The organism is Cellulomonas sp. P5_E12, assembly GCF_054049315.1.
The window spans coordinates 1-112,247 of sequence record NZ_JBFUMP010000012.1 but is presented as its reverse complement, the minus strand read 5'-3'; the positions used below and the strand labels follow the sequence as shown (position 1 = coordinate 112,247).

109 protein-coding genes, 2 tRNA genes, 4 pseudogenes and 1 riboswitch (1 of these 116 running past the window's edge) are annotated in these 112,247 nt (G+C 71.6%); of the genes and pseudogenes, 66 read left to right on the top strand and 49 right to left on the bottom strand.

Annotated elements, in window-relative coordinates:
* From ACXJKA_RS11935 to pstB, 8 genes and pseudogenes are all read left to right on the top strand, one after another.
* A protein-coding gene (locus ACXJKA_RS11935) for a DUF7144 family membrane protein (RefSeq protein WP_456825415.1) crosses the window boundary here: on the top strand, positions 1-197 show its final stretch. 205 nt of this gene lie to the left of the window's left edge; only the last 197 of its 402 coding nucleotides appear in the window; its start codon lies beyond the left edge, outside the window; the stop codon is at positions 195-197.
* Positions 198-228: 31 nt separating this feature from the next.
* Positions 229-711 carry a DUF1269 domain-containing protein gene (locus ACXJKA_RS11930; RefSeq protein ID WP_456825414.1) on the top strand — a complete coding sequence of 161 codons (483 nt, stop codon included), beginning with the start codon at positions 229-231 and terminating at the stop codon, positions 709-711.
* 121 nt (positions 712-832) lie between these two features.
* Positions 833-2,044, top strand: coding sequence for a sensor histidine kinase (locus ACXJKA_RS11925; protein WP_456825413.1), 1,212 nt, complete (start codon positions 833-835; stop codon positions 2,042-2,044).
* Positions 2,041-2,763 carry a response regulator gene (locus tag ACXJKA_RS11920; RefSeq protein WP_456825412.1) on the top strand — a complete coding sequence of 241 codons (723 nt, stop codon included), beginning with the start codon at positions 2,041-2,043 and terminating at the stop codon, positions 2,761-2,763. Before ACXJKA_RS11925 ends, ACXJKA_RS11920 begins: the two co-directional genes overlap by 4 nt.
* Positions 2,764-2,929: 166 nt before the next feature.
* A pseudogene (locus ACXJKA_RS11915) lies at positions 2,930-3,946 on the top strand (phosphate ABC transporter substrate-binding protein PstS); the annotation flags it as partial.
* 78 nt (positions 3,947-4,024) lie between these two features.
* Positions 4,025-5,011, top strand: a complete 987-nt coding sequence (pstC, locus tag ACXJKA_RS11910; RefSeq protein ID WP_456825447.1) for a phosphate ABC transporter permease subunit PstC — start codon at positions 4,025-4,027, stop codon at positions 5,009-5,011.
* A 2-nt stretch (positions 5,012-5,013) separates the two neighbouring features.
* Entirely contained in the window at positions 5,014-5,967 is a 954-nt protein-coding gene (gene pstA, locus ACXJKA_RS11905) for a phosphate ABC transporter permease PstA (protein ID WP_456825411.1), read from the top strand.
* A gap of 20 nt (positions 5,968-5,987) precedes the next feature.
* Positions 5,988-6,767 carry a phosphate ABC transporter ATP-binding protein PstB gene (gene pstB, locus ACXJKA_RS11900; RefSeq protein WP_456825410.1) on the top strand — a complete coding sequence of 260 codons (780 nt, stop codon included), beginning with the start codon at positions 5,988-5,990 and terminating at the stop codon, positions 6,765-6,767.
* Between the two features lie 55 nt (positions 6,768-6,822).
* On the opposite strand, the gene ACXJKA_RS11895 is transcribed toward pstB, so the two are convergent.
* Positions 6,823-7,326 carry a hypothetical protein gene (locus ACXJKA_RS11895; protein WP_456825409.1) on the bottom strand — a complete coding sequence of 168 codons (504 nt, stop codon included), beginning with the start codon at positions 7,324-7,326 and terminating at the stop codon, positions 6,823-6,825.
* A gap of 239 nt (positions 7,327-7,565) precedes the next feature.
* Between ACXJKA_RS11895 and ACXJKA_RS11890 the strand changes: the two genes are divergently transcribed.
* The 3 genes and pseudogenes from ACXJKA_RS11890 to ACXJKA_RS11880 all read left to right on the top strand — a co-directional run.
* Complete coding sequence (locus tag ACXJKA_RS11890; RefSeq protein WP_055916922.1) at positions 7,566-8,048, top strand: CarD family transcriptional regulator; 483 nt, start codon at positions 7,566-7,568, stop codon at positions 8,046-8,048.
* 13 nt (positions 8,049-8,061) lie between these two features.
* On the top strand, positions 8,062-8,817 hold the full coding sequence (gene ispD / locus ACXJKA_RS11885) for a 2-C-methyl-D-erythritol 4-phosphate cytidylyltransferase (protein ID WP_456825408.1): 756 nt from the start codon (positions 8,062-8,064) through the stop codon (positions 8,815-8,817).
* Positions 8,814-9,233: pseudogene (locus tag ACXJKA_RS11880) on the top strand (2-C-methyl-D-erythritol 2,4-cyclodiphosphate synthase); the annotation flags it as partial. The gene ispD and the pseudogene ACXJKA_RS11880, both read left to right, overlap by 4 nt.
* On the opposite strand, the gene ACXJKA_RS11875 reads toward ACXJKA_RS11880, so the two are convergent.
* Complete coding sequence (locus tag ACXJKA_RS11875) at positions 9,155-10,195, bottom strand: EamA family transporter (RefSeq protein ID WP_456825407.1); 1,041 nt, start codon at positions 10,193-10,195, stop codon at positions 9,155-9,157. The pseudogene ACXJKA_RS11880 and the gene ACXJKA_RS11875 overlap by 79 nt on opposite strands.
* Before the next feature lie 72 nt (positions 10,196-10,267).
* Here ACXJKA_RS11875 and ACXJKA_RS11870 point away from each other — a divergent pair, with 72 nt between their 5' ends.
* The gene (locus ACXJKA_RS11870) at positions 10,268-11,161 is read left to right on the top strand and encodes a LysR family transcriptional regulator (protein WP_456825406.1); all 894 of its coding nucleotides are present in this window, start codon (positions 10,268-10,270) and stop codon (positions 11,159-11,161) included.
* Between the two features lie 96 nt (positions 11,162-11,257).
* A complete protein-coding gene (locus ACXJKA_RS11865) occupies positions 11,258-11,473 on the top strand; it encodes a hypothetical protein (protein WP_456825405.1) in 216 nt (71 codons plus the stop codon).
* A gap of 4 nt (positions 11,474-11,477) precedes the next feature.
* Here the strand turns inward: ACXJKA_RS11865 and ACXJKA_RS11860 are convergent, their stop codons facing one another.
* The 5 genes from ACXJKA_RS11860 to ACXJKA_RS11840 form a co-directional block, all read right to left on the bottom strand.
* Positions 11,478-12,428, bottom strand: coding sequence for an NADP-dependent oxidoreductase (locus ACXJKA_RS11860; protein ID WP_456825404.1), 951 nt, complete (start codon positions 12,426-12,428; stop codon positions 11,478-11,480).
* A gap of 63 nt (positions 12,429-12,491) precedes the next feature.
* Positions 12,492-14,402, bottom strand: a complete 1,911-nt coding sequence (locus ACXJKA_RS11855; RefSeq protein ID WP_456825403.1) for a glycoside hydrolase family 127 protein — start codon at positions 14,400-14,402, stop codon at positions 12,492-12,494.
* Positions 14,399-15,298: a carbohydrate ABC transporter permease gene (locus tag ACXJKA_RS11850; protein WP_456825402.1), complete on the bottom strand. Its 900-nt coding sequence runs from the start codon at positions 15,296-15,298 to the stop codon at positions 14,399-14,401. Before ACXJKA_RS11850 ends, ACXJKA_RS11855 begins: the two co-directional genes overlap by 4 nt.
* A gap of 10 nt (positions 15,299-15,308) precedes the next feature.
* Entirely contained in the window at positions 15,309-16,226 is a 918-nt protein-coding gene (locus ACXJKA_RS11845) for a carbohydrate ABC transporter permease (protein WP_456825401.1), read from the bottom strand.
* Between the two features lie 96 nt (positions 16,227-16,322).
* The gene (locus tag ACXJKA_RS11840) at positions 16,323-17,639 is read right to left on the bottom strand and encodes an ABC transporter substrate-binding protein (protein WP_456825400.1); all 1,317 of its coding nucleotides are present in this window, start codon (positions 17,637-17,639) and stop codon (positions 16,323-16,325) included.
* A 313-nt stretch (positions 17,640-17,952) separates the two neighbouring features.
* Between ACXJKA_RS11840 and ACXJKA_RS11835 the strand changes: the two genes are divergently transcribed.
* Positions 17,953-18,975, top strand: a complete 1,023-nt coding sequence (locus ACXJKA_RS11835; RefSeq protein WP_456825399.1) for a LacI family DNA-binding transcriptional regulator — start codon at positions 17,953-17,955, stop codon at positions 18,973-18,975.
* 124 nt (positions 18,976-19,099) lie between these two features.
* On the opposite strand, the gene ACXJKA_RS11830 is transcribed toward ACXJKA_RS11835, so the two are convergent.
* Positions 19,100-20,452 carry a D-arabinono-1,4-lactone oxidase gene (locus tag ACXJKA_RS11830; protein WP_456825398.1) on the bottom strand — a complete coding sequence of 451 codons (1,353 nt, stop codon included), beginning with the start codon at positions 20,450-20,452 and terminating at the stop codon, positions 19,100-19,102.
* 161 nt (positions 20,453-20,613) lie between these two features.
* Here ACXJKA_RS11830 and ACXJKA_RS11825 point away from each other — a divergent pair, with 161 nt between their 5' ends.
* The 5 genes from ACXJKA_RS11825 to rlmB all read left to right on the top strand — a co-directional run bounded on the left by ACXJKA_RS11825 (position 20,614) and on the right by rlmB (position 26,464).
* On the top strand, positions 20,614-21,261 hold the full coding sequence (locus ACXJKA_RS11825) for a TetR/AcrR family transcriptional regulator (protein WP_456825397.1): 648 nt from the start codon (positions 20,614-20,616) through the stop codon (positions 21,259-21,261).
* Positions 21,258-22,508 carry an MFS transporter gene (locus tag ACXJKA_RS11820; protein ID WP_456825396.1) on the top strand — a complete coding sequence of 417 codons (1,251 nt, stop codon included), beginning with the start codon at positions 21,258-21,260 and terminating at the stop codon, positions 22,506-22,508. The genes ACXJKA_RS11825 and ACXJKA_RS11820 overlap by 4 nt, the downstream gene beginning before the upstream one ends.
* Positions 22,505-23,689: an alanine racemase gene (locus ACXJKA_RS11815; protein ID WP_456825395.1), complete on the top strand. Its 1,185-nt coding sequence runs from the start codon at positions 22,505-22,507 to the stop codon at positions 23,687-23,689. The genes ACXJKA_RS11820 and ACXJKA_RS11815 overlap by 4 nt, the downstream gene beginning before the upstream one ends.
* Positions 23,690-23,962: 273 nt before the next feature.
* Positions 23,963-25,408: a cysteine--tRNA ligase gene (gene cysS / locus ACXJKA_RS11810; RefSeq protein ID WP_456825394.1), complete on the top strand. Its 1,446-nt coding sequence runs from the start codon at positions 23,963-23,965 to the stop codon at positions 25,406-25,408.
* A gap of 48 nt (positions 25,409-25,456) precedes the next feature.
* Entirely contained in the window at positions 25,457-26,464 is a 1,008-nt protein-coding gene (gene rlmB, locus ACXJKA_RS11805) for a 23S rRNA (guanosine(2251)-2'-O)-methyltransferase RlmB (protein WP_456825393.1), read from the top strand.
* 3 nt (positions 26,465-26,467) lie between these two features.
* Here the strand turns inward: rlmB and ACXJKA_RS11800 are convergent, their stop codons facing one another.
* The 6 genes from ACXJKA_RS11800 to ACXJKA_RS11775 form a co-directional block, all read right to left on the bottom strand.
* Positions 26,468-27,754, bottom strand: a complete 1,287-nt coding sequence (locus ACXJKA_RS11800; protein WP_456825392.1) for a DUF4032 domain-containing protein — start codon at positions 27,752-27,754, stop codon at positions 26,468-26,470.
* A gap of 111 nt (positions 27,755-27,865) precedes the next feature.
* Positions 27,866-28,993, bottom strand: coding sequence for an ABC transporter ATP-binding protein (locus ACXJKA_RS11795; protein WP_456825391.1), 1,128 nt, complete (start codon positions 28,991-28,993; stop codon positions 27,866-27,868).
* 208 nt (positions 28,994-29,201) lie between these two features.
* Positions 29,202-30,668 carry an outer membrane protein assembly factor BamB family protein gene (locus ACXJKA_RS11790; protein ID WP_456825390.1) on the bottom strand — a complete coding sequence of 489 codons (1,467 nt, stop codon included), beginning with the start codon at positions 30,666-30,668 and terminating at the stop codon, positions 29,202-29,204.
* 12 nt (positions 30,669-30,680) lie between these two features.
* Positions 30,681-32,300 (bottom strand): outer membrane protein assembly factor BamB family protein, encoded by a 1,620-nt coding sequence (locus ACXJKA_RS11785; RefSeq protein WP_456825389.1) that lies wholly within the window; start codon positions 32,298-32,300, stop codon positions 30,681-30,683.
* 45 nt (positions 32,301-32,345) lie between these two features.
* The gene (gene otsB / locus ACXJKA_RS11780) at positions 32,346-33,119 is read right to left on the bottom strand and encodes a trehalose-phosphatase (protein WP_456825388.1); all 774 of its coding nucleotides are present in this window, start codon (positions 33,117-33,119) and stop codon (positions 32,346-32,348) included.
* Positions 33,112-34,551, bottom strand: coding sequence for an alpha,alpha-trehalose-phosphate synthase (UDP-forming) (locus tag ACXJKA_RS11775; RefSeq protein WP_456825387.1), 1,440 nt, complete (start codon positions 34,549-34,551; stop codon positions 33,112-33,114). The genes otsB and ACXJKA_RS11775 overlap by 8 nt, the downstream gene beginning before the upstream one ends.
* 106 nt (positions 34,552-34,657) lie before the next feature.
* Here ACXJKA_RS11775 and ACXJKA_RS11770 point away from each other — a divergent pair, with 106 nt between their 5' ends.
* The 6 genes from ACXJKA_RS11770 to ACXJKA_RS11745 all read left to right on the top strand — a co-directional run bounded on the left by ACXJKA_RS11770 (position 34,658) and on the right by ACXJKA_RS11745 (position 38,642).
* Positions 34,658-36,355, top strand: a complete 1,698-nt coding sequence (locus ACXJKA_RS11770) for a serine/threonine-protein kinase (RefSeq protein ID WP_456825386.1) — start codon at positions 34,658-34,660, stop codon at positions 36,353-36,355.
* 100 nt (positions 36,356-36,455) lie between these two features.
* Positions 36,456-36,602, top strand: coding sequence for a hypothetical protein (locus ACXJKA_RS11765; RefSeq protein WP_456825385.1), 147 nt, complete (start codon positions 36,456-36,458; stop codon positions 36,600-36,602).
* Positions 36,599-37,015: a hypothetical protein gene (locus ACXJKA_RS11760; RefSeq protein WP_456825384.1), complete on the top strand. Its 417-nt coding sequence runs from the start codon at positions 36,599-36,601 to the stop codon at positions 37,013-37,015. The genes ACXJKA_RS11765 and ACXJKA_RS11760 overlap by 4 nt, the downstream gene beginning before the upstream one ends.
* 41 nt (positions 37,016-37,056) lie before the next feature.
* Positions 37,057-37,551: a hypothetical protein gene (locus tag ACXJKA_RS11755; protein ID WP_456825383.1), complete on the top strand. Its 495-nt coding sequence runs from the start codon at positions 37,057-37,059 to the stop codon at positions 37,549-37,551.
* A 40-nt stretch (positions 37,552-37,591) separates the two neighbouring features.
* Positions 37,592-38,512, top strand: a complete 921-nt coding sequence (locus tag ACXJKA_RS11750; RefSeq protein ID WP_456825382.1) for a DsbA family protein — start codon at positions 37,592-37,594, stop codon at positions 38,510-38,512.
* Positions 38,513-38,565: 53 nt separating this feature from the next.
* Positions 38,566-38,642, top strand: a tRNA-Thr gene (locus ACXJKA_RS11745).
* A gap of 42 nt (positions 38,643-38,684) precedes the next feature.
* Here ACXJKA_RS11745 and ACXJKA_RS11740 read toward each other — a convergent pair.
* Positions 38,685-39,305, bottom strand: coding sequence for a pentapeptide repeat-containing protein (locus ACXJKA_RS11740; RefSeq protein ID WP_456825381.1), 621 nt, complete (start codon positions 39,303-39,305; stop codon positions 38,685-38,687).
* A gap of 44 nt (positions 39,306-39,349) precedes the next feature.
* The gene (locus ACXJKA_RS11735) at positions 39,350-40,021 is read right to left on the bottom strand and encodes a response regulator (RefSeq protein WP_456825380.1); all 672 of its coding nucleotides are present in this window, start codon (positions 40,019-40,021) and stop codon (positions 39,350-39,352) included.
* 89 nt (positions 40,022-40,110) lie between these two features.
* Here ACXJKA_RS11735 and ACXJKA_RS11730 point away from each other — a divergent pair, with 89 nt between their 5' ends.
* From ACXJKA_RS11730 to ACXJKA_RS11710, 5 genes are all read left to right on the top strand, one after another.
* Positions 40,111-41,286 (top strand): sensor histidine kinase, encoded by a 1,176-nt coding sequence (locus ACXJKA_RS11730; RefSeq protein WP_456825379.1) that lies wholly within the window; start codon positions 40,111-40,113, stop codon positions 41,284-41,286.
* A gap of 208 nt (positions 41,287-41,494) precedes the next feature.
* A complete protein-coding gene (locus tag ACXJKA_RS11725) occupies positions 41,495-42,034 on the top strand; it encodes a hypothetical protein (RefSeq protein WP_456825378.1) in 540 nt (179 codons plus the stop codon).
* A gap of 71 nt (positions 42,035-42,105) precedes the next feature.
* On the top strand, positions 42,106-42,657 hold the full coding sequence (locus ACXJKA_RS11720; RefSeq protein WP_456825377.1) for a signal peptidase I: 552 nt from the start codon (positions 42,106-42,108) through the stop codon (positions 42,655-42,657).
* Between the two features lie 23 nt (positions 42,658-42,680).
* Positions 42,681-43,217 carry a hypothetical protein gene (locus ACXJKA_RS11715; RefSeq protein ID WP_456825376.1) on the top strand — a complete coding sequence of 179 codons (537 nt, stop codon included), beginning with the start codon at positions 42,681-42,683 and terminating at the stop codon, positions 43,215-43,217.
* Positions 43,211-43,768 (top strand): hypothetical protein, encoded by a 558-nt coding sequence (locus ACXJKA_RS11710; protein WP_456825375.1) that lies wholly within the window; start codon positions 43,211-43,213, stop codon positions 43,766-43,768. Before ACXJKA_RS11715 ends, ACXJKA_RS11710 begins: the two co-directional genes overlap by 7 nt.
* Positions 43,769-43,775: 7 nt before the next feature.
* On the opposite strand, the gene ACXJKA_RS11705 is transcribed toward ACXJKA_RS11710, so the two are convergent.
* A complete protein-coding gene (locus ACXJKA_RS11705) occupies positions 43,776-44,573 on the bottom strand; it encodes an SGNH/GDSL hydrolase family protein (RefSeq protein ID WP_456825374.1) in 798 nt (265 codons plus the stop codon).
* Positions 44,574-44,587: 14 nt separating this feature from the next.
* Positions 44,588-45,265 (bottom strand): uracil-DNA glycosylase, encoded by a 678-nt coding sequence (locus tag ACXJKA_RS11700; RefSeq protein WP_456825373.1) that lies wholly within the window; start codon positions 45,263-45,265, stop codon positions 44,588-44,590.
* 130 nt (positions 45,266-45,395) lie between these two features.
* Between ACXJKA_RS11700 and ACXJKA_RS11695 the strand changes: the two genes are divergently transcribed.
* The 3 genes from ACXJKA_RS11695 to ACXJKA_RS11685 all read left to right on the top strand — a co-directional run bounded on the left by ACXJKA_RS11695 (position 45,396) and on the right by ACXJKA_RS11685 (position 46,725).
* A complete protein-coding gene (locus ACXJKA_RS11695) occupies positions 45,396-45,704 on the top strand; it encodes a DUF3263 domain-containing protein (protein WP_456825372.1) in 309 nt (102 codons plus the stop codon).
* Positions 45,705-45,787: 83 nt separating this feature from the next.
* Positions 45,788-46,405: a LytR C-terminal domain-containing protein gene (locus ACXJKA_RS11690; RefSeq protein WP_456825371.1), complete on the top strand. Its 618-nt coding sequence runs from the start codon at positions 45,788-45,790 to the stop codon at positions 46,403-46,405.
* A 116-nt stretch (positions 46,406-46,521) separates the two neighbouring features.
* Positions 46,522-46,725, top strand: coding sequence for a cold-shock protein (locus ACXJKA_RS11685; RefSeq protein ID WP_456825370.1), 204 nt, complete (start codon positions 46,522-46,524; stop codon positions 46,723-46,725).
* A gap of 55 nt (positions 46,726-46,780) precedes the next feature.
* Here the strand turns inward: ACXJKA_RS11685 and ACXJKA_RS11680 are convergent, their stop codons facing one another.
* Positions 46,781-48,301 carry a glycoside hydrolase family 15 gene (locus tag ACXJKA_RS11680; RefSeq protein ID WP_456825369.1) on the bottom strand — a complete coding sequence of 507 codons (1,521 nt, stop codon included), beginning with the start codon at positions 48,299-48,301 and terminating at the stop codon, positions 46,781-46,783.
* A gap of 253 nt (positions 48,302-48,554) precedes the next feature.
* Here ACXJKA_RS11680 and groL point away from each other — a divergent pair, with 253 nt between their 5' ends.
* A complete protein-coding gene (gene groL / locus ACXJKA_RS11675) occupies positions 48,555-50,180 on the top strand; it encodes a chaperonin GroEL (RefSeq protein ID WP_456825368.1) in 1,626 nt (541 codons plus the stop codon).
* A gap of 147 nt (positions 50,181-50,327) precedes the next feature.
* Here groL and ACXJKA_RS11670 read toward each other — a convergent pair whose 3' ends face one another.
* From ACXJKA_RS11670 to ACXJKA_RS11645, 6 genes are all read right to left on the bottom strand, one after another.
* Complete coding sequence (locus tag ACXJKA_RS11670; protein ID WP_456825367.1) at positions 50,328-51,554, bottom strand: pyridoxal phosphate-dependent aminotransferase; 1,227 nt, start codon at positions 51,552-51,554, stop codon at positions 50,328-50,330.
* Between the two features lie 126 nt (positions 51,555-51,680).
* Complete coding sequence (locus ACXJKA_RS11665; protein WP_456825366.1) at positions 51,681-51,956, bottom strand: DUF4031 domain-containing protein; 276 nt, start codon at positions 51,954-51,956, stop codon at positions 51,681-51,683.
* A 30-nt stretch (positions 51,957-51,986) separates the two neighbouring features.
* A complete protein-coding gene (locus ACXJKA_RS11660; RefSeq protein ID WP_456825365.1) occupies positions 51,987-52,277 on the bottom strand; it encodes a WXG100 family type VII secretion target in 291 nt (96 codons plus the stop codon).
* Between the two features lie 439 nt (positions 52,278-52,716).
* Positions 52,717-53,502 (bottom strand): HD domain-containing protein, encoded by a 786-nt coding sequence (locus ACXJKA_RS11655; protein WP_456825364.1) that lies wholly within the window; start codon positions 53,500-53,502, stop codon positions 52,717-52,719.
* A 45-nt stretch (positions 53,503-53,547) separates the two neighbouring features.
* Positions 53,548-55,077 (bottom strand): sensor histidine kinase, encoded by a 1,530-nt coding sequence (locus ACXJKA_RS11650; protein WP_456825363.1) that lies wholly within the window; start codon positions 55,075-55,077, stop codon positions 53,548-53,550.
* Positions 55,074-55,817: a response regulator transcription factor gene (locus ACXJKA_RS11645; RefSeq protein WP_456825362.1), complete on the bottom strand. Its 744-nt coding sequence runs from the start codon at positions 55,815-55,817 to the stop codon at positions 55,074-55,076. The genes ACXJKA_RS11650 and ACXJKA_RS11645 overlap by 4 nt, the downstream gene beginning before the upstream one ends.
* Before the next feature lie 201 nt (positions 55,818-56,018).
* Between ACXJKA_RS11645 and ACXJKA_RS11640 the strand changes: the two genes are divergently transcribed.
* On the top strand, positions 56,019-56,774 hold the full coding sequence (locus ACXJKA_RS11640) for a type 1 glutamine amidotransferase (protein ID WP_456825361.1): 756 nt from the start codon (positions 56,019-56,021) through the stop codon (positions 56,772-56,774).
* A gap of 99 nt (positions 56,775-56,873) precedes the next feature.
* Here the strand turns inward: ACXJKA_RS11640 and ACXJKA_RS11635 are convergent, their stop codons facing one another.
* Both ACXJKA_RS11635 and ACXJKA_RS11630 read right to left on the bottom strand, forming a co-directional pair.
* Positions 56,874-58,532 carry a DNA repair helicase XPB gene (locus ACXJKA_RS11635; RefSeq protein ID WP_456825360.1) on the bottom strand — a complete coding sequence of 553 codons (1,659 nt, stop codon included), beginning with the start codon at positions 58,530-58,532 and terminating at the stop codon, positions 56,874-56,876.
* On the bottom strand, positions 58,529-60,937 hold the full coding sequence (locus ACXJKA_RS11630) for a helicase-associated domain-containing protein (protein ID WP_456825359.1): 2,409 nt from the start codon (positions 60,935-60,937) through the stop codon (positions 58,529-58,531). The genes ACXJKA_RS11635 and ACXJKA_RS11630 overlap by 4 nt, the downstream gene beginning before the upstream one ends.
* Before the next feature lie 122 nt (positions 60,938-61,059).
* On the opposite strand from ACXJKA_RS11630, the gene ACXJKA_RS11625 reads away from it, so the two are divergent.
* Positions 61,060-62,280 carry a M20 metallopeptidase family protein gene (locus ACXJKA_RS11625; RefSeq protein WP_456825358.1) on the top strand — a complete coding sequence of 407 codons (1,221 nt, stop codon included), beginning with the start codon at positions 61,060-61,062 and terminating at the stop codon, positions 62,278-62,280.
* Between the two features lie 192 nt (positions 62,281-62,472).
* Here the strand turns inward: ACXJKA_RS11625 and ACXJKA_RS11620 are convergent, their stop codons facing one another.
* Together ACXJKA_RS11620 and ACXJKA_RS11615 are read right to left on the bottom strand one after the other, a co-directional pair.
* Complete coding sequence (locus ACXJKA_RS11620; RefSeq protein WP_456825357.1) at positions 62,473-64,110, bottom strand: DUF222 domain-containing protein; 1,638 nt, start codon at positions 64,108-64,110, stop codon at positions 62,473-62,475.
* 95 nt (positions 64,111-64,205) lie between these two features.
* Complete coding sequence (locus ACXJKA_RS11615; RefSeq protein ID WP_456825356.1) at positions 64,206-64,613, bottom strand: TraR/DksA family transcriptional regulator; 408 nt, start codon at positions 64,611-64,613, stop codon at positions 64,206-64,208.
* Between the two features lie 115 nt (positions 64,614-64,728).
* On the opposite strand from ACXJKA_RS11615, the gene ACXJKA_RS11610 reads away from it, so the two are divergent.
* From ACXJKA_RS11610 to ACXJKA_RS11595, 4 genes are all read left to right on the top strand, one after another.
* Positions 64,729-65,112, top strand: a complete 384-nt coding sequence (locus tag ACXJKA_RS11610; RefSeq protein WP_055917071.1) for a cold-shock protein — start codon at positions 64,729-64,731, stop codon at positions 65,110-65,112.
* A 2-nt stretch (positions 65,113-65,114) separates the two neighbouring features.
* Entirely contained in the window at positions 65,115-66,374 is a 1,260-nt protein-coding gene (locus ACXJKA_RS11605; RefSeq protein WP_456825355.1) for a DUF3027 domain-containing protein, read from the top strand.
* Entirely contained in the window at positions 66,371-69,370 is a 3,000-nt protein-coding gene (locus tag ACXJKA_RS11600) for a sacsin N-terminal ATP-binding-like domain-containing protein (protein WP_456825354.1), read from the top strand. Before ACXJKA_RS11605 ends, ACXJKA_RS11600 begins: the two co-directional genes overlap by 4 nt.
* Positions 69,371-69,524: 154 nt before the next feature.
* Positions 69,525-70,043 carry a CAP domain-containing protein gene (locus tag ACXJKA_RS11595; protein WP_456825353.1) on the top strand — a complete coding sequence of 173 codons (519 nt, stop codon included), beginning with the start codon at positions 69,525-69,527 and terminating at the stop codon, positions 70,041-70,043.
* A 7-nt stretch (positions 70,044-70,050) separates the two neighbouring features.
* Here ACXJKA_RS11595 and ACXJKA_RS11590 read toward each other — a convergent pair whose 3' ends face one another.
* The gene (locus tag ACXJKA_RS11590; RefSeq protein ID WP_456825352.1) at positions 70,051-70,317 is read right to left on the bottom strand and encodes a DUF2530 domain-containing protein; all 267 of its coding nucleotides are present in this window, start codon (positions 70,315-70,317) and stop codon (positions 70,051-70,053) included.
* Between the two features lie 115 nt (positions 70,318-70,432).
* Between ACXJKA_RS11590 and ACXJKA_RS11585 the strand changes: the two genes are divergently transcribed.
* Both ACXJKA_RS11585 and ACXJKA_RS11580 read left to right on the top strand, forming a co-directional pair.
* Positions 70,433-71,938 (top strand): NCS2 family permease, encoded by a 1,506-nt coding sequence (locus tag ACXJKA_RS11585; protein WP_456825351.1) that lies wholly within the window; start codon positions 70,433-70,435, stop codon positions 71,936-71,938.
* A gap of 340 nt (positions 71,939-72,278) precedes the next feature.
* Positions 72,279-73,547: a hypothetical protein gene (locus ACXJKA_RS11580; protein WP_456825350.1), complete on the top strand. Its 1,269-nt coding sequence runs from the start codon at positions 72,279-72,281 to the stop codon at positions 73,545-73,547.
* Positions 73,548-73,664: 117 nt separating this feature from the next.
* Here ACXJKA_RS11580 and ACXJKA_RS11575 read toward each other — a convergent pair whose 3' ends face one another.
* A complete protein-coding gene (locus ACXJKA_RS11575) occupies positions 73,665-74,291 on the bottom strand; it encodes an arsenate reductase/protein-tyrosine-phosphatase family protein (RefSeq protein ID WP_456825349.1) in 627 nt (208 codons plus the stop codon).
* A 181-nt stretch (positions 74,292-74,472) separates the two neighbouring features.
* On the opposite strand from ACXJKA_RS11575, the gene ACXJKA_RS11570 reads away from it, so the two are divergent.
* Positions 74,473-75,798 carry a UDP-glucose dehydrogenase family protein gene (locus ACXJKA_RS11570; protein ID WP_456825348.1) on the top strand — a complete coding sequence of 442 codons (1,326 nt, stop codon included), beginning with the start codon at positions 74,473-74,475 and terminating at the stop codon, positions 75,796-75,798.
* A gap of 74 nt (positions 75,799-75,872) precedes the next feature.
* On the opposite strand, the gene ACXJKA_RS11565 is transcribed toward ACXJKA_RS11570, so the two are convergent.
* Both ACXJKA_RS11565 and ACXJKA_RS11560 read right to left on the bottom strand, forming a co-directional pair.
* Complete coding sequence (locus ACXJKA_RS11565) at positions 75,873-76,313, bottom strand: VanZ family protein (protein WP_456825347.1); 441 nt, start codon at positions 76,311-76,313, stop codon at positions 75,873-75,875.
* On the bottom strand, positions 76,310-76,747 hold the full coding sequence (locus tag ACXJKA_RS11560) for a VanZ family protein (RefSeq protein ID WP_456825346.1): 438 nt from the start codon (positions 76,745-76,747) through the stop codon (positions 76,310-76,312). The genes ACXJKA_RS11565 and ACXJKA_RS11560 overlap by 4 nt, the downstream gene beginning before the upstream one ends.
* 79 nt (positions 76,748-76,826) lie before the next feature.
* Between ACXJKA_RS11560 and ACXJKA_RS11555 the strand changes: the two genes are divergently transcribed.
* The 4 genes from ACXJKA_RS11555 to ACXJKA_RS11540 all read left to right on the top strand — a co-directional run bounded on the left by ACXJKA_RS11555 (position 76,827) and on the right by ACXJKA_RS11540 (position 81,360).
* Positions 76,827-77,249: a MarR family winged helix-turn-helix transcriptional regulator gene (locus tag ACXJKA_RS11555; RefSeq protein ID WP_456825345.1), complete on the top strand. Its 423-nt coding sequence runs from the start codon at positions 76,827-76,829 to the stop codon at positions 77,247-77,249.
* A complete protein-coding gene (locus tag ACXJKA_RS11550; protein ID WP_456825344.1) occupies positions 77,246-78,577 on the top strand; it encodes an MFS transporter in 1,332 nt (443 codons plus the stop codon). Before ACXJKA_RS11555 ends, ACXJKA_RS11550 begins: the two co-directional genes overlap by 4 nt.
* A 78-nt stretch (positions 78,578-78,655) precedes the next feature.
* On the top strand, positions 78,656-80,467 hold the full coding sequence (locus ACXJKA_RS11545; protein ID WP_456825343.1) for a DUF4012 domain-containing protein: 1,812 nt from the start codon (positions 78,656-78,658) through the stop codon (positions 80,465-80,467).
* Positions 80,468-80,571: 104 nt separating this feature from the next.
* Complete coding sequence (locus tag ACXJKA_RS11540; protein ID WP_456825342.1) at positions 80,572-81,360, top strand: LPXTG cell wall anchor domain-containing protein; 789 nt, start codon at positions 80,572-80,574, stop codon at positions 81,358-81,360.
* Between the two features lie 60 nt (positions 81,361-81,420).
* Here ACXJKA_RS11540 and serC read toward each other — a convergent pair whose 3' ends face one another.
* Complete coding sequence (gene serC, locus ACXJKA_RS11535; RefSeq protein WP_456825341.1) at positions 81,421-82,554, bottom strand: phosphoserine transaminase; 1,134 nt, start codon at positions 82,552-82,554, stop codon at positions 81,421-81,423.
* Positions 82,555-82,690: 136 nt separating this feature from the next.
* Here serC and ACXJKA_RS11530 point away from each other — a divergent pair, with 136 nt between their 5' ends.
* The 4 genes from ACXJKA_RS11530 (at position 82,691) to ACXJKA_RS11515 (ending at position 86,481) form a co-directional block, all read left to right on the top strand.
* The gene (locus ACXJKA_RS11530) at positions 82,691-83,395 is read left to right on the top strand and encodes a metal-dependent transcriptional regulator (protein WP_456825340.1); all 705 of its coding nucleotides are present in this window, start codon (positions 82,691-82,693) and stop codon (positions 83,393-83,395) included.
* 263 nt (positions 83,396-83,658) lie between these two features.
* A riboswitch (cyclic di-AMP (ydaO/yuaA leader) is annotated at positions 83,659-83,853 on the top strand.
* Between the two features lie 2 nt (positions 83,854-83,855).
* Positions 83,856-84,647: an NlpC/P60 family protein gene (locus ACXJKA_RS11525; RefSeq protein ID WP_456825339.1), complete on the top strand. Its 792-nt coding sequence runs from the start codon at positions 83,856-83,858 to the stop codon at positions 84,645-84,647.
* Between the two features lie 181 nt (positions 84,648-84,828).
* Entirely contained in the window at positions 84,829-85,404 is a 576-nt protein-coding gene (locus ACXJKA_RS11520; protein WP_456825338.1) for an HNH endonuclease, read from the top strand.
* A gap of 138 nt (positions 85,405-85,542) precedes the next feature.
* Complete coding sequence (locus ACXJKA_RS11515) at positions 85,543-86,481, top strand: universal stress protein (RefSeq protein WP_456825337.1); 939 nt, start codon at positions 85,543-85,545, stop codon at positions 86,479-86,481.
* Here ACXJKA_RS11515 and ACXJKA_RS11510 read toward each other — a convergent pair.
* Entirely contained in the window at positions 86,478-86,951 is a 474-nt protein-coding gene (locus ACXJKA_RS11510; protein ID WP_456825336.1) for an Lrp/AsnC family transcriptional regulator, read from the bottom strand. The genes ACXJKA_RS11515 and ACXJKA_RS11510 overlap by 4 nt on opposite strands.
* A 184-nt stretch (positions 86,952-87,135) precedes the next feature.
* Between ACXJKA_RS11510 and ACXJKA_RS11505 the strand changes: the two genes are divergently transcribed.
* Positions 87,136-88,281, top strand: coding sequence for a CAP domain-containing protein (locus tag ACXJKA_RS11505; RefSeq protein WP_456825335.1), 1,146 nt, complete (start codon positions 87,136-87,138; stop codon positions 88,279-88,281).
* 248 nt (positions 88,282-88,529) lie between these two features.
* Here the strand turns inward: ACXJKA_RS11505 and rocD are convergent, their stop codons facing one another.
* From rocD to ACXJKA_RS11490, 3 genes are all read right to left on the bottom strand, one after another.
* Positions 88,530-89,735: an ornithine--oxo-acid transaminase gene (gene rocD, locus ACXJKA_RS11500; protein ID WP_456825334.1), complete on the bottom strand. Its 1,206-nt coding sequence runs from the start codon at positions 89,733-89,735 to the stop codon at positions 88,530-88,532.
* The gene (gene ddaH, locus ACXJKA_RS11495; RefSeq protein WP_456825333.1) at positions 89,732-90,577 is read right to left on the bottom strand and encodes a dimethylargininase; all 846 of its coding nucleotides are present in this window, start codon (positions 90,575-90,577) and stop codon (positions 89,732-89,734) included. Before ddaH ends, rocD begins: the two co-directional genes overlap by 4 nt.
* A gap of 104 nt (positions 90,578-90,681) precedes the next feature.
* Positions 90,682-91,149 (bottom strand): SRPBCC family protein, encoded by a 468-nt coding sequence (locus ACXJKA_RS11490; protein ID WP_456825332.1) that lies wholly within the window; start codon positions 91,147-91,149, stop codon positions 90,682-90,684.
* Positions 91,150-91,195: 46 nt separating this feature from the next.
* On the opposite strand from ACXJKA_RS11490, the gene ACXJKA_RS11485 reads away from it, so the two are divergent.
* Positions 91,196-92,182: an aldo/keto reductase gene (locus ACXJKA_RS11485; RefSeq protein WP_456825446.1), complete on the top strand. Its 987-nt coding sequence runs from the start codon at positions 91,196-91,198 to the stop codon at positions 92,180-92,182.
* Positions 92,183-92,188: 6 nt separating this feature from the next.
* On the opposite strand, the gene ACXJKA_RS11480 is transcribed toward ACXJKA_RS11485, so the two are convergent.
* Positions 92,189-92,956 carry a hypothetical protein gene (locus tag ACXJKA_RS11480; protein ID WP_456825331.1) on the bottom strand — a complete coding sequence of 256 codons (768 nt, stop codon included), beginning with the start codon at positions 92,954-92,956 and terminating at the stop codon, positions 92,189-92,191.
* 3 nt (positions 92,957-92,959) lie between these two features.
* Positions 92,960-93,418: an OsmC family protein gene (locus tag ACXJKA_RS11475; RefSeq protein ID WP_456825330.1), complete on the bottom strand. Its 459-nt coding sequence runs from the start codon at positions 93,416-93,418 to the stop codon at positions 92,960-92,962.
* A 103-nt stretch (positions 93,419-93,521) separates the two neighbouring features.
* On the opposite strand from ACXJKA_RS11475, the gene ACXJKA_RS11470 reads away from it, so the two are divergent.
* Both ACXJKA_RS11470 and ACXJKA_RS11465 read left to right on the top strand, forming a co-directional pair.
* Positions 93,522-93,701, top strand: a complete 180-nt coding sequence (locus ACXJKA_RS11470) for a hypothetical protein (RefSeq protein WP_456825329.1) — start codon at positions 93,522-93,524, stop codon at positions 93,699-93,701.
* Positions 93,702-93,999: 298 nt separating this feature from the next.
* A tRNA-Arg gene (locus tag ACXJKA_RS11465) sits at positions 94,000-94,072 on the top strand.
* Between the two features lie 26 nt (positions 94,073-94,098).
* On the opposite strand, the gene ACXJKA_RS11460 is transcribed toward ACXJKA_RS11465, so the two are convergent.
* Both ACXJKA_RS11460 and ACXJKA_RS11455 read right to left on the bottom strand, forming a co-directional pair.
* The gene (locus ACXJKA_RS11460; protein ID WP_456825328.1) at positions 94,099-95,502 is read right to left on the bottom strand and encodes a tyrosine-type recombinase/integrase; all 1,404 of its coding nucleotides are present in this window, start codon (positions 95,500-95,502) and stop codon (positions 94,099-94,101) included.
* Position 95,503: 1 nt separating this feature from the next.
* The gene (locus ACXJKA_RS11455) at positions 95,504-96,100 is read right to left on the bottom strand and encodes a hypothetical protein (RefSeq protein WP_456825327.1); all 597 of its coding nucleotides are present in this window, start codon (positions 96,098-96,100) and stop codon (positions 95,504-95,506) included.
* A 101-nt stretch (positions 96,101-96,201) separates the two neighbouring features.
* On the opposite strand from ACXJKA_RS11455, the gene ACXJKA_RS11450 reads away from it, so the two are divergent.
* The 9 genes and pseudogenes from ACXJKA_RS11450 to ACXJKA_RS11410 all read left to right on the top strand — a co-directional run bounded on the left by ACXJKA_RS11450 (position 96,202) and on the right by ACXJKA_RS11410 (position 103,438).
* On the top strand, positions 96,202-96,396 hold the full coding sequence (locus tag ACXJKA_RS11450) for a helix-turn-helix domain-containing protein (protein ID WP_456825326.1): 195 nt from the start codon (positions 96,202-96,204) through the stop codon (positions 96,394-96,396).
* Between the two features lie 260 nt (positions 96,397-96,656).
* On the top strand, positions 96,657-96,842 hold the full coding sequence (locus ACXJKA_RS11445) for a hypothetical protein (protein ID WP_456825325.1): 186 nt from the start codon (positions 96,657-96,659) through the stop codon (positions 96,840-96,842).
* A gap of 602 nt (positions 96,843-97,444) precedes the next feature.
* The gene (locus tag ACXJKA_RS11440) at positions 97,445-97,897 is read left to right on the top strand and encodes a hypothetical protein (RefSeq protein ID WP_456825324.1); all 453 of its coding nucleotides are present in this window, start codon (positions 97,445-97,447) and stop codon (positions 97,895-97,897) included.
* A gap of 198 nt (positions 97,898-98,095) precedes the next feature.
* On the top strand, positions 98,096-98,416 hold the full coding sequence (locus ACXJKA_RS11435) for a hypothetical protein (protein WP_456825323.1): 321 nt from the start codon (positions 98,096-98,098) through the stop codon (positions 98,414-98,416).
* Positions 98,417-99,224: 808 nt separating this feature from the next.
* A pseudogene (locus ACXJKA_RS11430) lies at positions 99,225-99,362 on the top strand (CpaF family protein); the annotation flags it as partial.
* A 336-nt stretch (positions 99,363-99,698) separates the two neighbouring features.
* Entirely contained in the window at positions 99,699-100,052 is a 354-nt protein-coding gene (locus ACXJKA_RS11425; RefSeq protein ID WP_456825322.1) for a hypothetical protein, read from the top strand.
* A gap of 227 nt (positions 100,053-100,279) precedes the next feature.
* Positions 100,280-101,011, top strand: a complete 732-nt coding sequence (locus ACXJKA_RS11420; protein ID WP_456825321.1) for a hypothetical protein — start codon at positions 100,280-100,282, stop codon at positions 101,009-101,011.
* 668 nt (positions 101,012-101,679) lie between these two features.
* Positions 101,680-101,859, top strand: a complete 180-nt coding sequence (locus tag ACXJKA_RS11415) for a hypothetical protein (protein ID WP_456825320.1) — start codon at positions 101,680-101,682, stop codon at positions 101,857-101,859.
* A gap of 31 nt (positions 101,860-101,890) precedes the next feature.
* On the top strand, positions 101,891-103,438 hold the full coding sequence (locus ACXJKA_RS11410) for an AlbA family DNA-binding domain-containing protein (protein WP_456825319.1): 1,548 nt from the start codon (positions 101,891-101,893) through the stop codon (positions 103,436-103,438).
* Here the strand turns inward: ACXJKA_RS11410 and ACXJKA_RS11405 are convergent.
* The 7 genes and pseudogenes from ACXJKA_RS11405 to mobF form a co-directional block, all read right to left on the bottom strand.
* Positions 103,337-104,146 (bottom strand): DUF2971 domain-containing protein, encoded by an 810-nt coding sequence (locus ACXJKA_RS11405; RefSeq protein WP_456825318.1) that lies wholly within the window; start codon positions 104,144-104,146, stop codon positions 103,337-103,339. The two genes, ACXJKA_RS11410 and ACXJKA_RS11405, sit on opposite strands and share 102 nt — an antisense overlap.
* Before the next feature lie 15 nt (positions 104,147-104,161).
* On the bottom strand, positions 104,162-104,392 hold the full coding sequence (locus tag ACXJKA_RS11400) for a tyrosine-type recombinase/integrase (RefSeq protein WP_456825445.1): 231 nt from the start codon (positions 104,390-104,392) through the stop codon (positions 104,162-104,164).
* Positions 104,335-105,264 carry a tyrosine-type recombinase/integrase gene (locus ACXJKA_RS11395; RefSeq protein ID WP_456825317.1) on the bottom strand — a complete coding sequence of 310 codons (930 nt, stop codon included), beginning with the start codon at positions 105,262-105,264 and terminating at the stop codon, positions 104,335-104,337. The genes ACXJKA_RS11400 and ACXJKA_RS11395 overlap by 58 nt, the downstream gene beginning before the upstream one ends.
* Before the next feature lie 35 nt (positions 105,265-105,299).
* Complete coding sequence (locus ACXJKA_RS11390) at positions 105,300-105,503, bottom strand: helix-turn-helix domain-containing protein (protein ID WP_456825316.1); 204 nt, start codon at positions 105,501-105,503, stop codon at positions 105,300-105,302.
* Positions 105,504-105,531: 28 nt separating this feature from the next.
* Positions 105,532-106,149, bottom strand: a complete 618-nt coding sequence (locus ACXJKA_RS11385; RefSeq protein WP_456825315.1) for a hypothetical protein — start codon at positions 106,147-106,149, stop codon at positions 105,532-105,534.
* 359 nt (positions 106,150-106,508) lie between these two features.
* Positions 106,509-107,099: pseudogene (locus ACXJKA_RS11380) on the bottom strand (AAA family ATPase); the annotation flags it as partial.
* A gap of 264 nt (positions 107,100-107,363) precedes the next feature.
* Complete coding sequence (gene mobF / locus ACXJKA_RS11375; protein ID WP_456825444.1) at positions 107,364-108,395, bottom strand: MobF family relaxase; 1,032 nt, start codon at positions 108,393-108,395, stop codon at positions 107,364-107,366.
* Between the two features lie 517 nt (positions 108,396-108,912).
* Between mobF and ACXJKA_RS11370 the strand changes: the two genes are divergently transcribed.
* Both ACXJKA_RS11370 and ACXJKA_RS11365 read left to right on the top strand, forming a co-directional pair.
* Complete coding sequence (locus ACXJKA_RS11370) at positions 108,913-109,149, top strand: DUF7669 domain-containing protein (RefSeq protein ID WP_456825314.1); 237 nt, start codon at positions 108,913-108,915, stop codon at positions 109,147-109,149.
* Between the two features lie 1,184 nt (positions 109,150-110,333).
* Positions 110,334-112,247: hypothetical protein (locus tag ACXJKA_RS11365; protein WP_456825313.1), on the top strand; the 1,914-nt coding region annotated here is incomplete at its 3' end.

Genomic DNA, 112,247 nt, shown 5'->3' with positions numbered 1-112,247 from the left:
TCGCCGGTTTCGCGCTGTTCGCGGGCAGCTGGTGGGCCCGCCTGGTGGCCGCGGTCCTGGTGATCATCAACCTGGTGGCGCAGTTCGTGTCGCTGCCCATCACACCGTGGTGGTCGCTCGTGGTGATCGCGCTCGACCTGGTGATCCTGTGGGCGTTGACCGTGCACGGCGACGAGGTCGAACGAGCTGCTCGGTAAGGCAACTGACAACAGATCGAGAGGGACGACGATGACGACTTTCACGGCATGGAAGTTCGACACGGCTGACGGGGCGGCGAAGGCGGTCACCGCGCTCAAGGGTGCGCAGAGCGACGGTCTGGTGAAGATCGTCGACCACGCGGTCATCAGCTGGCCCGAGGGTGGCGCCCGGCCGGAGATGCACCACTCGAACGAGGACAAGTGGCGCGGGACGGGCTGGGGCGCGTTCTGGGGCCTGCTGTTCGGCGGGCTGTTCTTCGTGCCGCTGCTGGGTGTCGCGGTCGGTGCCGCCGCCGGGGCGATCACCAAGGCGGTCTCCGCGGTCGGCATCACCGAGGACCAGCTGGAGCACATCCGCGCGCAGATCACCGTGGGCACGTCGCTGTTGTGCGCCGTCACGGAGAACGCGGACATGGACCGGCTCGGGGAGCGGATGCACGGCCTGCACAGCACGCTCGTGGAGACCAACCTCACGGACGCCGAGAAGTCGCTGCTGCTGGAGACCTTCGACTGAGCGGTCGGCGCCCGTCGGGCGCCCGGCGTGGATGAACGGCCGGTGAACCCTCGCCGTCGGTGGGGTCAGTGACGACCGCATCGGCGTGTCGCACCCATCGGCGCGTCCTAGGGTGAGTGCCGTGGACGGGAACAGCGGGCTCATGCTGCTCATCGCCGGCGGGCTCGGCCTGCTCGTCGGCGTGTGGGCGACGCTCGCGTTCCGCTTCAGCGAGCGCGAGCAGCGCACTCTTCCTCCGATGGTCGCGCCGGAGCTCGACGACGGGCTGGTCCGCACGCTCGCCGTGCTGCGCTCCGCGGCGGTGGTGCTCGACGACGCCGACCACGTGGTGCGGGCCAGCGCTCCGGCCCACGCGCTGGGCATCGTGCGCGACGGGCGCATCGCCCCCGCGGCGATCCGGGACCTCATCGCGCAGGTCCGGCGCGACGGCGTGATCCGCGACGAGGTGCTCGAGGTCCCGCGTGGACCCGTGGGCCCGGGCGTGCTCCTGGTCCAGGTGCGCGTCGCGCAGGTCAGCGCGGAGCACCTGGTGGTGCTGGCGGAGGACCTCACGCAGGCGCGCCGCCTCGAGGCGATCCGCCGCGACTTCGTCGTCAACGTCTCGCACGAGCTCAAGACCCCGGTCGGCGCGCTCGCGCTGCTGGCGGAGACAGTCCAGGACGCGGCCGACGACCCCGAGGCCGTGCGCCGGTTCGCCGGCCGGATGCAGACGGAGGCGACCCGGCTGTCGGCGCTGGTGCACGAGATCATCGAGCTGTCCCGGCTGCAGGTGGCGGGCGCCCTCGGGCAGCTGGGCCTGGTCGACGTGGACCTGGTGCTGACGGAGGCGGTCGATCGCGCTCGCACCACGGCGGAGTCCAAGAAGGTCCGGCTCGACATCGGCGGGGTGCGCGGCACCCGCGTGTTCGGCCAGCACGAGCTGCTGGTCACCGCGGTCCGCAACCTGCTGGACAACGCCGTGGCGTACTCGGGCGAGGCGTCGCACGTCGGCGTCGGGGTGCGCCTCGACGGTGACCTGATCGAGATCGCGGTGGTCGACGAGGGGATCGGCATCTCCGCCGCCGAGCAGGAGCGGGTGTTCGAGCGGTTCTACCGCGTGGACCCCGCCCGCTCGCGCGACACGGGCGGCACCGGCCTCGGCCTGTCCATCGTCAAGCACGTCGCGGCGGACCACGGCGGGGACGTGACCGTCTGGTCGCAGCCCGGCCGTGGGTCCACGTTCACCCTGCGCCTGCCGCGCGCGGAAGAACCCCAGCTGGGCGGCGTCAGGACCCTGTCGCCGGCCGACACCACGGAGATCGAAGGAGCGCACGTGCGCCGGAGCGCGTCATGACCCGGATCCTGCTCGTCGAGGACGAGGAGTCCTACCGGGACCCGCTGACGTACCAGCTGGAGCGCGAGGGCTTCGACGTCGTCACGGCCGCGACGGGGCCGGAGGCGCTGGAGAAGTTCGACGAGTTCGGGGCGGACCTGGTCCTGCTCGACCTCATGCTCCCCGGCCTGCCCGGCACGGAGGTCTGCCGCCGGCTGCGGCTGATCAGCGATGTCCCGGTCATCATGCTCACGGCCAAGGACGACGAGATCGACAAGGTCGTCGGGCTCGAGCTGGGCGCCGACGACTACGTCACCAAGCCGTACTCGTCGCGCGAGCTCCTGGCCCGCGTCCGGGCCGTGCTTCGTCGGCGGGCGTCCGTCGTGGTCACCTCCGGGGGCTCGGCACCGCTCGACGACGACGAGGACGACGAGCTGCTCGCGGCCGGCCCGGTCCGGATGGACGTCGAGCGGCACACCGTCCGGGTGCGCGACGAGCTGGTCGCGTTCCCGCTCAAGGAGTTCGAGCTGCTCGAGCTGCTGCTGCGCAACGCGGGCCGCGTGCTGACCCGCGGGCAGCTGATCGACCGCATCTGGGGCTCCGACTACGTGGGCGACACCAAGACCCTCGACGTCCACGTCAAGCGGGTCCGCGCCAAGATCGAGGTCGACCCGGGCAACCCGACCCTGCTGCTCACGGTGCGCGGCCTGGGCTACAAGCTCACGGACGACGACGCGTAGCCGCGCTCGCACCGACGGCCCGTACACCCGACGGTGTGCGGGGCGTCGTGCTGTCGGAGGTCGGACACGCGTCCGACTCGTCGGCCATCGTTCACCTGGGGTTCACCCGATCCCGGGCGGCCGGTCACGTGCGGTTCCTACGGTCAGCATCGCCGCGCACACATCGGTGCGCACACGATCGACAGGACGGACCACAGTGAAGCTCCCCCTCCTCGGCCGCGTCGGCGCGGTTGCCCTCGTCGGCACCCTCGCGCTCACGCTGGCGGCTTGCGGATCGGACAACGCCACCGGCGACGCGCCTGCTGCCAGCGGCTCTGCCGCTCCGGAATCGACGCTGAGCGGCACGCTGAACGGCGGCGGCTCCAGCGCGCAGGAGAAGGCCCAGCAGGCTTGGGTCGCCGGTTTCCAGACGGCGAACCCCGACGTCACCGTCAACTACACGACCACCGACTCGGGCGCGGGCCGCAAGGGCTTCCTCGACTCCTCGCTCGACTACGCCGGCTCGGACAGCGCGCTGAACGAGGAGGAGCTCGCCTCCGCCACGGACCGCTGCTTCGGCGGCGCGGGCATCGACCTGCCGGTCTACGTCAGCCCGATCGCCGTGGCGTTCAACATCGACGGTGTCGACGAGCTCAACCTCAGCGCGGACGTCGTCGCGAAGATCTTCACCGGCGCGATCACCTCGTGGGACGACGCGGCCATCACGGCGCTGAACCCGGACGCGAAGCTCTCCGGCCCGATCACGGTCGTGCACCGCTCCGACGACTCGGGCACCTCGAAGAACTTCCAGGACTACCTGTCGAAGACGGCGCCCGACGTGTGGACCTACGAGGTCTCGAACACGTGGCCCGTGGCCGTCGGCCAGGGTGCCAACGGCACGTCCGGCGTCGTCCAGACGATCCAGTCCGCCACCGGCACCATCGGCTACGCGGACGCGTCGGCCGTCGGTGACCTCGGCAAGGCCTCGCTCGGGGTCGGCACGGAGTTCGTCGCCCCGACGGCGGACGCCGCGGCCAAGACCGTGGACGTCTCCCCGCGGGACGACGCGCGCGCCGACGGTGACATCGTCATCAAGGTCGACCGCACCACGACCGAGTCCGGCGCCTACCCGGCGATCCTCGTGTCGTACCTGGTCCTGTGCAACACCTACGACAGCCAGGACAAGGTCGACCTGATCAAGGGCTACGCGACCTACCGCCCCCCGACGACGCACTTCGACTCCCTCGACAGGAGAGATCCGTTGGCCTCGCCCACGACAGCGATGACCCCGGCGCCCGCGCCGGCAGCTCCCCCACGGAGACGCCGCTCCAAGCCCACCGACCGCGGCCTCGACCGCGGGTTCCGGTACCTGGCGGTGTGGTCCGGCATCGTCATCCTCGCCGTCCTCGCAGCGGTCGCCATCTTCCTGCTCATCGAGGCCATGCCGGCGCTGACCCACGGCGACCTCGCCTCGGTGGTCCCGTGGATCCCCGAGGGTGGCAACCTCTGGACGGTCATCGGACCGCTGGTCTTCGGCACGATCCTGGCCGCCATCGTCTCGCTGGTCATCGCGGTCCCGATCGCCGTCGGCATCGCGCTGTTCATCTCGCACTACGCGCCGCGCCGGATGGCGTCGGTCCTCGGCTACGTCGTCGACCTGCTCGCCGCGATCCCGTCGGTGGTGTTCGGCCTCTGGGGCGTGCAGGTGCTCGCCCCCAAGGTCCAGCCGGTGTGGCAGTTCCTCGTGGACTACTTCGGTTGGATCCCGCTGTTCGCCGGCGACGACAACGGCAACGCCTCGAACCCGCCGCGCGTCCTCATGACGACCGCCATCGTGCTCGCCGTGATGATCCTGCCGATCATCACCGCCGTGAGCCGCGAGGTGTTCCTGCAGACGCCGCGCCTGCACGAGGAGGCCGCCCTGGCGCTCGGTGCCACGCGCTGGGAGCTCATCCGGATGGCCGTCCTGCCGTTCGGCCGCTCCGGCGTCACGTCCGCCGCGATGCTCGGCCTCGGGCGCGCGCTCGGCGAGACCATGGCCGTCCTCATGATCCTGTCGCCCGGACTGCTCTACTCGTTCAAGCTGCTCGTCGCGAGCCAGCAGCAGACGATCGCCGCGAACATCGCGGCCCGGTTCAACGACGCGAACGACATCGGGCGCTCGACGCTCATCGCGACCGGTCTGGCGCTGTTCGTCATCACGCTGCTCGTCAATCTGGCTGCCCGCGCCATCATCGCGCGGCGCAAGGAATTCTCGGGGGCGAACTGACGATGGCCATCACCGACACCCTCTCCCCGGACACCGCCGAGCTGAAGCGCCTGCTCGGGCAGGTCGACCCCCGGCGCCGCCGCACGGACCGCATCATGCGGGTGCTCATCTGGGGCGCCTTCGTCCTCGCGATGATCCCGCTGGTCTCGCTCGTGTGGAGCGTCATCGCGAACGGCATCGGCCGGTTCGACCTCTACTTCCTGACGCACTCGATGCGCAACGTGTACGGCGGCATGGACGCGGGCGGCGTCTACCACGCGCTGCTGGGCACGATCCTCATCACCGGCCTGGCGACGCTGATCTCGGTGCCGATCGGCATCCTCACCGCGGTCTACCTCGTCGAGTACGGGTCCGGGCACCTGGCGCGGTCCGTCACGTTCCTCGTCGACGTCATGACCGGCATCCCGTCGATCGTCGCCGGTCTGTTCGCGTTCGCGCTGTTCTACCTCGTCGTCGGTCCGGGCGCGACGAGCGGGGTGGTGGGCGCGGTCGCCCTCTCGGTGCTGATGATCCCCGTGGTCATCCGCTCGACCGAGGAGATGCTGCGGCTGGTGCCCAACGAGCTGCGCGAGGCGTCGTTCGCGCTGGGCGTGCCGAAGTGGCTCACGATCATCCGGATCGTGCTGCGCACCGCCGTCGCGGGCATCACGACGGGCGTCATGATCGCCATCGCCCGGGTCATCGGTGAGACGGCCCCGCTGCTCATCACGGTGGGTGCGACCGACTCGATCAACAACAACGTGTTCGAGGGCAACATGATGACGCTGCCGGTGTACGTGTACCGCCAGTACGCGGCAGGTCTTGTGCCCTGCGCGCCCGGCGACGACGCTTGCATCTCGACGATCAACTATGACCGGGCATGGAGCGCAGCCCTCGTGCTCATCCTGGTCGTCATGCTGCTCAACCTCGTGGCGCGCGGCGTGAGCCGCTGGTTCGCGCCCAAGACCCGGGCCTGAGCCCCACAAGGAGATCCACCATGGCACAGCGAATTGACGTCAAGGACCTCAACATCTTCTACGGCGACTTCAAGGCGGTCGCCGACATCGGGATGTCGGTCGAGCCGCGGTCCGTGACCGCGTTCATCGGCCCGTCGGGCTGCGGCAAGTCGACCTTCCTGCGCACGCTCAACCGGATGCACGAGGTGATCCCGGGGGCGTACGTCCAGGGCTCGGTCGCGATGGACGGCATCGACATGTACGGCTCCGACGTCGACCCGGTCGCGGTCCGTCGGCAGGTCGGCATGGTCTTCCAGCGCCCCAACCCGTTCCCCACGATGTCGATCGCGGAGAACGTGCTGGCCGGCATCAAGCTCAACAACAAGCGCATCTCCAAGTCCGACGCCGCGGAGGTCGTGGAGACGTCCCTGCGCAGCGCGAACCTGTGGAACGAGGTCAAGGACCGCCTGAACCGTCCGGGCTCGGGTCTCTCCGGCGGCCAGCAGCAGCGCCTCTGCATCGCCCGCGCGATCGCGGTCAAGCCGCAGGTGCTCCTCATGGACGAGCCGTGCTCGGCCCTGGACCCGATCTCGACGCTGGCGATCGAGGACCTCATCGCCGAGCTGAAGTCGGACTACACGATCGTCATCGTGACGCACAACATGCAGCAGGCCGCCCGTGTCTCGGACCGGACCGCCTTCTTCAACCTGGCCGCGACCGGGCAGCCTGGCCGCCTGGTCGAGATCGACGAGACGTCGACGATCTTCTCCTCGCCGCGCGAGCAGGCCACGGAGGACTACATCTCGGGCCGCTTCGGCTGAGTCGGGGGACAGGAGAGGGGGCCGTCCGGATCGGACGGCCCCCTCTCTCGTGCGTTCAGCTCGAGGGCGTCGGCACCGCCGTCGCGTACTCGGGCAGCGAGCCGTCGAGCACGGGCAGGTCGGCCGTGACGGAGCCGTCCTCGGGCGTCGAGAACGTCACCTTCAGCACCGCGCCCGGGGGGACGTCGACCGACTCGAAGATGACGCTCGCCTGCCCGTCCTCTGGGGCGTCGCCGCCGCCGAGGAGCACCGTCTCCTTGGGGCCGAGCTCGACGTCCGTCGAGTCGTCGCCCGCGGACACGGTGACCGTGCGGTCCTCCGTGCCCTCGTTCACGAGGCCCCCGAGCAGGTTGCCGGGCTCGCCCTCCGCCTCGGAGACGACCAGCAGGTTGCTGCCGCGTACGTCGCCCAGCTCCACCCGGATCCCGTCGGACGGACTGTAGGGGTCCGCCGTGGTGATCCGGTTGGTGGTGGAGCAGCCGGCGAGCGCGAGGCCGATGACGGCGACGCCGGCGGCGAGGGCGGTCGCCCGCAGGGTGCGGGGGCGGGGCGAGGTCACGATGACTCCTCGGGGCGTCGGGGCGCTGCGGGCTGGTGGGCGGGTACTCCGTCGGTGGCAAGCCTAGCCGCCGCACAGGCCCCTGCCCTTCGTGCCGGACACCCGACCGGCTCGACGGGCCGACGGGCACGATGACCGCCGCTGACCCGCCGCTGACCTGCGCCGATGGCCGCAATCACGCGGAAAACGGGCACTTTGGGCGTGATAAGATACCCCTCTGCGAAAGGGGACACCTGCAGATGACTTTCACTGTTGGGGAGACCGTTGTCTACCCGCACCACGGTGCGGCATTGATCGAAGAGATCAAGACCAGAACCATCCGCGGAGAGGACAAGCTCTACCTCAAGCTCAAGGTCGCTCAGGGAGATCTCACCATCGAGGTCCCGGCTGAGAACGTCGACCTGGTGGGCGTGCGCGACGTCGTCGGTCAGGAAGGTCTCGACAAGGTGTTCGAGGTTCTCCGTGCGCCGTACACCGAGGAGCCGACCAACTGGTCGCGTCGCTACAAGGCGAACCTCGAGAAGCTCGCGTCGGGCGACGTCATCAAGGTGGCCGAGGTCGTCCGCGACCTCTCCCGCCGCGACGCCGACCGCGGCCTGTCTGCGGGCGAGAAGCGCATGCTCGCCAAGGCCCGCCAGATCCTCGTCTCGGAGCTCGCACTCGCCGAGCACACCGAAGAGGAGAAGGCCGAAGCGATCCTCGACGAGGTTCTCGCGTCCTGACCCCACCGACCAGGTGAGCGTCGCTGCAGTCCTGACTGCCGCCGGGAGCGGCAGCAGGCTCGGTCATTCCCTCCCGAAGGCACTCGTGCCTCTGGAAGGTCAGTCGCTCGTCGCGCACGCCGCCGGCAACCTGCTGGCGGCACGCGCGGCGGGCGACGAGCGCGTCCGGGTGCTGGTGGTGACCGCGCCCGCCTTCCACCTCGAGGCGATCCACCTCGAGCTGTCGGCTCTTGCCGACGAGCATGACGCCGTCGCGCTGCTGGTCGTCGCCGGAGGTGCGACCCGGCAGGCCTCGGTCGCGGCCGGCCTGGCGGCGCTGGTCGCCGACCCCCGCGGCGCGGACGTCGACGTCGTGCTCGTGCACGACGCGGCCCGCCCGCTCGCGCCACCGTCGCTGATCGCGCGCGTGGTCGACGCCGTGCGCGACGGCCACCCCGCCGTGGTCCCCGGGGTCCCCGTGACCGACACGATCAAGCGCGTCGCCCCGCACCGGGGTGTCGCGGTCGAGCCCGTGCTCGAGACCGTCCCCCGGACCGAGCTGCGTGCCATCCAGACGCCTCAGGGGTTCGACCGTGACCTGCTGCTGCGCGCGCACGCGCAGGGCGCGGTGGACGCCCACGACGAGGCCCTGGCGGCCTCCGACGACGCCGGCCTGGTCGAGCGGCTGGGCGAGCCCGTCTGGGTGGTGGCCGGCGACGAGCGCGCCGCGAAGATCACCACCGCCCGGGACCTCGCGGTCGCCGCGCTGCCGACGGAGGTCGACGAGTGAGCCCGCTGCCACGCACCGGGATCGGCGTCGACGTGCACGCCTACGAGCCCGAGCCCGCGCCCGGCGCCGTCCTGCACCTCGCGGGCCTCGCGTGGCCGGGGGAGCGGCCGCTGGCCGGGCACTCCGACGCCGACGTCGCCGCGCACGCCGCGGCCGACGCGCTGCTGTCGGCCGCGGGGCTGGGCGACCTGGGGTCGAACTTCGGCACGTCGGAGCCGCAGTGGGCCGGTGCCGCGGGCGCCACGCTGCTGGCCGAGGCCGCCCGGCGGGTCCGCGCGGCCGGCTTCGACATCGGCAACGTGGCGGTCCAGGTGATCGGGAACCGGCCGAAGGTCGGTCAGCGGCGCGCGGAGGCCGAGGCCGCCCTCTCGGACGCCGTGGGCGCCCCCGTGAGCGTCTCGGCGACCACGACCGACGGCCTTGGGCTCACCGGCCGCGGCGAGGGCGTCGCGGCGATCGCCACGGCACTGGTCGTCACTGGCTGAGTCGGGCGCGGGCGCCCTCGCGTGCTGCCCAACAGCACCCCGGCGACCACCAGCGCACCCCAGGCGAGCTCGGCGGTCGACGTGCGCTCCCGCAGCAGCAGCCACGAGGCGCCGATGCCGACCACCGGCACGAGCATCGAGAACGGCGCCACGGTGCTGGACGGGTGCCGGCCCATGAGCGTGGTCCACAGCCCCGAGCCGACGAGGGTCGCGACGACCACCGTGAACAGCAGCCCGCCGATCGCGAGCAGCCCCTGCGCGCTGCCGAGGTCCTGGAACGACGCGGCGATGCGGTCGGGTCCCTCGACCGTCAGGGACAAGGCCAGCATCGGAACCGGCGGCACGACCGACATCCAGAGCATCAGCCTGAACGGCTCGCCCGGCTGCGCCTGGACCGCGCGGCGGTTGCCCAGGTTCCCGACCGCCCAGCCGAGCCCCCCGCACAGCGTGAGCAGGACCGGGACCAGCGTCGCGCCGCCCGCGAGACCGGCCCGGTGCGCCGCGATGCCGCCCAGTCCTGCGACCGCGAGCAGGATCCCCGCGCCCTGCCGGGCCGTGATCCGCTCGCGCAGGAACACGCCCGCCAGCACCACGGTGAACGGCGCCGACGACTGCAGGACCAGGGACGCAAGACCCGTCGGCATCCCGGACGACATCGCGAGGTAGAGGAACACGAACTGCAGCACCCCGAAGCCGAACCCGTACAGCGCGATCCAGCGCCACGGCGCGGTCGGCCGGGGGACCAGCAGGAGCGTGGGGACCGCGATGAGCGCGAACCGGAGGGCCACCAGGAAGAACGGCGGGAACTGCCCCAGCGACAGGTGGATCGCGGGGAAGTTGAGTCCCCAGCAGACGGCGACGAGTGCGGCGAGCAGGCGGTCGCGGGCGGGCATGGTGCGAGCATGCGGCCCGACATCCGTGCAGCACCAGCGAAAGAATCTGGTGTGACGATGTAGCGTCGCTGCATGGATCCTCGCGCGCTCGAGACGCTCCGCGCGGTCGGCTCGCAGGGCGGCATCACGGCCGCGGCGGCCGTGCGGCACCTGACCCCGTCGGCCGTGTCCCAGCAGGTGGCCCAGCTGCAGCGCGAGGTCGGCGTGCCGCTGACCGAGCGCGTCGGGCGAGGGCTGCGGCTCACCCCGGCGGGCGAGGCACTCGCCGCCGCCGCGGTCGACGTCGCCGTGGCGCTCGAGCGGGCGCGGGCCGCGTGCGACGAGTTCCTCGCGCGGCCCCAGGGCGTCGTGCGGGTATCCGCGTTCCAGAGCGGCGCGCAGCTGCTGCTCCCGGCACTGCTCACGCGGGTGGCGGCGATCGGCGGGATCACGCTGGAGTGCACCGACGAGGACGTCGCCCAGGACGACTTCGTCGCCCTCACCGACCGGATGGACGTGGTCGTCGCGCACCGGCCCGACGGCGGGGTCGGCTGGGCGGGTGGCGACGCCGTCCGCGTGGTGCCGCTGCTGCGCGAGCCGCTCGATGTCGCAGTCCCGCTCGACCACCCGCTGGCCGACCGGGCGGACGTGCGCCCCGAGGACCTGCGGGACCTGCCGTGGATCGCGGTCCGCGAGGGGTTCCCGGTGGCGACCGTGCTGGGTGCGGTCGCCGGCAACCCCCAGATCGTGCACCGGGTCAACGACTTCCACGTGGTCGAGGCGCTCGTCGCCGCGGGGCACGGGGTGTCCCTGCTGCCCCGCTACACGTTCGGCGGGGGCGCGCACGTGCGCCTGGTGCCGCTGGCGGGCGTGCGCGCCGGCCGGCGGATCGACGCGCTGCTGCGGCGGGACCGCGCCGAGCGCCTGGTGGTCCGGCGGGTGCTCGACGAGCTGCGCGCGCTTTCCACGGAGATCGGTACTACCTGATACCGGCGGGGCCGGCGTCCCGCGTGGCCGCAGGCCAGCGGCGTGTCCGAATTCTGGGCTGGCGTCCGGTTGCCGTGGGCAGGTACCGTCCCCGGCGTGACACAGTCGTCGGAGGCACAGACCGAGAGGCTCCCGGTCGTGAGAGCGCTCCAGCACCCCCCGCTGCCTCACCGCGACAACGGGGTCCAGGCGGCCCGGATGAGGGTCCGCGTCCCCCTGGAGGTCCTCGAGGCGACCAGCGCCGGGCTGCGCGGGCTGGACGAGCAGCACCGCCGCGAGATCACGGAGACGCCCCCGCCGCTGCCCTTCTGACGGGCTACGGGATGAGCACCAGCTTGCCTGCGGAGTGCCCCGCCTGACCGTCGCGGTGCGCCTGGGCCACCTCCGACAGGGGATAGGTCTGCGCCACCCGGACGTTCAGGGAGCCGTCCGACGCCAGCTCGGCCAGCTGCGCGCGGGCTGCCTCGCGGATCGCGGTCCCGGGGTCCGCGCCCGGCCCGCCCCCGAGCGCCTTGATCCCCAGGTCGCCTGCGCGGCGGAAACCGGCGATCGTGGCGACCCGCTGCCGGTCGGCCACCAGGGCCACCGAGGTGTCGAGCGCCTCGTCCGTGCCCACGGTGTCGATGGCGACGGTGACCGGCCCCGTCGACTGGACGGCGTCGGCGATGCGGTCGAGCAGGCCCTCGCCGTAGGCCACCGGGACCGCGCCGAGGCTGCGCAGGTCGTCGTGGTGCCAGGTGGACGCCGTCGCGATGACCCGCGCCCCCCGCAGCACGGCGAGCTGGACCACCATGCGGCCCACGCCTCCCGAGCCGCCGTGCACCAGCACGACGTCGTCGTCGTGGGTGCCCGTCGCGCTGAGGGTGTGCACCGCGGTGGTGCCGGTGAGCAGAAGGCCGGCCGCCGCGGGCCAGTCGAGGTTCGAGGGCCGGCGGACGGTCACCTGCTCCGAGACGACGATGCGGTCCGCGTAGCCGCCCGAGACCCGCCACGCAATCACCTCGTCGCCGGGGGTCAGCCACCGAACCGAGGGACCGACGGCGCTCACGACGCCCGACACCTCGTAGCCCAACCGGAGCGGCAGCCGGGCGGGGTCCGCGCCGTCACGGGCCGCGTAGCCCTTCCAGTCGGTCGGGTTGACCCCGGCCGCCCTGACGTCGATCAGCACGTTGCCCGGCCCGGGCTCGCCCGGATCGACGTCGATCAGGCGAAGGACTTCCGGTCCGCCGTACGCGCTCGCGACGACCGCCCTGCTGGTGAGTGCCACCGGCACACTCTGCACCTGTCGCCGGGCGCAAGACCAGAGCACGGCCGCCTCCGGTCGGTGCGTTCACCCCTTAGGGATCCACACCCGCATCGTCGACGGACCTCTCTGTGCCCAGTCGTGGTACGGGATCAGGGGCACCGAGGCGGTGCCCTCGACCGGTCGCTCGGCCGCCGGACCGTACGGCCAGGCGTCGTCGGCGACGCTGCCGGAGACCAGCGTCGCCAGCACCTGCCCGTCGACCTCGTGCAGCCCGGCGTCCAGGTCGAGCCGCAGGTCACCGACGTCCCGGCCGGCGTCGACGGACTCGACGCAGAGGACCTCGGGTCCGCGCTCCACGACGACGCAGCCGCGGACCGCGTCGATGCGCGGGTCGGCGCTCGACACGCGCGGCGCCACCGGCAGCCGCAGCTCGACCACGTCGCCCGCCGCGAACGCCCGGCGAACGTGCACCGTCCCGGTCGCAGCGGGCTGCTCCCCGTCGGGGGTCACCAGGGTGGCGCCCTGCGCCCAGGCGGGCACCCGCAGGCTCAGCGTCCACGGGCGGTCCTCGGTGGTCGCCACCGTCACCCGGACGACGCCGTCGCGCGGGTATTCCGTCGCGACGTCCAGCTCGATGCGGCGGCCGTCGGGCAGCGAGGTGCGGATGCGCGCCGGGGCGTACTGGTGCAGCTGCAGCCCGTCGTCGTCCGTGGTCGCGACGTAGGCGGCCAGGCTGGCCAGGGTGCGGGCGACGTTGGGCGGGCAGCACGACACGGCGAACCACGGTGCTCGCAACGACGACGAGGCCCGGGGGCTCGCGACGTCCGTCGGCGGGACCGTGCCCGGCACGCGCTGGTGCAGCGTGTTCGTGTAGTAGAACGCGGTCCCCTCGGCCGAGGGCGACGTGGCGACGACGTTGTAGAGCGTGCGCTCGACCAGGTCGGCATACCGCGGCAGGCCCTGAGCGAGCAGCAGGCGCCAGGAGAACATCACGGAGCCGATGCCCGCGCAGGTCTCCGAGTAGGCGCGGTCCGGCGGAAGCTCGTAGTCGTCGCCGAAGGACTCGCCCTCGTGGTGCGACCCCTGCCCGCCGGTGACGTAGGTGCGGCGCGCGACCGTGGTCTCCCACTGGGAGGTCAGGGCGGCAAGCAGCTCGGTGTCGTCGGTCTCCACGGCCACGTCGACGGCGCCGGCCGCGAGGTAGTTGGCCCGCACCGCGTGCCCGCGCAGCACGGTCGCCTTCCGGACCGGCACGTCGTCCTGGAAGTAGTCGCGGCCCAGGTCGATGTCGGCCAGGGTGCCGGTGCCGCGGCGCTCGACGAACAGCGCGGCCTGGTCGACGTACGCCTGCTCGCCGGTCAGGCGGCCCAGCTCGGCGAGCGCCGGCTCGATCTCCGGGTGCCCGCAGACCGAGGCGATGCCGTCGGGACCGAACGTGGCGACCACGTGGTCGGCGGCGCGCCGGGCCACGGCGAGCAGGCCGTCGTCGGCGTCGGGACGCGTGCGTGCCCGGGCCACCGCCGCCTGGAACAGGTGGCCGTAGCAGTACAGCTCGTGGCCCCACTCCAGGTCGGAGTACCGCGGGCGCTGGCCCGGCCGGCCGAAGTTCGTGTTGAGGTAGCCGTCCGGCTCCTGCGCGGCGGCGATCCGGGCGACCAGGGCGCGGAAGCGGGCCTCCAGCGTGGCGTCCCCGGCGCGGCCGATCTCCCACGCCATGGCCTCGAGCAGCTTGTAGACCTCCGAGTCGGAGAACTCGCGGCCGCTGTGCTTGTCCGGCTGCCCGGACAGTGTGCCGTCCGCGGCGGCGTCGAAGTTGCCGATCCAGCCCTCGCGCTCCATCCAGTGCTCGATGTGGGCCAGGCTCGCGTTGCCGTTGACGGCTTGCCGGTCGGCCCAGAAGCCTCCCGTGATCTGGACCTCGTGGAGGCCGAGGGGGCGCAGCGCGCCGCGCGAGGGGGCGACCGGCGTCGCTCGTGTGGTCGTCATGGTGGTCATCCCTTGAGCGCACCCGACATGAAGCCGCGCACGTAGTGTCGTTGGAGCAGGAGGAAAAGGACGATGCAGGGGACGGCGAGGACGACCACGCCGGCCTCGGTGGCGCCGTAGTCGACGACGCCCTGCACCTGGACCCGCAGGTTCGCCACCGCGAGCGGGAGGGTCAGCTTGTTCGAGTCGTTGATGAGGATCAGGGGCGCAAAGAAGTCGTTCCACGCCGCGAGGAAGGCGAACAGGCCGACGGTGATCAGCCCCGGCTTGACGGCCGGCAGCAGCACCCGCCACAGCGCCGAGAACGACGAGCAGCCGTCGACCATGGCGGCCTCGTCCAGCTCACGGGGGATCGACTCGAACGAGATCCGCATCATGAACGTCGAGAACGGCAGCTGGAACATGGTGAGCACGAGCGCGACGCCGACCAGCGAGTTCTGCAGCCCGATCGTGTTGAGCAGCACGTAGAGCGGGATCAGCAGCGTCGCGTACGGGACCATGAGGATGGCCAGCGTGAGCATGAAGAGCGCGTTGCGGCCCGGGAAGCGGAACCGCGCGAACGCGTACCCGCCCAGCGTCGAGATGGCGAGCGTGAGCACGACGCACAGCCCGGAGACGAACACCGAGTTGGCGAGGTACTGCCAGATGCCCGCCTGGTAGTGCGCGAGCGTGACGTAGTTGCCGAGGCCCCAGCCGTCGACCTGCCCGGTCCCCGGGTGCGGGGAGACCGACGAGATCGCGGTCCACACCAGCGGGAACAGGAAGATCACCGCGATGGCGCCGGAGAACACCCAGAAGGGGGTGCGCAGGGCCAGGCCACCGATCGTCGTCGGCGGTGCGGTCCTCGTGACGGGCTCGAGCGGGAGCTCGGCATCGGGGTGGTTGCGTACTCCTGCGATGGTCATCGTCGGCCTCTCAGCTCTCGTTCGAGCCGCGGAAGGCGCGCAGCTGGACGACGTTGATGACCACGAGCGCGGCCAGCACGATGACCGAGAGCGCCGCGGCGACGCCGAGGTCGTTCTGGCCCTGGAACGCCACCGAGTAGATGAGCTGCACCACGGTGATGGTGCTGTTGTCGGGGCCGCCCTTGGTGAGGATGTAGAACTGCTCGAACGCCAGCAGCGAGCCGGTGACGCACAGGATCGTGGTGAGCGCGAGGGTGGGCTTGAGCAGCGGGATCGTGATCCGGCTGAAGGTGTTCCACCGGTTGGCACCGTCCATCCGGGCGGCCTCGTAGATGTCGCTGGGGATCGCCTGCAGGCCCACCAGCATGAGCAGCATGTAGAAGCCGGCGTACCGCCACACGATGAGGAAGAGGGTCGACGCCAGCGCCGCGTTGGGCGTGCCGAGGAAGCTCCAGCCCATGCGCTCCATGAAGGGCGCCAGCGGGCCGGCCAGCGGCGAGTACAGGACGTAGAAGAGCAGCGACGCCGACGCGAGGCCCAGGGCGCTGGGCACCAGGAACGACGTGCGCAGGAACCCCTTCCAGCGCGTGGACTCCTGCACCAGCAGCGCGAGCCCCAGGCCCAGCGCGATGAGCAGGATGGTCGCCAGGACCGTGTACTTCAGGGTGAACAGCACCGAGTCGACGAAGAACCGGTTCTGCACGGCGTTGGTGTAGTTGTCGGGGAAGTTGATCCCCTGGTCGCCCGCCAGCAGCGGCCACTTCGAGGCGCTCATCCGGAAGACGAGACCGAGCGGGACCACGAACAGGACGAGGACGAACAGCGCGGTGGGCGACGCGTAGGCCCAGCCGCGCAGGCGGGCGCCGTTCCTGCGGCGCCGGGTGGGCGGGGTCGCCGCCCGGGGTGGGGTGGCCGTCTGGACGGTCATGGGGAAGGCCTCTCGTGTGGAGCCGGGGGCGTGCCGGCCCGGCCGGTGGGTGTCGTCGTGCCCTCCGACACCCACCGACCGAGCGGGTCGAGCGGACTACTGACCGAGGACCGCGGTGATCTCGTCGTTGTCCGCGTCGACCGAGCTGCCGTCGCCCAGCACCGCGTTGCGCACCAGCGTCAGCCAGGGGCTGCTCGGCGCGTTGAACGCCTGCTGGAAGTTGAGCGCGACGGGGGTGTCGCCCTTGCCGGCCACCTCGTTGATCGTGATGAGGCGCGGGTCCTGGGAGGAGTACTGGTTGTCCGCCAGGTCGCTGCGCGACACGACGTCGTTGTCCTTGGCCAGCACGCCCACCTGGGCGTCCTCGGACATCATCCACGACAGGAAGTTCCAGGCCTGCGCGGCGTTCTTGGAGTCCTTCGAGACGCCGATGCCGTCACCGCCGACGAACGTCGAGGCGCCGCCCTTGGGCCCGGGAATGCCGGCCACGCCGACGTCGAAGCCCGTGGTGGAGGAGAGCAGCGTCGCGGGGTAGAACATCTGGCCGACCTTGCCCTCGGTGAAGCCCGCGGTCCACGTGGGGCCGGCCTCGTCCTTGGACGACGGGAGCACGGCGCCCGAGTCCCACATGTCCTTCCAGTCGCCGTAGATCTCCTTGGCCGTGTCGCTGTTGAGCAGCGACTCGGTGCCGTCCTCGTTCATCACCTGCTCGCCGTCGGCCCAGACCGAGGGGAACCAGGTGAACACCAGGCAGCCGCCGCAGTTGAGGCCGGTCGCGGTGCCGTAGGTGTCCGGCTTGTTCAGCGCCTGGATCGCCTTGGCGTTGGCCACGTACTCGGTCATGTTGGCCGGGGGCGTCTCGGGGTCGAGCCCGGCCTCCTTGTAGAGGTCCTTGTTCCAGAACAGCATCGACAGGTCGAGCACGAACGGCAGCACGTGCTCCTTGCCGTCCGCGGTGCCGGCCGCGAGGTGGCCCTTGTTGATGGCGTCCTTGTACGGCAGCGCGTCGATCTGCGCGGTGAGGTCCTGGAACAGTCCCTGCTTCACCCAGTTCGGGACGTAGACGATGTCCGCCGCGAACAGGTCGGGCAGCCCGTCGGAACCGGCCGCGGCGCCGACCTTGGCGACGTAGTCGTCGTTGGGGACGACGGTCAGCTCGACCTGGTTCTTGTGCGAGTCGTTGTACGCCGCGACGAGCAGCTTGGCCTGCTTCTCCAGCGGCGCGCGGGTCCACAGGGTGAGCTTGGTGCCGTCGTCGGTGCCGTCGGTGCCGGCCGTGACGTCGGCCGTGCTGCCGTCCGTGCTGCTGTCGTCGTTCGCGCTGCTGCATGCCGCGAGGCCGACCAGCAGGCCGGCCGTCACGACCCCGGCGGCCAGGCGGGTGCCTGCCGACCGGGTGCGGGTGATCCTCATGGGGTTCTCCTCGTGCTCTTCGTCGAGCGGGTGCCGTCGTCGGCACCCCGGGGTTCATGGGGCGAAACCCTTATCGGTTGGCGAGCAGTGGTAGCGCTGAGCGGACGCGTTCTCGTCGGCCGCACAGAGCCTGGACGTGCGCATCTGTGCGGGCGCGGCGGCGCGCCGGTCGTTCCGAAACTCACCGAAAAGGTTTTCTGAAGATAGTTCGGTGACGGGTGGCGCGTCAACGGGTGCGGGCGGTTACAGTTCGATCACGAACCGCGACGCCGACGTCGCCGCACGCCCGAGTCGCACGCAGGGAGGGACGCCCGTGGCACGCACCGAGCCCGCTCGCGCTGTGACGCTCACCGACGTCGCGCGCCTCGCCGGCGTCTCCGTGGCCACGGCGTCCAAGGCCCTCAACGGGCGCGACCAGGTCAAGGACACCACCCGGCAGCGCGTGATCGAGGCCGCGGACCGCCTCTCGTTCAGCCCCAACCCGCTCGCCCGCGGCCTGCTCGCCGGCCGGACCGGCACCGTCGGCCTGCTCACCAGCGACCTCGAGGGCCGGTTCGTCATCCCCATCCTCATGGGCGCCGAGGACGCGTTCGGGGCGGGGCAGGTCAACGTGTTCCTCTGCGACGCGCGCGGCGACACGATCCGCGAGCAGTACCACCTCAGGGCCCTGCTGAGCCGACGCGTCGACGGCCTGATCGTCGTGGGTCGGCAGACCGACCCGCGCCCGTCGCTCGGGCACGACATCCCCGTGCCGGTCGTCTACGCCTACGCGCCGTCCGACGACGCCTCGGACCTGTCCATCACGCCCGACAACGTCACGGCCGGCCGGATCGCCGTCGAGCACCTGGTCGCCTGCGGTCGCACCCGCATCGCGCACATCACCGGTGAGCACGCCTACGCGGCGGCCCGTGACCGCGCGGACGGGGTCGCCGCCGGCCTCAAGGCGGCGGGCCTCGAGCTGGTCGGGGACGTCATGTACAGCGAGTGGTCCGAGCGGTGGGGTCGAGACGCCGCCGCGATGCTGCTCGCCCGGCACCCGGACGTCGACGCCGTGCTCTGCGGCTCCGACCAGATCGCCCGCGGCGCGCTGGACACGGCGCGCGACCTGAACCGCTCCGTCCCGGGCGACCTGGCGGTCATGGGGTTCGACAACTGGGAGGTGCTGACCACCAACGCCCGCCCGGAGCTGACCAGCATCGACGCCAACCTGCAGCAGCTCGGACGAACGGCCGCGCAGCGGGTGTTCGCCGCCCTGGACGGCGTCGACATCGGGTCCGGCACGGAGTACGTGGCGGGGCGGCTGGTGATCCGCGGGTCGACGGTCGCGCGGCGCTAGGAGCGACGCCGCTGGTTGAACACCCGCGCGAAGCTACGCCGCTGGTTGAGCACCCCGCGCGAAGCTACGCCGCTGGTTGAACACCCGCGCGAAGCTACGCCGCTGGTTGAACACCCGCGCGAAGCTACGCCGCGCGGCGTTCCCCGGGGCCCAGCAGCCGGTCGAGGTACGGGTTGCTGAAGACGCCCTCGGGGTCGGCCTGTGCCCGGACGCGCTGGGCGTCGGCGAAGCGCGGGTAGAGCGCTCCGAGCTGCTCGGCCTCGAGCCAGTGCATCTTGCCCCAGTGCGGTCGCCCGGCCACCTGCGCGACGATCCGCTCGACGGCGGCGAAGTACCGCGCGTACGGCAGCCGGACGTACTGGTGCACGGCGACGTAGGCGGTGTCCCGGCCGTGCGCCGTCGACAGCCAGAGGTCGTCGGCAGCCGCGAACCGGACCTCGACGGGGAACGGCACGCGCTCGCCCGTCGACTCGATCCAGGTGTCGACCTCGTGCAGCACCTCGCGCAGCCGGTCGCGCGGGACGGCGTACTCCATCTCGCGGAACTTCACCCGGCGCGGCGAGACGAAGACCTCGGCGGAGGGTGCCGTGTAGCGGCGCGAGCTCAGCGCCCGGGCGGCAAGCCCGTTGATCGAGGCGGTGGTCGAGGGCATCAGGGTGGCGACACCGTTGGTGAACGAGAAGACCGCGTTGGACAGCAGCTCGTCGTCGACCCACCCGCGGACCGGGTGCAGGGGCCGCACGACGTCGTCGCCCACCCGGTTGTTCCGCTTGGTCAGCGCCCGGCGCGTGTGCGGGAACCAGTAGAACTCGAAGTGGTCGTTGCCCTCGACGAGCCCGTCCGGGCCGTCGAGCTGCTCGAGCACGGCATCCAGGGGCCACGGCTCCTCGCGGGCCTCCAGGCGGTAGGCCGGCACCACCTCGAGCGTCACCGCGGCGAGCACACCGACGCTGCCGAGGCCCAGCCGCGCGAGCTCGAACAGCTCCGGCTGCTGCGTGGGGGAGGTCTCCACGACGTCGCCTGTCGCGGTCACCAGGCGCGCGCCGACCACCTGCGTGGCCAGCCCGCCGAGCCGAGCACCGGTGCCGTGCGTGCCGGTCGAGATCGCGCCGGCGATCGACTGCTTGTCGATGTCGCCGAGGTTGCGCATGGCCAGGCCGCGCTCGGCCAGCCCCGCGTTGAGGGCGTGGAGCTTGATCCCAGCACCGACCGTGACGTGCGTCGTGCCGTCGGTCTGGGGCGCGACACGCTCGAACGCGTCCAGCGCGTCGAGCCGCAGGTGCACCCCGTCGGTGACCGCCACCGGGGTGAAACTGTKCCCGCCGCCCACTGCGCGGACGCACAACCCGTCGGCCGCCCCTTTTCGTACAGTTGCGACCAGTTCGTCCAGGTCGCGGGGGTGCAGCACGCGCTGCGGCGTCGCGCTCGCGGTGCGTGCCCAGTTCTGCCAGGCGCCGGCTGCCGGCAGTGATCCCATACAACAGAGGGTCTTACTGGTCATCTGTCCAAGTCAAGTGCGCCAAGTCCTTGACTATCGTGACTATCGATATTGAACTGTGCTCTAGGGGGACGCGTCGGCCTCTCTCACCAGGTGTGTGCCGTACCGGTGGGGCCGTCGCACGAGGGAGGGGACCCTTCATGAACCGCTTGCCTGTGGCCGAGAGGCGCGAGCAGCTGATCGAGGCTGCGCTCGCCGTCGCGAGCCGCGACGGCATCGACGCTGCCACCGTGCGCGCCGTCGCCGCGGAGGCGGGCGTGTCGCTGGGGGTCGTGCACTACTGCTTCCAGGACAAGGACGAGCTGCTGCGCGCGATGGCCCACGCCATCACCTCGGCCAACCTCGAGCGGAGCCTGGGCGAGATCCCCCAGGACGCGGCAGACACCGAGGGCGTCATCGAGAGCGTCATCGACGCGCTCTGGGCCGGTATCAAGGAGTCGCGCGGTCCCCAGCTGCTGTCCTACGAGCTCACCACCTCCTCGCTGCGGCACCCCGAGCTGAACCAGGTCGCCATCGAGCAGTACCGCGGCCAGTGGGCCGCGGCCGAGCAGGTGCTGGACCTGGTCGAGAGGTCTGCCCACGTCGGGTGGTCGGTGCCGCGCGGCACGCTCGCCCGGTCGGTCGTCGCGGTCATCGACGGCTTCTCGCTCGCCTGGCTGGTGGACGGCGACTCCGAGACCGCCCGCACGGGTCTGCAGGGCTTCGGCAAGTTCCTCGCCACCATGGCCGTCCCGGCCGCGCTCGCGCCGGACGACGAGCTCGAGCCCGCACCGACGACGTCCGCGTGAGCGGGACCACGACCCCGGCGCCGGCGGCGCCCGTCTCGGCCGTGGCCCGGCGCGCCCGCGTCGCCGGCTCTCTCGGGTTCGCCGCCCAGGGCTTCGTCTTCGCGATGATCCTCACGAGCCTCGACTCGTTCAAGGACCGTTACGGCATCGACGACCTCGCCATCTCGGCGGTCATCCTCGGCGTCTGCGTCATGGCCGGCGTGGGCACGCTCGTCGCCGACCGGATCGCGCGCACCCCCGGGGGCAGCCGTGCGGTCCTCGGCACCGGGCTGCTGGTGGTCGCCTCCGCCGTCGTCGTCGTGGCAGTCGCGCCCGCGTTCGCCCTGCTGTGCTGCGGCTTCGCGGTGTACGGCATAGGCCTCGGCATGGTCGACGCGGGCACCAACATGCAGGCGGTGGCCGTCCAGGGCGTCTACGGCAAGTCGCTGCTCACCAGCTTCTACGCCTCGTGGTCGGTCGGCGGCATCGTCGGCACGGTCCTGATCGCCGTCTCGACCGGGCGCGTCCCCACGGAGCCCGTCGCGCTCACGCTGCTGCTCGGCACCGTCGTCGCCGCCCTGACCTCGGTCGTCGTCTGGCGCGGTTCGTGGCGCGAGAGGTTCGCCACTGCCGACGAGGTCGCCACGCCCGCCGAGCCGCGCATCGACCCCGTCAAGCCCGTCATCCCGTGGGCGCCGCTGCTGCTCCTCGGCCTCGGCGTCGTGGCGTACTACGTCAACGACCAGGCGATCTCGACGTGGAGCCCGATCTTCATGCACGAGGTGCTGGACACGGCCGGGACCATCACCAAGCTCGGGTACGCCGCCTACCTCGCCATGACCCTCGTCTCGCGCCTCGCCGGCGACCCGTGCGTCCGCCGCTGGGGCCGGGCGGCCGTGGTGCGCGTCGCGTCGCTGGTCGGTGCCGCCGGGCTGCTCCTCGTCATCACCAGCCAGGCGCCCGAGCAGGCCGTGCTCGGCTTCGCCGTCGCGGGCGCGGGCCTCGGCCTGATCGCGCCGCTGTGCTTCTCGGCCGCCGGGGAGCTGGCGCCCGGGCACGCGGACGCGGTCGTCGCCCGCCTCAACGGCTTCAACTACGTGGGTGCGGTCCTCGGCGGCGTGTTCGTCGGCGTGATCGGCAGCCAGTCCAACCTCCGCTGGGGCTTCGCGGTCCCGGCCGTCCTCGCGATCGCCGTGGCGGTCTTCGCCGGCCGCTTCGGCGTCGTGAGGCACCACGAGGCTTCCCTGACCGCTGGAGCTGATGCATGAGCCCGACCCTCGGCGATCGCCTCGACGAGGCGACGCACGGCCTTTCCGCGCCGCTCGCCGTCGTGGACCTCGACGCCCTCGACGCCAATGCCGCCGACCTCGTGCGGCGCGCCGCCGGGACCCCGATCCGCGTGGCCAGCAAGTCCGTCCGCGTGCGGCACGTGCTCGACCGGGTGCTCGCGCAGCCCGGGTTCGCCGGTGTCATGGGGTACTCGCTGCGCGAGGCGCTCTGGCTGGTCGGACAGGGTGTCGACGACATCCTGCTGGGCTACCCGACCGTCGACACCGGTGCCCTCGACGCCCTCGCGGCCGACCCCGTCGCCGCCGCGGCCGTCACGCTGATGGTCGACGACGTCGCGCAGGTCGAGCTCGCCGCCCGCGCCGCGCAGGCCCACGGCGCCACGCTGCGCCTGTGCATCGACGTCGACGCCTCTCTCAAGGTCCGGTTCGGGCCGATCGCCGCGCACCTGGGGGTGCGCCGCTCGCCCGTGCACTCCGCGTCCGACGCCGGGGCGCTCGCCGCCTTCATCGCCGCGCGGTCCGGCGTCGACGTCGTCGGCGTCATGTTCTACGAGGCCCAGGTGGCCGGCCTGCCCGACTCGTCGCCCGCCGTCCGCGCCGTGAAGCGCCTGTCGATCTCGGACCTGGCCACCCGCCGCGCCGCGGTCGTCGCCGCCGTCGAGGCCGCCGCCGGCCACCCCCTGACACTGGTGAACTCGGGCGGCTCCGGCTCCGTGGAGTCCAGCGCCGCCGATCCCGTCGTCACGGAGGTCACGGCCGGCTCGGGCCTGTTCGTGCCCACGCTCTTCGACGCCTACCGCGCGTTCACCCCCCGGCCCGCCGCGTTCTTCGGGCTCGACGTCGTCCGGATTCCCGGTCCCGGGTTCGCCACCGCGTTCGGCGGCGGGTACATCGCCTCCGGGCCCGCGAAGAAGTCCCGCCAGCCGCGCCCCGTCTGGCCCGCCGGGCTGGCGCTGACCAGCCGCGAGGGTGCCGGCGAGGTGCAGACGCCGATGCGGCTCTCGGGCGACGCCGACCTGCGCGTCGGCGACCGGGTCTGGTTCCGGCACGCCAAGTCCGGCGAGGTCATGGAGCGCTTCGAGCAGGTCCACCTGGTGCGCGGCACCACCGTCGAGAGCACGGTCCCCACGTACCGCGGCGAGCACCGCACCTTCGGCTGACCCCGGACCGCTGCCGGTCCCGCAGCGTCCGCACATTCGGTCGCCCCGACGCGCGATCCCGCGGACGTCCTGGCTTCAGCCCCCGCAGCGTCCGCACATTCGGTTGCCCCGGCGCGTGATCATGCGGACGTCCGGTATCGATCCCGGGACGTCCGCGCAGGTGGGGCGAGGGCGCGGACGTTGCGCGGGTCGATTGGTCGCGTCCCGACGCGTGGGGGTCGGGGGCTCGGCGGTGTGAAAGGCGGGAGGGCGGCGCGCCGGTAACCTTGCTGCGTGACCCTGCGCCTCTTCGACACCGCGACCCGGACGGTGCGTGACTTCGTCCCGCTCGTGCCCGGAGAGGTCGGCATCTACCTGTGCGGCGCCACCGTGCAGGCGCCCCCGCACATCGGGCACCTCCGCTCGGCCATCGCGTTCGACGTGCTCGTCCGCTGGCTGCGCCGCACGGGACACCGCGTGACGCTGGTGCGCAACGTGACGGACATCGACGACAAGATCCTGGCCAAGGCTGCCGACGCCGGCGAGCCGTGGTGGGGCTGGGCGACGACGAACGAGCGCGCGTTCACCTCCGCGTACGACGCGCTCGGCGTGCTGCCACCCAGCCACGAGCCGCGGGCCACCGGCCACGTCCCGGCGATGGTCGAGCTGATGAACCGGCTGGTCGAGACCGGCCACGCGTACACGACCGGCCCCGGCGACGTGTGGTTCGACGTCCGCAGCTACCCGGAGTACGGCGCCCTGACCAACCAGCGGGTCGACGACATGGTCCCCGCGCCGGACGGCACGGTCGACGACGACGCCAAGCGGGACCCCCGCGACTTCGCGCTCTGGAAGGCGGCCAAGCCCGGGGAGCCCAGGACGGCGGCGTGGGAGACCCCGTTCGGTCGCGGCCGGCCCGGCTGGCACCTCGAGTGCTCCGCGATGGCCCAGCGCTACCTGGGCGACACCTTCGACATCCACGGCGGCGGCCTCGACCTGCGCTTCCCGCACCACGAGAACGAGCAGGCCCAGTCGCGCGCCGCAGGCTACGGGTTCGCGCAGTACTGGCTGCACAACGGCTGGGTCACGCAGGGCGGCGCCAAGATGAGCAAGTCGCTCGGCAACGGCCTGCTGGTCACGGCGGTGCTGGCCAAGGAGCGCGCGTCCGTCCTGCGCTACGCCATGACAGCCGTGCAGTACAGCTCGATGCTCGAGTGGACCGACGACACCCTGCGCGAGGCCGAGGCCACCTGGGACCGGCTCGCCGGCTTCGTCGAGCGCGCCGCGGAGAAGGTCGGGGTCGCCGACGACGCCGAGGTGGGGGCCGTCGAGCTGCCGCCCGAGTTCGTCCTCGCGATGGACGACGACCTCAATGTCCCGGCCGCGCTCGCGGTCGTGCACGAGCACCTCCGCACGGGCAACTCCGCGCTGGCCCGCGGCGACCTCGCCGAGGCTCGCGACGCGATGGTGGTGCTGCGGGCCATGCTCGACGTCCTCGGCCTCGATCCGGGCGGTCCGCAGTGGCGGGCGCACGGCGGCGATGCCCGGTACGCCAGGGCTCTCGAGGCCGTCGTGRCCGCCGAGCTGGAGGCGCGCGCGCAGGCCCGCGCCGCGCGCGACTTCGCCACGTCCGACGCGATCCGGGACCGCCTCGCCGCGGCCGGCGTCGTCGTCGAGGACTCACCTTCCGGAGCGCGCTGGTCGTTGGCCGCGCGTACCGACACAGCAGAGGAGAGCTGAGCGCCCTCGCGGGTGGCTCCAGCTCGACCACAGACAGGAGAACTGAACATGGCCGGAAACTCAGAGCGTCGCGGGGCGGTCCGCAAGGGCAGCTCGAAGAAGACCGCCAGCGCGGGCACGGGCGGCAAGAACCGCCGGTCCCTCGAGGGCCGGGGCCCGACGCCCAAGGCCGAGGACCGCGAGTACCACCCCGCGCACAAGGCGAAGATCGCCGCGGAGCGCCGCGCCGTCGCCGGGACCCGGGGCACGTCGGGTCGGCAGCAGGCGTCGGCGAGCCGCAGCGCCGCCGGGTCCAAGGGCGGTCGCAAGAGCTCGACGCACGAGATCGTCTCCGGCCGGAACTCGGTCGTCGAGGCGCTGCGCGCGGGGATCCCGGTCTCCACGGTGTACATCGCCTCGCGGCTCGAGGCCGACGACCGCACGCGCGAGATCATCAGCGCGGCCGGGAACTCGAACTACCCGCTGCTCGAGGTCAGCCGCGCCGAGCTCGACCGGCTGACCGACGGCTCGGTGCACCAGGGCGTCGCCATCCAGGTGCCCCCGTACGCGTACGCGGACGACGAGGACCTGCTCGACGCGGCGGCGGAGTCCGACCGGCCCGCGCTGATCGTCGCGCTCGACGGCGTCACCGACCCCCGCAACCTCGGCGCGGTCCTCCGGTCGGCCGGCGCGTTCGCCGCGCACGGCGTGCTCGTTCCCGAGCGCCGCGCGGCGGGCGTGACGGCGTCCGCGTGGAAGGTGTCGGCCGGGGCCGCCGCCCGCGTGCCCGTGGCCCGCGTGACCAACCTGGTCCGGACCCTGCAGGGGCTCAAGGCGGCCGGCGTGTTCGTGGTCGGCCTGGACGGGGGCGGCGACGTCACCATCACCGACCTGCCGTACGCGACCGACCCGCTCGTGCTCGTCGTCGGCTCGGAGGGCAAGGGCCTGTCGCGCCTGGTCCGCGAGCAGTGCGACGCCATCGCGTCCATCCCGATCGCGTCGGCCGTCGAGTCGCTGAACGCCGGCGTGGCCGCGGGCATCGCCCTGTTCGAGGTGGCCCGCCAGCGCGCGGTCTGACGGTCAGCCGATGATCTGGTCCGGGTCGACCCGCGGGATCATGTCGGTGTCCGGGATCTCGCCGGCTTGCACGCCGAGGACCGCCTGCTCGTCGGGCCGGGTGGGCAGGATGTTCTTCACGTAGCTCTTGGCGGTCTTCTGCATCGGCACGTCGTGGCCGGCCTGCTCCGACAGGAACCAGCGGTGGTCCAGCAGCTCGTGGTAGATCTGCGCGGGCTCGAGCTTGCCGCGCAGGTCCCGCGGGACGCTGCGGACGGCGGGCTCGAAGATGTCGGTCAGCCAGTCGTGCGCGACGAACGACTCGTCGTCCCGCTGCCGGTCGGTGGCGGCGCGGAACTCGTCGAGGTCGTTGAGCAGGCGTCGTGCCTGGTTCTCCTGCACGTCGAGCCCGGTCAGCCGCATGAGGCGGCGGGAGTGGTGCCCGGCGTCGACGACCTTGGGCTGGATCCGGACGCTGGTGCCGTCGACGTCGGTGGTGATGTCGAGCTCGCCGACGTCGAAGCCCAGGTCGTTGAGCCGGTCGATGCGGGCCTGCACGCGCCAGCGGTCGCCGAACGTGAACGACTCCGACTCCGTGAGCGCACGCCAGAGCTCGCCGTACCGCTCGGCCAGGGCGTCCCCGATGGCGACGGCGTCGACGTCCTCCTCGAGGAACTCGCCGGCCTGGAGGTCCATGAGCTCGCCGATGATGTTCACGCGCGCGACCTCGAGGTCGTACCCGCGCTGCCCGTCGGAGAGCTTGTCGTGCAGGTCGCCCGTCTCGGCGTCGACCAGGTACGCGGCGAACGTCTCGGCGTCCCGACGGAACAGGGTGTTGGACAGCGACACGTCGCCCCAGTAGAAGCCCGCCAGGTGCAGCCGGACCAGCAGGACGGCGAGCGCGTCGATGAGGCGCGTGGCGGTGTCGGGGCGCAGCGCCTGGCTGAACAGCGCGCGGTAGGGGAGCGAGAACTGCAGGTGCTGCGTGATGAGGACGGCCTCGAGGGGTTCGCCGTCCGGGTCGCGCCGCCCGGTGATGACGCCGACCGGCTCGACCGACGGCACGTCGAGGCGGCGCAGCTGGCGCAGGAGCTCGTACTCCCGGTAGGCCACGGTCTCGCCGATCTCCTTGACCGCGATGACCCGGCCCGACATCTTGGCGAACCGCACGATGTGCCGCGAGATGCCGCGGGGGAGGGCGGCGAGCGTCTCGGCCGGCCAGTCCTCGAGCGGGATGTGCCACGGCAGGTCGAGGAGTGCGGGGTCGGGCGAGGCCGCGGTGATCTGGAGGCGCTGCGGCGTCGGGCTCATGGGGTCGATTCTCGCAGAGAACGGTGACAGGGCCGCGTCGGGAGAAGTCCGACGAAAGCCGACAGGGCGGTTCCGGCCGAGGCCGGAACCGCCCTGTCGGACGTGCTGAGGTCAGACGGCGATGCGCTCGCCCGAGCCCGCGTGGAAGAGGTGCGTCTCGCCCTCGCGGAGCTTGATGTAGATGGTCTCGCCCTTGCCAGGAACCTGGCGGGGGTCGACGCGCACGATGACCTGGGCGTCGCCGGCACCGGAGTGCACGGCGCTGGCACCGCCGAACTCGTTGGTGAGCGAGCCGTAGACGAACGCGTCGGAGCCGAGCTCCTCGACGATGTTGACGATGATCGGGACGCCGTCCGGCGTGCCCTCGGGCACGACGTCGACCGACTCGGGGCGGAAGCCGATCGTGATGTGGTTGCGGTCGTCGTCGGTGAACTGCCCGATGACCGAGCGCGGCACGGCGACGCGGGAGCGGCCCAGGTTGGCCACGCCGTCGAGCACCGGGAAGGTGCCGATGTTCATGGCCGGCGAGCCGATGAAGCCGGCGACGAAGACGTTGGCCGGGGTGTCGTACATGTCGCGCGGCGTGCCGACCTGCTGCAGGAGGCCGTCCTTGAGGACCGCGATGCGGTCACCCATGGTGAGGGCCTCGGTCTGGTCGTGCGTGACGTAGACGGTGGTGACACCGAGACGACGCTGCAGCGACGCGATCTGCGTACGGGTCTGGACGCGGAGCTTGGCGTCGAGGTTCGACAGCGGCTCGTCCATGAGGAACACCTGGGGCGAACGCACGATGGCGCGGCCCATGGCGACGCGCTGACGCTGGCCACCCGAGAGGGCCTTCGGCTTGCGGTCGAGGTACTGGGAGAGGTCGAGGATCTTGGCAGCCTCCTCGACGCGCTGGCGGATCTCCGCCTTCGGCGTGCCGGCGATCTTGAGCGCGAAGCCCATGTTGTCGGCGACCGTCATGTGCGGGTACAGCGCGTAGTTCTGGAAGACCATCGCGATGTCGCGGTCCTTCGGCTGGACGTCCGTGACGTCGCGGTCGCCGATGAGGATCCGGCCCGCGTTGACGTCCTCGAGGCCCGCGAGCATGCGGAGCGAGGTGGACTTACCACAACCGGAGGGGCCGACGAGGACGAGGAACTCGCCGTCCTCGATGTGCAGGTCGAGCGCGTCGACCGCGGGACGCTCGGTGCCCGGGTAGACCCGGGTGGCCTTGTCGAAAGTGACCGTTGCCATGGCTGATCAATCCCTTCACCGGCAGGTACGTGCCGGACGATCCGTAGTGAAGAGTGTCAAGAGTGTCCTCGATGACACGGGTTCTGGAGGAGGGAATCCCCCGTCGCCCGCGGTCATCATGCCATACCGGTGCGGACCGACCACATTCCGCAGTGACGTTGCACACGTCCGGCGCAGGGCTGCGCAGGCGCCGCCGTGTGGGCAGGGGTCAGCCGACGACCAGGCTCGTCCCGTTGCGGAACCGGATGAGCAGCCGCCCGGCGTACTCGCTGACGGCGGACACGCCGCCCGGGTCGTCGGACAGGAGCGTCGCGACGTCGGCGACGCTCGCGGGCCGTCCGTCGGCCATGCCGAGCGCGCGCAGGGTGCGGTCGGGGGTGAGGACGACGACGTGCGTGCCGTCGGTGCCGACGAAGAGCGGGACACCACCGACGTCCACCCGCCACCGCTGCTGGCCGGTCCGCGCGTCGAACGCCGCCACGTCGTTCACCCCCGGCAGGTAGACGGCGCCGTCGACGAGGAGCGGCTCTGACGTGAGGCCGTCGGTGCGCCAGAGCTCGTCGCCGGTGGTCGCGTCGCGGGCGACGAGGGTGGTGCCGGCGGTGGTGTCGGTGAGCAGCACGGTGCCCGCAGCGCTGCCGTCGTCGACGGCCAGGGTCGCCGGGCCCTCGCCGACCGCCACGCGCGTGCCGTCCCGGGTGACCAGGATCCCCGCGGGGATGGCGAAGGTCTGCCACGGCGTCCACACCAGGGTGTCGGCGCGCGCGAGCGCGGCCCAGCCGTCGGTGGCGACGGTGACGTCCCCGCGCGGTGCGCCGTCGGCACCGAACAGCCACGCGTGCCCGCTGTCGGTCAGCAGCACCCGGTCGTCGTCGCTGGTCAGCGCGGGGGTGGACCGGATCGCCACGTCCCCGACCAGGACCTCGTGGACCTGCGGCACGACCGGCGTCGTCCGCCGCCACGCGAGCTCCCCCGTGGCGAGGTCGGTCGCGGTGAGCGTCCAATGCACGCCCCCGCCGTCGTCGGGCACGGGCGTGGCGACCACCAGGTCCGGCCCGGTCGTGGACCACAGGGAGCCGGCCGCGACGGCCGGGGTCGCGAGCACCGCGCCGTCGGTCGGGTCGAGCACCACCAGCGGCGTCGCGGCACCGACCGAGCCGACCGGGGAGACCTCGGCGGCGCACACGGCGACGGGCGTCTGCGCTGCCACCGCCGAGCAGCGCACCCAGACGGACGGGAGCTCGGACCGGCCGCCGGGCGGCAGCGCGGCGTCGAGCGAGAACGGCACGGACCACAGGACGTCGCCGGTGTCGGGGTCGGTGCCCTGAAGGTCGACCCCGCCTCGGTGGTACAGGGCGCCGATGGCCCACCGGCCGGCCTGGTCGCCGGCCAGGAACGTGCCCGCGGTCGGTGCCCAGCGCCACAGGGCGTCGGGCGGGTCGTGCAGCGGGCTCAGCACGCCGGGGACGTCGGCGAGGTAGGTGAGACGCTCACGCTCGCGGGAGTCGAGCGCGGACTGGGCGCCGAGCAGGGCGAGCACGAGCAGCGCGGTCGCCCCGGCGACGGCGGGCGCGTGCCGCCGCAACCAGGCCGGCAGGAGGCCCGGTTCGGCGGTGCGGGCCGCATCCGGCTCGTCGAGCTCGACAGGTGCCAGATGACCGGGGTGCAGGCTCATGGCGCTGTCCGGTCAGCCCAGCACCGCGACGGCGCCGCTGTCCATCCACACGTAGAGCCGGGGGTCGTGCCAGCCCGACTGGAAGCCCTGCACGAAGACGGGGTCCCGGTCGCCCGCGACCGCCTGCGCCAGGTCCTTGTGCCACGCGAGGGCGCCGTCGCGCAGCTCGAACGCGTCGAGCGTGACGCCGAGCCCGGGGACGAGCAGGTAGCGACCGTCCGTCGACAGCTGCTGGGGCAGGTAGTCGAGCGGGGTGCGCCACTGGGTGCGGCCGGTCGTGGCGTCGACGGCGACGAGCGCGTTGGACATCGCCACGTACAGGATGCCGTCGAGGAGCAGCCCCGCGACGATCGACCCGGGCAGGTGCCAGAGGACCGTGCCGCTGCCTACCGACCGGGCAGTGAGACCGTCGGCGCCCGACTGGTCCGAGCCGACGGTGAAGAACGCCCCCGGCGCCGAGCCGTCGTCGACCGCGAGGTAGCCGGGCGCCTCGTCGACCGGGATCTCGGTGCCGTCCGCCAGGAGCACGGTGCCCTGGAAGAGGTCGGAGGACGACCACACGTTCTCGACGAACACCCCGGCTCKGGCCGGCCCGAGCCAGGATCCCGGGTCGAGGGGGATGTCGCGCCGCTGATGCCCGTCGGTGGTGAGGATCCACGCGTGCTCGTCGACGGTCACGACGATGTCGTCGTCGACGGTCTGCAGGGCGGCGGACAGGGTGGCGCCCGACCCGGCGGGACCGTCCTCCCGGCCGAGCACGTCGACCGACGGGCTGGTCCAGGTCCAGGCGGTCTCCCCGCTGACGGCGTCGCTCGCGGTGACCGCCCACCGGACCGACGACGCGTCCGTCGGGGCGGGCGAGCCGTCGTCGGCGACCCGCTCCGCGACGACGAGGTCGTCCTGCGTGAAGGTGAGCCCGGTCGTCCCCGGCACGATGCGGTGGGACAGCACGGTGCCGTCGGCGGGATCGAGCACCCAGACCGAGGAGCCCGGGACCCCGACGACCGCCTCGTCGCCGTACAGCTGCCCGAGGCACGCCGCGACCGGCGTGCCGCCGTGCGGGACGGCGGTGCAGGAGACCCACACCGACGGGCTCGTCCCGACGGTCGGCTGCGGCGGGTCGGGCAGGCCCACGGGCGTCTTCCACGCCTGGGCGCCGGTGTCGGGGTCGAGGCCGACGAGGGACAGCGCGCCGCTGGCGTCCTGGACTCCGCCGACGAGCGTCCCGGACACCACGGAGCCGGACCGCAGTGCGGCGCCGAGGCGCGCGTCGGCCCGCCACAGCACGTCGATCGACGCGTCGGCCGGCGGCACGACCCCCGGGATCGCGGCGAGGGCGGCCAGGCGGACGGCCTCCCGGTGGTTCATCGTGACCTGGGTGGCGACGAGCGCGACGGCGAGCCCGGCAGCGACGGGGACCAGCCAGCGGCCGTGCCGGCGCAGCCACGACCGGGCGGCGAGCACGTGGCGGTCGGTGTCGTCGCGCTCGCGGGCGTCGACGTCGTCGTCCAGCTCGACGTCGACGTGCTGCGCGGCCCGCGGTGTCCAGGTGCGGGGCCGCGAGGCCGACCGGGATCGCGCGGGCTCGTCCGCAGCCTCGACGAGCTCGACCTCGTGCATCCGGCCGGGCATGAGGCGCACGCTACGCCTGCGTCCTGCAAGCGGCCAGGAGTCCGCTCAGAGGGCGTCGGCGAGGGCGGCCAGCGCCGCGACCATCTCCTCGGGGCTGTCGACGTGGAACCGTGCCGCGGTCTCGCCCGGACCCACCTTGACGGTCACGTCGTCGGCGCGGAGCGCCGCGAACGCGTGCTCGTCGGTGACGTCGTCGCCCCCGTAGAGCACGACGGGAGCGGCGAGCTCGTCGCGCAGCGCCGTCAGCGCCTCGCCCTTGCTGGCCGTGAGGACCGAGATCTCGACGACGTCCTTTCCGTGGAGCACCCCGGAGCCGAGCTTCTCCCCGAGGGCGATCGCCTCCTGCTCGGCCGGCTGCGCGTCGGATTCCTCCGCGAGGCGCGTGTGCACGACCACGGCGGTCGGCTTGGTCTCCACCCACACGCCGTCACGCCCGCGGGCGATGCGTGCCGCCTCGGCGCCGAGCGACGCCAGCCGGTCCGCCTGCTCGTCGGTCAGCTGCACGACGTCGCGGTCGAGCCCCCACGTGGTGACGCGGGCGCGCTCGGCGCCGTGGCTGCCGATGAGGAACGTGCCCGAGGGCACCTGCGCGAGCGTGTGCAGGTCGTTCATCGACCGCCCGGACACGAGGGCCAGCGCGACGCCTGCGGTCCCCGCGAGCCGCGCGAGCACGTCGACGCCGGCCGGGAGGATCCGCGACGCGGACGGGTCGTCCTGCAGCGGGGCGAGCGTCCCGTCGAAGTCGAGCGCGACGAGCAGGGGGCGCTGCGTGTCGTCGGCGGCGAGCTTGGTGAGCGCCCCGGTGAGGTCCTCAGCCACGGCCGGCTCGCACGGGCACCGAGTTGAGGGCCGCGAGGAAGTCCTCCGACCAGGCCACGACGTCGTGCCCGAGCACGCGCCGCCGCAGCCGACGCATCCGCTTGCGGGACTCGCGGGCGTCCATGTGCACGGCGTAGGTGATGGCGTCCTTCATTCCCTCGATGTCGTGCGGGTTCACCAGGACGGCGCCCGTCAGCTCGTCGGCGGCTCCGGTGAACTCCGACAGCACCAGGGCGCCCCGGTCGTCGGACCGGGCGGCCACGTACTCCTTCGCCACCAGGTTCATGCCGTCGCGCAGGGCCGTGACCAGCATGACGTCGGCCGCGAGGTACAGCGCGGCCATCTCCTCCATCGGGAACGACTGGTGCAGGTACTGCACGGGCGCGTGGCCCACCTGGCCGTGGTCGCCGTTGATGCGGCCGACCAGCAGCTCGACCTCGTCGCGCAGCGTCTGGTACGCCCCGACGTTCTCCCGGCTCGGGCTGGCCACCTGCACCAGCGTCGTGCTCTGCGGCGACAGCCGCTCCTCCTCCAGGAGCTCCCCGTAGGCCTTGATCCGGTGCCGGATGCCCTTGGTGTAGTCGAGCCGGTCGACGCCCAGGAGCAGGTACTCGGGGTCGCCCAGCTCCCGCCGGATCTTCTGCGCGCGCTCCTGGACGGCGTCGGTGCGGGCCAGCTCGTCGAAGGCGTGGGAGTCGATGGAGATGGGGAACGCGGCCGCGCGCACGTGCCGGCCGGGCTCGCCGTGCTTGGACAGCGTGACCATCTGGCCGCGCGTGGTGAGGTCGGTGAGTCGACGCACCACGCGGACGAAGTTCGCGGCGTCCCCGGCCCGCTGGAAGCCCACGAGGTCGGCGCCGAGCAGCCCCTCGACCACCTGCACGCGCCACGGCAGCTGCGCGAACAGCTCCAGCGGCGGGAACGGGATGTGGTGGAAGTACCCGATGCGCAGGTCGGGCCGGAGCTCCCGCAGCATCTTGGGGACCAGCTGGAGCTGGTAGTCGTGCACCCAGACGGTGGCGCCCTTCGCGGCCTGCGCGGCCGTGGCCTCCGCGAACCGCTGGTTGACCCTCTGGTACGACTCCCACCACTGCCGGTGGTACGCCGGCGGCTCGATGACGTCGTGGTAGAGCGGCCACAGGGTGTCGTTGGAGAAGCCCTCGTAGAACTGCTCGAGGTCGTCCTCGGTGAGCGTCACCGGGATCAGCTCGGTGCCGTCGACGTCGAAGGGGTCGAGCTCGAGATCGGGCGACCCTCCCCAGCCCACCCACGCGCCGGACGTGCTCGCCATCACGGGCGCCAGGGCGGTGACCAGGCCTCCCGGCGAGCGGGTCCAGGTGGGCTCGCCGTCGTCGTCCAGGCTCACGTCGACGGGGAGACGGTTCGCGACGACGACGAAGTCGTAGCCGTGCGCGGGCACGTCAGAAGGCACCAGATCAACTCCTTGGGTCTGGTCCGACCCTATCTGTGCGGGAAGCGCCTGGTCCGTCCAGCGCGTTGTCGGGCGGTGCGCGCAGGCGTCCCGCTACGGTGCGGGGATGGAGCGGATCGGTCTGACACCGGGGTCGGAGATCGGCGGATACACCGTCGTCGCACCCCTCGGCTCCGGCGGCATGGGCACGGTCTACCGGGCCGTCGACGGCGGTGGCGACGCGGTCGCGCTCAAGATGCTGCACCCGCACATCGGGTCCGACGCCGTGGCGCGCGACCGGCTGCGGCGCGAGGTGCACGCGCTGCAGAAGCTGCGCCACCCGGGCGTGGCCGCGATCCTCGACGCCGAGGCCGACTCGACCGAGGCGTTCCTGGTCACCGAGCTCGTGCCCGGCGACAACCTCGAGGAGCACGTGCGCGAGCGCGGCCCGCTGGACGCCGAGCAGCTTCTCGACCTGGCCGAGGGGCTGCGCGACGCGCTCGAGGCCGTGCACGGCGCGGGCGTGGTGCACCGCGACCTCAAGCCGTCCAACGTCATCGTCGGCGACGACGGCCCGGTGCTCATCGACTTCGGCATCGCGCAGGCCGCCGACGACTCGCGCCTCACCGCCGAGGGCCTGGTCATCGGGACCCCGGGCTACCTCGCACCCGAGCTGCTGGACGGCGACGAGCCCGACGCCGGGTCCGACTTCTGGGGCTGGGCGGCGATCCTCGCGTTCGCCGCGACCGGCCGCGACCCGTTCGGCACCCGCCCGCTCGAGGCCGTGCTCGCGCGGGCCCGCTCGGGCGACGTGGACCTCGAAGGGCTCGGCCCGCTGACCACCGCCACGCTCAGCCGCGCGCTCGCGCCCGCCCCGGCGGACCGCATCGCGCCGGAGGACGTCGTCGCGGCACTCACGCTGGTCGCGGCGGAGGGCGAGTCGATCGCCRACGAGACCGCGACCGCGGCCCTCGTCGCCGACGACCTCGTCGGCACCACGGTGCTGGCGACGGGTCAGCCGACCGTGGCCACGCCGGCCGCGGTCGTCGCTCCTGTCCTGGTGGCCAACGACGGCCGGACGCGCGCGTTCGACCCGACCGTGGACGGAGGCGCCCCCGCAGAGGACGCGTGGGACGAGGACCCCGACGGGGTCGAGTGGATCAACGAGGACCTCGACGCGTCCGAGGAGCCCGAGCCCGAGGGCTCCGGGTACGAGCGACCGCGGGCCCGCCGGCGCTGGGGCACGCTGCTGGCGGCCGCCGTCCTGCTCGGCTCGGCCGGCGCGCTCTACCCGGGCGTGACGCTGGTCGTCTTCACCATTCTCGTCGTCGTCGTGCGCACCGTGGGGTCCACGGTCGAGGCGATGTACGGCAGGCGGGAGCGGGTCGGCGTCAAGCGCTCGGACCGCGCGGTCGCGCTCGCGACCGGTCCGTGGCACCTGCTGCGCTCGGTCGTGGGGCTGCTGCCGTCGCTCGTCGTCGGCGCGAGCGTCGTCGTCATCCTGCTCGGCGTGTCCTGGTGGCTCATCGGCGACGGTCACTGGGTCGTCGGCGACTCGCCGTCCGGCCAGGAGCCCCAGGGCCTGACGGCCTCGATCCTCGTCGGGTCGATCGTCCTGCTCGGCGCCGCCGTGGTCTGGTGGGGTCCGCTGTCGCTCATGACGCGGATCGGCGCCCGCCGCGTGCTCGCGGTCGTCGCGCCGGGCCGGACCGGCGCGCTCGTCGCCACCGTGGTGCTGCTGGCGGCGTCGGCGGTCTTCATCGCCCAGATCCGCTCGGGCACGCCTATCACGTGGGCGCCGCTGCCCACCCCGACGCTGCCCTGAAGACCGTCTCGCCACGCGGGACCGCTCTGGCACCCTCGTGGGTGAGGGCTCGACGATCCCGGGGGAGGGTTCAGGAATGTCGTGGGAGGCGGAGACCGATGTGGCTGTCGGGCGTCGCAGCAACGGGGACGTGGTCCGGTTCGACCGCCGCACCGGGTCGCTCGGCGTGTTCCGCGGCGACGTGATCGTCGCGTACTTCCGTCCCGACGAGGGCTACGAGTTCTTCCTGCGCGAGATCGCCAAGTGAGCGCGTTCGACGACGCGTTCACCGGCTTCGTGCGCGCCCGGGGCGTGTGGCGCGACGACACCCCGGCGGCGGTGCTCGAGCGCTGGTCGAGCTTCGTCGTGGAGTGCGAGCACGGGTACCGGGGCGACGAGTTCGCCTACGGCAACGAGGCGATGGCGCGCACGACGCTCGAGGCGGCCCTCACCGACCCGGGACTGAACGCGTTCCCGGAGCTGGCCGAGCTCCGCCGCGCGGTGGAGGTCGTCGACGACCGGTTCCGGCCCCTGCTGGTCGAGCACGCGTTCCCCGGGATCGATCCGGACGAGTGGTGGCTGCGCGGCATCGTGCGGCGGGCGGGCGGGCGGCTGGCCCGGGAGTGGAAGCGGTCGTTCGGGTTCGACATCGAGGTGGTCCGGCAGCCCCGTTCGGGGTGACGACGCCGGGATCCTCAGCCGGGACCCCTACGCTGTGCGCCATGACCGCGCGACGAGGGCCGCACGTCGCCGCCGCGCGCCTCGCGCCGGTGGTCGGGCTCGTCGTCGCCGGTCTCATGGCGGCCGTCGCGGCCCAGGGACGCGTGCTGCTGCACGACTGCGTCGCCGCCGGTGGCGTCCTCGGCCCGCTGGGGCTGCGCCTCGCGGTGCTCAGCGACGCCGCGGACTGCCCCGACGGCTCCTACGGCCTGGGGTCCATGTCCCAGGGCGCCGTGGTGCTGCTGAGCGTCGCCGTTCCCGTGGCCGCCCTCTACCTGCTGCTCACCGCGTGCGGGATCGGCCTGACCGCGCTGCTCGTGCGGGCAGCCCGCCAGGTCCGGCTGCTCCTGCGCCGGGCCGTCCCCGGTCTGCGCGCCGCGCGAGCCCTCCCGGTCGCCCGGCGGGCTCGCCTCGTCGCGTCGGGTGTCGTCGCGCCGCGGATCGAGCGGGTGCTTGCGGGCGGCGTCGGGCGGCGCGGTCCCCCGGTCGCGGCCTGACCCCCGCCACCCCATCCCGTCGTCCCACCCAGGAGCACCCATGCCCACCAACGACCCACGTCCCACCAAGGCGGTGCGCCGCGAGGAGGCCCGCCTCAAGGCCGCCCAGATGCGCAAGGAGCAGGAGCGCAAGGCCCGGCGGAACCGCATCCTCGCCATCTCCGGCCTCGTCGTCGCCATCATCGCGCTCGTCGCCGTGGCGTTCACCATCGTCAACCAGAACAAGGCCAACGAGGCCGCCAACTCCGACGTCGTCTACGGCGGCGACACGGCGAACGTCGTCGCACCCGCGCTCGCGGACGTCACGGCGCCCGCCCCCGCCAACGACAAGGGCGGCATCCCCGTCAGCGGCGACGGCGGCGACGACGTCGGCGTGGTCGGCGACGGCGACGTCACGCTGACCGTCTACTTCGACTTCATGTGCCCGATCTGCGGCCAGTTCGAGGAGATCAACGGCGACGACATCGACACCCTGCTCGCCGACGGCGGCACGACCGTCGAGTACCACCCGATCTCGTTCCTCGACAGCAAGTCGGCGGGGACCAGCTACTCGACCCGCGCAGCCAACGCCGCCGCGATCGTCGCCGACAAGGCCCCCGCGCAGTTCGCGGCGTTCGTGTCCGCGATGTTCGTGGACCAGCCGGCCGAGGGCAGCGCCGGTCGCACCGACGCGGAGATCAAGAAGATCGCCACCGACGTCGGGGTGCCGGAGGACGTGGCCGCCACGTTCACCACCACCGTGGACGGCACCTTCACGACCAAGACCGACGACGTCGAGGCCACGAACGACGGCACGTGGCGCACCATGGCCCCGTGGGTCGCCGCGGCGACCAACCAGATGAACACGGACATCGGCAAGATCTCGACGCCGACGGTGCTCATCAACGGCACGGACTTCGGCGGCTCCTGGCAGACCCCGGGCGCCCTTCTCGAGGCCGTCCAGGCCGCACAGGGTTCCTGATCCTTCGATGACCGGGCGCCCTCGCGGGGCGCCCGGTTATCCTGGGCCCGCCCGCCTCCTTAGCTCAGTCGGCCAGAGCACCTGTCTTGTAAACAGGGGGTCATCGGTTCGAATCCGATAGGGGGCTCCATCGTGTGCAGCACGTCAACGGCGCCCGCGGGGCGCTGACCGATCAGTCCAGCCGCAGTTCCAGCCCCATCGCCTCGACGAGGACCACCGCCTGCGGCAGCGTGATGATCGCGCGGTCGAGCGTCACGGTCGCGGGGTCCAGGCTGGCCAGGTCGCTGCCGCGCAGGTCGCACCCCGTGAGGTCGGCCCGCTCCCACCAGGCGCCGGCCAGGTCGCAGTCGCGCAGGGTCCCGCCGGCGGCGCGGACGCCGCTGAGGTCGGCCTCGCGCAGCCGGACCCCGGTGAACGTCGCGGAGTGCAGGTCGGCCCGGGACAGGCCGACGAACGACCAGTTGCCGCCCTCGACCTTCGCGAGGTCCCATGCGCAGTCGTCGAACCGCGAGCCGATCATCTTGCAGCGCTCGAACCGGACGTCGAAGAAGTTGGACCGCGAGAACRTGCAGTTGATGAACGCCGCGTCGGTGTGCACGGAGGCGTTGAGCTTCGCGTGCCGGAACACGCATTCCTCGAACACCGCGCCGACGCCCGAGGCCTCGGTCAGGTCCAGGTCGACGAACTCCACGTTGCGGAACTCCTGGCCGGACAGGTCTCGGGCGTACCAGTCCTCGCCGCGGACGGTGCTGGTGGTGGGGGGAGCAGCGTCCCCGCTGCGTCGCTCGGCCATTGCCCGATCATGACGTACGACGGCGGCACCGGGTGAAAGTGCCGTCAGGCGCTCGGCCCCGTCTCCTCGAGCAGCCGCAGGGCGGCGGTCACGCGCGGGTTGCGCTGCGGGTCGCTGTCGATGCCGAGCGTGGCGTACATCCCGTTGACGTGGTTCTGCACGGACTTCTCGGTGATCCCGAGCCGGTCGCCGATGCCGGCGTTGGACAGCCCGGACGCCAGCAGCCGCAGCACGTCGTACTGGCGGTCCGTGAGCCGCGCGACCGCCGATCCCGCCCGCGGCGTCATCCGGGCCAGCAAGGCCGGGTCGAGGACGGTCTCGCCGACCGCCGCAGCGCGCACGGCGTTGACCAGCACCTCCTCGCTCGTCGACGACGTCTTGGACAGGTAGCCCCACCCGGCGGCGACGTCGGCCGGAAGGTCGAGGAGGAGGTCCATGGCGTCGTGCGCCGACAGGAGCAGGATGCCGAGCCCGGGCATCCGACGCCTCAGCGTCACGCCCAGCGCGATGCCGTTGCCGTCGGGCAGGTCGATGTCGAGGACCACGCAGTCGACCAGGCCCGGGCGCAGCACGCGCGCCGCCTCGGTGACCGTGCCGACGGCCGCGACCACCTGGAGCCCCGGGGTGCCCGCGAGGGTGTGCTCCAGCATCGAGCGGAACAGGGGCTGGTCCTCGACGACGGCGACGCGGACGGGGCGGGTGGTGGGATCACTCATCGGCGCCAGTATCGTCTGCGGCTGGGTCCGGCGCGCGTCACGCGCCGAGGCGACCGTGATCATCACGATCCGGACGGGAGGGAGCACGGATGATGACGACGCCGTCGACCGACTCCGCCGCCTCCCTGGCCACCCGTCGCGAGGACCTCCGCGGGGATCGCACCTCCCTGCTGCGCGCCACCTCCATCGTGGCCCTGGGCTACGGGGTCGGCGCCGCCCTGCAGTCGACCTACGTCTACGCCACGTACATCCCGGCCTGGGAGTCGGTCCCGCTCGCCGCACGGCTCGGGGCGAACGCGGTGGCGGTCGTCATGCTGGCGGCGGTGCTGGCCGTCACTCAGGCCCATCGCGCGACCCGCCTGTGGTGGATGGCGGCCGCGGTGCTCGCCGCGTCGGTCGCAGCGGCGGTGGCGCGATTCCTCGCGCAGGTGCTGTTCGGTGTGCATGCGTCGCTGGACGACCCGGCGCGCAACGCCGAGGTGCTCAGCGGCTTCGTCCTCGGCGCGATCTCGGGCGCCATCGGCATGTGGGCGCTCATCGCGCGCCGCACCAACCGCGCACGGACACGTTCCGCGGCCCGCGACGCCGTGCTCGTGGAGGTCGCGGTCAAGGCGCTCGAGCAGGAGGAGATCCGGGTGCGGCGCGCCGTCGCCGAGGGCCTGCACGGAACCCTGCAGTCGAAGCTCGTCCTCATGGACGCGCGGCTGGGCGACGTCCTGGCGCACGCCGACGACCGGGGCACGAACGCCGAGGACGTCGAGACCCTCACGTGGGTGCGCACCGAGCTCGCGTCCGCGCGCGAGATCGACGTGCGCGCGATGAGCCGGATCCTCTACCCCGACCGTCTCGAGCTCGGCCTGGTCCCCGCGCTGCGCGCCCTGCTCGGCCGCATCCCCGCGAGCATCGCGACCCGGCTCACGGTGAGCGACGCCGTGCGGTCGCTCGACGACCCGTCGGGCTGCTCGCTCACGATCAGCGAGCGGCTGCTGGCCGTCCGCGTCGTCGAGGAGGCACTGACGAACGCCCTCAAGCACGGGCCTGCGGCATCGCTCGTGGTCTCGCTCGACGTCGCCGACCGCGTGCTGCACGTCGCCGTCGACAACGACGGCGAGCTCTACGACGCCGCGACCGCCGGCACGCCGTCGGGCACCGCCCGGCTGGCGACCCGGTTGTCCCTCGCCGGCGGCCGTCTGGCCCTCGCACCGGGCCGGGAGAAGGGTGCCCGGCTCGAGGCGTGGCTGCCGCTGGGGGCCGGCGCCGAGTAGAGCGCCTGTCCGACTTGACGGAACTGCCGTCTTTGGCCGGGGTGAAAGAAACCGGCAAGCCGGGCGGCCCGGGTGCTGCCACCCAGGGCCGAACGAGTGGTCGTGCCGATGACACCTACGTTCGCGGACGACCGCCACTCGGCGTGTCTCCGTGAGCGGGTCTCGGTGAGGTGCCGATGCCCGGCACCTTCCCGATCAGGAGATCACCATGGCTTCCACCACTGTCTCGCACGTGCCCGCCACGGATGCCGACCGCAAGAAGAAGAAGCGCGCCGCGGTCATCAAGCTCTCGCTCGCCGGCGCGGCGATCCTCGGGATCGGTGCCGCCGCGACGTCGGCCGCATGGACCGACGACGCCTGGTTCAACGCCTCGGCGTCGTCGGCCACGGTCGAGCTCCAGGGCAGCCTCGACGGGACTAACTGGTCGGAGGCCGACGCGACGCCCGGTCTGAACATCCCGACCGGCGCCTTCGGCAACCTGCTGCCTAACCAGGCGCCGCAGGTCACGGTCCACCTCAAGAACGCCGGCTCGACGACCCTGGCGGTCGCGTCGACGGTGACCCTCTCCGGGGTGGTGTTCGACGGAGCGCCGAACAACGCCAAGGTCACGGTCGCGCCAGTCGCGAACATCCCGGCGGGCAGCACGGCCGACGTCGTCGTCACGCTGACGACGCCGGCCAACTGGGCCGACACGTTCCAGGGCACGACCGGTGCGGTGACCATCCGCTTCACCGGCAGCACGCTCTGAGCTGATCTCCCGGGTCGGGGCTCGGCCGCCACGGGCCAGCCCCGGCCATCGATCGAAGGAAGGACCGCGCCATGCAGATCGTGCGACGTCTCGGGAACGTGATCCTCACGCTCCTGGCCGCCGTCGGGCTGCTCAGCGTCCTCCTCTGGGGCGCCACAGCGCTCGGCTACGTCAAGCCCCTCGTCGTCATCTCGGGCTCGATGGAGCCCGGAATCATGACGGGTGACCTGCTCATCGCCGCCCGGCACGACACGGCTGACGTGCGCGTCGGGCAGGTGACGTCGATCTACAGCGAGATCACGGGGAACATCGTCACGCACCGCGTCGTCTCGATCGACGAGGGCCCCGGTGGCCAGTGGCAGATCCGGATGAAGGGCGATGCCAACGAGGCCGAGGACGGGGCGCCCTACGTCGTGGGGGCCGACGTCCTTCAGCCGGTCCTCCAGCTGCCCGGCGTCGGCTATGCCGTGGTGTCGCTGACCAAGCCGTCGGTTGCGCTCCCGCTCGCCGTGGCACTGCTCGCGGTGCTCGGCATCGTCCTCTACCCGACGGACCAGCCTCGCGGCGCGCGCGAGGACGACGACCAGCAGGCGTCGGCACCCAGCGAATCGACCCTCGTGTGAGGCCGCGCCCTTCCCTGGCGTCGATGGCGATCGTCGTCGGCGTGACGGTGCTCGCGCTGCTGTCCGTCGTCGCAGGCGCGTCCGGAGCGAGCGCGGAGGGCGGGCGTACACGCGTCGACCTCGGCGTGACCTTCGACAACCTCCACCCGGGGCAGTTCGAGCGCCGCACGGCTCCCGTCCGGCTGGCAACCCTCTCGCGCGTGAGCACGGTGCAGCTGGCGACCCAGGGCCGTGAGGGCGCGGTCCGCTGGTTGGTGCAGCTGTGCCCCGACGCGGGCGGCGCGTGCACGGACCTGGAGGAGGCGCGCGACGGCGCGCTCCTGGGTGCAGGCTCGTACTCGCTGGTCGTCGGCGTCACCGCCGTGACGCTCGCCCCCGGTGAGGTCAGCTCGATCGTGGGCCGCGTCGTCTTCACCCGGTCAGGCACGGGCGCGCTCGCGACGACGGGGATCGACGGTGTCGCACCACTCGCCGCGCTCACGGCGGCCGCCCTCAGCGTGGGGTTCTTCCTCGTACTCGTCGCCCGCCGGCGGCGGCTCCGGACGGACCAACCGTGCTGAGCCGTGCGCGGGCCGCTCTCGCCGTCGTGGCGGCATTGGCCACCGTCCTCGTCACGGTCGCGACCGTCGACGTGACCGCCGCGGCCTGGACGGACCCGGTGAACGTGACCGCCGTGGCCGCCGCCGGCACCTGGGCTGCGCCGCCCGCGGCGTCCGGCTGCGTCGTACTCACCGGGATCGGGAATGTCGACCCATCGACGACCTGCAGCATCGCCTTCGGGGCGGACACCGACGGTCGGCCGGACTACTACAACATCAAGGCCACGGTGACCACCAACTCCAGCACCCCGGTCCGGTGGCGGGCGACGATCAACTTCTCGAACACCGCCGTGTTCGGGTTCGTCGCGCGCTTCGTCGGGGAGTACGCGGGGAACTGGACGCTCCAGTCGCTGCCGGCGAACTTCTGCACGACGGCGCCTCGCCTCGTCTCGTACGAGGGGAACGCGAGCCGCGGCACCAACAAGGTGGTGGCGGGCACGCCGTTGACGCTGGACTTCGTCGGGACGACGGTCTCGCCCGTCGGCAACTACGTCGTCTACAGCTGCCCCTGACCGCCACTCAGTCCAGCGGCGTCAGCTCAGGCCGCTTCGGCACGCGCTCGTCGCCGGACGACTTCCCGCGCAGCCGGCGGGTCGCCCACGGGTAGAGGTGCTCGCGCACCCAGGCGGCGTCCTCGCGCGCCTTCTTCATGCGCGGCGTGGGCGGCAGCGGCGTGAGCGGGTCGTCCCAGCCGGCGTCGTCGGGCTCCAGGCCGAGGCCGACGAGCGCCGCCTGCGCCACGCGGGCGTGCCCGTCGGTGGTGAGGTGGATGCGGTCCTCGGCCCACATGCGCCAGTCGCGCAGGGAGCGCATGCCCCAGAGGTCGACGACGTAGGCGCCGTGGCGGCGGGCCATGGACCAGATGAGGGCGTCGTAGATGGCGACCCGGCTGCGGGTGGCCTTGACCAGCGGGCTGTCGACGGCGTCGACGCCGGTGCCCAGCAGGACGTCGATGCCCGCCGCCCGCAGCCGGACGACCGCGGCCTCGAGGTTGCGGGCCATCCGGTCGATGTCGGCGGTGGGCCGCAGGATGTCGTTGCCGCCGCCGACCAGGCTCACCAGGTCGGGCTTCAGCTCGAGAGCCGCGGGCACCTGCTCGACCAGGATCGACTTGAGCAGCCGCCCGCGGATGGCCAGGTTCGCGTACAGCAGCGGCGACTCGCCGGCGGCCGTTCGGCGCTGCGACAGGTGGGACGCCAGCAGGTCCGCCCAGCCGCGCTGCGGCGCCTCGCGGCCGTCCGGGTCGTCCCAGAGGCCCTCCGTGAACGAGTCGCCGATGGCGACGTAGCGGGACCAGCGGGGGGTGGAAGAAGTCACGACCACATTGTTGCTCAGGCCAGCGACCAGTCCACCGGGGCGGCACCCTGCGCGACCAGCAGCTCGTTGACCCGCGAGAACGGGCGGGACCCGAAGAACCCGCGGCTCGCCGACAGCGGGCTGGGGTGCACGCTCTCGACGGTCGGCACGGAACCGAGCGCCGGCTTGAGCGACTGGGCGTCGCGTCCCCAGAGCACCGCGACCAGCGGGCCGCCGCGCTCCACGAGGGCCGCGATGGCCCGGTCGGTCACTTCCTCCCAGCCGCGCCGCCGGTGCGAGGCCGGCGCGCCCGGACGGACCGTGAGCACCCTGTTCAGCAGCATGACGCCCTGGTCGGCCCACGGGGACAGGTCGCCGTTGGTGGGGGTCGCGACCCCGACGTCCGCGACGAGCTCGGTGAAGATGTTGGTGAGCGACCGCGGGAGAGGGCGCACGTCGGGCTGCACGGAGAACGAGAGGCCCATCGGGTGCCCGGGGGTCGGGTACGGGTCCTGCCCGACGATGAGCACGCGCACCTCCGCGAGCGGCCGCCGGAACGCGCGGAGCACGGCGTCGCCCGCCGGCAGGTACTGGTGGCCGGCGGCGACCTCGTCGCGCAGGAACTGGCCCGCCGCGCGGATCTGCGGCTCGACAGGGGCGAGGGCGACGGCCCAGTCGGGCGCGACGAGCTGGTCGAGCGGCGCGGCGTTCACGACCGCGAGGCTACCGAGTGCGGCACACGGGCGACGACGCGCCGAGCGGAATGACACCCGTGTCATTACGGTCGTACGATACGGACGTCGCGCCGAGCGACGAGAACAGCCGCGAGACACAGGAGGACGCATGGACGCCGCGACGATCGTCATCGGTCAGCTCCCGCAGCCCAGCAGCGCGCCCCGTCCCGACGGTCTCTCCGAGCGCGACGAGCAGGTCCTCGCCTTCGAGCGGCAGTGGTGGAAGTACGCGGGCGCCAAGGAGTCGGCCATCCGTGAGCTGTTCGATATGTCGGCCACCCGGTACTACCAGGTGCTCAACGCGCTGATCGACGACCCGGCCGCCCTCGCGCACGACCCGATGCTCATCAAGCGCCTGCGCCGCATGCGGTCGTCGCGCCAGCGGGCGCGCTCGGCCCGTCGCCTCGGCGACGCCTGACGCCGCGTCGCCCCGCGTGACACGTCCCACGTCCGGCCACGGGTGGACCCGAGTTCATCGACCGAGCCGTTAGCCTGTCCGCCGTGAGCAAGGCGGAGTACTCCTACCCCGAGGACGAGTTCGACGTCCCCTCGAACCCTGACGTCCCCCGCGGGGTGCACCGCGCACCCCGGACGGCGTGGAGCAGGTGGTGGCCGTTCCTGCTCGTCCTGGTCGTCGCGCCGGTCCTCGCGTTCGCGGCCGTGAACTACGCGTCCCGCAACGGCGACCTCCCCTCGCTCCCGGGCACGTCCGACTCACCGTCGTCGGAGGCCGACGACGGCGCGGCGACGCCCGACGACACGGCGAGCGACGGCGCCACCGCGCCGACGGACACCGCGACCGAGGCGCCGCCGGCCGAGACCGACGCCGCCGTCGCGCCCGACCTGAGCGCGCCGGTCGTCGTCCTCAACGCCGCCAAGATCTCGGGCCTCGCGGGTGACCAGGCCGCCAAGCTGACGGCCGCCGGGTTCACGGCGGTGACGACGGGCAACTTCACCGGCACCGCCCCGGACGCCTCCGTCGTCTACTACGCGAGCGAGGACCAGAAGGCCACGGCCGAGCTGGTCGGCTCGACGGTCGGCGTCCCGACGGCGACGCTGTCGCCCACCGATGCCGGGACGGGCATCACCCTGGTGCTCGCGACCAACCCGGACGCCTGACCGCCCGACGCGTCGCCCCCGAGACGACCCTGGTCGCCCGCCGACTGCTCCCACTAGGCTCGCGCGCACCGGGCGCCGGCGGAGCGCCCGGAACCCGGACGTCGAGGAGTTACGGCATGGCCCAGGGCATCGTGAAGTGGTTCAACGCGGAGAAGGGGTACGGCTTCATCACCCCGGTCGGGGGAGGCCAGGACCTCTTCGTGCATTTCAGCGCGATCCAGTCGGACGGCTACCGCTCCCTCGAGGAGGGGCAGGACGTCGAGTTCGAGGTCGGTCAGGGCACCAAGGGGCCGCAGGCCGAGCAGGTCCGGGGACTCTGAGCCCGGTTGGTCCCGGACGGGCCGTGCACCGACAGGTGCACGGCCCGTCGGCGTGTCAGCCCGCTCGCCCGCCCGCGCCGGTACCGGCGGCGGCGCCGTCGAGCGCGTGCAGGGCCAGCAGCACGCAGGCGGCGCTCCAACCGAGGGGCGCGACCGCGGCGGGGGAGCCGTCCGCCAGCACCTTCTCGGGCAGCGACCCGGTCGGGGTGCGATGGCTGTCGAGGAACGTGAGCCAGCCGTCGGCCAGCGCGGCGTCCCCGTTCTCGGCGGCCACCCACGCGTAGAGCGAGGTCTGCGGCGTCCAGGAGACGCCGTCGTCGCGCCACCCCGCGCCCGGGGCCAGCCCGTTCGCGGGCCGCACCATCGCCACGGCCGACTCCCGCCACGCGTCCTCGACGTCGGGGACGGCCGTCGTGAGGAACGGTGGCAGCAGGAACGCCGTGGCGGCGTCCGCGTGCCCGCCGGCCGCGTAGCGCGCGAAGCCTGTCGGCCCGAAGGCGCGGATCACCGCGACCTTGGTCCGGATCGAGGCGTCGAACGCGGTCGCGGCGAGCGCGTGGTCGTCGGTGAGCGCCAGGAGGTGTGAGGCCTGCTGCAGGCCCGCGACCAGCGGGGCGACCGTGCCCAGCGTGAGCGCGTCCTCGGGGACCTCCCAGTAGTCGGGCGACGCCGGGGGCAGGCCCCCGCGGCCGACGAGGTCGAGCACGTGGTGGGTGGACCGGGCGACGAGCGGGTGGAGCTGGTCGAGCGCGGCTGCCCGCTCGGTGGGGTCGGTGATCTCGTCGACGACGAGCCCCGCCGCCCACAGCGCCCAGCCCGTGCCGTCCGTCTGCACCCCGCGGTCGTCGGGCGGGCCCGAGCCGTCGGGCAGGTAGCGCGCCTGGAACGAGCCGTCCGGCGACTGCACGCGGTCGAGGAAGCCGAGGATCTCCAGAGCGTCGGCGACGTGACCGGTGCGCGCGAGGGCGACGGCGACGAACGACGCGTCGCGCGGCCAGACGTACCGCCACTTGTCCGACCAGCCCGCCACGGCCGCACCGCCCGGGAGCGTCAGGGCGTGCAGGTCGAGCAGGGCTCCGCGGGCCATGTCGTCGTAGGGGCCGCCCGATCCTGGGACGGTTCCCGACGCCAGCCACGCGCGCTGGCGCTCGGCCACGGTCGCCGCCGCCGGAGCCGTCGCGCCGTGCCCGGTGCCCACCTGCCCGCCCATGAGGCGTGTGAGCGTGGTCGCCGCGGGATCGACCACGCGGGTGCCCGCAAAGAACGTCACGTCGGTGCCGGCGGCCAGGGGCGCCCGCAGACCGCCGGGGAGAGTGGTCACGCCCTGGAGGTAGAGGGGGATGGTGGCGTACCCGGCGGGCTTCGCGGCGACGGCGCGGGGGACGGTCGCGGTGTCCGTCGCCCGGGCGCCGGTGGGTGCGGTCGCGACGAGCGAGGTCGTGGTGGCCGCGAGCACGGCGACCGCCACCGCGGCACTGCCGCGTCGGCGGCGTGCGCGGTGCGCCCGGGGGATGCGCGGGGCCGACGCCGGGGCGCCGGTGACCGCTGCATCGACGTCGTCGTCGTGACGTTGCACACGCGCACGATAGTCCGAGGCCGCCCGGGCGACGGCCGGACGGCCCTGCGACGACCTCGCCAGGAGTGAACGCTGCTTGCACTCTCGGGGGTCGAGTGCTAACCATTGCACTTAGCACTCTCCGGTGGAGAGTGACAGAATCACCCCGGCCGTCCGGTGAGGGCCGTCGCACGCGGGACAAGACCGCGGGTGGCGTGCCCGTCCGTCGCGGGCACCCTCGGCCGACCCGAACCCAGTGAAGGATCACAGCCCCATGGCCAAGATCATTGCCTTCAACGAGGAGGCCCGCCGCGGCATCGAGCGGGGACTCAACATCCTCGCCGACACCGTCAAGGTCACCCTCGGCCCGAAGGGCCGCAACGTCGTCCTGGACAAGAAGTGGGGTGCCCCCACGATCACCAACGACGGCGTCTCCATCGCCAAGGAGATCGACCTCGAGGACCCCTTCGAGAAGATCGGTGCGGAGCTCGTCAAGGAGGTCGCCAAGAAGACGGACGACGTCGCTGGCGACGGCACCACCACCGCCACCGTGCTCGCCCAGGCGCTCGTGCGCGAGGGCCTGCGCAACGTCGCGGCCGGCGCCAACCCGATCGCGCTGAAGAAGGGCATCGAGAAGGCCGTCGAGGCCGTCACCGCTGCCCTGCTCGCGCAGGCGAAGGACGTCGAGACCAAGGAGGAGATCGCCGCCACGGCCGCCATCTCCGCCGGCGACCAGGCGATCGGCGACCTCATCGCCGAGGCGCTCGACAAGGTCGGCAAGGAAGGCGTCATCACGGTCGAGGAGTCCAGCGCGCTGGGCCTCGAGCTCGAGCTCACCGAGGGCATGCGCTTCGACAAGGGCTTCCTGTCGGCGTACTTCGTGACCGACCCCGAGCGTCAGGAGGCCGTCCTCGAGGACGCGTACGTCCTGCTCGTCGAGTCCAAGATCTCGAACGTCAAGGACCTGCTGCCCCTCCTGGAGAAGGTCATCCAGGCCGGCAAGCCGCTGTTCATCGTCGCCGAGGACGTCGAGGGCGAGGCCCTGGCCACGCTCGTCGTCAACAAGATCCGTGGCCTGTTCAAGTCGGTCGCCGTCAAGGCCCCCGGCTTCGGCGACCGCCGCAAGGCGATGCTGCAGGACATGGCCATCCTCACCGGTGGCCAGGTCGTCTCCGAGACCGTCGGTCTCAAGCTCGACACGGTGGGCCTCGAGGTCCTCGGCACGGCGCGCAAGATCGTCGTCACCAAGGACGAGACCACGATCGTCGAGGGCTCCGGCGACGCCGCCCAGATCCAGGGCCGCGTCACGCAGATCCGCGCCGAGATCGAGAACTCGGACTCGGACTACGACCGCGAGAAGCTCCAGGAGCGCCTCGCCAAGCTCGCCGGCGGCGTCGCCGTCATCAAGGCGGGCGCGGCCACCGAGGTCGAGCTCAAGGAGCGCAAGCACCGCATCGAGGACGCCGTGCGCAACGCCAAGGCGGCCGTCGAGGAGGGCATCGTCGCCGGTGGTGGCGTGGCGCTCATCCAGGCCGGCAAGACGGCGTTCGAGGGCCTCAAGCTCGAGGGCGACGAGGCGACCGGTGCGGCGATCGTGAAGCTCGCGATCGAGGCCCCCCTCAAGCAGATCGCGATCAACGCCGGTCTCGAGGGTGGCGTCGTGGCCGAGAAGGTGCGCAACCTCCCCGTGGGTCACGGCCTCAACGCCGCGACCAACACGTACGAGGACCTGCTCGCCGCGGGCGTCAACGACCCGGTGAAGGTCACGCGCTCCGCTCTGCAGAACGCGGCGTCCATCGCCGCGCTCTTCCTCACCACCGAGGCCGTCGTGGCCGACAAGCCGGAGCGCAACCCCGCGCCGGCCGGTGGCGGCGGCGAGGACTTCGGCGGCGGGTTCTGATCCGCTGACGCGAGTCGCGCGGCCTGACGGTCGCACCAGCTAGAGCACGAAGGGCCGGTCACCTGCGGGTGGCCGGCCCTTCGCGCGTCCCCGAACGCGCCGAGCGCCCCCAGGACTCCGAGCGGCTGCAGGCGAGGAACCGCGAGGCTACTGGCGGTAGCTCGACAGGAAGTTGCCCATGCGTTCGATCGCCTCCGCCAGGACACGCGCCTCAGGGAGCGTGACGATGCGCAGGTGGTCCGGGGTCGGCCAGTTGAAGCCCGTGCCCTGCACCAGCAGGATGTGCTCGCTCACCAGCAGGTCGTAGACGAGGCGGGCGTCGTCGCGGATCTCGTGCACGTCCGGGTCGAGCCGCGGGAACAGGTAGAGGGCGCCGTCGGGTCGCACGCAGTCGACGCCGGGGATCGACGTCAGGCCGCGGTACGCGACGTCGCGCTGCTCGTGCAGCCGGCCGCCGGGGGCGATGAGGGCGTCGATGCTCTGGATGCCGCCGAGGGCCGCCTGGACAGCGTGCTGCGCGGGGACGTTGGGGCACAGGCGGGTCGAGGCCAGCAGGGTGATGCCCTCGAGGAAGCCCGTGGCGTGCTGGCGGGGGCCGGTGACGACGAGCCAGCCGGACCGGTAGCCGGCCACGCGGTAGGTCTTGGACAGGCCGTTGAACGTCAGGCACAGCAGGTCCGGCGCGACGGTCGCCATGGGGATGTGCTGCGCGCCGTCGAACAGGATCCGGTCGTAGATCTCGTCGGAGAGCACGAGCAGGCTGTGCTCGCGGGCGATCGCTGCGATGCCCTCGAGCACCTCGCGCGAGTAGACGGCGCCCGTCGGGTTGTTCGGGTTGATGACGACGATCGCCTTGGTCCGGGGGCCGACCAGCGACCGGATGTGCTCGAGGTCGGGCTCCCAGCCGGCGGACTCGTCGCACCGGTAGTGCACCGGGACGCCGTCGGACAGCGACGTCATCGCGGTCCACAGCGGGTAGTCCGGCGACGGGATGAGCACCTCGTCGCCCTCGTCGAGGAGCGCCTGCATGACCATGGTGATGAGCTCGGAGACGCCGTTGCCCAGGTAGACGTCGTCGACGTCGATCTCGGGGAAACCGGGCTCGGTCTCGTAGCGGGTGACCACGGCGCGGCGGGCGGACAGGATGCCGCGCGAGTCCGTGTAGCCGTGCGCGTGGGGGATGGCGGCGATCACGTCGCGGACGATCTGGTGCGGGGCCTCGAACCCGAACGCGGCGGGGTTGCCGGTGTTCAGCCGCAGGATCGTGTGGCCCTCGGCCTCGAGGCGGACCACCTCGTCCAGGGCGGACCCGCGGATCTCGTAGAGCACGTTCTTGAGCTTCGACGACTGGTCGAGCGGGCGCAGCGGCGGCATCTGTCGAGCGTATCGCCGGTGCCTGCGACCCCGGCCGCGGGGGCACCCGCCCGCGCCGCACGCGCCGGCCGGGTGATCCCGGCCCCGGGCACCCGCCCGCGCCGCGCGTGCGCCGACCGGGCGTCGCTAGTGGTGTCGGCCGCGATCCCGCGCCGGCACGCGCAGCCCGGATGCCCGCAGACGCGTGATCAGCTCCTTCGCGCTGACCAGCTGCGCCCCGAGCGCGACGAGCTCGTCGATCCGCTGGTCGGGCACGTCGTAGTGGTCGAGGTCGAAACCCCGGGGCGGGATGCCCGCCCGGGCCGCGAACGCGTGCAGCTCCTCGAGCGACGAGTCGCTCACCAGGTGGCCCCAGAGCATGCCGTGGTTGGGCCACATCGGCGGGTCCACGAGCACGGTCACGGCCCGAGCGTAGGCGCGGGTGGGACACGGTCACACGCTGAACAGCCGGGACGCCTGCGACTCGGCCTCGGCGTAGGTCCGGGCGGCCGACTGCATCGCGGCCACGATCTGCTCGAGCGATGCGTCGAGGCGGGTCTCCGTGGCTGACCAGTCCGTCAGCACGCCGGCGAACGCGGTGGCGGCGGCGCCCCGCCACGACCCCTGCAGGTCGGCGAGCTGGCGGTGCATCGCCGCCACCTCGCTGCGGATGGTGCCCGCCCGCGCCTGCACGCTCGCCGCCGCCTGGGCGACCTGCGCGCTGTCGACCTCGTACCTGCTCATGTGACCTCCGTCGGTGACCGCCGGGGCGGTCCCGGCCGATGAGCGACGACGGTAGGAGGCGGCACTGCGCGGGAATCGGCCCGGTGCGTGATCGGTGGACGGCAGCCGCAGAGCGCGGGGTTGTGGGCGGCTCGGCCGCGATGCGCGGGTGCTGAGGCGTGTGCCACAGGGGCGCATGACTGCCGGGCACAGCGCTGCGCAGTGCAGGGTGTGCGGCCCGGGTCGAGGGCACCGCTGCACCCCGACCCGGGACCGACCATCAGCCCGTCACCACAACCACCCGCAGCCCGACCAGAGACCCGCACGGCGATGCACGCGAGAGCGCTCCCACAGGATACGCGGGCCATCGTGCAGAAACGAGCCGCCCGCGAGACGAGCAACGTCCGAGCAGATGCAGGTCAGGGCCTCCATCTGCTCGGACGTGGTGAAGAACGCGACCTCAGGTGTGCGCGGCGCTCGAGCCCTCGGACGGGGTGCCGTAGCCCGCGGCGCCGGACGCGGCCGGGGCCTCGGCGGCGGCCGTCGCGGCGGCGGCGTCGATGGCGCGCAGCTCCTTCTCCAGCCGCTGCAGCTCGCCGGAGAGGTTCTGCCGCGCGGGTTCCTCCCAGGCGGCGCCGAGCGGGCTGACGAACAGAGACGGGCGGGCCAGGAGCTTGTGCAGGATGCGGACGCGGGCCCGCAGGTAGTCCTCGACGGGCAGGTGCGCGTACTCGGTGCGGATGTCCTGCACGTACGCCTTGTACTTCTGCGGCTCGGTGGCGAGCATCGCGAGGTCGGCGTCGCAGAGCACGGCGCAGTCGAAGTCCACCGGGTTCGGGGCGTGCCGGACCAGGGCGACGACGAGGTCGTGCACGCGCTGCGCCCGCTTCTCGGGGACGCCGAGCGTGGTCAGCTCGTCGAACGCCAGGCTCGCGCTCGCGATCTCGTCCTCGCCGCCGCGGTTGGCGTACGCCTTGCGGTCGGCGGCGTCGAAGATCGCGCCGTGGTACCAGGCGGCGAGCCGCACGACGTCGGGCTGGTGGGTCTCCTCGACCAGCTCGTCGACACGGCTCAGCACGTCGACCAGGTGCTTCAGGTTGTGGAAGGCCCGGCCGGGGGAGCCCCAGCGATCGACCAGCGCCTGTCCGGCGTCGCGGATCTGCTCGGTCGGGGCGGTGGCGCCGGCTCCGACAGCACTGCGGACGTATGCGGACAACAACCACTGCGGTGCGTCATGGACGCCCATGAAGTTCAGCCTTACTCCGACGGTAGGAACCCGACATGGTAGCCCTCAGACCTGAGGCTCGTGGGACGGAACGGGGAGGGTGACCCGCACGGTCGTCCCCCCTCCGGGTGTCTGCTCCAGGCTCACCGTCCCGTCGTGGGCGTCGACGATCGCGGCGACGATCGCCATGCCGAGCCCGGCCCCGCCGGAGTCGCGTCCGCGGCTGGCGTCGACCCGGTAGAACCGCTCGAACACGCGCGCGGCGTGCTCCGGGTCGATGCCGGGGCCGTGGTCGCGGACCTCGAGGGCCGCCTGCCCGGTCGGCAGGGTCCCCACCGCGATCTCGACGGGTGTGCCGGGTGGGGTGTGCTGGACGGTGTTGCCGACGAGGTTCGCGAGCACCTGGCGCAGGCGCGACTCCTCGCCGACGACGAGGCACGGGCCGCCGGGGGCGCCGTCCACGAGCGGGACCAGTCGGGTCGGCCGCGAGGGGTCGAGGGCGTGCAGGTCGCTCACGGCGTCGGCGGCGAGCACGGTGAGGTCGACGGGGCCCATCTGCATGGGTCGGCCCTCGTCGACGCGGGCCAGCGCGAGCAGGTCCTCGACGAGCGCACCCATGCGGATCGCAGACTGCTCGACGCGGCGCATGGTGTCGTCGACCTGGTCGGTCGTGGTCAGCGCGCCCATCCGGTAGAGCTCGCCGTAGCCGCGGATGGTGGCCAGCGGGGTGCGCAGTTCGTGCGAGGCGTCGGCGACGAACCGGCGCATGCGCGCCTCGGACGCGGTCTGCGCGCCGAACGCCTGCTCGATCTGGGCGAGCATCCCGTTCAGCGCGGCGCTCAGGCGTCCGACCTCCGTGTGCTCGGACGCGGCAGGCACGCGCTGCGACAGGTCGCCGGCGGCGATGGCGGCGGCGGTGGTCTCGATCTCGCGCAGCGGCTTGAGCGACCGGCGGACGGCCCACGTGCCGGCGACGGCGCCGAGAATGACGATGCCGAGACCGCTCAGGAGCAGCACGAAGCTCATGTGCCGGACGGTGCTCTCGATGTCGCCGAGGGGAAGCGCGACGACGATCGATCCCGCGAGCGTGTCGTTCGAGTACAACGGGTACGCGACCGCGCGCCAGGTCGAGCCCGGTTGCGTCGAGCCGACGGTGTACGGGTCGCCCTCGATCTCGGCCGCCCGTTCCGAGCTCAGGTCGGGCACCTGCGGCGTCCCGTACCGCGTCACGGCCGAGGGGGAGATGTTGGTGTCCTCGTAGCCGTCGAGCTGCACGCGGACGTAGTAGTCGCTCGGCGCCATGTCGCTGCCGAACCCGCGACTGAGGCGCTGCACGGTGCTCTGCGCCAGGTCCCCGCCCTCGGTCTGGAGCTTGCTGTCCACCTGGTCGACCAGGGTGCTCTCCAGCAGCGCGGCGCTCGTGGCTCCCGCCAGCACCAGGCCGACCGCGAGCAGGACCGTGACGATGCCGACGAGGCGCGAGACCAGCGTCGTGCCGGCCCACCAGTCGCGCAGGGCGCCGAACCGGCGGCGGCCGGGAGCGGCGGGTGCGGGCGCCGTCTCGCTCGGCTGCTCGACCACGACGTCAGCCGTCACGACGACTCGCGCAGCAGGTAGCCCACCCCGCGCTTGGTGTGGATCAGCGGGGGCAGCCGCCGACCGTCGGCGTCGTCGATCTGGTCGATCTTGCGGCGCAGGTAGGAGATGTAGGACTCGACGATGTTGGCGTCGCCGCCCCAGTCGTACTGCCAGACGTGGTCGAGGATCTGCGACTTCGAGAGCACGCGGCCGGGGTTGAGCATGAGGTAGCGCAGCAGCTTGAACTCGGTGGGGGACAGGTCGACGGGGTGCCCGGCGCGGACCACCTCGTGCGAGTCCTCGTCGAGCTCGAGGTCGGCGTATCGCAGGACGCTGCTGTCGTCGTCGAGACCCGGACGCGTGCGGCGCAGCACGGCGCGGATGCGGGCGACGACCTCCTCCAGGCTGAAGGGCTTGGTGACGTAGTCGTCGCCGCCGACCGTGAGCCCCTGCACCTTGTCCGCCGTGTCGTCACGCGCCGTGAGGAAGAGGACGGGGACGTGCTGGCCCTTCTCACGCAGGCGCCGCGTGACGGTGAAGCCGTCCATGTCGGGGAGCATCACGTCGAGCACGACGAGGTCGGGCTCGACCTCGCGGGCGAGCCGCAGCGCGGACGCCCCGTCGGCGGCGGCGTGGACCTCGAACCCGGCGAAGCGCAGCGACGTCGCCAGCAGCTCGCGGATGTTCGGCTCGTCGTCGACGACGAGCAGACGCGCCTCGGGGGTGCCCGACGACGCGGTCGTGTGGGGAGTCGACATACCCCGAGTCTGGCCCTGGAGCCTGGGAGTTCGCTGGGTGAACGCCGGACGGAATGAGGCACGCCATGAGCGCTGCCTTGTGATGACGCGCACGCGTGACAGATTCATCCGGGCGGCAAACATGGACGTCTGACCAGCAATCGGACAGATGCGTGGTCCGTTCGTTGCAGATCACCGGTTGCGCGGGAGTACCGTCTCCGCGTGACTACCCCCGTGCACGGCGGCCCTCGCCCGGTCGTCACCGTGATCCAGAGCTCCCCCGACGTCTCGCTCGACCGCTTCAGCGAGTGGCTCGGCGACGTCGAGCTGCGCCTCGTCGCAGCGTTCGCCGGCGAGATCGTTCCCGTCGCGAGCGAGGTCGGCGACGGCCTCGTCGTCCTCGGCGGCCAGATGTCGGCCTACGACGACAGCACCGCGCCCTGGCTCCCCGAGCTGCGCGCGCTGCTGGCCGACGCGAGCACCCAGGGCGTCCCCACGCTCGGCATCTGCCTCGGCGCCCAGCTGCTCGCCGCCGCCCGCGGCGGTCGCGTGCAGGTGGCGACCCCTCCCGGGCGCGAGACCGGCATCGTGGACGTGCGCTGGCGGCCCGAGGCGGTCGGTGACGCCGTCGTCGGCCCCGTGGCCGCGCTCGCGGACGACCGGCACCGCACCCCTCAGCCGAGCATGCACGCGGACGCGGTCGTCGACCTGCCCCGCGGCGCGGTCTGGCTCGCCTCCTCGGCGATGTACCCGTACCAGGCCTTCCGCGTCGGCTCCGCATGGGGTGTGCAGTTCCACCCCGAGGCCCGAGCGGCGACGCTGCGCTCCTGGGCCGACGCGTACGACGACGTCGACACCGAGGCGGTGCTGTCCGCCTACGCCGCGCGCGAGGCGGAGGTGACGGCCGCGGGCCGCGCGCTCGCCGAGTCGTTCGCGTCCCACGTGCGCGCCAGCGCGCAGGAGCCAGTCACCGCCTGATCACGCACGACAGAGCGCCCGACCCCTTCAGGGATCGGGCGCTCTGTCGTGCGTCAGTCCTGTGCTTGTGGGCGGCCTGAGCCTCCGCTGCGCTGCGGCTCAGTCCTCCAGCTCGGCGGCGGTGTCCAGGTCCTCGGCGTCGACGATCGAGTACGCGTAGCCCTGCTCGGCCAGGAACCGCTGACGGTGCGCGGCGAAGTCCTGGTCGACGGTGTCGCGCGCGACGACCGTGTAGAAGTGCGCGGTCCGCCCGTCGCCCTTGGGTCGCATGATCCGTCCGAGGCGCTGGGCCTCCTCCTGGCGGGATCCGAAGGAGCCGGACACCTGGATGGCGACGGACGCCTCGGGCAGGTCGATGGAGAAGTTGGCGACCTTGCTCACGACGAGCTTGGTGATCTCGCCCGACCGGAAGGCGTCGAACAGCCGCTGGCGCTCGTGCACGGTGGTCTCACCCGTGATGAGGTCCGCGTTCAGGTGCTCCGCGAGCGTGTGCAGCTGGTCGAGGTACTGGCCGATCACCAGCGTCGGGTCGCCCTCGTGCTTGGCGACCAGCTGCTCGACCACGCGGTTCTTGCCGCGGGCGGTGGCCGCGAGGCGGTACTTCTCCTCCGGCTCGGCGATCGCGTAGGCCATGCGGTCGGCGTCGGGGAGCGTGAGGCGGACCTCGACGCAGTCGGCGGGGGCGATGTAGCCCTGCGCCTCGATATCCTTCCACGGGGCGTCGAAACGCTTGGGGCCGATGAGGCTGAACACCTCGTCCTCGCGGCCGTCCTCGCGCACCAGCGTGGCGGTCAGTCCGAGGCGGCGGCGGGCCTGCAGGTCGGCCGTCATGCGGAAGATCGGCGCCGGGAGCAGGTGGACCTCGTCGTAGACCACGAGGCCCCAGTCCCGGGCGTCGAGCAGCTCGAGGTGCGTGTATACGCCCTTCCGCTTCGTCGTCAGCACCTGGTAGGTCGCGATGGTGACCGGGCGGATCTCCTTGCGGGCGCCGGAGTACTCGCCGATCTCGTCCTCGGTCAGCGACGTGCGCTTCACCAGCTCGTCGCGCCACTGGCGGGCGCTCACGGTGTTGGTGACCAGGATCAGGGTCGTCGTCGACGACCTCGCCATGGCACCCGCGCCGACCAGCGTCTTGCCGGCGCCGCAGGGGAGCACGACCACGCCGGAGCCGCCGTGGAAGAAGTTGTCGACGGCGTGCTTCTGGTACGGCCGCAGCGCCCAGCCGTCTTCGTGCAGGTCGATCTGGTGGGCCTCGCCGTCGACGTACCCGGCGAGGTCCTCGGCCGGCCAGCCGAGCTTGAGCAGCACCTGCTTGAGGTGGCCCCGCTCCGAGGGGTGGACGATGACGTCGGTCGCGTCGAGCCGGGCGCCCAGCAGGCCTGCGGTCCGCTTCGACCGCACCACCTCGGCGAGGACGGCCGGGTCGAGCGCGTGCAGGACCAGCCCGTGCACCGGGTCCTGGACCAGCTGCAGGCGGCCGTAGCGGGACATCGTGTCGGCGACGTCGACCAGCAGGGCGTGGGGGACCGGGTAGCGCGAGTACTCGAGCAGGACGTCGACCACCTGCTCGGCGTCGTGGCCCGCGGCGCGCGCGTTCCAGAGGCCCAGCGGGGTCAGGCGGTAGGTGTGCACGTGCTCGGGTGCGCGCTCCAGCTCCGCGAACGGGGCGATCGCGCGGCGGCAGGCCTCAGCCTGGTCGTGGTCGACCTCGAGCAGGAGCGTCTTGTCGCTCTGCACGATGAGGGGGCCGTTGGTCACGAGGTCTCCTGACGATCGTCTGCTGGTGCTGGTGCTGCCGCGCGGGTGACGGTGGCGATGCGGTGCACGGCCACCGTCAGCTCGGACTCGCGGGCCGTGTCGATGGCCCGCAGCCGGCCGCCCTCGACCCGCAAGGGACGAAGAAGCCGCCGTTGCGGTACGCCGTGCGAGCCGACCAGCTCCACCCACACCTCGGCCTTCTCGGCCGCCGCCTCACGCAGGAGCACCAACGCGTCGACGGGGTCGGCTGTTCCCGCCGGCGGCGGTGGGAGCGGGGGCTGGACCGCGCGTCGAGCCGGGAGCGGCGGGAGCGCGCCGGGCAACCGCTCGACCTCGTCCGTCTTGCGCTCCTGCTCGGCCCGACGCAGCAGCGGCACGAGCGCGAGGAGCCGCTCGTCGCTCACGGTCTCCCGGGAGGCCGTCGGCGCGTCGGTCGTGCGACGGCGGGCTCCCGCCGTGGCCCGACGCCCGACGCGGCGCACGGTCGAGACGACGTGCACCACCTGACCGTCGGGACCTTCCGCCACGGGCGCGAGGCCGTGCGCGCGCAGGGCGTCGACCAGCTCCCTGACGGGCGCCTGCGCCGCCAGCACGGTCGGCGCGAGCCGGACCAGGCCGAGGGACGCCAGGCGCGGGTCCTCCGCGAGGCCCGCCAGGAGCGAGGGATCGTCGGCGCGCACGTAGCCGGACGCCGAGCCGACCCGGAGGCGGCCGTGGCGACGCGCGGCGTCCCGGACGAGGTACTCCAGCGGCTGCGGGACGCCCGACCTGGCGTGCGAGGCCAGCTCGCCGAGCAGGCCGTCGGCGGTGGAGCCGGCATCGAGGGCGCGGCGCACCGACTCCGGCGTGAACCGCACCGTCAGCGCGCCGCCGCGCGACTCGACGTGCGCGGTGCGGTCGAGCAGGTCCTCGAGCTCGGGGCTCGGTCGACCGGGCACGACGCCCGTGAGGTCGCCCTGGAGCAGGATCTCGTCGACGGCGGGTGGCAGGGCGGCCGCGAGGGCGTCGGCGGGGTCCGCGGGCTCGGCGCCGACCATCGGGGCGGTCTCCAGCAGCAGCGCGCGGCCGGCGTCGGACAACGCTCCCGCACCCAGGATGCCGAGCCGTCCGGCCTCGATCAGGATCGCGTTCACGGCCGCCGACGGTGGCACCGACCGCGGCGTCCGCCAGCGCAGGATCGCCACCACGTGCGCGGCATCGAGGGCGGTGCCCGGCGGCATCTCGGCCAGCACGTCGAGCACCGACCGGCGCAGCCGGGGCGCCCACGTGCGCTGCAGCTCGGGGTCGAGCGCCGCCCGCACGCCGCCGCGGTCGTCGCGACTGCCGACGAGCCACGGCGTGCGCAGCATCGAGCGCCAGGTGCGGGCCAGCGCCGCCCAGCGCTCGGGGACGTCGCGGACGGCCCATTCGTCGACCGCCACGGTGGGCGCGAACGACGGGTTGTCCTCGCCGTCGTCGGCGACGAACGCGGCCGCGCCGGCCAGCTCGATGACGAACGCGGCCTCGGCCTCGTCCGTCTCGAGCGCCATCGCCACCCGGCGCAGCTCGCGCACCCCCAGGCCGCCGCCGCGCAGCACCCCCGGCGGCGTGTGCTCCCAGAGGCGGACCAGGCGCGCAACGAGCAGGACGCTGCGCTCCCCGGCCGCCGCGGACTCTGCCGCGACCAGCCCGTGGTGCCGCAGCGGGACCCCGTCGGGGACGCCGGGCGGGAACGCCGGGGTCGGGTGCGTGCGGCCGCCGCGCAGCGCGAGCGCGACCGCCCGGGGCAGCACGACGTGGCGGGAGTCGCCGGGCAGCAGCAGGTGCCGGCGCAGCAACCAGTCCACGGCCGCTGCCGCCGCGGTGCTGTTGGAGGGTGCGAGGCCGACGGGCGGGCCCCAGAGCAGGGCGTCCAGGACCGGTYGGGCACCGGTGGGGGCGGCGTCGAGGAGGGCCGGCAGGTCGGTGAGGTCCGCGGGCTCCGGCGTCGGGCCGCGTCGGACCCCGAGGTCGAGGGGGGCGAGGCCGGCCGGGTAGGGGCCGAGGACCTCGGCGAGGCCCGGGGAGGGCAGCAACGGCGCATCGTCGTCGGGGGTGTCGGGGTAGACGAGGGTGCCGACGACCGCGAGCCGCAGCGCCCGCTCGACCAGGGCGATGCCGGCGTCGTCCGTGGCCCCGAGCGCCGCGGGCAGGTCGGCGGCCGTGACGGGTCCCGGGTCCGAGAGCGCGACGACCGCCTCGAGCACCTGCAGCACGCTCGCGTCGACTCCGGCCAACGCGCGCTCGAGGCTCGACCTGCTGGTCGCGCGGACCGCCAGCGACGACAGCGTCGCGGGCGACGGCGAGGCCAGGTCCGGTCGGCTGCGCAGCAGCGCGACGAGCTCGTCGTCGCTGCGTTCGCGCAGGTAACCGGTGAACGTGGGCATCCGCACAACCTTACGTGGCGCTCGCGCCGAGCGGGTGGTTCAGTACTGACCGGTAACCGAGCGCGGGCGTCTGGCAGTCTCACCGTCGGCATCTCGCACGTCTCGCACACGGAGGTCCGCACGTGTCCCTCGCTCCCGACGTCCTCGCCGGCCTGCGCGCCGACGCCGCCGCGCAGCTGCCCGAGATCGTCGCCCTGCGGCGGGCCCTGCACCGGACTCCCGAGATCGGCCTCGACCTGCCGGCGACCCAGCGGCTGGTCCTCGACGCGATCGAGCCGCTCGGGCTCGAGGTGCGCACCGGCGTCGGCCTCAGCTCCGTCGTCGCCGTGCTCCGCGGGGGACGTCCCGGGCCGGCGGTGCTGCTGCGCGGCGACATGGACGCCCTCCCCGTGACCGAGGACTCGGGCGAGCCCTTGACGTCGGAGAACGTCGGTGTCATGCACGCATGCGGGCACGACCTGCACGTCGCCGGGCTGGTGGGCGCCGCGCGGCTCCTGGTGTCGCGTCGCGACGACCTCGCGGGCGACGTGGTCTTCATGTTCCAGCCGGGGGAGGAGGGCAACCACGGCGCCCGGCTCATGATCGAGGAAGGTGTGCTGGACGCCGCCGGTGACCGGGTGGTCGCCGCCTACGGCCTGCACGTCATGTCGTCGATGCTGCCCACCGGCCTGGTGATCTCCCGCGCCGGCACCATGCTCGCCGCGGCGGACTCCGTCGTCGTCACCGTCCACGGCCGGGGCGGTCACGGCTCCATGCCGCACCTCGCCGCCGACCCCGTGCCCGTCGCGGCCGAGATCGTCCTGGCCCTGCAGGCGATGGTCACGCGTCAGTTCGACGTGTTCGACCCGGTGGTGGTCACCGTCGGCAAGATCGAGGCGGGGACGACGAACAACGTGATCCCCGCGACCGCCGTCCTCGAGGCCACCGTCCGCACGTTCTCCGAGTCGACCCACGCCGTCGTGCCCGACCGGTTGGCTCGCGTCGCCGAGGGCATCGCGGCCGCGCACGGCCTGACCGTCACCGTCGACTATCAGCGCGGATACCCGGTCACGTCGAACACGCCCGCCGAGGTCGACCGCGCGGCCGGCCTGGTCCGCGGCCTCTTTGGCGAGCAGGCCTACCGGACCGCGCCGCAGCCGATCTCGGGCGCCGAGGACTTCTCCTACGTCCTGCAGGAGGTGCCGGGCACCTACCTCGGCCTCGGCGCGACGCCGGCCGGCCAGGACCCGACGACCGCGGCCTACAACCACTCCGCGCAGGCGACGTTCGCCGAGGAGTCGCTGGCCGTCGGCCCGGCCGTGCTCGCCGCGCTGGCGCTCGATCGGCTGGCGGAGGGCTCGTAGTCAGCGCCCCGCGGTGGTTGCCGGTGCTCGGGCCGCGAAGTGCGCCGTCAACCTCGGGCTGCCTCTCGCTGCCGACGTCTCGACGTGCCTCGGCGCTGAGCACGCGCGCGCTAGATCGGGTCGCCGCTCTGGCAGCGCGTCTCCTGGCGGGCTGCCGCGCATGCCGACGACGCGGGGCGGCCGCCTCAGGCGTCAGGTGCGTAGTAGTTGTCCGTGGCGGTCGGTGAATCGCCATCGGCCTGAGTGGTCGCGGGTGATCTCGATGCCTCGGTCGTGCACGACCTCGTGGTGGTGCCAGCACAGCAGGCAGCCGGTGCGCACGTCGGTGGAGCCACCGTCGCGGTGCCAGTGCTCGGTGTGGTGGACCTCCGACATCGCCGGTGGCGCGTCGCAGCCGGGGTACCGGCAGTGCTGGTCGCGGGCGATGATCGCCCGGCGTTTGGCTCCCGTGTAGGTGCGTTCGGCCCGTCCGACGTTCAACACCTGGGACTGGGGTCCGAACACGACCCGGGTGATCGCCGAGTCACACGCGAGCCGTGCGAGCACGCTGTCCGGGATGGGACCGGTGCCGACCAGCTCCCCGACCGCGAACCGCTCGACGTCCCGGTCGGCGTTGGTGGTTGGCCGCGGTGCAGTTCTCCCGCCCGGCGATGCCGAACCCGCCGACGCGTCGTCGTCGTCGCGACCAGCCGCAAGCGGCGCACGGGTCGCACCCGTAATCCCCGGTTCGCTTCCGGCACCCTTCGCAACCGTGCCACCCGTCTCGGACGTCGCCAGTGGGTGGCCGCCGGGGGCGCGGTCCAGGGCACGCTGCAGGGTCTCGAGGTCGACCACGGCGGTGATGTGGGGGCGGTGGGTCCCGGTCGCACCGGTCAGGTCCCGGTCCAGGACCAGGCGGGTCAGGTTCACCAACGCACCCGCGCGGCGCCGCGCCGCGGGCTCGCCCACGCTGTCCGCACTCGTGGACATCACCGCGGACAGGGCCGCCTGCAACGCGTGGCCGTGCTCGGTGGTCAAGAACCCGCGCAGGTGGCACCCGTCCATCGTCTGGGCCAAGGTCAGGAACTCCCGGTCCGACGCATCCCTGTACCCGCGGTCGTCGGCGGCCGGGTCCGCGTGCGCGGCCCAGCGGCGGGCCAGCAGCTGGAACTGGGAGACCGGCAACACCCGGGCGAACTCCAGCAGAAACTCCTCACCGCACTCCTCGGCCGGCGCCGCCAACGCCGCACGACGGTCCTCGGTGTTCGCCACCGCGGCGATCGCGTGGGCGGCCGCCAGGGGCACCGTCCCGGCCACCGCKTCGGCCGCGGTGGCGGGCAGGTCRTCGCGCARCGCCCGCCCGAGCCTGACCAACCGGGCCGCCTCCGCATGCGGGACCCGACCCTGAGCCGCSAACCACGTCGTGATCGAGCGGGCACCATCGAGCGTCCACCACCCGTCCGCCTCCACCACAGGAACCACGCGCGCCGCGATCGCGGACAACCGCCCCGCCAACCCCAGGGCCTCCCGCACCACCTCGACCGCAGCCGCACCCTCAAGACGTCCCGCCGATGAGCTCGGGTCGGCAGCGACCGCCAACGCATCGACCGCTGCAGTCAGAGCCGCGATGGCCTCGAAAGCGGTCGGCCCAGCAGCTGCGGCGGAGTCGGCGCGCGCAGTGCCCGTACCCCGGGAGAACTCCTCGATCGACACCGCCAGCCACCTCAGTCGCGTCACCAGGATGGACCCGGGAATCAGGTCCGAAAATCCCGCCACAAAGAAGTGTTCCAGGCACCACTGACATTCACCGGTGCATTCGTTCGCACGGTGAGACGTGGGTCGACCCTGCATCGCAGCAGGTCAGAAGGGCATCGAGCCGTCCACAGCACCCGTATTCCACGCATTGATCCACAGGACGGATGAATGGGGAAGACTTGCGAGAGAATTCACGCGCCGTGACGCGGGGCGCACGCCACGCACGTCGTCGCGGTCGGACGCGCCTCCAGCCGCTCGTCGGGGATCGCGGCCCCGCAGACTTCGCACACCCCGTACGTGCCGCCCTCGAGCCGTGCCAGGGCGAGCTCGACCGACTGCAACCGCTCCGACGCGTCGCGTGCGAGGGCATCCACCTGCGCGCGCTCGAAGGCGATCGTGGCGCCCTCGGGGTCGTGCTCGTCGTCGGCATTGCTGTCCCGCGAGGCGTCGACCACGGCGTTGTGCTCACGCTGGAGCGCGGCGAGGCGCGCGACCGTGGCGGCTCGCAGCGAGTCGAGCCTCGCGCGGGCCGTGGAGGGCGTCGCGAGGTCCGCGGGCCGATGAGGGTCGTCGCGAGGTGCGGCAGGTGAGGAGGTCATCCCTTGCCCCAACGCGCGCCGGCCGCGCGCGCTTCCGAGGCCACGTGGGGTTTTCCCGTGCCGTGGCCGGTAACCTTGTGGCCAGTACGTCTTCTTCTCATGAACGGGGTTCACCGTGCCTACCGGCAAGGTCAAGTGGTTCGACACCGAGCGCGGCTTCGGGTTCATCGCCGGCGACGACGGCGGCGAGGTCTTCCTGCACGCCTCGGCGCTGCCGGAGGGCGTCAACGCGCCGAAGCCCGGCGCGAAGGTCGACTACGGCGTCGCGGACGGCCGTCGCGGCCCCCAGGCACTCTCGGTCAAGCTCTTGGATCCCGTGCCCTCTGTCGCGAAGGCGTCGCGCAAGCCCGCCGACGACATGGCCGTCATCATCGAGGACCTCATCAAGGTCCTCGACCGCGTCGGCAACGACCTGCGTCGTGGCCGCTACCCCGAGAAGGCTCGTGGGGTTCAGTACGCCGCCCTGCTGCGAGCCGTCGCGGACGACATCGAGGCCTGAGCATGCCTGCAGCAACCAAGGACGCGGTCCTCGGATCGGCCGTCGACCTGGCCCGCGAGGTCGCGGTAGGCCTCGCCGAGGACCCCTCGGACGTCGGCGACTACCTCGGTCTCGTGGTCGAGGGCGAGCGGCTGGTCTCCCACCGGTTCGCATCGGCCGCCCGCGGCTACCGCGGCTGGGAGTGGACGGTCACGGTCGCCCGCGTGCCGCGCGGTCGCACCGTCACGGTCTGCGAGGCCGAGCTGCTGCCCGGCCCCGACGCCGTCCTCGGCCAGGCCTGGCTCCCGTGGTCCGAGCGCATCCGCCCGGGCGACATCGGTCCCGGCGACGTCCTCCCCTTCAAGGCCGACGACCCGCGGCTCGAGCCCGGCTGGACCCCGACGGGGGACCCCGAGCTCGACGACGTCGCGATCGACGAGCTCGCCCTCGCCCGCGTCCGGGTGCTCTCGCCCGAGGGTCGCGACGAGGCCGCCGAGCGCTGGTACCGCGGCCCGCACGGCCCGACGAGCGCCGGATCCCTGGCGTCCGCCGCCGCGTGCGGGAGCTGCGGGTTCCTCGTGCCGCTGCAGGGTTCGCTCGGCACCGTCTTCGGCGTGTGCGCCAACCAGTGGTCGCCCGACGACGGCACCGTCGTGAGCGTCGACCACGGGTGCGGTGCGCACTCCGAGACCGACGCCGAGACCCTGCCGACCGACTGGCCCGACGCCGACCCCCTGATCGACGAGCTCAGCCTCGAGCTGGTCGACCTCGCCGCCCGGTCGGCCACCGCTCCGGTCGTTACTCAGGCCGACCCGCTGGTAGCCGACGAGCACGCCGCCGATGACCAGGCGCAGGTTGCCGATGAGGCGCCTGCTGCCGACGAGGCGGCAGTTGTCGACGAGGTGGCTGTTGCCGACGGCGTGTTTGTTGCCGACGACGAGGCGCAGGTCGACGACGCGGAGCAGGTTGTCGACGAGACGCAGGCCGACGACGAGGCGCAGGCTGCCGACGAGGGGCGGGTTGCCGACGAAGTCACGACTGACGACCAGGTCCCGGCCGGCGATGCGGTGCAGGTTGTCGACGAGGCGTCGGCCGACGATGCGTCGCACGCCCCCGACGATGCACCGGCCTTCGAGGACGAGGCGCCGAGTGTCGACGAGGCGCCGACGGTCGACGCTTCGACCGACGCCCCGGCGGACGACGCGCCCGCCGACAGCGCCACGCCCGACTCGACCCCCGACGACGAGGACGCGCCCAGCGCCGTTCCCGACCCGGAGCCGTGACCGCTGACGCCTTCGGCACGGCCGCCCTGCGCGCGGCCGTCCTGGGGGCGTGGCGGTCGTCCCCGACGCGACTGCGCGAGGACGCGAACACGGAGGAGGACCACGCCCGCGGCTACTACCGCGACCGGGTGATCGTCGAGCTCGCGCAGAACGCCGCCGACGCGGCCACGCGCGCGGGCGTCCCGGGCCGGCTGCTGCTGCGGCTGGCGCGCACCGACGACGACGGCACGGTGCTCGTCGCCGCGAACACGGGCGCCCCGTTGGACGCCGACGGTGTCGCGTCCCTGGCGTCCATGCGGGCGTCGGCCAAGCGGGACGAGCCGACGTCACGACGGACCGTCGGCCGGTTCGGGGTCGGGTTCGCCGCGGTGCGCTCGGTGGCCGACGAGGTCTCGGTGCTCAGCACCACCGGTGGCATCCGGTTCAGCGTGGCCGACGCCGCCGAGCTGCTGGCCGAGGCGGCGCTCGACAACGACCCGCTCGCCGACGAGGTTCGCCGCCGCGACGGCTCCCTGCCGGCCCTGCGGCTCCCGTTCCCGGCGGAGGGCACTCCGCCCACCGGCTACGACACGGCGGTGGTGCTCGAGCTCCGCGACGAGGTCGCTGCCGACGAGGTCCGCTCGCTCCTGCACGACGTCGGCGACCCGCTGCTGCTGGCGCTCCCGGGCCTGGTCGAGATCCTGGTCGACGACGAGACCGGCCCGTCCCGCCGGATTGCGGACGTCGTGGAGCGCTGGACGGTCGCGACCGGCGCGGGCGAGCTGCCTCTCGCGCTCATGGCGGACCGCCCGGTCGAGGAGCGCGCTGCTCGGGCGTGGCGGGTCACGTGGGCCCTGCCTCGCGGCGAGGCGCCGCTGACCCGGACCGACCAGGTCGTGCACGCGCCGACCCCCACCGACGAGCCGTGCACCGTCCCCGCTCTTCTCGTCGCGACCTTCCCGCTGGACCCCTCCCGCCGCCACGTGGCCCCGGGCCCCCTGACGGAGGCCGTGCTCGACCACGCCGCCGACGTCTACGCGCGCCTCGCGCACGCCCGGGCGGCGGCGGGCCACGACGCGCTCGCGCTGGTCCCGACCGGCCTTGCCGCGGGCGCGCTCGACGCCGCCCTGCGCGACCGCATCGTCGAGCGCCTCGCGCGCACCCCGCTCCTCGCGCCCGCCGCGCCGGACGCGGCGAACCCGCTCGTCGTCCCTGCCCGGGCGGTCGCGCTCGCAGGCTCGTCGGTGCACGCGCCCACCGCCCTCGCGGCCCTGGGCAGGCGGGTCGCCGCGCTGGTCGCCCTCCCGAGCGGCCGCGAGTCCCAGGCGCGTGCGCTCGGCGTCGAGATCCGCTCCCTGGCGGACGTCGTCGAGGACCTGCCGGCCGTGAGCGACGGCGGCTGGGCGGAGCTGTACGACGCCCTCGAGCTGCTGGCCGATGACCCGCAGTCGCGCGAGGCGCTCGGCGCCGTCCCGGTGCCGCTGGCGGACGGCCGGGTGGTCCGCGGCGCGCGCGGGACGGTGGTGCTCGACGCCGACCTCGCCGACCGGCTGGGCGAGCGGACACTGGAGACGCTCGGGCGTTGGGGGCTGCGCGTTGTCGACCCGACGGCGGCGCACCCGGTCCTCGAGCGGCTCGGCGCGCAGGCCCCGGACGCCGCCGGCCTGCTCGCGCAGGACGTGGTGCGCCAGGCGGTGCTCGAGCTCGCCGACACCGACGACGAGGTCGACGATGTCGTCGACGCGGTCCTCGCGCTGGTCGCCGCACTGGACGGCGCCGAACTGCCGCGGGAGGCCGTGGCCTGGCTCGGCCTGTTGCCGCTGCCCGCCGCCGACGGCGAGCGGACCCCCGCCGACAGCCTCGTCCTGCCCGGCTCGATCGCCGCGACGCTACTCGACGACCGCGTGCTGTCGACCGTGTCGGCCGAGGCCGTCGACCGCTGGGGCCGCGACGCCCTCACGACGGTGGGCGTCCGCGCGGACCTGGTGCTCGTGCACGTCGCCGACGTCCTGGCGGACCCGGCCTCGCTGCGGGACGGCGCAACCGACTCCGCGACGCTCGCAGCCCAGTCGCTCGACGGCTGGGTCGACTACCTCGCGCACCTCGCGGACCGGCTCGGCTCGGGCGCCTACGTGGGGGAGGCCGTCGCGGTCGCGGACCTCGACGCGGTCGACCCCGACGCCTGGCCGCAGGTCCTCGCACGGATCGCGTCCGACCCGGCCCTGCGCCGCGCGCTGGTCGACCCCGTCCGTGGAGAGTCGTCGGCGCTCGCCCCGTCGTACACGTCGTGGTGGTTGCGCGAGCGGGCCGACCTCGGCCTCGGGCGGCCGTTCGCGGTCGGCGACGAGCTGCGCGCGCTGCTGCCGGTCGCACCGGAGGTCGTCGACGGCCTCGACGGCACGCTCCAGCGCGCCCTCGGCGGCGTCGGAGCACTGGACGAGCTCGACGGCGCCGGATGGACGCACCTCCTCGACTCGTGGGGTCCGGTCGGCGTGCCGGTCGACCCCGCCCTGGCGACCGCGGTGTGGCATGTGATGGCGCCCGACGAGCCCCCGGAGCGGCTGCCCGCCCTCGTCGGCCCCGGTCGGGTGGCCGTGGTGCACGCGGAGGACGCCGCGGTGGCCGACCAGCCGATGTGGCACCAGCGCACCGACGTGGCCGCCCTCGTGCCCGGGACGGAGGCCACGGCACGGCTGCTCGACCTCCCGTTCGCCGGCGACCTCGCCGAGGGGCTCGTCGACGAGGAGGGCGAGCTCGACGACGTCCCCGCGGGCGTGCGCGCGCTGCTGCCCGACGCGCCGGCCACGTGGGTCCAGCACGACGACCTGCTGGTCGACGGCGCCCCGGTCGACTGGTGGGTCGAGGGCTCCGTGGTGCACGCGGTCCACCTCGTCGGGCTCGCGGCCGGCCTGGCCCAGGCCGCCGGGCGCTGGGAGCTCCGCTACGCGCTCGAAGCCCTGCTCACCGCACCCGAGCGTGCCGACGAGATCGCGCTGGACGTCGCCGGGCGAGGGTAGGTGTCCGTTGCGTCCCGAACCCGATAGCGTCCCCCGGGTGCCTCCGTTCCCGCCCGTGCCGCGAGTTCGCTCGCCACGCCGGGATCGGCGCCGCGAGACCCCGCGGCGCTGGCCCCGTCGGCTCGTGCTGGTGGCGGCGTGCACGCTCGCCCTGGTGGCGGTGCCGATCGCGCTGAGCCCGACCGTCACCGTCCGGACCCCGCAGGACGCGGGAGCGGAGCAGGCGCTGCGGGCCGACGACCCCGCCGGCCGGTCGGCGGTCCGGCCCGTTGTCCCGACCAGCCCGGCGCCACCCGCGACGAGCACCCCGGAACCGCCGACGATGGTCGACGAGATCGTCGTCCGCACCAACGCGGAACGAGCGACCGCCGGCCTCCCCGCCCTCGAGGTCTCGACGTGCGCAACGGAGCAGGCGGCCGTTCGCACCGCGACCCTCGCCGCCGAGCACCGCTTCGAGCACGACCCGCTGGAACCGGTCCTGGCCGCCTGCGGGTCGAGCTCGGTGGGCGAGAACCTCGCGCAGGGCTATCCGACGGCCCTGGCCGTGGTGGCCGGCTGGATGGGGTCCGACGGGCACCGCGCCAACATCCTCGGCGACGCGTACACGCAGATCGGCGTGGGTTGCGCGACCGGACCCGATGGGCTGATCTGCGCGCAGGTGTTCCTGGGCTGAGAGCGGGTCAGCCCTCGGCGAGCTGCGCGCGGGCCTTCTGCCGGGCGGTGTTCCGACGGGCCCAGCCGGCGCCGAGCAGTCCGAGGACCATCCCGGTGGCGCACACCCAGGCGGGCATCCACGAGGCCTCGCCGGTCAGCGCCAGCACGAGAGCGACGACGAGCGCCACGGCCCAGACGGCGGTGCCGACGAGCATCACGCGGCCCAGATCCACGTCCACCGGCGGCGGCGGGGTCCGGGTCGGGTGGAACAGCTTGTCGATCAGCGAGGGCACGCGGCGAGCCTAACCGGGGCGTTGCGGGCAACCCGGCCACGCCGACGTGTGACCTTCGCGACGATGCCGCCGAGAACGCAATCTGGGGGTCACACAGGTCTGCCACACTTCGCGCATGGCATCGACCTCCACCGCGCAGAAGCCTCGTCCTGCGCCCCCGACGAACGTCGTCGACCGCTACTTCAAGATCACGGAGCGCGGCTCGACCATCGGCACCGAGATCCGCGGCGGTCTGGTGACCTTCTTCACGATGAGCTACATCATCGTGCTCAACCCGCTCATCATCGGCACCGTCCGCTCGGACGCGGGCAACGGCCCGTTCCTCGGCGGCGGTGACGTCCCCAACCTCGCGGCGGTCGCCGCGACGACCGCGCTGGTCGCCGGCGTGATGACGATCCTCATGGGTGTCGTCGCGAACTTCCCGCTCGCGCTCGCCGCCGGTCTGGGGCTCAACGCCGTGGTCGCGTACTCGATCGCCGCCCTGCCGGACATGTCCTGGCAGAACGCGATGGGCCTCGTCGTGCTGGAAGGCCTGATCATCCTGGTCCTGGTGCTCACCGGGTTCCGGGTCGCGGTGTTCCGCGCGGTCCCGCGCGAGCTCAAGACGGCCATCAGCGTCGGCATCGGCCTGTTCATCGCGTTCATCGGCCTGGTCGACGCCGGCTTCGTGCGGATCCCCGCCAGCATGGCCACCCCGGTGGAGCTCGGCATCGCCGGCTCGCTGGGCAGCTGGCCCCTGCTCGTCTTCGTCGTCGGCCTGATGACCGCGATCGTGCTCATGGTCCGCAAGGTCCGCGGCGCCATCCTCATCGCGATCGTCACGGCGACGGTGCTGGCGTTCATCGTCGAGCTCGTCGGCGACATCGGCAGCAAGACGGACGAGACCGGCGCCGTGGTGAACCCGGCCGGCTGGGCGCTCGACGTGCCGCACTGGCCGTCCGGCGGGATCTTCGCGACGCCCGACTTCTCGCTGGTCGGGCAGTTCTCGCTGTTCGGCTCGATCGAGGCGATCGGCCTCGTCGCCGTCATCCTGCTGGTCTTCTCGCTCCTGCTCGCCGACTTCTTCGACTCGATGGGCACCATGGTCGCCGTCGGGAGTGAGGCCGGTCTGCTGGACAAGGACGGCAACCCGCCGAAGACCACGCAGATCCTCGTCGTCGACTCGATCGCCGCGGCGGCCGGTGGCGCGGGCAGCGTCTCGTCCAACACCAGCTACATCGAGTCCGCGGCGGGCGTCGGCGACGGCGCACGGACCGGCCTGGCCTCCGTGGTCACCGGCATCGCATTCCTGCTGGCCACGTTCCTGTCGCCGCTGGTGTCCATGGTCCCGTTCGAGGCTGCCACCCCCGCGCTGGTCGTCGTCGGATTCCTCATGGTCACCCAGATCACCGGCATCGACTGGAAGAACTGGGAGCTCGCCATCCCGGCGTTCCTCACCATCATCCTCATGCCCTTCACCTACTCGATCACGGCGGGCATCGGCGCGGGCATCATCACGTTCGTCGTCATCAAGCTGGCGGTCGGGAAGATCCGCGAGATCCACACGTTCATGTGGATCGCGTCGGCGATGTTCGTCCTCTACTTCCTCATCGGCCCCATCAAGTCCGCGTTCGGCATCTAGCCGGACGACGAAGGCCGCGGCCCGGTGGCGGGTTCACACGGTCGCTGCAACACCTCGTTCTGAGGAGTTGTAGCGACCGTGGTCGTTTCTGGGGAGTTGAAGCAGCGGTTCTTCGTCGAGCTGGAACGGGCGGGACGATCGGCCGCGGTCGCACATCCAACCGCGAATCCCGTGAGCCGCGGCCGATCGAGCCCACGGGAGGGACGGCTCTCGGTCGGGCGCCCAGCGTAGGAAACATCAATCGGTGCCGAACGGCAGAGCCCCAGGTCAGCGCCGTCTTCGAGGAGCTGGCCAGCGGCCGCGACGAACATGCGGTCTAGTCAACGGGTGTCGATTAGGCTTGAATGCCACGGGCAGCCATTCATCGCGACAAAGGGGTGCAGCCGTGGGCAAACTGACCGGGCGGGCGACAGCAGTCGTCGCCGTGAGCGCAGGATTACTCCTCGTCGGCGTGGGGGTCGCACAAGCTGTGGTGGTCGAGCAGCTGGTACCCCCGGCCCAAGCAGCGCTAGGCAACGGATGGGCGGTTCATCCTGATCAGACCGCCGGCGGACGCGAGCGGTTCGTCGAGGGTCCGGCGACCCCGCCCTCGGGCCGGGGCAGCCTGGAGATGACCGTCGACACGACGTCCGATCGCTCGCTGATCTTCACGGTGCCCAGCCCGGGAACCGTGGTGCCTGCACCATGGGCCGGGCTCACCGGCGAGTACTCCACGTACACGTTCGACAGCGCGGACGGCAATCTGCCGACGCTTCGCATCGTCGGATATCACGTCTTCCCGGCAGCGGGGGGCGGGGCTCCCACCGGGTTCACGACACTGACCTTCGTTGGCGGATTCTTCGCTGGTGCGGCACCCAACGGACCGCACATCGCAGGGCAGTGGCAAACCTGGACGCTCAGCCCGGCGTCGACGGTGTTCCAGTCGAACGCGACCGACGGCGGCTTCTGCGTGCAGGCCGCCCCATGCACGTTGGCGGACTTCGCCGCCCGCTACCCCTTGGGCGCGTGGGGCCAGGTGCAGCTCGGCATCGGCAGCGGCGCAGCAGCCGGCTCGCTCGGCTTCGTCGACGCTGTGTCCATCTCCCAAGGCGGCACGGAGGTGCTCAACACGGACTTCGAGATCCCGGCGGCGAGCAGCTCGACCGCGACCATCACCCCAGGAGCGGCCACCGCGACCGGGGGGACGGCAACAGTGACGCTGAACGCCTCGCCGCTGGCCGCGGCCCCGGTGGTCTTCGACGTCGTCACGACTGCGCCCGACGGCACCGTCACCACCACGCCGGTCGAGGTCGCCCCAGGCGAATCCGTGACCGTGCCTCTGTCGGTCTTGTTCGGATCCACGACGATCACCGTCAGCGCGCAGGGCGTCGTTCTTGCCACGCAGGCGGTGGTCTTCCCGGCGCCGGTCACACCCACACCCACACCCACGCCGCCCGGCGCATCCACGAGCGCCCCGCTCCCCGCGACAGGTTCGCCGGAGCTCGCGGCGACCGGCGCATCGACGGGACCGTACGCGTGGATCGCGCTGGCCCTGATGGCACTCGGTGCGCTCGGCGTGGCAACGAGCCGCAGGCACGCTGAGCCGGCGCGGGGGAAGATCGAGAGATAGGGGCGTCGCGACGACCGTCGACACGAGAACGTCGACGGTCGTGGGCGCCAACCTCGCGCGCGGAGCGCGGACGACGAAGGCCGGGGCCTGAGGGTCCCCGGCCTTCGTCGTGCCCGCTCAGCGACGGACGGTCGTCACGATGGTCTCGACGGCGGGCAGCAGCTGCCCGAACGACTGCTGGTACAGCGCGTCCCCGCCGCCATACGGGTCGACGACGTCGTCGTCCACCGGCTTGTGCGCCGTGAGCCAGCGGCGCGACGCGGCCAGCGGAACCAGGGCGCGCAGGCGGTCCGCCGTGGTCGCGTTGGCGCCGGGCAGCCCGGCGGGGTCGATGTCCGCAACGACCCGCGCGAGCTCGCGCAGCGTGAACGTGCGCCGCACGGCGGCGGGCACCAGCTCGACGATCGCCGAGCGGTGCCGCCGGGTCAGTGCCAGGACCAGGTCGGCCTGCTGCACCATGGCGGGCGTCAGCTGCCTGGCCTCGAAACCGCTCGGGTCCACGCCTTGAGTAGCGACAAGGACGGCCATGTCGTCGGTCATCGACCAGCCCACCGTTGCGGCCGTGCCGGCGGATGCGACCTCGATGGCCGGCGCCAGACCGCCGCCACCGTAGCGCCCCCGGGACGCCGCACCCAGTCCGGCAGCGAGCAGCCGCTCGACGGCCGGCGACCGACAGATGTTGCCGGTGCAGACGACGAGGACGCGCATCGGCTCGGCCAGGTCGGTGGGGTTCACGGGCACCATCCTGGGGCTGTCGACCGTCCATCGAGGCATCGCATGACCCGATCGGCGCACATATCTCACCCACCCGCGAACGGGACGCGCCGGTACGATCCGACCGCGGTGGTCCGTCCGAGGCGTGCGACCGAGGGAGATCTACCGACGCCGATCGGGGTCGGTGCAGCGGACGTCAGGAGAGAACGCCATGCGGGTCAGCGTCATCGGCTGCGGCTACCTCGGGGCGGTGCACGCCGCGGCGATGGCGTCCTTGGGCCACGACGTCATCGGTATCGACGTCGATGCGAGGAAGGTCGAGGCGTTGCGCGATGGTCGCGCGCCGTTCTATGAGCCCGGCCTGCCGGAGCTGCTGACCGAGGCAGGTGCGACGGGCCGCCTGAGCTTCAGCACGGACATGGCTGACGCGGCCGGCAGCGACGTACATTTCATCTGCGTGGGCACTCCTCAGGTGCACGGCGAGTTCCGGGCGGACCTGACGTACGTCAACGCGGCGACGGCTGCGCTCAAGCCGTACTTGCGCCCAGGCGACGTGATCGCGGGCAAGTCGACCGTCCCGGTGGGCACGGCGGAAGCGATCGCGGAGTCGCTCGACGGGACGGGCGCGATCCTCGTCTGGAACCCCGAGTTCCTGCGCGAGGGCTTCGCGGTCAAGGACACGCTGCACCCCGACCGCCTCGTCTACGGGCTGCCCACGGACGACGACGGGGAGCCGACGGCGGAGGGCGCGACGGCAAAGGCGATCCTGGACGAGGTCTACGTGACCCCGCTGTCCGAGCACACGCCGCTCGTGGTCACCGACTACGCGACCGCCCAGCTGGTCAAGGTGGCGGCCAACTCGTTCCTCGCGACGAAGATCTCCTTCATCAACGCCATGGCCGAGCTGTGCGAGGCCACGGGCGCGGACGTCACGCGCCTCGCGGATGCGATCGGTTACGACGCACGGATCGGTCGTCGGTTCCTCAATGCCGGGCTCGGATTCGGCGGCGGTTGCCTGCCGAAGGACATCCGGGCGTTCATGGCGCGCGCCGGCGAGCTCGGGGTCAGCGACGCGCTGTCGTTCCTGCGCGAGGTGGACTCGATCAACATGCGGCGGCGCGTGCGCATGGTCGACCTGGCGCGCGAGGTCTGCGACGGGTCCATCGTCGGCAAGCGGGTGGCGGTGCTCGGGGCGGCCTTCAAGCCGGACTCCGACGACGTCCGCGACTCGCCGGCGCTGTCGGTGGCGGCGCAGATGCAGCTGCAGGGCGCGCACGTGACGGTCACCGACCCGCAGGCGGTTCCCAACGCCGAGGCCAAGTGGCCGGACCTGCACTTCGCGGCGACCGCGCTCGAGGCGGCGAAGGACGCCGATGTCGTGCTCCTGTCCACCGAGTGGGCCGAGTACCGCGAGATCGACCCCGACGACCTGGCGAAGGTCGTCTCGCACAAGCGGATCCTTGACGGTCGCAATGTGCTCGAGCCGGCGGTGTGGCGTGCGGCGGGCTGGACCTATCGCGCACTGGGCCGTCCTTGACGGTGGCCCGTGAGCCGTCGGCTACCTGCTCGGCGACGGAGAGCACTCCTCCTGAGGTGATCCGCTGACCGTCGTCAGCCGGCGGCGACTGGCTCCAGCTCATCCGTCCGCGACCGGCGCCGAGCGACGAGCAGGACGCCGACGCCCACCGCCGTGCCCAGCGTGTTCGCGACGAGGTCGCGCACGTCGGCCACTCGGTCGGGGAGGAACATCAGCTGCGCGAGCTCGATAACCGCCGACGTGGCCAGCCCGAGCCCGACGACGGTCCACGGCCTCAGGCGGGTCAGCAGCCCGACCAGGACGCCAAAGGGCACGAAGAGCACGATGTTCGCCGTGAACTCGGTCGCCGAGTAGGTGAGCGCGATGCCATGGGAACCGAGCCAGGCGAGCACCGTGCGCACCAGGTCGAAGCCGTCGTCAGGTCCGAGCTGCGGCCACAGTGTCAGGCGCGCGAGGCCGACCAGGTAGACGGCGAAGAGCGCGATGGTGATCCTTCGCGCCCGCCCGGCCGTCATCGCTCGGTCTCGCGGACGGCGTCCGGCTGCTTGCGGAGCACCAGCGACAGGCCGACCCCGATGGCCGCCCCGAGCGAGTTGCCCAGCACGTCGCGTGCCGACGAGCGCCGGTCGGGGAGCCCGATCGCCTGCACGGTCTCGATGCCGATCGACAGGGCGACCAGCGCCACGAGCACCACCCACCACCGTCGGCGGGGCGCCAGGAGCGCCCCCAGCAGGCCGAGGGGGACGAAGAGCGCGATGTTCGCGGCGAACTCCGCGGCGTGCACGTTGAGGATCGACGGCAGCCCGATCGAGTGCAGGCGCGCGAGGCCTCGGTGGATCGGACCGTCGAGGGCGTCCTGCAGGTGCCACGGGTTGAGCACGAGGACGGCGGCGCCGACCCCGGCGAGCACCAGGAGCGCGATCGCCACCTGCCGCTGCCGGATGCTCATGCCGGACAGGGTACGGGGGCCGGCGTCGCGGACCTAGGCGAAGTTTCATTACGTAAGGTAATGAGTTAGGCTAACGATCATGCCCTCTCCCCGTGACCTCGCAGGCGAGCTCCGCATCGCCATCGGCCGGGCGTCCCGCCGGATCCGGGCGGAGCGGGGCGAGGCCGGGCTGACCGACCCGCAGTTCACGGTCCTCGCGTGGCTCACCAAGGAGGGCCCGCTGACACCCGGCCAGCTGGCCGAGCGCGAGCGAATCCAGCCCCCGTCAATGACCCGCACGGTGAACTCGCTGGTCGAGCAGGGACTCGTCGCCAAGGCGGAGCACCCGACCGATGGCCGGCTGGTCGTCGTCAGCCTCACGGAGGCAGGCGTCGCGGAGGTCGACGAGACCCGCCGCCGCCGCGACGCCTGGCTCGCCGGGCGCCTGGGCACCCTCACCTCCGACGAGCGCGCGCTGCTCGTCGACGCCGCCGAGCTCCTGCGGAGGATCGCCGCTTCATGAGTCCCACGTTCTCCTCGCTGAAGTTCCGGAACTACCGGCTGTGGTTCGCCGGAGCGCTGGTGGCGAACGTGGGCACCTGGATGCAGCGCGTCGCCCAGGACTGGCTGGTGCTGACCGAGCTCACGGATCTCTCGGGCGTGGCCGTGGGCATCACCACGGCACTGCAGTTCGCGCCGGTGCTCTTCCTCTCCCCGTACGCGGGGCTGCTGGCCGACCGGGTGGACCGCCGCAAGCTGCTCATGGCCACGCAGGTGGGTCAGGGCGTGCTCGCCGGCGGGCTCGGCGTCCTCGTCCTGTCCGGGCACGCGCAGCTCTGGCAGGTCTATCTGTTCGCGCTGACCCTGGGCTGCGTCACCGCGATCGACGGACCGGTGCGCCAGACCTTCGTCGCGGAGCTGGTGCCCGCCAGCAAGCTCTCCAACGCCGTCGGCCTCAACAGCGCGAGCTTCAACGCCGCCCGCCTGATCGGCCCGGGCGTCGCGGGGCTGCTGATCGCCGCCGTGGGTACCGGGTGGGTGTTCATCATCAACGCGGTGACGTTCGGCGCGACGATCTTCTCGCTGACCCGCATGCGCACCTCCGAGCTGAGACCGATGCCGACGGCTCCGCGCGCCAAGGGCCAGCTGCGCGAGGGCATCGCCTACGTCCGCGGGCGCAGCGACATCCTCGTGATCATGGTGGTCGTCGGCGTCGTCTCCACGTTCGGCCTCAACTTCCAGCTGACCAGCGCCCTGATGGCGCGCACCGAGTTCGGCCGCGGCGCGGGGGAGTACGGCATCCTCGGGTCTGTCCTCGCCATCGGGTCGCTGACCGGTGCTCTGCTGGCCGCCCGGCGCGAGCGACCCCGCGTGCGCCTGGTCATCGGTGCGGCGTTCGGGTTCGGCATCGCGACGGGTGTCATGGCGCTGATGCCGACGTACCTGTCGTTCGCGATCGCGTGCATCCCGGTCGGGCTGGCGTCGCTGACCATGATGACCGCGGCCAACGCGACCATCCAGATGAGCACGGACCCCGCCGTCCGCGGCCGCGTGATGGCGCTCTACATGATGGTGTTCCTGGGGGCGACGCCCATCGGGTCGCCCATCGTCGGCTGGATCGGCCAGACGTACGGCGCCCGCTGGGCCATCGGCGTCGGCTCGATCTCCGCCCTGCTCGTCGCGACCGGTGCCGCGCTGTGGGTCTGGAAGAAGTGGGACGTCACGGTCCGCTACCACGTGCGCAGCCGGCCCCACCTCGAGGTCGTCTACCCGACGCTGGCCGAGCGGCGCGTCCAGGCGGCCGCGCGGCTGGGCGCGCAGGAGGCGGCGGACCGCCAGACCGCGGCCTGACGGCCGACCGGGTGGAAGCCCGGGTGAAGAGCGCCGCAGGCGTGTCGCCCGGGATGTCCGAGATGTCACGATCGGTCCGTGAGTGCCACGATCGACGAGCCGCGCGCGCCTGAGGCGAGCCCGCCGTCGGACGAGCCCTCGCCGAAGGCGGCACCGCGCAGGACAATCTTGCGCGTCGTGCTGGCGGTGATCCTGCTGCTGGTGCTCGCGGGCGGCTGGCTGGCGTTCCGGGTCTACCAGGCGGGCACCGGGCTGCTCGCGGCCAAGGACGTCGTGCTCGATCTCGAGGGTGACGTCGGGGGCGGCGACACCCAGCAGATCCAGGCGCGGCTCCCCGAGGTCCAGGCCGACCTCGCCCAGGCGCGCAGCGCGACGGGCGACCCCGTGTGGCGGCTGGCCGAGTACCTGCCCCGGGTCGGGCCGCAGCTGGCGGCTGTCCGCATCGTGTCCACGTCGCTCGAGGACGTGGTGAGCGAGTCGGTGCCGGCCATCGGGCGCATCGACGACGTGCTGCTCGCGCAGGAGGCGCCGGGCACCGACGGCCGGATCGACCTCGCGCCGCTGGTTGCCGCGGCACCCGACATCCAGGCAGCCGCCGTGAGCGCGCGCGAGGCACAGGCGGCCGTCGGCGCGATCGACACCGAGGCGCTGCTCCCGCAGCTGGCGGGGCCGGTGACCCAGGTGCAGGAGGGCATGGACCGGGTGAGTGGTGCGCTCGACGCGGGGTCGCAGGTGGCCACCCTGCTGCCGGCGATGCTGGGGGCGGACGGTCCGCGGACCTACCTGCTGGTGTCGCTCAACTCCTCCGAGCTGCGAAGCGCGGGCGGCATCGTCGGCGCCTTCGCCGTGCTGCACGCCGACGACGGCACGATCGACCTCACCGAGCAGCGCACGACGGCGGACCTGCCCGGCATCGCGACATCGATCCTCCCGCTCAGCGACACCGAGCTGCGGTTCGACACCGACCGCCTCGGCCGGTGGGTGCAGGACGCCGTGATGACGCCCGACTTTCCGCGCAGCGCCGAGCTGCTCACCGCACGGTGGGAGCGGGACATGGGTCAGCACGTCGACGGCGTCGTCGCCACCGACCCCGTCGCGGTCTCCTACCTGCTCGGCGCCACCGGTGCCGTGACGGAGCCGAGCGGCCTGCAGATCGACGCGTCGAACGTCCTGCAGGTCCTGCTGCGCGACTCCTACCTCAGGTTCGGAGACGACGCCGTGGCCGGCGACGCCTTCTACACGGGCGTCGCGTCGACGATCTTCCGCGCGGTCGGCGCGGGGCAGGGCGAGCCGCGGGCGGTCGTCGACGCGCTCGCGCGGGCGGGGGCCGAGGGTCGGCTCCGGATGTGGTCCGCCCACCCCGAGGAGCAGAAGAAGCTGGCGTCGACGAGCGTCGGTGCCGCCTTCCTCACCGGTCCCTTCCCGGACGCGACCGGCGTGTTCCTCAACGACGGGACCGCGGGCAAGCTCGGCTACTACCTGAGCACGGCGGTCACCGTCGAGGACTTGCGCTGTGCGGGTCCGGACCCGACCGCGACGGTCCGGCTCGACCTCAGCTACGCGCCGCCCGCCGACGTCGCGACCTTCCCGAAGTACGTCACCGGCTGGAGCGGCACGGAGCTGCCCGTGGGTTGGCTGGCGACGAACATCACCGTCTACTCCCCGGTCGGGGCCACCCTCGACGCGCTGCGGCTGGGCGACGGCTACGTCTCCGGCGGGACGGGTGAGGCCGCCGGCCGGTCTGTCCAGGTGGTCACCTCGTGGCTCGCGCCCGGCGCGCACGAGACCTATCGGTTCGACGTTCCGGTCCGCGACGGCCAGGTGTCGGTGTGGACCACGCCCACCTTGACGAGCCCGGGGCAGGTCGCCGTGGCGTGCCCGGCGCGCTGACCAGTCCGTTTCGGCACTAAATCACCCGTTATGCCCATGCTCGAACGCGCCGCCAGGCAGCACAATGGGACCGAAATGTCCGATTAGCCGACAGGGGCGAACTCATGGTCAGGCTCGTACGGGGCGCGGTCGTCGCGCTCCTCGCAGTCCTCGTCGCCGCCATCGGCGCGTTGCCGTCTTCGGCGGCCGAGGGTGACCCGTCGCAGGGCCCCACGATCTCCTCGTACGGGTGCCTCAACCCCGTCGACTCCTACGGCGCCCCCCAGGTGTGCCAGCTCGCCGTCCACACGCTGTCGCCGGTCTGCGACAACGACGTGCCGTACCTCTCGTACAACATCGCGGCGAACGGTTCTCCGAACACGACCGCGACGATCACCTGGCTCAACCCGAACGGCCCCAACGTCGTCTACGCCAACCAGCCGCTCAGCGGGAAGGTGCTCTGGCCCGGTGCCGTGCCAGGTCCCGGCGGCAAGGGCGTCGACTGGCCCGGCTGGCGCCAGCTGCCGAACGGCACGTGGGTCGAGGGCGACGAGTTCAACTGGGTCCGCCCGAGCGTCAAGGTGAAGTTCGCAGTCGGCCCCGAGGCCACGGCGACCGCTCAGGGCACGGCGACCGCTGGGGCCACGGCGACCGCTGAGGCCACGGTGACCGTTGCCTACCCGCCGTCGAGCCCGACCTGCCTCACCAGCCCGCCGAACACCCAGGTGCTGGCCGACAACCCCGTGCAGCCCGCGGCGGCGGCGGTGGCGCCGGCCGACCCCTCGGCCGCCGTGCTCTCGGCCACCGGTTCCGAGGTGCAGCCGCTCCTGCTGATCGGCGGGTCGCTGGTCCTCATCGGCGCACTGACCGTCGCGCTGGTCTCGATCGCCCGGCGTCGCCGCCCGACCGCCTGACCCGCTCAGGTGGACGATGCCCGCCTCCCGCGCTGACCGCGGGAGGCGGGCACGCGTCTGTCAGGACAGCTGCTCCACCACGTGGTCGATGCACGCCGTGAGCGCGAGGACGTCGTCGGGCTCCACGGCGGGGTACATCGCGACGCGGAGCTGGTTGCGGCCCAGCTTGCGGTAGGGCTCGACGTCGACCACGCCGTGCGCCCGCAGCACGCGAGCAACCGTGGGGGCCTCGATCTCGGGGTCGAGGTCGATGGTGCCGACGACGTTGGAGCGCAGGCCCGGGTCGGTGACGAAGGGCGTGGCCCAGTCGCGCGACTCCGCCCAGCCGTAGAGATGCGCGGCCGAGGTGGCGGTGCGCTGCGCTGCCCAGGCCAGCCCGCCGTTGCCGAGGATCCAGTCGAGCTGCTCCGCCAGCAGCACGAGCGTCGCGATGGCGGGCGTGTTCAGCGTCTGGTCGAGGCGCGAGTTGGTGATGGCCGTGGTGAACGACAGCGACTCGGGCACCCAGCGCCCGCTCGACTCGAGCTGCCCGGCCCGCTCGATCGCGGCAGGGGAGGCCGCCGCGAGCCACAGGCCGCCGTCCGAGGCGAACGACTTCTGCGGCGCGAAGTAGTAGACGTCGGTCTGTGCCACGTCGACGGCCAGCCCGCCGGCGCCGGACGTGCCGTCCACCAGCACGAGCGCGCCTTGCTCGCGCGAGCCGGCCACCCGGCGCACGGGCGCGACGACGCCGGTCGACGTCTCGTTGTGCGGCCACGCGTAGGTGTCGACGCCGTTGGCGAGGGCGGGGACAGCCACTCCGCCGGGCGCCACCGCGGTGACCACGGGCTCGCCGACGAACGGGGCGCGGGTCGCTGCCGCCGCGAACTTGGCCCCGAACTCGCCGAAGGTGCCGAACGCGGCGCGGTCCTCGATCAGGCAGAGCGTCGCCACGTCCCAGAACAGCGTCGAGCCGCCGTTGCCCAGTACCACCTCGTAGCCGTCCGGCAGGTCGAGCAGCGCGGCGAGCCCGGCGCGGACCCGGCCGACCAGCGCGCGGACGGGTGCCTGGCGGTGCGACGTGCCGAGCAGGGCCGCCGCTGGGCCGGCCAACGCGTCTACCTGGGCCCGGCGGATCTTGGACGGGCCGGAACCGAAGCGGCCGTCCGACGGCAGCAGGTGCGCGGGGATGGTGATCTCGTGGGCGTCAGGCACGTGGCCGAGGATAGGCGGTCGCGGCCCCCGGCTGTCGGCTCGACCAACTAATCTGTGCACCAGCGCAGCCGCCCGCCCCCACGTGATTGACCGGGCAGGCGCCTGCGCACGATGACGCGACGCGGGAGGCCATGCAGTGAGCGACCTGATCGACACGACGGAGATGTACCTCAAGACGGTCTACGAGCTCACCGAGGAAGGCATCACCCCCCTGCGCGCCCGCATCGCCGAGCGGCTCGGACACTCGGGACCCACGGTCTCGCAGACGGTCGCCCGCATGGAGCGGGACGGCCTCGTCGTCGTCACCGGCGACCGCCACCTCGAGCTGACCGAGCTGGGCCACGACAAGGCGGTGCGCGTCATGCGCAAGCACCGCCTGGCGGAGCGCCTGCTCACCGATGTGATCGGCCTGGAGTGGCCGTACGTCCACGAGGAGGCCTGCCGCTGGGAGCACGTGATGAGCGAGCGCGTCGAGAAGCGCCTGGCGTCACTCCTCGACCACCCGCACTTCGACCCCTACGGCAACCCGATCCCCGGCCTCGGGGAGATCGGTGAGGAGACGACGCACGAGGGCTTCCTCGACGGTGTCACCTCCCTGGTGACCTACCGCGGAGCCGCGGGGGCCGACGGCGTCGAGCGGGCGGTCGTGGCCCGCATCGCGGAGCCCCTGCAGGTGGACGTCGAGCTGCTGTCGCGGCTGGCCGAGGCCGGGGTGCTGCCGCACCAGGAGATCGTGATCGAGCGGGCTGACGGGGTCGTCACGGTGTCCGCGCCGGGCTCCGAGACGGTGCTGGACCTGCCCGACGACGTGGCGCGTCACATCTTCGTCGGCACCCGCTGAGCCGTCTGTGAGGGCTCTGGGAGCCCCCTGTGAGCGATTCCTGGGTATCGGCCGTGATCTTCGGTCGATACCGTCCGCGTGGTGTGTGCGCACGCTCCCACGCCTCTGATCGGCGTCTTTGCAGGTCACCTCGGCGGCGTCGCCGCCCCCGCAGGACGACCGTCCAACAAGAACGATGGTCTCCGTGATCGGAACGTGACAATTGCCGGGGGAGTCCTGTACGTTCGACCTGCTTCCCCGGAACCCTCCTCCTGAGAAGCCCTCGAGCGGAACGCCTAACCCTGCCGCCGCCACGAGGTTCGCACTATCCGCCGGCAGGGGCGGGGGACCCAATTGCGGGCACCGGAAGTTCGGTGTCCTTGGGGTGAAGCCGGAGATCCGAATTCGATCGGGGACACGGCCGGGTGTTCTCCCACCCGAACCCGACAGCTGACCTCGTAGGCATCAGGAGAGGCAACGCGTGACCGTGAGCACCACTAGCGCCCGCCATCGCGCGGCGCGCCGTCCTTCGACGCCACTGACCGAGCTTGCAGCTGCAGCGACGGGTCAGATGGGAACCGTCGGACGCCGTACTGCTGTCGTCGCCGCATCGTCGGGACTCGTCGTCTCGATGCTCGGCTCCCCGGCCAGCGCCGCACCCACGGGTGAGGCCGGCGCTCTGCCCGCGGTCGACACCGCTGCGCTGACCGCCTCGGCGCGCGCCGTGCTGAACACCGCCCCCGTGGTCACGGCCCCGGCCGATGCCGCGTTGACGTTCGACATCCCGGCTGTCACGGCCGAGACCCCGCCGCCGCCGCCCCCGCCGCCCGTCAAGGCCAAGGTCAAGGTCGCCGCGTCGCGCAGCACCACGCGTGCCGCCGCCGCGACGACCACCGCGGCTGCTGCCCCCACCACCAACGCTGCCGTGCCGCAGTCGGTCGCGGGCAACGCCGTCCTCGAGGTGGCTGCCCGCTACGTCGGCACGCCGTACGTCTCGGGCGGGTCCACCCCGGCCGGCTTCGACTGCTCGGGCTTCGTGTCCTACGTCTACGCGCAGCTCGGCATCTCGCTCCCGCGGACGTCCAGCGGCATCAAGGCGGCCGGCACGGTCATCTCCCGTGCGGACGCTCAGCCGGGTGACCTCATCTGGAGCCCCGGGCACATCTCGATCTACGCCGGCGGCAACGACCAGATCGACTCGCCCCGCCCGGGCAAGACGATCCAGTTCCGCGCCATCTGGCAGAGCTCACCGGTCTTCATCCGGATCGGCTGACGCTCACAGTTCATCAGACGAGGCCCCGACGACAGCGATGTCGTCGGGGCCTCGCCTCGTTCACCGGCCCGTTGCCCCGTCCCGAACGGGCCGTCGCGTACTCTGGCCCTGCATCACGCTGTTGCTTCGCTTCGCCGGGCCGGCAGCCAGCCGGTCCGACCCCCGAGGTCGGGAGAACGCCGTGCTCATGAATGCCACCAAGCTGTCCACCGAGGCCATCGGCGGGGCGGCACCCGAGGTCGGCTCGCCAGGGCTGATCGCGTCCGGAGCACGCACCCTGCTGCTCAACGCCAGCATGGAACCCCTGTGCATCGTGAGCCTGCGGCGTGCCGTCGTGCTCGTGATGACCGGCAAGGCGACCGTCCTGGAGACCGACGGTCGCCTCCTGCACTCGGAGCGCGTGACCGTCCCGCTGCCCGTCGTCCTGTGCCTGACGCGCTACGTCCACGTCCCCGTACGTCGCCCCGTGCCGCCCACGCGCCGCACGGTGCTGCAGCGGGACAACCACCGGTGCGCGTACTGCGGTGGCGGGGCCGACACCGTCGACCACGTGCACCCGCGCTCCCGCGGCGGCCGGCACGAGTGGACCAACGTCGTGGCCGCCTGCGTCCGGTGCAACCACCGCAAGGCCGACCGGCTGCTGCACGAGATCGGCTGGGAGCTCCCGTTCGTGCCGCGGGCACCGCGCTGGTCGGTCGCGTTCGGCACCACGTCCGTCCGGTCCGAGCCGCTCTGGTCGCAGTACGTGGTGGCCTGAGCGCCCGTCATCGTCGCCTTTCGTCAAAGTTGCGCCAACGTATGGCAACATTCCGGTACCTCACGGGCGCAACGGTGCACCCGGAGAGCACACTGGGACGAGTGCACGGCGGGCTCGTGACGAGCACGGAGGCTCCGGATGACGCGTGACGATGTGGTCCTCGTCGGGGTGGACGGGTCGGCCGCCAGCCTGCACGCGCTCGACTGGGCGGCGGCGCAGGCCCGCGCCCACGGCTGGGGCGTCCGGCTGGTCTGCAGCTACTCGCTGCCGTCGTTCACGGCGGCCTCGCTCGACGGTGGGTATGCCGCCCTCGACGACACCGCGATCCAGGAGGGCGCCAGGGCCGTGCTGGCCGAGGCGACCGAGCGGGTCGCGTCGATGGGCGTCCCGGTGACGGCGAAGGTGCTCACCGGCGACGCCGCGGGCGTGCTGGTGGACCTGTCGCACACCGTTCGCCTCGCCGTGGTCGGTACGCGCGGGCGTGGGGGTTTCGCGGACCGGCTGCTGGGCACAGTCTCGTCGGCGCTGCCCGCGCACGCCTACTGCCCGACCGTCGTCGTCCCCCTGCGAGAGGACGGCAAGACGCTTCCCGACGATGCGCCGATCCCGCCGACCCGGCCCGTGAAGCGGATCGTGGTCGGCGTCGACGGCTCGCCCCAGGCCGAGCACGCGCTGCGGTACGCGATCGGGGAGGCCGAGGCGTGGGGCGCCGAGCTGACGGCCGTCGCTGGCGTGCCCGTGGGGTCGATGGCGGGCGTCCTGGCCTGGCTGCCGTCCACCGTGGACCACGAGCAGGTGCTGCGGGACGTCACCGAGGGGCTGCACGTCGTCGTCGACCGCGCGCTCGTCGATCACCCCGACCTCACCGTGCGGCGCATCGCGCTCGACGGGACCGGTGCGGAGCTGCTCACGGAGTTCTCCGCGGCGACCGACCTCATCGTCGTCGGCTCCCGGGGCCGCGGAGGGTTCGCCGGGCTGCTGCTCGGTTCCACCAGCCAGGCGGTGCTGCACCACTCCGACTGCCCGGTCATGGTCGTCACCAACCGGTGCGTGGCCGTCGAGGCCGTCGCGGGTTAGCCCTCCGGGGCCGGCGGCACGTCCGGGCGGCGGACGAGCGCGGAGAGCACCACCGTCGAGCGCGTGCGGGCGACGAACGGCTCGGCGGCCAGCTTCTCCACCACACGCTCCAGGTGCCGCATGTCCCGCGCGCGCACCTGCACCACGAGGTCGACGTCGCCGGTCACCGTGCTCGCGGCGACGACCTCGGGGTAGTGCTCGACCGCCGCGCGCATGGTGGTCGGGCTGGTGGACCCGTTGCAGAAGAGCTCGACGAACGCCTCGGTCTGCCAGCCCATCGCCGCCGGGTCGAGCCGGACGGTGAACCCCCGGATGACGCCCCGCTCGCGCAGCCGGTCCACGCGCCGCTTCACCGCCGGCGCCGAGAGCGAGACCTGCTCACCCACCTGCGCAAACGTCGCGCGTGCGTCCAGCGCGAGCACCCGCAGGATCGCGGTGTCGAGGGCGTCGAGCCCCGAGTGTTCCGTCACGCCCTCATCATCGCCGAGCGTCTCCGATTTGGTGTTCGTGCGGGGAGATGGCACTTTAGGGCGCGTTGGGCCGAATGGGTGATTCGCGAAAATGGGCAAGTGCCTCAAGGCGGACGCCGCGCGTGCCGAACTGTCTGGAAGCCCCACCGAGCGCCACACCCGGGGTCCCCGCGAAGGAGGCGACGTGGTCAAGGACACCAAGAAGCGGCTCGACCTCGTGCCGAGCCAGCGGCCGTCGGTCGTCAGCGAGCCCACACCCTCGGTCGTCGACGTCCCGCATCAGCGTTCCGCCGGCGATTCCCTCGTCGAGCCCACCCGTGCGCGGTCCGTCGCGGTCCGCCGGTCGGTCTGGGTCGGCATCGCGGCGGCCACGGCGCTGGCGGTGGCCGCCGGGGGCGCGGCGTACAGCTCCGACCAGCGCGCCCTCGCCGCCGCCGACGCGGCCCTGGACGCCCAGATGCGGGTCGACCATGCGACGCTCGCGGCGGACCGCGACGCGGTCGTCGAGCAGGCCGCCGAGCAGGTCGTGGTGCCCGCCGCCTACGCCGCCAGCCGTGCGGCGGCTGCCGCCGCGGCCCAGTCGGCCGTCGACCACGCGAACGCGACGCTCGCCGCTGTGCCCAATGCCGGCGACGGCCCGCGTGCCGCCCTGTCCGCCTCGAGCGGTGCCGTGAGCACCGCGCTCACCGCGCCGGGCGTCAGTCTGGTGTCCCTGCGCTCGATCGTCGCCGGTGTCGCCGCGCCCGAGAAGGCCGCCGTCGACGCCCAGGCCGCCTGGCAGGCCGCCGAGAATGCCCGCATCGCCGCCGAGCAGGCCGCCGCCGCGCAGGCCGCTGCTGAGGCTGCTGCCGCAGCCGCAGCGCGCGCCAAGGCCCCGGCGACCACGAGGTCCTCGACCCGAGCTGCAGCCCCGAGGGCCGCGGCCCAGGCGCCGGCCGCGCCCGCTGCGCCCGCCGCGACCGGGGTGCCCGCGGGTGGCCTGGTCTGCAAGGGATCGGGCGGGTCCGGCGCCGGCGAGTCGAGCGTCTCGGCGATCGGCTCGGCAATCAACGCCTACCGCGCGTCGCTCGGGCTCCCGCAGCTGTCGGTCTCGCGCAGCGGCAGCCTGGTCTCGCACGCGATCACCATGGCCAACGCCGGCGGCATCTGGCACTCCGGCGGAGACAACATCGTCGCCTGCGTGAGCAACGGGTCGGCCAGCTCGATGGTCTCCGCCTGGTCGAACTCCCCCAGCCACGACGCCCAGATGCGTCGCACCGACGTGTCGAGCATGGCCGTCGGCGGCGCCAGCCTGAACGGCTACCTCTTCGGCGCGGTGAAGTTCAGCTGACGCCCCATCGTCCGAGCAGATGGAGCCCCTGGCCCACATCTGCTCGGACGTAGCGCGGAGTCGCGCGGCGAGCGTCCGCAGATTCGGTCGTGGGGACGCTCGAACGTGCGGACGTTGCGCGGGGTGGCCGGTGACGTCCGCAGATTCGGTCGTGGGGACGCTCGAACGTGCGGACGCTGCGTGGGGGAGGCGGCAACGTCCGCACAGTCGGTCGTCGGGACGGTCGAATGTGCGGACGTTGCGTGCGGTCAGCGCAGGGCGTCCGTCAGGCGGTCGGTGGCCAGGGCCAGGTCGTCCGGCGTGATCGTCAGCGGGGGAGCCAGGCGGATGGTGCTGCCGTGGGTGTCCTTGGCCAGCACGCCGCGGGCGAGCAGCCGCTCGCAGAGCTGCCGGCCGGTGGTCGGCGGGGTGACGTCGAGCCCCGCCCAGAGGCCGACGCGGCGGGCGGCCGTGAGCAGGCCGTCGTCGACGAGCGCGTCGAGGCGGGCACCCCACTGCAGGCCGAGCGTCGTGGCTCGGGCCTGGAGCTCGCCGGTCTCCAGCAGGCCGATGACCGCGAGGCCGACCGCGCATGCCAGCGGGTTGCCGCCGAACGTCGAGCCGTGGGTGCCCGCGGTCAGCACGCCGAGGACGTCGGCACGGCCGACGACGGCTGACACCGGGAGCACCCCGCCGCCGAGCGCCTTGCCGAGGGTGACCAGGTCGGGGCGGACGCCCCAGAGCTCGGAGGCGAGCGTGGTGCCGGTGCGGCCGAGCCCGGACTGGATCTCGTCGGCGACGAAGAGCACGTCGTTCTCGGTGCACAGCGCGCGCACGGCCGGCAGGTAGTCGGCGGGCGGGACGACCACGCCCTGCTCGCCCTGGATCGGCTCGAGGAGCACCGCGACGGTGGTCTCGTCGATGGCCTCTCGCAGCGCGTCGACGGACCCGTAGGGGACCACGCGGAACCCCGGCGTGTACGGGCCGAAGCCCCGGCGCGCGTCAGGGTCGGTGGAGAACGACACGATCGTCGTCGTGCGGCCGTGGAAGTTGCCGTCGGCGACGATGATCGTCGCGCGCTCGGCGGGCACGCCCTTGACGTCGTAGCCCCACTTGCGTGCTGCCTTGATCGCGGTCTCGACCGCCTCGGCGCCGGTGTTCATCGGCAGCACCATCGGGGGACCCGCGACGAGCGGCCCGATCAGGCCGGCCAGCCGCGCCGCGAACGGCTCCAGCAGGTCGTGGTCGAACGCGCGGGACGTCAGGGTGAGCTTGTCGATCTGCGCGTGCGCCGCGGCCGTGAGGACCGGGTGCCGGTGCCCGAAGTTCAGCGCCGAGTAGCCCGAGAGGAGGTCCAGGTAGCGCCGGCCCTCGTCGTCGGTGACCCACGACCCGAGCCCGTCGACCAGCGTGACCGGGAGCGGGTGGTAGTTCGGAGCGAGGACGGACGTCGTCATGACCCCGGTGAGAGTCATCGCCCGGAACCGGACGCGGGGCGGATCTCCAGCGTGCAGCACTTGGCGCCGCCGCCGCCCTTGAGCAGCTCGCTGGTGTCCACCGGGATGGGGTTGTAGCCGCGCTCGGCGATGGCCGCCGCCAGGTCGACCGCGCCGGGGGCGACGACGACGTTGTAGCCGTCCGACACCGCGTTGAGCCCGAGGGCGACCGCGTCGCGCTCGGTGGCCTCGACGGCGTCGGGGAACAGCTGGCGCAGGACGGCGCGCGAGCCGGCCGAGAACGCCGGCGGGTAGTACGCGATCTGCGGGTCGGCCGGGTCGCTCGACAGCACGGCCAGGGCGGTGTCGAGGTGGTAGTAGTGCGGGCTGACCAGGTCCAGCGAGATGACCGGGCGGCCGAACAGCTCCTGGAGCTCGGCGTGGGCGGCGCGGTCGGTGCGGAAGCCGGTGCCGGCCAGGACCAGGTCGCCGACGACGAGCAGGTCGCCCTCGCCCTCGTTGGTCTGCGCGGCGGTGTGCGTGACGTAGCCGCGGTCGGCGAACCACTTCTGGTACGCGGGGCCCTCGGGCTGGCGCTCGGCATAGCGGAACTTGGCGGAGTAGACGACGCCGTCCAGGACGGTCGCACCGTTGGCGGCGTAGACCATGTCCGGGAGGCCGGGGATCGGGTCGATCGTCTCGACGGTGTGGCCGAGGTCGAGGTACACGTCGCGCAGCGTGCGCCACTGGCGGACGGCCAGGTCGGCGTCCGTGTACTTGGTCTTGTCCATCCACGGGTTGATCTCGTAGGACACCGTGTAGTGGACGGGCTCGCACATCAGGTAGCGGCGGTCGGTACGTCCGGGGGCGGTGGGGGTCATGAGGCTCCTCGTGGCGTGTCGTTTCCCCAAGGCTACGAGCCGGTGGTGCCCGGGACCTGCATCTCGGATTGCGCGCTGGGGAGCGATCCGTTGCGGGATCGTCGTCAAGCGCGACGATTCGTTGCGCGAGCCTCGCGACGAGCCTTCATCAGCGCATACCGAACCATGCCGCCGAGGAACGGCTTGAGCGCCGCCTCGGTGAGTCGGCGGGGCAGCGGGCCCGCGAGGTAGGCGTTCTCGCTCCAGAAGACCCGGCTCGACGACGGGCCGGAGGGGACGACGACGATGCTCGCGGTCCCCCGCAGCACCCGGCCGGTCTTGGTGAAGCTGGCGACCCCTGGCTCGGTCCCGGCCGGCGGGTCGAGGCGGTCGATCGTCATGACGTCCTTCAAGCCGGGAAAGCCGCGCTTCGCCAGCGGCCCCGACACGGCGGTCACCGTCGCCCCGTCCACGGAGACCCGGGTCAGGGGGATCCATCGCTCGTGGTTCCTCAGGTCGGCGACGAGGCCCCACGCCACCGTCGCCGACACCGGGAAGGACCGGACCACCGCGTCGATCGGGATGCTCGTCACCTGGCCATCGTCCGCGCGGGTAACGTCCCTGTCCATGGAGACGTCGATGGAGAGCCGCCCGCTGGGGCGCACGGGTCGGTCGGTCGGGGTCGTCGGGCTGGGCTGCTGGCAGCTCGGCGCGGACTGGGGGTCGGTCAGCGAGGACGACGCCCTCGGGGTGCTGACCGCAGCCGTCGACGCCGGAGTCACCTTCCTCGACACCGCCGACGTCTACGGCGACGGGCGCTCCGAGAAGCTCATCGGCGCGTTCCTGGCGTCACGCCCCGGGCACGGCCTGACCGTCGCGACGAAGATGGGCCGCCGCGCCGACCCCCACACGGCCGACGCCTACACGCTCTCGTGGTTCCGGGCCTGGACCGACCGGTCGCGGGAGAACCTCGGCGTCGACACCCTCGACCTGGTGCAGCTGCACTGCCCGCCGTCGGAGGTCTACCGCCGCGAGTCCACCTACGACGCCCTGGACGTGCTCGTCGACGAGGGTCGCATCGCGTCCTACGGCGTCTCCGTCGAGACCGTGAACGAGGCGCTCGATGCGATCATCCGGCCGAACGTGGCCACGGTGCAGATCATCCTCAACGTGTTCCGGCGCAAGCCGCTGGAGGAGGTCCTGCCCACCGCCGCGGCTCACGGAGTCGGCATCATCGCCCGCGTGCCCCTGGCGTCGGGCCTGCTGTCGGGCAAGTACGACGAGCACACGCAGTTCGCCGACGACGACCACCGGTCCTACAACCGCGCGGGCGAGGCGTTCGACGTGGGGGAGACGTTCGCCGGGGTGCCGTTCGAGGTCGGCGTGGCCGCGGCCCGTGAGGTCGCCGCGCTGACGCCCGCCGGGTACACGACCGCGCAGCTGGCCCTGCGGTGGATCATCGATCAGCCCGGCGTGTCCGTCGTCATCCCCGGCGCGCGCTCGCCCGAGCAGGCCGTCGGGAACGCGGCGGCCGCGTCGCTGCCGCCGATCGACGAGGAGACGCTCGACGGGCTGCGCGGGGTGTACGACGGCCGGATCCGGCCGCACGTGCACGGCCGCTGGTAGGGATCCCTACGACGGGTCGCTCTGGTCCGGGACCTTCTTGCGGGACCCGATGCTCTTGAGCCGCCCCGTCAGGCGCTTCTGCGGCGCGGGCAGGACCACCGGGTTGTCGTCGGGACCCGCGATCTCGATGACCTTGGGGAACGACGCCGGCGGCGGCCCGAACGCCTTGCGGGCACCGGCGATCACGTTCTTGCCCAGCGCGCGCGAGCCCGCGACACCGACCACGAGGCCGATGCCGAACGGGATGATGCGCCCGATGGCCAGTCCCGTCTGCTTGGTCAGCTGGGTGCGCACGAACCGGCGGGTCATGGTCGTGTTCACCTTGCGGACGGTGGCCATCGGCATCCGCGTGAGCAGCGCCCGCGCCACGCTGACGCTAGTGAGCTCGGCCCCGTCGGTGATGACCTTGCCGCCGGCGTCGCCGAGGATCGTCGCCAGCAGCAGCGCCCGCCGACGCTCCGTGTCCTCGACCTCGATGCCGTGCACGGAGGCCACCGCGAGCGAGAACGCGGCCGACGCCCCGAAGAACGTCGCGACGTCGCTGGCCGTGAGCACCAGCGCGACACCCGTGCCGACTGCCGGTGCCGCCGCCGTCGCGCCGACCGCGCCGCCGGTGCTCTGCACGACGAGCAGGTACTCCTTCTCCAGCAGGCGGATCAGCTGCTCGGGGGTCGCCTCCGGGTTCCGCTTCCGAAGACCCGCGACGTGCGCGTGGATGGTGGTCGACGGGATGGTGACGGACTTGGACAGCGCCGCCTCGACCAGGTCGGGCATGGCTCAGCGCTCCCCGGTGACCGAGAGCTGCACGGTCGCGCCGGCGTCGAGGGTGCGGCCGACGGTGCAGTGCGCGTCGATGGCCCGGTGGACGATGGTGATGAGGCGCTCGCGGGCCTCGGGGTCCAGGCTGCTCAGGTCGACCACCATCTCCTCCGCGATTGCGGGGTAGCGGTCCTCGGCGTCGTCGCTCTCGCCCGAGACCTTGATGGTGACGTCGACGTCGTCGCCCAGCCGGTGGCTCAGCTTGGCGTCCGCCGCCAGCCCGCTGCAGCCGGCGAGCGCGATCTTCAGCAGCTCGCCGGGGCTGAACACGTTCTCGACGCCCACGCTGCCGATGAGGACCTCGGCGCCGCGCGAGTTGCGGCCCGTGTACTGGCGCTTGCCCGTGCGCTCGACCCACAGCTGGGTGTCGCCCGCGTTCGTGGTGATGTCGGGCGCTGGTTTCTGCTCCGTCGTCATCCCGCGATCCTGCCACGCGGGACGGGCCGTCACTCGGCGAGCCGACGGGTCTCGGGGGTCGTCCTCGGTCCTACGCTGAGGCGTCATGGCGGAAGGATCGAGCATGTCGAAGGGCTCAGGCGCCGGCGGCGGGGCCGTCTACGGCCTCGGCTTCATCGGCGCGGCTGTGTACTACTTCTCCGCGGGGTCCTCCTTCTGGGAGTTCGTGCTCGCGATCCCCAAGGCGCTGGTGTGGCCGGCGATCGTGGTGTTCGAGCTGCTGAAGAGCTTCTACGGGTCGTAGGCGGTCAGCTGAGCGCGGCGCACAAGTCCTGGGTGTCGACGACGTCCGAGGAAGGCGGCCTCGTGGCCGATCGTGGGCGCGCCGGTGCGCTGCTGTGCCGTGGTGGTGCGGTCGCCACTGTCCGCCTGCATCGCGGCCGCACGGGAACCGCTCGGGTGCTTCGGCACTCACGCGCCCGGCCGGTAGGCTGACCCCGCGCTGAGAGCCCGTCGGGGCTGTCGGCGACGCTCGGGACCACCGACCGGCGACGCTCGCAGGGCACTGCGGGATCGACGCCGACCGCCTTCCACCGTCCCGCGCGCCTGTAGCTCAGGGGATAGAGCACCGCTCTCCTAAAGCGGGTGTCGGCAGTTCGAATCTGCCCAGGCGCACAGTGTGTTGTTGCAGGTCAGGGCGCCTAGGCGCTGCTATCAGTCCGCATCGGCATGGCGACAATGACGTCGGGTGTGGGCAGAATGTGGGCATCCATCGCCGTGAGCTGTCCGTCGAGTCGGTCCGCGACCGCCTCGAGGCTCCCCGGGAACAGTCCTGCGTAGACGTCGAGCGTCATCGACGCCGAGGCATGTCCGAGCATGCTCTGCAACGCCTTGATGTCCGCGCCGGCGGCGACGGCGAGGCTTGCAGCCGTGTGCCTCAGATCGTGAAAGGTCAGGCGCGGGAAGTCCTCGGAGCCCTCGACGAGTCGAACGTGGGAGAGCCGCCGGAGTAGGCCGGCAGAGTGGGTGCCGAGGGCGTCGTTGGACTCGGACAGCGCGAGCCATGTCGCCTCGTCCGTCTCACCTGTGGACGCCAGTCCGTGGTTCAGCTGGAAGGTGCGGAGCTTGTCGGTCGTGCTGAGGCTCATGACGCCAGTGCGCAGGTGCTCCGAAGTCCCGAGCGCGGTCTGCAACGTGGTCACGGCCGTCGACGCGGCTTCGACTGCACGCGCGAACTCCCTCTGCGTGAAGTTGTCCCGACGTAGTGGTTGCCCATTCTCGGCAGGAAAGACCAGGTCGTCAGGGCGCTTGCCCTCGACCGAAGCGGTGAGCAGCTGGCGCATGGACGGTGGAACGACAACCGTCCGGCTGCGTCCGGTCTTCGTGCCTCCGAGGATGATCTGCCCGTTGTCGAGGCGGGTGAAGGCGCGTCCGACGGAGATGTGTCCACCGAGAGGGTTGACGTCGCGCGCCCTGAGCGCGGTGACCTCACCGAATCTGAGCCCCGTGTAGGCGGTAACCAGGATCAGGCGACGGGCCTCGGGCGATGCCGCGTCCGCCAGACGACGCACGTGCTCGTGCGTCAAGTACCTGTGCTCCTTCTTGACGTGTGCCTTCGGCAGGTAGTCGGCCTTGCGGCCGCTCCGAGTGTGGACGGGGTTCCGCGGAAGTAGGCCCTCGTCGACGGCCGCATCGAGCATCCGTGCGAAGAGCTGGGCGGCGTCTCTACGCCGCATTGCCGAAGCGGTCCCTCCGCTGAGGGTGGGCATGTTGGCGCACCACGCCTTGACGTCGGAGAGTCCGATCCGATCAAGCGGAACGTCTTTCCAGCGAGGGAGAACCAGTGAGCGAAGCCGTTCCGTGTACCCGTCGCGCGTGCGAGGGCTGACATTCAGCGTCGCGAGCCACCTTTCGGCCCAGGTGCCGAAGGTGACGCGGCCTGCGCGAGGGGCGACGTGAGTGCCAAGGCTCACGGACTGCTCCTGAGAGATCGCCCAGTCGTACGCATCCCTCTTTCGGAGAAATCCGCCCTTGGAGCGCTTGCGACGAGACGGGTCGCGGTAATAACCAGTCCAGGTCTTGCCGCGTTTCGCGGTCCACGCCACGTCAGGCCTCCTCATCCGATTGCAGCAATGTGAGTCCGAATTCCGTCAGCTCCCCGCCGGCCTCCGTCGAAGTCGGCCGGGTGAGGATTCCTTGCTCGCGCGCGCGGCGAATCCGAGCACTCAGGGTGTTCCGGGATACGCCGGTGAGCTCACTCATCCGGTGGAGCGGACTCCTGTGCCCCTCCCGAACGAGGTCGACGTACACAGCGCAAAACCGAGCAAGGTCGCCAGGCGTGTCCACGCGCTCAGGAATCTCCGGGATCCAACCGTGGGCGCGCAGTGCCCCTCGAACTAGACGAAACATCCGCGCACGAATTTCCTGCATGGGGATCGCGCGCAGCGTCTCGGTCGTGATCCCGCCCTCTGGGCCCGTGAGGCGGTCTTCCTCGTCGTTCGACCAGCGACCCTCGAGCCGCAAGGTCTCAGGTCCAAGGGCCGGGGAGTGCAACTCCTTCTCGGCGACGACCAAGAACGGTCCGAGCACGCACGAGACCCGAACCAGCGGCGTGAGCAGGGGCGTGCCGTCCGGGCTGGTGACACCAGGAGGGTTCGGCCTGGTCGTGACTTCCTCGGTCCAGCTGTTGGGGTCAATGTCCACGCCCCGACGATAGTGCCAACACACAGCACACGGCAAGTACTAGACGGCATGTGCAGAAGGCTGTAACGTCGGCCACACGGAGATTGGCAGGATCCAGGTGCATGGAGGGCAACGCAGTGGATGGATCGCACGAGCCGTTCGTCACGGCTGAGGACGTGGCGGCGTACCTCGACAAGCCGGTGAGCTGGATCTACAACAACGCAGAGAGGCAGGGGATGCCGCGCTACCGGATCGGCAACCAGTGGCGCTACAGGCTGTCCGAGCTCGACGAGTGGATGCGGAGTTCTGTCGTATGAGGGGATCGAGTGGTCCGGCCGAGGTGTCGAGCCTTCCGGGTCTCGGCGCCGGCGAGCCGATGCATGTCGGGCCGTGGGTCACGAAATTCCGAGACGATCCACACGTGAAGGGCAACGTCCAGCACATCGGACTCTTGCTTGCGTCACATGCAAACGCAGGCGACCCGGAGCGCCCCGTGTGGCCATCGGTCAAGGGACTGGTCGCTGAGAGTGGCAGGGCGCCTGCGACTGTCCGCGGAGCGCTCAATCAGCTGCGGAGCATGGGCTACATCGCGCAGGTTGACGCGGTCAGCTATCGCAGCAAGTACCCGACTCCATTGGACCCGCAGCGGAGCGTCTGGCTGCTGACGTACTCGGAGGATGCCCGCGGCGAGCACCTGCGTGTGCGAGGCGTGCCGTTGCCTGCGGTCGGCGGGAGCCCGCCGGACCTCTCCGCTCCGGCGTAGGCAGGTCTAGTCCCGAGTGAGCCCCGGGGTGGTCACGGTCTGATCTCCCCGGGGCCGCGCGATGACCACAAACCATATATCCATCCATACATACAACCTCTGTTGAGGTTGTATGTATATAGAACTACATATGCGGGGAGCACATTCGTGCTCTATGCGTTGGCGCTCTTCTAGGAGCGCCAGCATGATCGAGAAATTTCATCGGCGTTCTAGCGCGACGCAACGTGTCGCGTCGCAGTTGTGGTGATCAGGTGCTGTGCCGCTCCGCGACGTTCTCGCATCTAGTCTCCGAATCGATAAGGTCTCACTCCGCCGGATCCTTGTGCGGTGGTGGTGCGCCCGTCGACTGAAGCGCGGATAGCCTCGTGGTGGCCGCGGACCGTCAGCGAATCGTGTGGTCCGGAGGAGATGTACGAGCACAACGCCGGGTTCGCATGCCGGGAGCGTTCCCCAGTCACCCGTTGGTGTTGCTGGTTCCACCGGTAAAGTGCCCTTACGAGTGACACCTGGACGGCACGCCACACTTGATCGATCCGCAATGGTTGAGTGGCGCTGGAGGTGCGCGCCGATGGGGCGTGCGCGCGAGCGGGGAAGGCGATCGCGTGATTCCCGTCGTCATCATCTGGGGCGCTTTCGGCCTGCTGTCCATCTGGTGGGGCGTGCACGACGGCGACTGGAGCACGGCCCGGTTCGTCTGGGGTCTGTTCGGCGCGATCGTGGTCGCAGCCTGGTTGAGGGAGTGGTGGGAGCGACGCTCCGCGCACAGGGCGCGTGAACGGGCAATCACGCTGCACATGGCGGAAGAGCTCGCCGTGCTGCGTCTGATTGACTACGGCGCCATCGACCAACCGCCAACCTGGGCGGTCGTCATACTCAAAACGGCAGCACGGGTCGCGAACGAGCGAGCAGCCGAGGTGTTCGGCGCCGACGAAACCGACGACGAGTACGTGACCGCCTGGCACAGGCGGACCGAGCATGACCTCCGGGTTGCCCTGGTTCGGGAGCGCGCTGCGAAGGTGTACCCGACGAGCGAAACGATAGGGAGCTCTTACTAGGCCCGGTCGGTTCGGCGACGCTATCGTCCAGGTTCCTGCCTTCGCACGCGTAGCATGGGTGATATGTCCGGATACGTGCTCCATGTTCAGACTGTGAGTTACCTGGTATCCGCGTGTGAATGGTGGGTGCCGGGTCGACAACGCCAGTTCGTTGCGCTCAACTCGGCCGGCCTAGGCCGATGCATGATTCGAGAGAACGTGCGCAGCGTGTTCCATGAGCTAGACGTGTCCGACCCGTCGAGCGTCAATGGACGAGCACACGCGTACTACATGGACTTGATCCCGTATTATTCGCACGAGCCGGTGCAGATCGCGTATCTCGACCCGATGCGCGCATACCGGTACGGGAGAACGTGGCTGGACAATTCGTCTTCCGCCTCCGGTTATGAACTGGTTCCCGCGTGGACTATGGTCCGCTACCTGGTCGACCACGTGATCGAGCATACCGACGCGTACAAGGCGCTGGACGACGACGGTGCACGTGAGGCGCGCTGGAAGGCGAAGTTTCACATTGAGTGACGACGACTTTGACCTGTTCTCGATGCCCGCTTCCGTTGGACCGTACGGGGTAAGCATCATCGGCGTGATCCGCGTGCACGGATCCTCTGCTTGCTCCGGGCAGTACTGCTGCCTGCACAACCCGTCCCCGCACCCGCTGGACCACGCCACGTTGAACTGGCGGCAGGACCGAGGCTTCACGGAACGCATCTGCCCGCACGGCATCGGGCACCCGGACCCTGACAGCTTGGCCTACCTGGCACGCCGTGACGGCGAGTTCCACGAGCCTCTGGTGTACCTGGTGCACGGGTGCGACGGCTGCTGTGGCGGCTATGGCCGTCGAGGATCTGCCGGGCAGCCCGCGAAACTTGTCTAGGCTCTTGCGCATCGACCGGGCTCCGATCCTGCTTTTTGCAACAGCGGACCGGTCCACTTCCTCTACAGGAATCAGAGCGGCTGAGCGTGGTTCGCTCTGACTAACGAACAGCCGAGTCAATTCGACGGGCCGCCGTGCGCGACGCGTGGGTAAGGCACCCACCGCGGGCTGAAATGCGCACTCCAAAACAAATCTCGCCCTGCGGTTGTGGATCTAGACGATGCGCAAGGGCGCCGCTCTGCGCCTAAAGTGTGCCGACCCACGCTGGACTACCCCGGAGGCGAGAAACGCGTTCCTAGGGCCCCTAGAAGGGCTCAGGAGGGGTAATTATCCGCGGGCGCGGCCCTTCCGGGAGCAAAGTGTGCCGAAGTTTGACGTAAGACGGGTTTCGGTAGATCAACTAGCCGCACCGTGGCGTGCTGGCACTGGGGCGAGTCGAGCGGTTCCGTGGTGCGTGCGACGAACCTCGACGACCTGGTCGGGCTCGGCTCGCTCGCGCCGCACGCGGCCGTGTTCCTGGACGCGGCCGTCCGCGCGGGGCTGAGCGTGCTGGTCTCGGGAGCCACGCAGGCGGGCAACCCGGCAAGTTTGGTGATGCACCCGCTCCGGGGTTCGCCATGGGTCGAGGACTGTCTACGCTCACGCCCGTAGTGGGGAGCGCGGGATTCCACCCGCTGGGACCGGTGTCCGTGACCGACGGCCCTGGTATGAACGTATTTGTGCGTAGCTGGAGGTGTGGCGGCAGGAGGGTTGAACTCTTGCGGCAAGCGAAGCTGCGCCTGTGACATTGGCGCGAACGCTGCGCGCCGTTGTTGCCCGTTCGTAGCGGGGCGAGAACGCTCTGACGCTTCGGCCTGACTTGAGTGAGGGGTAGCACGCATGGCAATACACATGCGAGTCGAAGAACGCTTCAGGGTCGGAGATCGCGTGGCTCTCCCAGTCGGTGGCGATCAGGGAATCGTCGGGACCGTCGTGAAGCGAACCAATCCCCTGGTCTACAACACTCAGGTGATGAAGTACTTGGTCGAGTTCGATGGTCTTGGGCCCGGTGCTTCCCAGGCCCTGCTCACTACGTGTGCGTGCGATCCGTGCGAGCGCAGCAACCGGAGGATCGCCAAGAAGGGCGCCCAAGGTTTGGACTTCGACGCGCTGATGGCAGATAGGAGGGCGCAGTGCAGGAGCGACTGGGTCATGCCCAATGGCCGCTCGCGGATATGGCTCAACAAGTTCCAGATCTTTAACTACACGGGGAAGAATCGTCTCCCCAATTTTCTCTATTAGATCGCACAGCGTGGCTTCCGCCGCGTCGTCTTGGAAGATTGGCGCAACGGGAGCCCGGCAGCACGGCACGTTCCCGATCCACCCTAGACATTCTGGTCGCCCTCTGCCATCGTGCTCAGATGGTTAGTGGTAGGCCGAATATTCCCGATGCAATTAGGCGCGAGGTAAGGCAACGCTGCGGTTTCGGATGCGTCATCTGCGGTCACCCGATCTACGAGTATGACCACATGCTCGGCTGGGCCGTGACGCGTCGACATGATGCCGATGAGTTGACGCTCCTGTGCGACAGGCATCACGGTGAGAAGAGTCGAGGTCTACGAACCGATGAATCGGTGATCGCGGCGAATGCCTCGCCGTTCAATATGCGGAACGGGGCGACTCGGCCATTTGGACTTGAATTTGCCCAGGGGCCCGCAATGCTCGGCTTAGGATCGAACGCGTTCACCTGGGACGGCGACTTCGCCCCGGTCGTCATTGATGATCTCGCGATCGTGGCTTTTTCGCAGACCGATGGGCGCCTCGGCCTCTACCTGCGTCTCTTCGACGAGCAAAACCGGCCACTCGTGCTGATCGAGGACAGTGAGCTGTTGATGCGTGCCGACAACTGGGACGTCCAATTCGAGGGCCAGGTTTTGACGATCCGAGAAGGGTTGGGAGCGGTGGCATTGAGAGTGCGTTTCCAGCCACCAAACTTTGTGGATATCGAGCGGATGAACCTGTGGTACAACGGAGTCCACGTCGACGTTGTGCCTAGTAATCTGACATTCCGTGTCGGAGATTCCGTGCACAAGTATTCAGCAAGCATGTTTGAAATGCCGATCGCAATTAAGGCAGGCAACTGTCCGAAATTCAGCACGTGGCCCGCCTACCTCACCGTCCGGAGCATCCAGCGCTCCGGCGGGTTCGTGGTACCCGTCACGTCACCCGACGGCAAGGGCACGGCGGAGCCGCGCCCTTGACTTGAACTACCAACGCAACTCGGACCTGCTCTGAGGCGTCCATCCGATAGCGGAGCAGCAGCAGCCCGGAGGCCGCGCCTGTCCTGCACCCCGCCCGCGAGCTCGAGGCTTGGCTCTTGGTTCCGTGAAAAAGGCAGCAGCGCCTCAGGACGCGAGGCGAGTGAGGACGATCGGTCCGCGCCCGCGGCCGCTGGGCGCGTCTGGCAATGCGGGGTTGTGCTACGGCACGACTCAGTCTGGCCCGAGCGAGGCTGGGCGCGCGACGGGTTGCGTCGCGGCACTGGTTCGGCGTCGGGACAGTACCTCCTTCCAGTTGACGCCTGGATTAAGCAACCCCCGGGTCAAGTGCGACGGCCGGTGTGGGCAGCTTGTGGGCGGGATAGGCACCGAAACATTGGACTGCCCTGCGTCACTCGAGGCCCGACGAGCCACGCTGCCTGCGCAGATGTGGCCAGGAGCTAGTAGGCAGAGGTTGACTGAGTTGCCTTCCGCCGAACTCCTAAAGCGGGTGTCGGCAGTTCGAATCTGCCCAGGCGCACAACTGTTTGTGCAGGCCAGCCCGATCTGCTGTGCAACTGGTCTCGTCGGTGCGACCGCAATGTCCGGTTCGTGGTCAGCATGTGGTCAGCAGTCCCACGCGCGGTCCGCGAAAGCCGAGGTCGGACTCGATGGAGAACCACCCGCGCGAGCGATTCCACCGCCAACACCAGCGCTGCGACGATGACCAGCATGGTCGCGCCCTCGACGGGGCCGTTGACGAAGAGAAGCTCGGCGAGCTGCTCGCCGTCGGGACCGAGCTGGACGTCCTCGACTTCAAGGCGACGCTCGACCTGTCCAAAGACCGGTGAGCTAAAGCACCGGCTCGGCTTCGTCAAAGATGTGGCAGCCTTCTCCACCTTGGCGCAAGGCGGGTACATCGTCGTCGGTGTTGATGGCAAGGGGCGGCCCGCCCACGCCCAGGCGGCCATCAACCTTGCGCACTTCGACGAAGCGAACCTCCGCACGATCGCGAACTCGTACCTCGACGGTCGGCTCACAATCATCTCGGCCAGCCACCAGCTCGACAACCGCGATGTCGCTGTCATCTACGTCGGTCCGTCCGTCGACTCTTTCCCACCCATGGTGAAGAAGGAKGGGTTGTACCCGGGCCCAGGTGAGGACCGCAAGATCGTCTTCYGGCCGGGCGATGTGTTCGTGCGCGACGGCACCAGCTGCCGGCGCATCGAGCACCGCGACTGGTCGCTCGCTCTCGCCAACTTCCGAGAGAAGATTCGGGCCGAAGCCGCGGCCGACATCCAGCAAGTGGTGGCCAGGATCGCGCAGACAGAACGTGAAGCTGCCAGTGAGGGCCGGAACCGACGCATCGTCATCGACATCTCCATGGAGGCGTCCGATTTCGAGGACGCGGTAGCTGACGCCATCGAGTCAGGCCTGGTCGACGCCGTGCGCCTGGCGTTGCGTCCGGCCCGCGCGCAGCTCGCGACCGCCTGGGTCGGGGGAGAGCCCGCGACCTACGGGCAGATCCTCGACCGGCTGGCCTCCGTGGCAGGGGTGGCTCTGCGCCAGCGCAACATGGCCATGTTCGACTTCGCCGTCTCCGAGCTGTACCACACCTACAAGTCCGCATTGGTCGATCAAACGAACACGCACGCACACTACGGGCGCGAGCGCGAGGCAGCGACGTTCTGGCGCGAGATCATCTCCCGCGTCCTCGGCGTCCTCGGCGTCCTCGCTATGGCTGTTCGCGAAGAAGCGTGGGAGTTCGTCCGGCCCGTGGTGCTCCGCCGCATCGGCGACGACGTGTACGCCGACAGGTCATGGTTCCGGCACGCCATCACCGAGGCGTCACGAGCTGGCGTGCTCGTGTCCGCCGAGGGCCAGCCTCGCAAAGGCGCGCTGATCAGGTTCGCACGCTCGGCGGTTACCGGCTCTCCCGTGCTCCATGAGGATGTCCCGGTCGAGATCATGGAGCACGACCCGGAGGGCGAGCCCAGGACGGACGATCTGCCGCTCGATAGCCTCTGCCAAGCCGACTTCCTGTGGTGCGTCGTCGCCGTTGCCGACGCTGGTGCCCACGCCTCAACCCACGATTTCTACCCGAGCTGTGCCGGGTTCTACTCGCGGCGGTCGGCACCGGTTGCTCAGGTGTTAGCCAGGCGTCCTGACGCCCGCCACCAGGCGGTGGGTCCGGACGACCGAGTCATCGCTGAGGCAATCAACCTCGTGGGACGAGAAGGCGTCGAACGAGTCAGGTCGGTGGGGGCAGTGGTCAGTCATGACCGATGCCGTGACCGCGTTCGTCCGGATGGCTACTGGCAGCGCCGGTTAGCCTGCAGGAAGCGGATTGGGGGCGCCGTTCTGCCAGCGGCAGACCGCGACGGCTATATCGCTTTGTGCCACGGCGGTGTGGCGGCGTATCGCTGGTAGCTGGTCTGCGTCGTGTGCGTCCCCCAGAACGACGGCGACGAGGCTGCTCCAGATCGGCACGAACAGTTCGGGCCTGTCGTCCACAACGACGTAGCGGAACTCCTGCTCCGACTCCCAGTCGGTGTTTTTGTGGAAGAACAGCTCGCGAGTGTGTTCGCGGAGGAAGGTGTCGGCTTCTGCCTCGACCCCGTTTCGACGAAGGGCAGCCAGATCAAAGTTGAATCGGCCGGTGGGCCCGACTGGCCGGTTCTCGTAGCGAACGTTGCCGAAGCGCGGTACAGCTGGTGCCGAAACTTCAACTATCGTGGAGTGGAGTCGTCGGCGGTCAAAGACCAGGCAGGCTCCGGCGTGTCTGTCTCCGTACTGATCCCACATCCGCGCCCGCGCGTACCCGCGACGGAACTGGAAGATGGCGTCCAACTCGTCCCTGGGCTCCGCATCTCGAGTCAGACAGAGCACCTTGGCGCGCCCGCGCAGACGGCCATCTAGATCGGCCATCAGGCGCATGTGTTCGTCTTGCGCTAGATCAGCTTCGTCATCGGGGACGGAAAGGCTCGGATACCACGCCTTCGTTTCTCGAGGGTCGTTGGTCGACGCGTAGGGCCCCATCCGCAGCCGGCCACCATCAAGGATCTGACGGAGCCGCTCGGCCCGGGTGTAGTGATAGAAGTAGGCCTCCCCGAAATCGAGGTCTCCGAACAGTGTCATGACGTGATGGTGACATCAGCACCCCTCTCCTAGAGGTCGCTCGCCCGATGAGTCGCCAGTATTCGGACCGAAGTCTGGGAACATTGGTATCCGTTCCATGGCCACCCACGGCGCGTCGGAGAACAGGTGGCCGTAGAGGTCCATGGTCATCGTCGCGGTGGCGTGGCCGCGGATCATCTGAACCGCCTTCACGTCGGCGCCGGCGGCGATGAGGAGCGAGGCGGCGGTGTGGCGGAGGTCGTGGATCGACGTGCCGGCCAGGCCGACCGACTGTGTGGTCTCAGTCCAGCGGGACGGACGCGGAAGTTGGTGTTGGTCCAGATCGCGCCCGTCGGGCTCGGGAACAGGTACGAGCCGGACGGTGCACTGTCGATCCGGTCTCGGACGTAGGCCCCGAGCGTCGGCGGGACTGGCACCGTCCGCGTCTGGTGCGTCTTCGTCGGACCAAAGATCGCACCGCTGGTCTCCTTCGACTGCGGGGCGGCGCGGTGGATCCGCACCCCGAGGCCGTGCGGTGTCTGGACGACGTCGTCGACCCGCAGCGCGCACATCTCCGAGAACCGGCAGCCGGCCAGGCCGAGGAAGAGCACGACCGGCTGGCAGTTCGGCGGCATGGCGTCGGCCAGTTTTCCCAGCTGCTCCGCGCGCAGCCAGTGCGGCTCGCGCTTGGTCGTGCCCTTGGGGAGCGGGATCGAGCGGGCGACGTTGACCGAGATCCGCCGGTCGCGGACGGCGTAGTCGAGCACCAGGCGGATGACGGACAGGACCCGCCGCCGGGTGGCCGTGGCCAGCCCACGGACCGTTATCGCCGTGAGCACCCGCTCCACGTCCGTCGCAGAGATCACGGCGATCGGCAAGCGCCCGAGTAGTGGGATGACGTAGGAGTCGAGCAGGAACCGCGTCGTCTCCTGGCTCCGAACCGCAAGGTGCTGTCGCGAGCCCTGCCACTCCTCGGCGAGCGTCCCGAACGACACCCGGCCGCGCGTCGGGTCGATCCAGGTGCCGCTCTGGAGCTTGACCAGCTGGTCGGCCTCCCAGCGCTTGGCATCCGTCTTCCGCGTGAACGACTTCTCGGCGATGACCCGGTGCTCGAAGAAGACCTTCGCGCGCCAGGTCACCGTGCCCGAAGGCAGCGTCCGCCGAGTGACGGACATCAGCGGCGGCGCGGCTGCGCGGGCTCTCGATCGACCCACGAGGCGGGGATGAGGATGACGGTCCCGAGCCGGCGGCACGGGATCTGCTCCGTCTCGGCCAGGCGGTAGAGCGTCCGCATCGGCACACCGAGGACGGTGGCCGCGTCCTTGACGCGGTAGTACTGCCGAGCAGCGGTGACGGCGGTCTGCGTGGTTGTCGACATGGTCGTTCTCCTTCAGTGGGTTGTGTGGTCACCACCGCTCCAGCACCGATCCGTCGGGGACCGGGCTGGGCGAGGGCGTCAAGGGGCGCGGCGTCATCTGTGGACGCAGCGGCGGGACGACGGGCTGTGGGCGGGTCGCCGRGAGTGGCGGCCGTGGCGCCTCGGGGTTGTGGGCGGCCCAGGCCTCGGTGGCGGAAGTCTCGGCGTGCGTGGTGGCGAGGATCCGGTCGAGGACCTCGCGGGGGGTCGCGGTCTTGCCCGACGGGAGGCAGTCAGGGTCGGGCCGGTCGGTCGCGACGTAGAGCAGGTTGAGGTGACGGCCGCGGCTGACGGCGACGTAGAGGTCTTCGCGGCCCATGCCGGCGGTGATGACGGTGTGGGTCTCGTCGACGGTCATGCCTTGGCTGCGGGCGGTGGTGGTGGCGTAGCCGAGCTCGACGGACTCGGCGACGTAGGCCGCCGGCAGTCGCAGCGTGCCGTTGGCCGGATCTCCGACGGGCTGGACGCGCAGGCCACCGCCGGGGAGAACCTCGGTGATCTGCCAGAGTTCGCCGTTGCGGACGAACCCGTCGCTGGTGCGCAGTCGCCGGTTGTTGCGGCGGGTGACGATGCGGTCGCCGACGCCGCCGGTCAGTCCGTCGCTCAAGGTGATGCCAGTGGTGCGAACGGCGCCGGCGCCGCCGATGCGTTCGGCGCGGGTGCGAGCGTTGAGCTCGTTGACGGTGCGACGGTCGGCCGCCGCGAGCAGGACGGTTCGGCCCTACGCTTCGGCTTCGGCGGCAGCAGTGAGCGCGTCGTCGAGCATGTCGCCGTGCGTGCCGTGGCTGACCCTGCGGTGCTGGATGTAGGCGTCCACGGCCGCGGGGTCGCCGTGGCGAAGGTCGAGGGTGGCTCGCGCTTACCACGGGTGGCTGAACCTCCAGAGGACCCGGAGCTCGGCGGTGGGGCGCGGCGGGCGAGCATCCCGAACGCCCCCCCGGCGTCGACTGCGCCGCGTTGCAGGTAGTCCCCGACGAGCAGCACCTTCGCCTCGGCGGCGCTCACCTGGTCGATGAGAGCGGCCTACGTGCGAGTGTCGGCCATCGAAGCCTCGTCGACGATCACGAGCTGCCCGCGGCGGAACCGCCACTGGTCCTGGTCCGAGGCCAGGCCGTGGCGCCGGTCGTTCGCGTCGCGGTCGCCAAGGACGGCCATCTCGGCCTCGTACCGCAGCGCCCGTCGCGCGGCACCGTCGCCGGCGGACTCATAGATCCACTTGGCTGTCGTCTCGCACCGGGCGTCGAGCGCAGCGGACAGGGTCGCCGCGGCACTGGCCGAGGGCGCCAGCCCGACGACACCCCCGCGCGTCAGCCGCCAGGTATCGGCCAGGGCCGCCAGGGTCGTTGTCTTCCCAGAGCCGGCCGGCCCGACCAGGACGTCGAGGGTTCGCCGGGACAGGAGCACGGCCTTGGTCGCGTCGCGTTGATCGTCGGCGAGGTCGCATAGTTCGCGATCGGCGATTCGGTCGGCGAGAGCGTGGATCCCGATCGGGAGGTCCGCCTCGGCGGCGTCGAGCAGCGTCCGCTCGGCCTGCAGGAGCTCCGCCGAGGTGAACATCTCCACGCCCACGCGACGCCGCTCCGGGTCGGTCTGGTCGTCGATCCGCACGCACGCGCCCCCCGCTTGGATCACTAGCTCGTTCGTCAGCTCAAGGCGGTCCTCGGGCGAGGCCATCCGCAGTGCCAACGAGGACCGCAGCGCAGCGGCGCCCAGATTCCAGGTCGACCACACCGACCGACGCGTCGAAACGTCGTCAATGACCTGCGCGACGATCGCCGACCGGACCTCTGGACCGACATCGGTCGCACGCAGCGCGCGCCCTTAGGTCCCGGACAGGGCGCGAGCGGCCAGGTCGACCGGCTCGAGCCCGGTAAGCACGCGTGCGCGATTGGTCCAGTCGGCAAGCAGGTCGCGCAACGGCCGAACTACTTTCGGTGGACGGGTCTCGCGGGTCAGATGCTGCCGCGCCCGGGTCGTCTCCGTGCGCGATGGCGCCCGCCCGCGGCGCTCGGCGAACTCGTCCGCCCAGCGCTGCTCGGCGCAGCGGATCTGCGCCGAGCGGGCGGAAAACTCGTCCAACAGATCCTCGCCGACACCATCCAGCTCGAACGCGGGGTTCCGGCGCTCCCCGCGATCACGCGACGACCACGTCGCGCCGGCCCGCCGCGAGACCTCGTCGGCGAGCAGGGCGTCGTAGAGCTCCGAGACGGTCACCACGGCGGCATGCAGGGTGCGGCCGTCTACGGACCGCCACGCACCGTCGGGTCCTTGGACCTTGTTCGCGACTACGACGTGCGTGTGCAGGTTCGGGTCACCTGCGCGGGAGTCCCAGTGGTCGAACGCGGCCGCGATCATGCCGCGCGTCTTGACCTGCCGGCACCCGGCCGCGCCGACCCGGGTCCGGATCACCGAGTGCTCGACGAATCGGAGCGCCGTCGACAGCGCCGCCCGGTGCGCCTCGTAGAGAGTCGTGCGCGTCGACTCGTCGGCCAGACCCCAGACGACCGACACCGACTTGGGTGCGGTGAACGTCAAGTCATAGCCGGCTACCGCGTGCTGGCCCTGACCCGGCGCGGGCGCTCTGTACGGCCTTCCCCACGGTGCACTTGTCACCGGGTCGCAGCCGTCACGGAACACCCGCGTCATCGCCAGCTCGGTGACGGCGCTTCCGGCCGCGATGTGACCGTCACCGACCGACTCGATCCCTCGCCCCAGCCAGCGACCGGCGGAGTTGCCGGTGTGCTCGTAGTAGGCCGTGAGCGAGTCACCCGTCGACAGGCCAGCATCACCGGCAGCAATGTGCGTGGTCAGGTACGTGTAGCCGTCCCCGACGGTCAGCTTGTGCATCGACATCACCACGGCGCCACCTCCTCACGCGGCTCGAGCAGCGGTTGCTCCTAGTGGTAGGTGCGCCGCGATGTGCGTAAGGCGCGATGTCGGTTCCCCGGAGCCACCGGCTGCGCAAGCCGGGACACTTGTTCCTCTGGGGGCAGGTATGCGGAATCCTCTGCAAGACCCGCGGGCGTCGTCCGGCGCCGTTCGCTGTTGAGGTACGTCGGCCGCCGAGGTGCCGGCCCCTCTTCGTCCACGGCGGCGCCCGCAGACCTCCTGGAAGCAGCTGGGCAGCAGCATTGTCGGAGCTCCTGCGCTCCGTGACTGCAGCGGATGGCGCCGAAGTGCGACACGCCAGCTCTGGAGGCCACGGCAGGCAATGGCGCGACGACGTGTTGGCCCCGCGAAGTCCGTCTCGACCGAGGCGACCGTTCGCTGGTGGGCCGTCCCGGCGCGGCGGGCAGGAGTGCCGATCAGTTGCCGGCGGCGAGGACGCACATCTGGTCAAGAACGCGGAAGGCACTCCAGACTCTCGGATATGACGGCGAGAGACGAGATCCTGATCGCGGCACGCGGCCTCAGCGCGACGTCGCCTGACGGCACGTTTTCCGTCGAGGCAGTCGTGGACACGATGAGTCGCGCCGGCACGACATACAAAGAGAGCACCATTCGGACCCATGTTGTCTCGCGGATGTGCGCCGACGCGCCCGACAACCACGCGAAGGTGTACGACGACTTCGTTCGCGTAAGCCCTGGGCGCTACCGGCTGCGGTGAGCGTTTCGAGCGCGTCTGTCGATCGGCGGTGTTGGTCCACGCCGCCGGAGGTAGGCGATAACCTCATGCAGTCACGGCATTGAGCCATGTACCGGCATCGCGCATATGAGGCAGATTCAGGTGCGGACTGGACATAAGCCAGCGCGCATCCTTCATGAAGGCAATCCCTCATGTCGGACTGCACCAAGATCCCCTATGCAGACGCACGACGGGCTGCGAAAGCACTCCGCCACATCGCTCGTCGGCAGCGCGCCAGAGGACGAGTCGAACCTGTCGCCGTCCATCCATGCGCGTCCTGCCGCGCGTGGCACGTGACGTCGCACCGCCCCGCCGGCAGGCTTGCGCGCGAGTGGCAGTTGCAAGCTGGGCTCGTGTCGTGAGAGGTGAACCGGGGCACGTCACCGCTCAGCACGCGGGTCATCTCGAGCCGACGGCGTCCACCTTCGTCACGTCACTCGGTGGCCGCGGCGCGGATGGCGAGCGCGAGTGACGACGGACACCGCGGGCGAGATCCGATCCGACTCTTCTTGCACGGAGTGCGCGCGGCCGCGGAGCTCAGTCGTCGGCGAACAGACACGGGCGCGAAGTCTGGCGACGCGGCTCAACCCGTTTGCGTCACAACCTGGCCTTCCTACGCAGCGTTCCCGTGCGCCGCGTGCCGATCGACCGCGCGCGGCGCCGCCTGGCGAAGAGCCCACAGCCACACACCAAGCTCGTCCTCGAGTGGGGCACGGGCGGGATTCAGGATGCCATCGGCAAATTCGAAGTAAGCGGTATGCTCCGAAGCAGGGCGGCGCGGCACGGGTGATGGTGAACAAGTCGGAGGCTAATCAATGGATGACAATTTCGGACGGCTCTTCGCGCTTAGTCGGCTCGCTACGTACTGCGTGCTCCGAAAAGGCTATACCGCCCCGCCAGCCCTTGCCGAATTGGTCCGGTTAACGCCCGCTGGACAAGCTGTCCGCGATCGATTGGTTGCGGAACTCGCCGAGTGTGATGCCGGCGACGCGACGCTCGCCATTCTTGGTAGGTGGGCAGGGCGGGACGGGATCTTTGTGGACGCGTCGACTGACCCCGACGAACTAAGGCGCTGCCTGAGTGAGGAAGTTCGGGAGAGACGTATCGAATATCCCTGGGTATTTGGTCGCAGTATGCACGACTGCTACGTTGAGCATTTTGGCAACATGCCCATCGAACTGAGTCATGAACAGAGCCTTACCCTGTTGCAGGCGGTGCCGCAGGGCGTGTTCCAACTGAATCACTTTGTCACGGGTCCCCTGGGGATTCTGGAGTCGTCGGACGCGCGCCGAATGTCGCTGGGTGATCTCGGGGTGTACCTTCGGTGCGCCGACCAGGCGTGTACAGCTTTGCACGTCGTCTCCCTCAGGACCTCAGATGAAACGGCCGCCGGCAGGGCATATAGCTCCAAGGTATTCGATCGCGGAATGCCACCGGACGCGCTCCTCGCGAGCAATCGTAGCCTCGCCGGAGCTGGCGCTTTCTTTGATCCCGGGGGCGCGAACGACCTGCCCTGGCTGCTAGGCAATGGCCTCACGCTGGCCKAGGCGCGAAGTCTTCTTGGCAAACTCCTGGCGGAGCGATCAAATGGACTTCGCCCGATCGTGAACGAGGTGGTACCTTTTGCGTCAAAGAAGTCTGCAGTAGGTGTCGCAACCTCGCTCGACGGTTCTGCGGTAATTCAACTGCTCCTGACCGTCGGTACGGATGAACTCGCGGTCGCGCTCGAGAACCTCGTCGCGTCAGGAGTGATTGCCCTGGGACCGTCCGAAGTTCGATCCGCGCTCATTCGACCGAGCCGACCGTCCGGGGCCTTCGGGAATAGGGCTGAACTGGGATCGCTTGGTCTCCGATTTTGTGGCGCGCTTGCACCGTCCGAGCGCCTGGGCCTAATGCTGGAGGAAGTGTACGAGGGCAAGGAGACCGACCTTCTGTGGCTCCTTCGGGAGTATCCAGGTAATGGGACGAAGGAAAAACTGACGGCGGCCCTCACGGCCTCCTCGCCGCGTGTTGTTCTCCAGCAAACGGTCTTTAGCGCTCGCGAGACTCTTACAGATATGTTCGGCGCGGCAGGACCGGGCGAGTATCTGTTGCCAAGCACGCGTGCCGACGAGACAACCCTCATTGACAAGCTGCTTTGGAAGGCAGGATTGGACCAGCCGGCACCTGCTCGCCCCGATGCCCTTGTACTCGCGGGTCTAGACGAGCTAACCCTTGCGAGCGGGTCGGTCACGAGTGATGCCGATGGGCGCATTCGCGCTACGCGCGGTGCAGGTACGGAAGTGTTTGTCGCACTAGAGGAATTGTTGTCCAGAACGATCGACTTTGTCGCGTGGGCTCTCCTTTCTGATCATTTTGCCGGGGACCGACACGAACGCTTCTCCTTTACTCCCAGCCTCGCGAAGGCCCGCGCAAACGAGGTTCTAGTCGCTAGGAGCGACGAGGGCTTCACGTGGGAGACTTCGGGCAAGAACGCGCTGGGAACGCTTGTCGCGGGCCTCCGAGTCGTTGCGGAGCTCGTTAGCCCGGACGCGAGACCAAGTTCGCTCCGCCCAGTTGATCAACTGCCCCGATTCGCGGTCGAGGGCGGTCGCCTTGGTTTTTCGTTTCGGCATACCGCTCTAGTCGATGATCTTAGGGCGGAGAGTCGCGGCAACATCGTCGGCGTCCTGCGTGCAGCCTCAGCCTTATTGTCAAGGGCCGAAGTTGTTGACGTCAGGAATCGGCTGAACCACAGTCGGCCGGGCGAGTTCCCGAACCATGACGAGGTTGTATCGTCGGTGCGAGCCATCCGTGACGCGCTGTCCGTCCTGGACGGCGAAGGACTCATACCCGCGACGTTTGTTTTCGACGAATCCAGAGCCGACTCGTTTGGTCGTCACATCGTCACGTATATCGACGGCTCAGGATCTGCATTTCACGTCGCCAATCCTGATCGTTTCGCGACTCCTGCGTTCCCTGGGGCGCGTGAGCCCCAACTGATCATGCGTGGCGCAATTCTCGAGACGACGTCGCAATGCGTAAGGTTCGGCATTCGCGAAGACAATGAGTGGAGTGAATATTGGCGCGGTCTCGATTTG

Excerpts from the sequence above, each read along its gene's own strand:
- ACXJKA_RS11930 (WP_456825414.1), top strand. The coding sequence starts at position 229 with ATGACGACTTTCACGGCATGGAAGTTCGACACGGCTGACGGGGCGGCG.
- ACXJKA_RS11920 (WP_456825412.1), top strand. The coding sequence starts at position 2,041 with ATGACCCGGATCCTGCTCGTCGAGGACGAGGAGTCCTACCGGGACCCG.
- pstC (WP_456825447.1), top strand. The coding sequence starts at position 4,025 with ATGACCCCGGCGCCCGCGCCGGCAGCTCCCCCACGGAGACGCCGCTCC.
- pstA (WP_456825411.1), top strand. The coding sequence starts at position 5,014 with ATGGCCATCACCGACACCCTCTCCCCGGACACCGCCGAGCTGAAGCGC.
- pstB (WP_456825410.1), top strand. The coding sequence starts at position 5,988 with ATGGCACAGCGAATTGACGTCAAGGACCTCAACATCTTCTACGGCGAC.
- ACXJKA_RS11890 (WP_055916922.1), top strand. The coding sequence starts at position 7,566 with ATGACTTTCACTGTTGGGGAGACCGTTGTCTACCCGCACCACGGTGCG.
- ACXJKA_RS11875 (WP_456825407.1), bottom strand. The coding sequence starts at position 10,195 with ATGCCCGCCCGCGACCGCCTGCTCGCCGCACTCGTCGCCGTCTGCTGG.
- ACXJKA_RS11870 (WP_456825406.1), top strand. The coding sequence starts at position 10,268 with ATGGATCCTCGCGCGCTCGAGACGCTCCGCGCGGTCGGCTCGCAGGGC.
- ACXJKA_RS11855 (WP_456825403.1), bottom strand. The coding sequence starts at position 14,402 with ATGACCACCATGACGACCACACGAGCGACGCCGGTCGCCCCCTCGCGC.
- ACXJKA_RS11850 (WP_456825402.1), bottom strand. The coding sequence starts at position 15,298 with ATGACCATCGCAGGAGTACGCAACCACCCCGATGCCGAGCTCCCGCTC.
- ACXJKA_RS11845 (WP_456825401.1), bottom strand. The coding sequence starts at position 16,226 with ATGACCGTCCAGACGGCCACCCCACCCCGGGCGGCGACCCCGCCCACC.
- ACXJKA_RS11840 (WP_456825400.1), bottom strand. The coding sequence starts at position 17,639 with ATGAGGATCACCCGCACCCGGTCGGCAGGCACCCGCCTGGCCGCCGGG.
- ACXJKA_RS11825 (WP_456825397.1), top strand. The coding sequence starts at position 20,614 with ATGAACCGCTTGCCTGTGGCCGAGAGGCGCGAGCAGCTGATCGAGGCT.
- ACXJKA_RS11815 (WP_456825395.1), top strand. The coding sequence starts at position 22,505 with ATGAGCCCGACCCTCGGCGATCGCCTCGACGAGGCGACGCACGGCCTT.
- rlmB (WP_456825393.1), top strand. The coding sequence starts at position 25,457 with ATGGCCGGAAACTCAGAGCGTCGCGGGGCGGTCCGCAAGGGCAGCTCG.
- ACXJKA_RS11800 (WP_456825392.1), bottom strand. The coding sequence starts at position 27,754 with ATGAGCCCGACGCCGCAGCGCCTCCAGATCACCGCGGCCTCGCCCGAC.
- ACXJKA_RS11795 (WP_456825391.1), bottom strand. The coding sequence starts at position 28,993 with ATGGCAACGGTCACTTTCGACAAGGCCACCCGGGTCTACCCGGGCACC.
- ACXJKA_RS11790 (WP_456825390.1), bottom strand. The coding sequence starts at position 30,668 with ATGAGCCTGCACCCCGGTCATCTGGCACCTGTCGAGCTCGACGAGCCG.
- ACXJKA_RS11755 (WP_456825383.1), top strand. The coding sequence starts at position 37,057 with ATGACCGCGCGACGAGGGCCGCACGTCGCCGCCGCGCGCCTCGCGCCG.
- ACXJKA_RS11750 (WP_456825382.1), top strand. The coding sequence starts at position 37,592 with ATGCCCACCAACGACCCACGTCCCACCAAGGCGGTGCGCCGCGAGGAG.
- ACXJKA_RS11735 (WP_456825380.1), bottom strand. The coding sequence starts at position 40,021 with ATGAGTGATCCCACCACCCGCCCCGTCCGCGTCGCCGTCGTCGAGGAC.
- ACXJKA_RS11730 (WP_456825379.1), top strand. The coding sequence starts at position 40,111 with ATGATGACGACGCCGTCGACCGACTCCGCCGCCTCCCTGGCCACCCGT.
- ACXJKA_RS11725 (WP_456825378.1), top strand. The coding sequence starts at position 41,495 with ATGGCTTCCACCACTGTCTCGCACGTGCCCGCCACGGATGCCGACCGC.
- ACXJKA_RS11720 (WP_456825377.1), top strand. The coding sequence starts at position 42,106 with ATGCAGATCGTGCGACGTCTCGGGAACGTGATCCTCACGCTCCTGGCC.
- ACXJKA_RS11715 (WP_456825376.1), top strand. The coding sequence starts at position 42,681 with ATGGCGATCGTCGTCGGCGTGACGGTGCTCGCGCTGCTGTCCGTCGTC.
- ACXJKA_RS11695 (WP_456825372.1), top strand. The coding sequence starts at position 45,396 with ATGGACGCCGCGACGATCGTCATCGGTCAGCTCCCGCAGCCCAGCAGC.
- ACXJKA_RS11685 (WP_456825370.1), top strand. The coding sequence starts at position 46,522 with ATGGCCCAGGGCATCGTGAAGTGGTTCAACGCGGAGAAGGGGTACGGC.
- groL (WP_456825368.1), top strand. The coding sequence starts at position 48,555 with ATGGCCAAGATCATTGCCTTCAACGAGGAGGCCCGCCGCGGCATCGAG.
- ACXJKA_RS11670 (WP_456825367.1), bottom strand. The coding sequence starts at position 51,554 with ATGCCGCCGCTGCGCCCGCTCGACCAGTCGTCGAAGCTCAAGAACGTG.
- ACXJKA_RS11660 (WP_456825365.1), bottom strand. The coding sequence starts at position 52,277 with ATGAGCAGGTACGAGGTCGACAGCGCGCAGGTCGCCCAGGCGGCGGCG.
- ACXJKA_RS11655 (WP_456825364.1), bottom strand. The coding sequence starts at position 53,502 with ATGGGCGTCCATGACGCACCGCAGTGGTTGTTGTCCGCATACGTCCGC.
- ACXJKA_RS11645 (WP_456825362.1), bottom strand. The coding sequence starts at position 55,817 with ATGTCGACTCCCCACACGACCGCGTCGTCGGGCACCCCCGAGGCGCGT.
- ACXJKA_RS11615 (WP_456825356.1), bottom strand. The coding sequence starts at position 64,613 with ATGACCTCCTCACCTGCCGCACCTCGCGACGACCCTCATCGGCCCGCG.
- ACXJKA_RS11605 (WP_456825355.1), top strand. The coding sequence starts at position 65,115 with ATGCCTGCAGCAACCAAGGACGCGGTCCTCGGATCGGCCGTCGACCTG.
- ACXJKA_RS11585 (WP_456825351.1), top strand. The coding sequence starts at position 70,433 with ATGGCATCGACCTCCACCGCGCAGAAGCCTCGTCCTGCGCCCCCGACG.
- ACXJKA_RS11575 (WP_456825349.1), bottom strand. The coding sequence starts at position 74,291 with ATGGTGCCCGTGAACCCCACCGACCTGGCCGAGCCGATGCGCGTCCTC.
- ACXJKA_RS11570 (WP_456825348.1), top strand. The coding sequence starts at position 74,473 with ATGCGGGTCAGCGTCATCGGCTGCGGCTACCTCGGGGCGGTGCACGCC.
- ACXJKA_RS11565 (WP_456825347.1), bottom strand. The coding sequence starts at position 76,313 with ATGACGGCCGGGCGGGCGCGAAGGATCACCATCGCGCTCTTCGCCGTC.
- ACXJKA_RS11560 (WP_456825346.1), bottom strand. The coding sequence starts at position 76,747 with ATGAGCATCCGGCAGCGGCAGGTGGCGATCGCGCTCCTGGTGCTCGCC.
- ACXJKA_RS11555 (WP_456825345.1), top strand. The coding sequence starts at position 76,827 with ATGCCCTCTCCCCGTGACCTCGCAGGCGAGCTCCGCATCGCCATCGGC.
- ACXJKA_RS11550 (WP_456825344.1), top strand. The coding sequence starts at position 77,246 with ATGAGTCCCACGTTCTCCTCGCTGAAGTTCCGGAACTACCGGCTGTGG.
- ACXJKA_RS11540 (WP_456825342.1), top strand. The coding sequence starts at position 80,572 with ATGGTCAGGCTCGTACGGGGCGCGGTCGTCGCGCTCCTCGCAGTCCTC.
- ACXJKA_RS11515 (WP_456825337.1), top strand. The coding sequence starts at position 85,543 with ATGACGCGTGACGATGTGGTCCTCGTCGGGGTGGACGGGTCGGCCGCC.
- rocD (WP_456825334.1), bottom strand. The coding sequence starts at position 89,735 with ATGACTCTCACCGGGGTCATGACGACGTCCGTCCTCGCTCCGAACTAC.
- ddaH (WP_456825333.1), bottom strand. The coding sequence starts at position 90,577 with ATGACCCCCACCGCCCCCGGACGTACCGACCGCCGCTACCTGATGTGC.
- ACXJKA_RS11485 (WP_456825446.1), top strand. The coding sequence starts at position 91,196 with ATGGAGAGCCGCCCGCTGGGGCGCACGGGTCGGTCGGTCGGGGTCGTC.
- ACXJKA_RS11480 (WP_456825331.1), bottom strand. The coding sequence starts at position 92,956 with ATGCCCGACCTGGTCGAGGCGGCGCTGTCCAAGTCCGTCACCATCCCG.
- ACXJKA_RS11475 (WP_456825330.1), bottom strand. The coding sequence starts at position 93,418 with ATGACGACGGAGCAGAAACCAGCGCCCGACATCACCACGAACGCGGGC.
- ACXJKA_RS11470 (WP_456825329.1), top strand. The coding sequence starts at position 93,522 with ATGTCGAAGGGCTCAGGCGCCGGCGGCGGGGCCGTCTACGGCCTCGGC.
- ACXJKA_RS11450 (WP_456825326.1), top strand. The coding sequence starts at position 96,202 with ATGGAGGGCAACGCAGTGGATGGATCGCACGAGCCGTTCGTCACGGCT.
- ACXJKA_RS11445 (WP_456825325.1), top strand. The coding sequence starts at position 96,657 with ATGGGCTACATCGCGCAGGTTGACGCGGTCAGCTATCGCAGCAAGTAC.
- ACXJKA_RS11420 (WP_456825321.1), top strand. The coding sequence starts at position 100,280 with ATGCTCGGCTGGGCCGTGACGCGTCGACATGATGCCGATGAGTTGACG.
- ACXJKA_RS11415 (WP_456825320.1), top strand. The coding sequence starts at position 101,680 with ATGGAGAACCACCCGCGCGAGCGATTCCACCGCCAACACCAGCGCTGC.
- ACXJKA_RS11405 (WP_456825318.1), bottom strand. The coding sequence starts at position 104,146 with ATGACACTGTTCGGAGACCTCGATTTCGGGGAGGCCTACTTCTATCAC.
- ACXJKA_RS11390 (WP_456825316.1), bottom strand. The coding sequence starts at position 105,503 with ATGTCGACAACCACGCAGACCGCCGTCACCGCTGCTCGGCAGTACTAC.
- mobF (WP_456825444.1), bottom strand. The coding sequence starts at position 108,395 with ATGTCGATGCACAAGCTGACCGTCGGGGACGGCTACACGTACCTGACC.
- ACXJKA_RS11370 (WP_456825314.1), top strand. The coding sequence starts at position 108,913 with ATGACGGCGAGAGACGAGATCCTGATCGCGGCACGCGGCCTCAGCGCG.